At 63.6% G+C, this 114368-nt stretch carries 103 protein-coding genes and 1 tRNA gene (2 of these 104 only partly in view); 32 read left to right on the top strand and 72 right to left on the bottom strand.

Annotation, left to right across the window (positions count from 1 at the left end; translation table 11 throughout):
• Positions 1 to 564 carry the 3' portion of a tRNA dihydrouridine synthase DusB gene (gene dusB / locus BJP06_RS05830; RefSeq protein ID WP_071573155.1) on the top strand. The gene continues 588 nt to the left of window position 1, outside the view, so 564 of the gene's 1152 nt are visible here — the last part of the coding sequence; the start codon falls outside the window, past its left edge; its stop codon occupies positions 562 to 564.
• 43 nt (positions 565 to 607) lie between these two features.
• On the top strand, positions 608 to 1336 hold the full coding sequence (locus tag BJP06_RS05825) for a PhoU domain-containing protein (protein WP_070363440.1): 729 nt from the start codon (positions 608 to 610) through the stop codon (positions 1334 to 1336).
• A gap of 3 nt (positions 1337 to 1339) precedes the next feature.
• Here BJP06_RS05825 and pstB read toward each other — a convergent pair whose 3' ends face one another.
• The 5 genes from pstB to mshD all read right to left on the bottom strand — a co-directional run bounded on the left by pstB (position 1340) and on the right by mshD (position 6140).
• Positions 1340 to 2113, bottom strand: a complete 774-nt coding sequence (gene pstB / locus BJP06_RS05820) for a phosphate ABC transporter ATP-binding protein PstB (protein ID WP_070361951.1) — start codon at positions 2111 to 2113, stop codon at positions 1340 to 1342.
• Positions 2114 to 2127: 14 nt separating this feature from the next.
• Positions 2128 to 3021: a phosphate ABC transporter permease PstA gene (gene pstA, locus BJP06_RS05815; protein WP_071573154.1), complete on the bottom strand. Its 894-nt coding sequence runs from the start codon at positions 3019 to 3021 to the stop codon at positions 2128 to 2130.
• Positions 3018 to 3980 carry a phosphate ABC transporter permease subunit PstC gene (gene pstC, locus BJP06_RS05810; RefSeq protein WP_071573153.1) on the bottom strand — a complete coding sequence of 321 codons (963 nt, stop codon included), beginning with the start codon at positions 3978 to 3980 and terminating at the stop codon, positions 3018 to 3020. Before pstC ends, pstA begins: the two co-directional genes overlap by 4 nt.
• Positions 3981 to 3982: 2 nt before the next feature.
• Positions 3983 to 5104, bottom strand: a complete 1122-nt coding sequence (gene pstS / locus BJP06_RS05805; protein WP_071573152.1) for a phosphate ABC transporter substrate-binding protein PstS — start codon at positions 5102 to 5104, stop codon at positions 3983 to 3985.
• A gap of 121 nt (positions 5105 to 5225) precedes the next feature.
• Entirely contained in the window at positions 5226 to 6140 is a 915-nt protein-coding gene (mshD, locus tag BJP06_RS05800) for a mycothiol synthase (RefSeq protein WP_070478066.1), read from the bottom strand.
• A 34-nt stretch (positions 6141 to 6174) separates the two neighbouring features.
• On the opposite strand from mshD, the gene BJP06_RS05795 reads away from it, so the two are divergent.
• Both BJP06_RS05795 and BJP06_RS05790 read left to right on the top strand, forming a co-directional pair.
• Positions 6175 to 6912: a DUF2993 domain-containing protein gene (locus tag BJP06_RS05795; protein ID WP_070478068.1), complete on the top strand. Its 738-nt coding sequence runs from the start codon at positions 6175 to 6177 to the stop codon at positions 6910 to 6912.
• Between the two features lie 20 nt (positions 6913 to 6932).
• Positions 6933 to 7556 (top strand): FABP family protein, encoded by a 624-nt coding sequence (locus BJP06_RS05790; RefSeq protein WP_070361945.1) that lies wholly within the window; start codon positions 6933 to 6935, stop codon positions 7554 to 7556.
• A 20-nt stretch (positions 7557 to 7576) separates the two neighbouring features.
• Here the strand turns inward: BJP06_RS05790 and BJP06_RS05785 are convergent, their stop codons facing one another.
• Positions 7577 to 8500 (bottom strand): aminodeoxychorismate lyase, encoded by a 924-nt coding sequence (locus BJP06_RS05785; RefSeq protein WP_071573151.1) that lies wholly within the window; start codon positions 8498 to 8500, stop codon positions 7577 to 7579.
• A 31-nt stretch (positions 8501 to 8531) separates the two neighbouring features.
• Here BJP06_RS05785 and BJP06_RS05780 point away from each other — a divergent pair, with 31 nt between their 5' ends.
• Positions 8532 to 9617: a folate-binding protein YgfZ gene (locus BJP06_RS05780; RefSeq protein ID WP_143110557.1), complete on the top strand. Its 1086-nt coding sequence runs from the start codon at positions 8532 to 8534 to the stop codon at positions 9615 to 9617.
• Between the two features lie 188 nt (positions 9618 to 9805).
• On the top strand, positions 9806 to 10012 hold the full coding sequence (locus tag BJP06_RS05775; RefSeq protein WP_070478076.1) for a DUF3073 domain-containing protein: 207 nt from the start codon (positions 9806 to 9808) through the stop codon (positions 10010 to 10012).
• A gap of 263 nt (positions 10013 to 10275) precedes the next feature.
• Here BJP06_RS05775 and purM read toward each other — a convergent pair whose 3' ends face one another.
• Genes purM through BJP06_RS05760 form a run of 3 tightly spaced genes read right to left on the bottom strand, consistent with a single transcriptional unit; the run spans position 10276 to position 13298 of the window.
• On the bottom strand, positions 10276 to 11349 hold the full coding sequence (gene purM, locus BJP06_RS05770) for a phosphoribosylformylglycinamidine cyclo-ligase (RefSeq protein WP_071573149.1): 1074 nt from the start codon (positions 11347 to 11349) through the stop codon (positions 10276 to 10278).
• A complete protein-coding gene (purF, locus tag BJP06_RS05765) occupies positions 11346 to 12839 on the bottom strand; it encodes an amidophosphoribosyltransferase (RefSeq protein WP_252931992.1) in 1494 nt (497 codons plus the stop codon). The genes purM and purF overlap by 4 nt, the downstream gene beginning before the upstream one ends.
• A 21-nt stretch (positions 12840 to 12860) precedes the next feature.
• Positions 12861 to 13298 (bottom strand): sterol carrier family protein, encoded by a 438-nt coding sequence (locus tag BJP06_RS05760; RefSeq protein WP_168156162.1) that lies wholly within the window; start codon positions 13296 to 13298, stop codon positions 12861 to 12863.
• Between BJP06_RS05760 and BJP06_RS05755 the strand changes: the two genes are divergently transcribed.
• Both BJP06_RS05755 and BJP06_RS05750 read left to right on the top strand, forming a co-directional pair.
• Positions 13297 to 14277: a hotdog domain-containing protein gene (locus tag BJP06_RS05755; protein ID WP_350338464.1), complete on the top strand. Its 981-nt coding sequence runs from the start codon at positions 13297 to 13299 to the stop codon at positions 14275 to 14277. The two genes, BJP06_RS05760 and BJP06_RS05755, sit on opposite strands and share 2 nt — an antisense overlap.
• A gap of 8 nt (positions 14278 to 14285) precedes the next feature.
• Positions 14286 to 14879: a hypothetical protein gene (locus BJP06_RS05750; RefSeq protein ID WP_143110556.1), complete on the top strand. Its 594-nt coding sequence runs from the start codon at positions 14286 to 14288 to the stop codon at positions 14877 to 14879.
• Between the two features lie 10 nt (positions 14880 to 14889).
• On the opposite strand, the gene purL is transcribed toward BJP06_RS05750, so the two are convergent.
• The 7 genes from purL to purD all read right to left on the bottom strand — a co-directional run bounded on the left by purL (position 14890) and on the right by purD (position 23938).
• A complete protein-coding gene (purL, locus tag BJP06_RS05745; protein ID WP_177224267.1) occupies positions 14890 to 17166 on the bottom strand; it encodes a phosphoribosylformylglycinamidine synthase subunit PurL in 2277 nt (758 codons plus the stop codon).
• 4 nt (positions 17167 to 17170) lie between these two features.
• The gene (purQ, locus tag BJP06_RS05740) at positions 17171 to 17842 is read right to left on the bottom strand and encodes a phosphoribosylformylglycinamidine synthase subunit PurQ (protein WP_070478088.1); all 672 of its coding nucleotides are present in this window, start codon (positions 17840 to 17842) and stop codon (positions 17171 to 17173) included.
• Positions 17839 to 18069: a phosphoribosylformylglycinamidine synthase subunit PurS gene (gene purS / locus BJP06_RS05735; protein ID WP_070361934.1), complete on the bottom strand. Its 231-nt coding sequence runs from the start codon at positions 18067 to 18069 to the stop codon at positions 17839 to 17841. Before purS ends, purQ begins: the two co-directional genes overlap by 4 nt.
• An 87-nt stretch (positions 18070 to 18156) precedes the next feature.
• Positions 18157 to 20277 (bottom strand): S9 family peptidase, encoded by a 2121-nt coding sequence (locus BJP06_RS05730; RefSeq protein WP_071573146.1) that lies wholly within the window; start codon positions 20275 to 20277, stop codon positions 18157 to 18159.
• A 30-nt stretch (positions 20278 to 20307) separates the two neighbouring features.
• Positions 20308 to 21204: a phosphoribosylaminoimidazolesuccinocarboxamide synthase gene (locus BJP06_RS05725; RefSeq protein WP_070975665.1), complete on the bottom strand. Its 897-nt coding sequence runs from the start codon at positions 21202 to 21204 to the stop codon at positions 20308 to 20310.
• 11 nt (positions 21205 to 21215) lie between these two features.
• Complete coding sequence (purB, locus tag BJP06_RS05720) at positions 21216 to 22664, bottom strand: adenylosuccinate lyase (protein ID WP_071573178.1); 1449 nt, start codon at positions 22662 to 22664, stop codon at positions 21216 to 21218.
• A 26-nt stretch (positions 22665 to 22690) separates the two neighbouring features.
• Entirely contained in the window at positions 22691 to 23938 is a 1248-nt protein-coding gene (gene purD, locus BJP06_RS05715; protein ID WP_071573145.1) for a phosphoribosylamine--glycine ligase, read from the bottom strand.
• Between the two features lie 30 nt (positions 23939 to 23968).
• Between purD and BJP06_RS05710 the strand changes: the two genes are divergently transcribed.
• Positions 23969 to 24373 carry an HIT family protein gene (locus BJP06_RS05710; protein WP_071573144.1) on the top strand — a complete coding sequence of 135 codons (405 nt, stop codon included), beginning with the start codon at positions 23969 to 23971 and terminating at the stop codon, positions 24371 to 24373.
• Here the strand turns inward: BJP06_RS05710 and BJP06_RS05705 are convergent.
• From BJP06_RS05705 to BJP06_RS05690, 4 genes are all read right to left on the bottom strand, one after another.
• Positions 24370 to 25764 carry a cell wall metabolism sensor histidine kinase WalK gene (locus tag BJP06_RS05705; protein WP_071573143.1) on the bottom strand — a complete coding sequence of 465 codons (1395 nt, stop codon included), beginning with the start codon at positions 25762 to 25764 and terminating at the stop codon, positions 24370 to 24372. The genes BJP06_RS05710 and BJP06_RS05705 overlap by 4 nt on opposite strands.
• Before the next feature lie 14 nt (positions 25765 to 25778).
• The gene (locus tag BJP06_RS05700) at positions 25779 to 26486 is read right to left on the bottom strand and encodes a response regulator transcription factor (protein ID WP_070361930.1); all 708 of its coding nucleotides are present in this window, start codon (positions 26484 to 26486) and stop codon (positions 25779 to 25781) included.
• A gap of 456 nt (positions 26487 to 26942) precedes the next feature.
• Positions 26943 to 27015: transfer RNA gene (locus tag BJP06_RS05695), tRNA-Thr, on the bottom strand.
• 70 nt (positions 27016 to 27085) lie between these two features.
• The gene (locus BJP06_RS05690) at positions 27086 to 27742 is read right to left on the bottom strand and encodes a Rossmann-like domain-containing protein (RefSeq protein ID WP_071573142.1); all 657 of its coding nucleotides are present in this window, start codon (positions 27740 to 27742) and stop codon (positions 27086 to 27088) included.
• 183 nt (positions 27743 to 27925) lie between these two features.
• On the opposite strand from BJP06_RS05690, the gene BJP06_RS05685 reads away from it, so the two are divergent.
• Genes BJP06_RS05685 through BJP06_RS05650 form a run of 8 tightly spaced genes read left to right on the top strand, consistent with a single transcriptional unit; the run spans position 27926 to position 34450 of the window.
• Positions 27926 to 29251, top strand: a complete 1326-nt coding sequence (locus BJP06_RS05685) for a threonine/serine exporter family protein (protein ID WP_143110562.1) — start codon at positions 27926 to 27928, stop codon at positions 29249 to 29251.
• Between the two features lie 55 nt (positions 29252 to 29306).
• Complete coding sequence (locus BJP06_RS12085; RefSeq protein ID WP_070361929.1) at positions 29307 to 29669, top strand: hypothetical protein; 363 nt, start codon at positions 29307 to 29309, stop codon at positions 29667 to 29669.
• A 2-nt stretch (positions 29670 to 29671) separates the two neighbouring features.
• Positions 29672 to 30955, top strand: coding sequence for a trehalose-6-phosphate synthase (locus tag BJP06_RS05675; RefSeq protein WP_071573141.1), 1284 nt, complete (start codon positions 29672 to 29674; stop codon positions 30953 to 30955).
• Positions 30952 to 31356, top strand: coding sequence for an META domain-containing protein (locus BJP06_RS05670; RefSeq protein ID WP_071573140.1), 405 nt, complete (start codon positions 30952 to 30954; stop codon positions 31354 to 31356). The genes BJP06_RS05675 and BJP06_RS05670 overlap by 4 nt, the downstream gene beginning before the upstream one ends.
• Positions 31353 to 32036, top strand: coding sequence for a trehalose-phosphatase (locus BJP06_RS05665; RefSeq protein WP_071573139.1), 684 nt, complete (start codon positions 31353 to 31355; stop codon positions 32034 to 32036). The genes BJP06_RS05670 and BJP06_RS05665 overlap by 4 nt, the downstream gene beginning before the upstream one ends.
• Positions 32037 to 32069: 33 nt before the next feature.
• On the top strand, positions 32070 to 32957 hold the full coding sequence (locus tag BJP06_RS05660) for a metal ABC transporter solute-binding protein, Zn/Mn family (RefSeq protein ID WP_255365797.1): 888 nt from the start codon (positions 32070 to 32072) through the stop codon (positions 32955 to 32957).
• On the top strand, positions 32957 to 33637 hold the full coding sequence (locus BJP06_RS05655) for a metal ABC transporter ATP-binding protein (RefSeq protein WP_071573137.1): 681 nt from the start codon (positions 32957 to 32959) through the stop codon (positions 33635 to 33637). Before BJP06_RS05660 ends, BJP06_RS05655 begins: the two co-directional genes overlap by 1 nt.
• On the top strand, positions 33638 to 34450 hold the full coding sequence (locus BJP06_RS05650) for a metal ABC transporter permease (RefSeq protein ID WP_071573136.1): 813 nt from the start codon (positions 33638 to 33640) through the stop codon (positions 34448 to 34450).
• On the opposite strand, the gene rlmB is transcribed toward BJP06_RS05650, so the two are convergent.
• The 5 genes from rlmB to BJP06_RS05625 are packed head-to-tail and all read right to left on the bottom strand — an operon-like array spanning position 34432 to position 38608.
• The gene (rlmB, locus tag BJP06_RS05645; RefSeq protein WP_070361922.1) at positions 34432 to 35370 is read right to left on the bottom strand and encodes a 23S rRNA (guanosine(2251)-2'-O)-methyltransferase RlmB; all 939 of its coding nucleotides are present in this window, start codon (positions 35368 to 35370) and stop codon (positions 34432 to 34434) included. The genes BJP06_RS05650 and rlmB overlap by 19 nt on opposite strands.
• Entirely contained in the window at positions 35370 to 36764 is a 1395-nt protein-coding gene (cysS, locus tag BJP06_RS05640) for a cysteine--tRNA ligase (RefSeq protein WP_071573135.1), read from the bottom strand. The genes rlmB and cysS overlap by 1 nt, the downstream gene beginning before the upstream one ends.
• Before the next feature lie 5 nt (positions 36765 to 36769).
• Positions 36770 to 37261, bottom strand: a complete 492-nt coding sequence (gene ispF, locus BJP06_RS05635; RefSeq protein WP_070361920.1) for a 2-C-methyl-D-erythritol 2,4-cyclodiphosphate synthase — start codon at positions 37259 to 37261, stop codon at positions 36770 to 36772.
• Between the two features lie 10 nt (positions 37262 to 37271).
• On the bottom strand, positions 37272 to 37997 hold the full coding sequence (ispD, locus tag BJP06_RS05630) for a 2-C-methyl-D-erythritol 4-phosphate cytidylyltransferase (protein ID WP_070478112.1): 726 nt from the start codon (positions 37995 to 37997) through the stop codon (positions 37272 to 37274).
• Between the two features lie 14 nt (positions 37998 to 38011).
• Positions 38012 to 38608: a CarD family transcriptional regulator gene (locus BJP06_RS05625; RefSeq protein ID WP_070361918.1), complete on the bottom strand. Its 597-nt coding sequence runs from the start codon at positions 38606 to 38608 to the stop codon at positions 38012 to 38014.
• A gap of 210 nt (positions 38609 to 38818) precedes the next feature.
• On the opposite strand from BJP06_RS05625, the gene BJP06_RS05620 reads away from it, so the two are divergent.
• Genes BJP06_RS05620 through disA form a run of 3 tightly spaced genes read left to right on the top strand, consistent with a single transcriptional unit; the run spans position 38819 to position 41792 of the window.
• Positions 38819 to 39358 carry a hypothetical protein gene (locus tag BJP06_RS05620; protein ID WP_070361917.1) on the top strand — a complete coding sequence of 180 codons (540 nt, stop codon included), beginning with the start codon at positions 38819 to 38821 and terminating at the stop codon, positions 39356 to 39358.
• Between the two features lie 6 nt (positions 39359 to 39364).
• Positions 39365 to 40753: a DNA repair protein RadA gene (radA, locus tag BJP06_RS05615; RefSeq protein WP_071573134.1), complete on the top strand. Its 1389-nt coding sequence runs from the start codon at positions 39365 to 39367 to the stop codon at positions 40751 to 40753.
• The gene (disA, locus tag BJP06_RS05610) at positions 40746 to 41792 is read left to right on the top strand and encodes a DNA integrity scanning diadenylate cyclase DisA (RefSeq protein WP_070361915.1); all 1047 of its coding nucleotides are present in this window, start codon (positions 40746 to 40748) and stop codon (positions 41790 to 41792) included. The genes radA and disA overlap by 8 nt, the downstream gene beginning before the upstream one ends.
• Here disA and BJP06_RS05605 read toward each other — a convergent pair.
• Both BJP06_RS05605 and BJP06_RS05600 read right to left on the bottom strand, forming a co-directional pair.
• Positions 41789 to 42481 carry a hypothetical protein gene (locus BJP06_RS05605; RefSeq protein WP_070361914.1) on the bottom strand — a complete coding sequence of 231 codons (693 nt, stop codon included), beginning with the start codon at positions 42479 to 42481 and terminating at the stop codon, positions 41789 to 41791. The genes disA and BJP06_RS05605 overlap by 4 nt on opposite strands.
• A gap of 5 nt (positions 42482 to 42486) precedes the next feature.
• The gene (locus tag BJP06_RS05600; protein ID WP_071573133.1) at positions 42487 to 43095 is read right to left on the bottom strand and encodes a carbonic anhydrase; all 609 of its coding nucleotides are present in this window, start codon (positions 43093 to 43095) and stop codon (positions 42487 to 42489) included.
• A gap of 19 nt (positions 43096 to 43114) precedes the next feature.
• Between BJP06_RS05600 and BJP06_RS05595 the strand changes: the two genes are divergently transcribed.
• On the top strand, positions 43115 to 44017 hold the full coding sequence (locus BJP06_RS05595; protein WP_252931443.1) for an A/G-specific adenine glycosylase: 903 nt from the start codon (positions 43115 to 43117) through the stop codon (positions 44015 to 44017).
• Here the strand turns inward: BJP06_RS05595 and BJP06_RS05590 are convergent.
• Positions 43996 to 44166 (bottom strand): DUF4236 domain-containing protein, encoded by a 171-nt coding sequence (locus BJP06_RS05590; protein WP_071565885.1) that lies wholly within the window; start codon positions 44164 to 44166, stop codon positions 43996 to 43998. The genes BJP06_RS05595 and BJP06_RS05590 overlap by 22 nt on opposite strands.
• A gap of 28 nt (positions 44167 to 44194) precedes the next feature.
• Here BJP06_RS05590 and zupT point away from each other — a divergent pair, with 28 nt between their 5' ends.
• From zupT to BJP06_RS05575, 3 genes are read left to right on the top strand one after another with little or no spacing between them, the layout of a single operon-like run.
• Entirely contained in the window at positions 44195 to 44962 is a 768-nt protein-coding gene (gene zupT / locus BJP06_RS05585; protein WP_070361911.1) for a zinc transporter ZupT, read from the top strand.
• A 41-nt stretch (positions 44963 to 45003) separates the two neighbouring features.
• Positions 45004 to 46344, top strand: a complete 1341-nt coding sequence (locus tag BJP06_RS05580) for an alpha/beta fold hydrolase (RefSeq protein WP_083433205.1) — start codon at positions 45004 to 45006, stop codon at positions 46342 to 46344.
• Between the two features lie 31 nt (positions 46345 to 46375).
• Positions 46376 to 47767, top strand: coding sequence for an alpha/beta fold hydrolase (locus BJP06_RS05575; RefSeq protein ID WP_071573131.1), 1392 nt, complete (start codon positions 46376 to 46378; stop codon positions 47765 to 47767).
• 231 nt (positions 47768 to 47998) lie between these two features.
• Here BJP06_RS05575 and BJP06_RS05570 read toward each other — a convergent pair whose 3' ends face one another.
• The 5 genes from BJP06_RS05570 to BJP06_RS05550 all read right to left on the bottom strand — a co-directional run bounded on the left by BJP06_RS05570 (position 47999) and on the right by BJP06_RS05550 (position 56859).
• The gene (locus BJP06_RS05570; RefSeq protein ID WP_070361908.1) at positions 47999 to 50758 is read right to left on the bottom strand and encodes an ATP-dependent Clp protease ATP-binding subunit; all 2760 of its coding nucleotides are present in this window, start codon (positions 50756 to 50758) and stop codon (positions 47999 to 48001) included.
• Between the two features lie 187 nt (positions 50759 to 50945).
• Complete coding sequence (gene ptsP / locus BJP06_RS05565; RefSeq protein ID WP_071573130.1) at positions 50946 to 52637, bottom strand: phosphoenolpyruvate--protein phosphotransferase; 1692 nt, start codon at positions 52635 to 52637, stop codon at positions 50946 to 50948.
• A gap of 33 nt (positions 52638 to 52670) precedes the next feature.
• Positions 52671 to 53498: a PRD domain-containing protein gene (locus tag BJP06_RS05560; protein ID WP_071573129.1), complete on the bottom strand. Its 828-nt coding sequence runs from the start codon at positions 53496 to 53498 to the stop codon at positions 52671 to 52673.
• Between the two features lie 10 nt (positions 53499 to 53508).
• Positions 53509 to 55581, bottom strand: a complete 2073-nt coding sequence (locus tag BJP06_RS05555) for a glucose PTS transporter subunit IIA (protein ID WP_071573128.1) — start codon at positions 55579 to 55581, stop codon at positions 53509 to 53511.
• A gap of 135 nt (positions 55582 to 55716) precedes the next feature.
• On the bottom strand, positions 55717 to 56859 hold the full coding sequence (locus BJP06_RS05550) for a glycosyltransferase 87 family protein (RefSeq protein ID WP_071573127.1): 1143 nt from the start codon (positions 56857 to 56859) through the stop codon (positions 55717 to 55719).
• Positions 56860 to 56991: 132 nt separating this feature from the next.
• On the opposite strand from BJP06_RS05550, the gene BJP06_RS05545 reads away from it, so the two are divergent.
• Positions 56992 to 57474 (top strand): NINE protein, encoded by a 483-nt coding sequence (locus BJP06_RS05545; RefSeq protein ID WP_071573126.1) that lies wholly within the window; start codon positions 56992 to 56994, stop codon positions 57472 to 57474.
• A 296-nt stretch (positions 57475 to 57770) separates the two neighbouring features.
• Here BJP06_RS05545 and lysS read toward each other — a convergent pair whose 3' ends face one another.
• The 15 genes from lysS to dacB form a co-directional block, all read right to left on the bottom strand.
• Positions 57771 to 59321 (bottom strand): lysine--tRNA ligase, encoded by a 1551-nt coding sequence (gene lysS, locus BJP06_RS05540; RefSeq protein WP_071573125.1) that lies wholly within the window; start codon positions 59319 to 59321, stop codon positions 57771 to 57773.
• Positions 59322 to 59346: 25 nt separating this feature from the next.
• Complete coding sequence (locus tag BJP06_RS05535) at positions 59347 to 60741, bottom strand: DHA2 family efflux MFS transporter permease subunit (protein WP_071573124.1); 1395 nt, start codon at positions 60739 to 60741, stop codon at positions 59347 to 59349.
• 12 nt (positions 60742 to 60753) lie between these two features.
• Positions 60754 to 62040 (bottom strand): hypothetical protein, encoded by a 1287-nt coding sequence (locus BJP06_RS05530; RefSeq protein ID WP_071573123.1) that lies wholly within the window; start codon positions 62038 to 62040, stop codon positions 60754 to 60756.
• 58 nt (positions 62041 to 62098) lie between these two features.
• Complete coding sequence (locus BJP06_RS05525) at positions 62099 to 62905, bottom strand: pantoate--beta-alanine ligase (protein WP_071573122.1); 807 nt, start codon at positions 62903 to 62905, stop codon at positions 62099 to 62101.
• Positions 62902 to 63537, bottom strand: a complete 636-nt coding sequence (locus tag BJP06_RS05520; protein WP_071573121.1) for a hypothetical protein — start codon at positions 63535 to 63537, stop codon at positions 62902 to 62904. Before BJP06_RS05520 ends, BJP06_RS05525 begins: the two co-directional genes overlap by 4 nt.
• Positions 63534 to 64364, bottom strand: a complete 831-nt coding sequence (locus tag BJP06_RS12080) for a DUF6779 domain-containing protein (protein ID WP_177224265.1) — start codon at positions 64362 to 64364, stop codon at positions 63534 to 63536. Before BJP06_RS12080 ends, BJP06_RS05520 begins: the two co-directional genes overlap by 4 nt.
• 10 nt (positions 64365 to 64374) lie before the next feature.
• Positions 64375 to 64842, bottom strand: coding sequence for a DUF3180 domain-containing protein (locus BJP06_RS05505; protein ID WP_070361896.1), 468 nt, complete (start codon positions 64840 to 64842; stop codon positions 64375 to 64377).
• Positions 64839 to 65300 (bottom strand): 2-amino-4-hydroxy-6-hydroxymethyldihydropteridine diphosphokinase, encoded by a 462-nt coding sequence (gene folK / locus BJP06_RS05500; RefSeq protein ID WP_070361895.1) that lies wholly within the window; start codon positions 65298 to 65300, stop codon positions 64839 to 64841. The genes BJP06_RS05505 and folK overlap by 4 nt, the downstream gene beginning before the upstream one ends.
• Entirely contained in the window at positions 65300 to 65680 is a 381-nt protein-coding gene (gene folB / locus BJP06_RS05495) for a dihydroneopterin aldolase (protein WP_070361894.1), read from the bottom strand. The genes folK and folB overlap by 1 nt, the downstream gene beginning before the upstream one ends.
• Positions 65673 to 66524, bottom strand: a complete 852-nt coding sequence (gene folP / locus BJP06_RS05490) for a dihydropteroate synthase (RefSeq protein WP_071573118.1) — start codon at positions 66522 to 66524, stop codon at positions 65673 to 65675. The genes folB and folP overlap by 8 nt, the downstream gene beginning before the upstream one ends.
• A gap of 2 nt (positions 66525 to 66526) precedes the next feature.
• Positions 66527 to 67099 (bottom strand): GTP cyclohydrolase I FolE, encoded by a 573-nt coding sequence (folE, locus tag BJP06_RS05485; protein ID WP_070361892.1) that lies wholly within the window; start codon positions 67097 to 67099, stop codon positions 66527 to 66529.
• Entirely contained in the window at positions 67089 to 69389 is a 2301-nt protein-coding gene (ftsH, locus tag BJP06_RS05480) for an ATP-dependent zinc metalloprotease FtsH (RefSeq protein WP_071573117.1), read from the bottom strand. Before ftsH ends, folE begins: the two co-directional genes overlap by 11 nt.
• Before the next feature lie 18 nt (positions 69390 to 69407).
• Entirely contained in the window at positions 69408 to 70016 is a 609-nt protein-coding gene (gene hpt, locus BJP06_RS05475) for a hypoxanthine phosphoribosyltransferase (protein ID WP_176754803.1), read from the bottom strand.
• 78 nt (positions 70017 to 70094) lie between these two features.
• Entirely contained in the window at positions 70095 to 71000 is a 906-nt protein-coding gene (gene tilS / locus BJP06_RS05470) for a tRNA lysidine(34) synthetase TilS (protein WP_071573116.1), read from the bottom strand.
• 2 nt (positions 71001 to 71002) lie between these two features.
• A complete protein-coding gene (dacB, locus tag BJP06_RS05465; RefSeq protein ID WP_071573115.1) occupies positions 71003 to 72265 on the bottom strand; it encodes a D-alanyl-D-alanine carboxypeptidase/D-alanyl-D-alanine-endopeptidase in 1263 nt (420 codons plus the stop codon).
• An 89-nt stretch (positions 72266 to 72354) separates the two neighbouring features.
• Between dacB and BJP06_RS05460 the strand changes: the two genes are divergently transcribed.
• On the top strand, positions 72355 to 72831 hold the full coding sequence (locus BJP06_RS05460) for an inorganic diphosphatase (protein ID WP_071573114.1): 477 nt from the start codon (positions 72355 to 72357) through the stop codon (positions 72829 to 72831).
• Positions 72832 to 73059: 228 nt separating this feature from the next.
• Here the strand turns inward: BJP06_RS05460 and BJP06_RS11905 are convergent, their stop codons facing one another.
• The 3 genes from BJP06_RS11905 to BJP06_RS05430 form a co-directional block, all read right to left on the bottom strand.
• Positions 73060 to 75495, bottom strand: a complete 2436-nt coding sequence (locus BJP06_RS11905) for a hypothetical protein (protein ID WP_143110555.1) — start codon at positions 75493 to 75495, stop codon at positions 73060 to 73062.
• A gap of 123 nt (positions 75496 to 75618) precedes the next feature.
• The gene (locus BJP06_RS05435; RefSeq protein WP_071573112.1) at positions 75619 to 76401 is read right to left on the bottom strand and encodes a hypothetical protein; all 783 of its coding nucleotides are present in this window, start codon (positions 76399 to 76401) and stop codon (positions 75619 to 75621) included.
• Positions 76402 to 76507: 106 nt separating this feature from the next.
• Positions 76508 to 77206, bottom strand: coding sequence for a sortase (locus BJP06_RS05430; RefSeq protein WP_252931422.1), 699 nt, complete (start codon positions 77204 to 77206; stop codon positions 76508 to 76510).
• A gap of 49 nt (positions 77207 to 77255) precedes the next feature.
• On the opposite strand from BJP06_RS05430, the gene BJP06_RS05425 reads away from it, so the two are divergent.
• On the top strand, positions 77256 to 77546 hold the full coding sequence (locus BJP06_RS05425; RefSeq protein WP_070478242.1) for a rhodanese-like domain-containing protein: 291 nt from the start codon (positions 77256 to 77258) through the stop codon (positions 77544 to 77546).
• Positions 77547 to 77588: 42 nt separating this feature from the next.
• Positions 77589 to 78014 (top strand): MarR family winged helix-turn-helix transcriptional regulator, encoded by a 426-nt coding sequence (locus BJP06_RS05420; RefSeq protein ID WP_071573111.1) that lies wholly within the window; start codon positions 77589 to 77591, stop codon positions 78012 to 78014.
• A gap of 175 nt (positions 78015 to 78189) precedes the next feature.
• Here BJP06_RS05420 and BJP06_RS05415 read toward each other — a convergent pair whose 3' ends face one another.
• The 18 genes from BJP06_RS05415 to BJP06_RS05340 all read right to left on the bottom strand — a co-directional run bounded on the left by BJP06_RS05415 (position 78190) and on the right by BJP06_RS05340 (position 105988).
• Positions 78190 to 79035, bottom strand: coding sequence for a class C sortase (locus BJP06_RS05415; RefSeq protein ID WP_255365796.1), 846 nt, complete (start codon positions 79033 to 79035; stop codon positions 78190 to 78192).
• Positions 79032 to 80282, bottom strand: coding sequence for an LPXTG cell wall anchor domain-containing protein (locus tag BJP06_RS05410; protein ID WP_143110554.1), 1251 nt, complete (start codon positions 80280 to 80282; stop codon positions 79032 to 79034). The genes BJP06_RS05415 and BJP06_RS05410 overlap by 4 nt, the downstream gene beginning before the upstream one ends.
• Positions 80283 to 80300: 18 nt before the next feature.
• Positions 80301 to 81827 (bottom strand): SpaH/EbpB family LPXTG-anchored major pilin, encoded by a 1527-nt coding sequence (locus BJP06_RS05405; RefSeq protein WP_071573108.1) that lies wholly within the window; start codon positions 81825 to 81827, stop codon positions 80301 to 80303.
• A 5-nt stretch (positions 81828 to 81832) separates the two neighbouring features.
• The gene (locus BJP06_RS12075) at positions 81833 to 87595 is read right to left on the bottom strand and encodes a CshA/CshB family fibrillar adhesin-related protein (protein ID WP_177224264.1); all 5763 of its coding nucleotides are present in this window, start codon (positions 87593 to 87595) and stop codon (positions 81833 to 81835) included.
• Between the two features lie 175 nt (positions 87596 to 87770).
• A complete protein-coding gene (locus BJP06_RS11720; RefSeq protein WP_177224263.1) occupies positions 87771 to 88277 on the bottom strand; it encodes a DUF2335 domain-containing protein in 507 nt (168 codons plus the stop codon).
• Between the two features lie 763 nt (positions 88278 to 89040).
• A complete protein-coding gene (gene ppk2, locus BJP06_RS05390; protein WP_070478171.1) occupies positions 89041 to 89940 on the bottom strand; it encodes a polyphosphate kinase 2 in 900 nt (299 codons plus the stop codon).
• A 137-nt stretch (positions 89941 to 90077) separates the two neighbouring features.
• Complete coding sequence (locus tag BJP06_RS12295) at positions 90078 to 90206, bottom strand: hypothetical protein (protein ID WP_255365795.1); 129 nt, start codon at positions 90204 to 90206, stop codon at positions 90078 to 90080.
• Positions 90207 to 90259: 53 nt separating this feature from the next.
• Positions 90260 to 90400: a hypothetical protein gene (locus BJP06_RS12070; RefSeq protein ID WP_168156160.1), complete on the bottom strand. Its 141-nt coding sequence runs from the start codon at positions 90398 to 90400 to the stop codon at positions 90260 to 90262.
• Positions 90401 to 92021: 1621 nt separating this feature from the next.
• The gene (locus BJP06_RS05385) at positions 92022 to 92216 is read right to left on the bottom strand and encodes a hypothetical protein (protein WP_070361874.1); all 195 of its coding nucleotides are present in this window, start codon (positions 92214 to 92216) and stop codon (positions 92022 to 92024) included.
• Positions 92213 to 92881: a hypothetical protein gene (locus BJP06_RS05380; protein WP_143000799.1), complete on the bottom strand. Its 669-nt coding sequence runs from the start codon at positions 92879 to 92881 to the stop codon at positions 92213 to 92215. The genes BJP06_RS05385 and BJP06_RS05380 overlap by 4 nt, the downstream gene beginning before the upstream one ends.
• Before the next feature lie 309 nt (positions 92882 to 93190).
• The gene (locus BJP06_RS05375; RefSeq protein WP_070361872.1) at positions 93191 to 93700 is read right to left on the bottom strand and encodes a GNAT family N-acetyltransferase; all 510 of its coding nucleotides are present in this window, start codon (positions 93698 to 93700) and stop codon (positions 93191 to 93193) included.
• Positions 93690 to 93974: a DUF1778 domain-containing protein gene (locus tag BJP06_RS05370; RefSeq protein WP_070361871.1), complete on the bottom strand. Its 285-nt coding sequence runs from the start codon at positions 93972 to 93974 to the stop codon at positions 93690 to 93692. The genes BJP06_RS05375 and BJP06_RS05370 overlap by 11 nt, the downstream gene beginning before the upstream one ends.
• Positions 93975 to 94519: 545 nt before the next feature.
• Complete coding sequence (locus BJP06_RS05365; RefSeq protein ID WP_071573104.1) at positions 94520 to 98128, bottom strand: LPXTG cell wall anchor domain-containing protein; 3609 nt, start codon at positions 98126 to 98128, stop codon at positions 94520 to 94522.
• 21 nt (positions 98129 to 98149) lie between these two features.
• Positions 98150 to 99064: a SpaA isopeptide-forming pilin-related protein gene (locus BJP06_RS05360; RefSeq protein WP_071573103.1), complete on the bottom strand. Its 915-nt coding sequence runs from the start codon at positions 99062 to 99064 to the stop codon at positions 98150 to 98152.
• The gene (locus BJP06_RS05355) at positions 99064 to 99972 is read right to left on the bottom strand and encodes a class C sortase (protein ID WP_071573175.1); all 909 of its coding nucleotides are present in this window, start codon (positions 99970 to 99972) and stop codon (positions 99064 to 99066) included. The genes BJP06_RS05360 and BJP06_RS05355 overlap by 1 nt, the downstream gene beginning before the upstream one ends.
• A 114-nt stretch (positions 99973 to 100086) precedes the next feature.
• A complete protein-coding gene (locus BJP06_RS05350) occupies positions 100087 to 101571 on the bottom strand; it encodes a SpaH/EbpB family LPXTG-anchored major pilin (RefSeq protein ID WP_071573102.1) in 1485 nt (494 codons plus the stop codon).
• A 670-nt stretch (positions 101572 to 102241) separates the two neighbouring features.
• A complete protein-coding gene (groL, locus tag BJP06_RS05345; protein WP_071573101.1) occupies positions 102242 to 103885 on the bottom strand; it encodes a chaperonin GroEL in 1644 nt (547 codons plus the stop codon).
• A 102-nt stretch (positions 103886 to 103987) separates the two neighbouring features.
• Positions 103988 to 105988 carry an OPT family oligopeptide transporter gene (locus BJP06_RS05340; RefSeq protein ID WP_071573100.1) on the bottom strand — a complete coding sequence of 667 codons (2001 nt, stop codon included), beginning with the start codon at positions 105986 to 105988 and terminating at the stop codon, positions 103988 to 103990.
• A gap of 78 nt (positions 105989 to 106066) precedes the next feature.
• Here BJP06_RS05340 and BJP06_RS05335 point away from each other — a divergent pair, with 78 nt between their 5' ends.
• Positions 106067 to 107410 (top strand): dipeptidase, encoded by a 1344-nt coding sequence (locus BJP06_RS05335; protein ID WP_071573099.1) that lies wholly within the window; start codon positions 106067 to 106069, stop codon positions 107408 to 107410.
• A gap of 200 nt (positions 107411 to 107610) precedes the next feature.
• On the opposite strand, the gene BJP06_RS05330 is transcribed toward BJP06_RS05335, so the two are convergent.
• Genes BJP06_RS05330 through BJP06_RS05320 form a run of 3 tightly spaced genes read right to left on the bottom strand, consistent with a single transcriptional unit; the run spans position 107611 to position 109251 of the window.
• The gene (locus tag BJP06_RS05330; protein WP_071573098.1) at positions 107611 to 107883 is read right to left on the bottom strand and encodes a type II toxin-antitoxin system Phd/YefM family antitoxin; all 273 of its coding nucleotides are present in this window, start codon (positions 107881 to 107883) and stop codon (positions 107611 to 107613) included.
• A 10-nt stretch (positions 107884 to 107893) separates the two neighbouring features.
• Positions 107894 to 108721, bottom strand: a complete 828-nt coding sequence (locus BJP06_RS05325; RefSeq protein ID WP_071573097.1) for a nucleotidyl transferase AbiEii/AbiGii toxin family protein — start codon at positions 108719 to 108721, stop codon at positions 107894 to 107896.
• Positions 108718 to 109251, bottom strand: coding sequence for a type IV toxin-antitoxin system AbiEi family antitoxin domain-containing protein (locus tag BJP06_RS05320; RefSeq protein WP_143110551.1), 534 nt, complete (start codon positions 109249 to 109251; stop codon positions 108718 to 108720). Before BJP06_RS05320 ends, BJP06_RS05325 begins: the two co-directional genes overlap by 4 nt.
• Before the next feature lie 592 nt (positions 109252 to 109843).
• Here BJP06_RS05320 and BJP06_RS05315 point away from each other — a divergent pair.
• The 3 genes in view from BJP06_RS05315 to BJP06_RS05305 are tightly spaced (each overlapping or abutting the next) and all read left to right on the top strand, a layout consistent with a single transcriptional unit that may run on beyond the window.
• Complete coding sequence (locus BJP06_RS05315; protein WP_071573174.1) at positions 109844 to 112873, top strand: Na+/H+ antiporter subunit A; 3030 nt, start codon at positions 109844 to 109846, stop codon at positions 112871 to 112873.
• Positions 112873 to 113367 (top strand): Na(+)/H(+) antiporter subunit C, encoded by a 495-nt coding sequence (locus BJP06_RS05310; protein WP_070361859.1) that lies wholly within the window; start codon positions 112873 to 112875, stop codon positions 113365 to 113367. Before BJP06_RS05315 ends, BJP06_RS05310 begins: the two co-directional genes overlap by 1 nt.
• A protein-coding gene (locus tag BJP06_RS05305) for a Na+/H+ antiporter subunit D (protein WP_070478199.1) crosses the window boundary here: on the top strand, positions 113357 to 114368 show its 5' portion. The gene runs 773 nt beyond the window's last position; only the first 1012 of its 1785 coding nucleotides appear in the window; the start codon lies at positions 113357 to 113359; its stop codon lies off the right edge, out of view. The genes BJP06_RS05310 and BJP06_RS05305 overlap by 11 nt, the downstream gene beginning before the upstream one ends.

Below are 114368 nucleotides of genomic sequence, written 5' to 3'. Positions count from 1 at the left end.
CACTGGGACGAGATCGCCCGGCTGGTTGAGCACATGCGCGGCACGGGGCTGCCGGTGATCGGCAACGGGGACATCTTCGCGGCGAAAGATGCGACCGACATGATGGAGCAAACCGGCTGCCACGGCGTGGAGGTCGGCCGCGGGTGCTTGGGCAGGCCGTGGCTGTTCGCCCAGATTGGTGCGCAGCTGCGCGGGGAGCCTATCCCGCCGGAGCCGACGCTCGGGCGCGTCAGCGGCATCATCGCCCGCCACGCGGAGCTGCTCGCGGAGCACGTCGGTGAGCAGCAGGCCTGCCGCGACATCCGCAAGCACACCGGCTGGTACCTACGCGGATTCCCGGTTGGCGGCGAATTCCGCAAGGACCTGGCCCGGGTGGAAACGCTCGATGAGCTCGGGGCGTTGTTGGAGACCATCGCGGACTCCGAAGAACTCGCCGAGCACGCCGACGACGCCCGCGGCCGCCAGGGTTCCTCCTCCAAGGTTGCGCTGCCTGAGGGCTGGCTCGACGATCCGGAGGACGCCACCGTGCCGGAGGGCGCGGAGATCGAGAACAACGGCGGCTAAGCCTTGCCTCGTTGATCAGGCCGTACCTATTACTATGGCGGGCATGCGTACCGCCTACCGTGAACACCTCGAAGCCTTCAACCGCGACCTGTTGCAGATGTGCGACACCGTGCGCGAGGTCATGCAGCTGGCGTCCACCGCGCTGCTGGAGCAGTCACTCGAGGACGCCGAGCATGCCCTCAACGCCTCTGACCCGCTCAAGGAGCTGAAGCTGCGCTGCGAGGAGCGCAGCATGAGCCTGCTCGCGCTGGAGAACCCGGTGGCGGGAGACCTGCGCCAGGTGCTGTCCTCTATCTATATCGTGGAGAACTTCTCGCGGATGGGCGCGATGGCGAAGCACATTGCGAAGCTGGCGCGGCTGCGCCACCCCTTCCCCGTGTTGCCGAACACGGAGCACGCCCCGATCGCTGAGATGGCCGCCCGCGTGGACGAAATGGTCAACATCACACACGACCTGCTGCTCGACCCTGACGCGGACGTCGCCGTTGAGCTCAACGCAATCGACGAAGGTGTCGACGACCTCCACGACTACCTCAACGCCATCACAACGTCTGACTCCTGGGAACACTCTGCGCGGGAGGCCGTCGACGTGGCGCTCGTCTCCCGCTACTACGAGCGCTACGCGGACCGCTGCGTGAACGTCGCAGGACGCGTCGTCTTCCTGGTCACGGGCCTAAACCCGAAGGAGTACATGAAGCAGCGCGACGAGGACGCGTTTGACCGCCACTCGAAGCTGGCGGCAATCGAGCGGCGGTTCAGAGCCAAGAAGTAGCGGCTAGCCGAAGCGGCCAGCGATGTAGTCTTCGGTTTCCTGCCGTGACGGGTTCTCGAAGATCGTGGTGGTGTCGTCGAACTCGATGAGCTGGCCAGGCTTACCGGTTGCTTCCAGGGAGAAGAACGCCGTCTTGTCGGACACACGCGCGGCCTGCTGCATGTTGTGTGTCACGATCACGATGGTGTAGTTCTCCTTCAACTCGTGGATGAGTTCCTCCACGGCCAGGGTCGAGATCGGGTCGAGGGCGGAGCAGGGCTCGTCCATAAGCAAGACCTCGGGGCGCACCGCGATGGCTCTCGCGATGCAGAGGCGCTGCTGCTGACCACCTGAAAGGCCACCACCCGGCTTGTCCAGGCGGTCCTTGACCTCGTCCCACAGGTTCGCCGCGCGCAGGGAGCGCTCCGCGACGTCCTTGAGCTCCTTCTTGTTCTTCACCCCTGCCAAGCGCAGGCCCGCCACGACGTTGTCCTCGATGGACATCGTCGGGAACGGGTTGGCCTTCTGGAACACCATGCCGACGGTGCTTCGCACCGACACCGGGTCCACGTCCTTGCCGTAAATATTGTGGCCGTCCAGAATAATCTCGCCCTGCACGGAGGCGCCCGGGATCACCTCGTGCATGCGGTTGAGCGTGCGCAGCACGGTTGACTTGCCACAGCCCGAAGGGCCGATGAACGCAGTGACTGCCTGCGCGGGAATCTCCATGGTGACGTCCTGCACCGCGTGAAAATCACCGTAGTAAATGTTGACGTCACGCATCTGAAGCTTCGACATATTGCACGTAATCCTTATTTCTTCACTGAAAACTTCGCGGCAATCAACCGCGCGAGCGCGTTGAGCACAACAACAATGATGAGCAGTGTGAGCGCCGAGCCCCACAGCCTGTCGGCGGCCGCACCCGTACCGCCTGCCTTCCACATGTCCAGCATGAACAGCGGCAGCGAGGACTGCGGCTGACCAAACATGCCGGCCCAGTTCACGATCGGCGTGGATCCGACGAGGATCAGCACCGGCGCGGACTCGCCCATCACGCGGGCAATCGCCAGCATGATGCCGGTGGTGATGCCGGAGAAGGCCGTCGGCACCACAACGCGCACGATGGTCTTCCACTTCGGCACGCCCAGGGCATAGGACGCCTCACGCAGATCCATCGGTACCACGCGCAGCATCTCCTCCGTATTGCGCACCACCACGGGCAGCATCAGCAGGATCAACGACAGCGCGACCGCGAAACCCGAGCGGGCCTGCCCCAGCACCGTGATCCACAGCGCGTAGATGAACAGCGCGGCAACAATCGACGGCACACCTGACAGGATGTCCACCATGAACGTGGTCAGCCTGCCCAGCTTCCCGCCCTTGTCATACTCCACCAGGTAGATCGCGGTGGCCACGCCAATCGGGATCGCAATTATCGACGCCACCAACGTCTGCGCCAGCGTTCCTACAATCGCGTGCAGCGCACCGCCGCCCTCCTTGGTGGCGCGGATACCGACCATGTCGGTGGTCCACCAGGACACGTCGCTGATGGCGTCCCACCCGCGGCCGACCACCGTGACCAGCAGCCACAGCAGCGGCAGCATCGCCAGCACCATCGTGGCAGCCACGAGCGTGCCCATCACAGCGCTTTTGATCGTGCGCGACTTCGCCACGGGGGTAAATGGCGACATAGGCTTTGTTGTCATTTACTTCTCCTCACAATCGCGCGCGCTGCAGCGTTGACCGCAAACGTAATCACGAACAGGACCAAGCCCGCCGCAATGTAGGCGCCAGCGCTAATCGGGTTGTTGAACTCCGCCGATGCATTCGCAATAGCGGTTGCGAAGGTGGTGCCGCCGTCGAAGAGCGAGCCGCGGAACAGCGGTGCCGGGGAAACCACCATGTACAGCGCCATCGTCTCGCCCAGCGCGCGGCCAAGACCCAGCATAGAACCGGCCACGAAGCCGGATTTACCGAACGGCAACACCGTCATCCGCACCACGTCCCAGCGCGTCGCGCCCAAGGCCATCGCAGACTCGATGAGACCGCGCGGCGTCTGCGTGAAGATCTCGCGGGCGGTGGCTGCGATGATCGGCAAGATCATGATGGCCAGCACGATGCCACCGGTCAGGATGTTGCGGCCGGTCGCGAACGACGGCGAGTTTTGGTAGTGCGCGAAGAGGAAGAAGTCGCCTCCCCAGGAATGCACCCACTCGTAGAACTTGCCGAGCGCGGGTCCCAGCACTTTCGCGCCCCAGATGCCGTAGACAATCGACGGCACCGCGGCCAGCAGGTCCACCAGCACCGCGAGCGGGCGCACCATGCGCTTCGGCGCGAAGCTCGAAAGGAACAGCGCCACGCCCAGCGCGACCGGCATCGCAATCAGCAGCGCGATGAGCGAGATCATCACCGTGGAGAAGAACAAGTTCGGGATACCGAAACGCATTGCGTCCAGGTTCGCCGTCTCCCACGGGCCCGAATACGTCAGGAACCCGAGGAAGCCGCCTTCGTTCCGCAGCAGCGGTGGCAACGCCTCCAGCAGGAGGAATGCGCCAATCGCAGAAATGATGAGCGTGATTAAAACCGAAGAGGACGTCGATACGCCCTCGAAGACGCGGTCCCCGGCTCGGCGCCGGGGGCGCGCCTCAACTTGAGCTGCAGCCATTGTTACTGAATCGCGTTGATGGCCTCACGGAGACGCTCAGCGTGCGCGCCCGACACCGGAATGAAGCCCTCGGACTCCAGCTCGCTGTCCTGCGAGTCCAGCGCCACGTTCAGGAAGTCACGCACCATGCCAGCGGTTGCGGCATCGTAGCCAGCCGAGCACACAATCTCGTATGTGGTCAGGATCAGCGGGTAGGACTCCGCATCCTTCGACGCGAACAGTGCCTCCGAGTCCACCACCATGTTGTGGCCCTCCGTGGAGAACTTCATGTGTGCCAGCGCGTTGCCCACGGTGGTGGAGTTCAGCTCAACCGGGCCGTTGCCGAAGTCAACCTTCGCGATCTTGTCTGCGAAGCCCGCCTCAACGTAGGTGATCGCGCCTGGGGTGTTTGCCACCTGGTCAGCGACACCGGTGGAGCCATTCGCACCGGAGCCAACCTCCGTCGGGAACGCCTTGCCCTTCGACTCCCACTTGCCATCCGACGCCGCAATCAGGAACTTCTGGAAGTTGTCCGAGGTACCCGACTCATCAGCGCGGTAAACGACGTTGATCTTCTGGTCCGGCAGCTCCACGCCCGGGTTGGACTCCGCAATCTTCGGATCATTCCAGTTCTTGATGACGCCCTGGAAGATCTCCACGATGTTGTCAACGCTCAGCGTCAGCTCGTCGACGCCCTCCAGGTTGTATGCAACCGCGACAGGGCCAATCACGAACGGCAGGTGCCACGCCTCGTTGCCACCGCAGCGCTCCGCAGCCTTTGCGACTTCCTCTTCCTTCAGTGGCGAGTCGGAGCCTGCGAAGACCACCTGGTTATCCAGGAACTGCTTCACGCCAGCGCCGGAGCCGGTCGGGTTGTACGCAAGCGTTGCCCCCGGAACGTCTGCCTCGTACACGGTACGGAAGTAGTCCATCGCGTTCTGCTGCGAAGACGCGCCCTCCGCCAGCAGCTGCCCAGTTTCGCCGGAAAGTTCGTACTCCCCTGCGACTGCAGCATCGGAACCGGGGGTATCCGTTGCGGAGGTGTCCGCCGCATTGTCTGCACCGTTGCCACACGCAACCAACGCGGCCGACGCTACCGCCAATGCACCGAATACTGCTGCAGAACGCTGATTTTTGAAATTCACGTGGAATACCTTTCCAAGAAATAGTGACCTTTAATGTTCGAGGAGTAACGCTAAAGCGTGATGGTGAACACTAAAGGCCCCTATTCGTGAACTTCACATGAATGTTGCGTGACGGTTGGGTTTAATCACCCGCCGCTGCCCCCGCCGCTTTATATACGACGTGGCGCTCCGCGACCTGGAATCCAAGCTCCTCGTAGCGCTTCACGGCCGGGGCATTGTCCGCCTCAACGTAGAGGATCACGGCCGGGCTTCCCTGCTCCGCGAGGTGAACCAGCCCCAGTTCCATCAATACGCCGCCAAGGCCGTGGCCGCGGAAGGCGTCCGCCAAGCCGACAACGTAGACCTCTCCGGTGCCGTCCGGGTGGCGCTTCGTCCAGTGGAAGCCCGCAAGCTCCTCGCCGCGGTAGAGCAGCCACACCCCGGCTGGGTCGAACCACTCCGCTTCCATCGCGCGGTGCAGGCGCTCGGTATCCCAGCCGCCTTGCTCCGGGTGCCAGGAAAACGCCTGGTTGTTGGCCTCCAGCCACGCCTTTTCGACGGCCCCACGGCCCCACTTTGCGCTCGCCTCGGTGAGGTTGAACGCCTCGTATCCCTCGGGCAGCTGTACAGGTTCAGCGCGCACCTCGTCCAGACGCATCACGAGCAGCTCGCGCACCGGGCGGAGCCCGAGGAGCAGCGCAACCTCGTGGGCGTCGGGCAGGTTGCCGTGGGCCCATAGGCCGGCGGCGGGGTTGTGGGCGAAGGTGGCGTCGACAAGGCTGCGGCCCATCCCCTGACCACGCGACTGCGGATCCACCGCGAGCTCCGCCGAACCGTCCGGGGCGAACCCCACGACTCCTACAACGTCGTCACCTTGGTTGACTACCAGGTGGTTGTGGCCCAGGCGGGCGTCGTGAAGCCCGTTGAGGAACTGCTCGGAAAAGGCTGCGATGCCGTCGTAGTCCGCGACGCGCTGCAGCATCGCCTCGACCTGTTTGGCCGTCTCCGGATGTTCCGGCAGCGTGAGCGGTTGGGGGTGAAAGCGAGTGTTCGTCATGCCCCAAGGCTAGCGTGTGTGTACAACTAGAGACGTGAAGAAACGGTCGATCGCACTCGGGCTCGTTGCGGTGCTGTGCATCGGTGGCACCGCCGACACCCTGTTTGCCTCCGGCGTGGAGCGCACGCTGTCGAGGCAGGCCGCGCAGCTCAACGGGCTCGAAGTCGCCCCCGAGGCCTACATCTCCGGGTTCCCGGTGGCGCTGGCTGCTGTGACCGGAGCTGTGTCAAGGGTGAGCCTGCACTCCGTAGACGTGCCGGTGGCGGGCGTCGGCGTGGGCAACGCCGGGGTGGAGCTGATCAACCTGGAACTGCCCGCAAACGCCGGACAACGCCTACGCCGCGCGGACCTCACTGGCGCGCAAGCCGACGTCGTGCGCCGCACAGTACGCCTCGACGGCGTCGCGTTCGGCCAGCTCCTCGGCATGACCGACCTCGACATCGCGCACCCCTACGACATCTCGCCCTCCGGCGGCACCGCAAGCGAAGCCCGCATGACCGGCACCGTCCCCGGCACGGACATTCCCACCACAGTCGTGGTCACCCTGCGCCTCGACGGGCCCACGTTCCGCATGCGGCCCAGCCAGCTTATCGACGTCCCCTCCGACCTCACCGACCGCGTCATCGACGCGTACACCCTGGACAGGGACACCCGCGACCTGCCGCTAGGCGGCCAGGCCGACAACGTGCAACTTTCCGGCGGCTCCATCGAATTTTCCCGCGACCGCATCAACACCGTCGTGGAAGCTGCCGACCTCGCACCGCTGGTGTAGGACGTTGTAGCCTGGTACGCATGAGTGAAAAGCTAAACGGAAACGAAGCAGTCAACCTCGCCGCTGAACAGTCGAAGGCGACCGCGCACCGCAACATCCCCGCCCTCGGGTTTGATGAGATGCCCCTGCCAGCGGACACGGCCAACCTTCGCGAGGGCCCGAGCCTCCACGACGGCCTCTTAGCACTTCTGCCGCTGGTCGGCGTGTGGCACGGCGAGGGCCAGGCCAACGATAACGGCGACGAGTACGCGTTTGGCCAGCAGCTGGTCATCTCCCACGACGGCGAGAATTACCTCCGCTTCGAGTCCCGCATCTGGCGCCTGGACGAGGACGGCAAGCCCACCGGCGCTGACCAGCGCGAGGTCGGCTTCTGGCGTATTTCCCTGAAGGACGAAATCGAGGTCACCCTGACCAATTCCCGCGGGCTCACCGAGATCATGTACGGCACGCTGCTCAACGAGCGCGCATGGCAGCTGACCAGCGCGTCGACCATCGTGACGGAAACCGGCCCTGAGAACCACGGCCCGGGCAAGCGCGTCTACGGCCTGATGCCGAACAACAACCTCGGTTGGGTTGACGAGCGCGCCGTCGACGGCGAGATGGTCCCCTACATGTCCGCCGAGCTCAAGCGCGTCGCCGGCTAAGCACTAGGGTTTACAGGCTTTTACAGGCCGATGCTCGCGTCGAGCGCCTGCTGCACTAGCTCCTGGATCTCCCGAGCGTTCTCGGGGGCCGGGAGCTTTTTGTCATTCAGGCGCTTCACCCTCGTTGCCATCCGCGTGGAGCTCACCAACCACACCGACTCAGCCTTGAACAGCTCATTCAGGTAGATGTCTTTCTGCTTGCACTTCCAGCCGCGCGCGGATGCGTACTCGAACAGCGCGGCCTGCGTCGTGCCCGGCAGGATGCCCGGCCCCGGCTTCGGCGTGCGGATCCGCCCGCCCTTCTTCACCACGATCACCGTCGAGTTCGCGCCCTCCAGCACGCGATCGGTGGTGGGGTCGATGTAGATGACGTCGTCGTGCCCGTGGCTCTTCGCCCAGCGCAGCGCAGCCATGTTCGCCGCATAGTTCAAGGTCTTCGCGCCTACCTGCATCCACGGCACTGCGTGCTCACCGGTGTCCAGGGAGTAGCCACGCGAGGTCGTCATCACCGACACCCCGCTCTTGCGCTGCTTCAGGGCAGTCTCGTCGATGGGGCGCACCGTCAGCCACGCCGTGGGCACCCTGGTGGTTTCGCGGCCACGCGTCATCGTCCACACGCAGCGCGCGTCCACTTCCTCCGGCTCGCTGCCGCGCTCGCGCACGTAGTCGGCCACCGCCTCATTCGTCGCCTTCACCCAGTGGTCCACCCCCGGGTCCGGCAGGTCGAGTGTGCGGGCGCTTCGCCGGAAACGCTCAATGTGGGCCTCAAGGTTGGCGGGCACCCCCTTCCGGATCAGGATGGTTTCGAAGATGCCGTCGCCACGCGTGACGGCGGCGTCGTCCCAAAACACGTGCGGCATGCTGGCGTTTTGGCGTCGAATAGAACCGCCGAACGGTTCCACAAGATAGATCACTGGAGCTGGTAACAAGTGCGACGAACCCATGCGTTCATAGTATCCCGCTACGATGGTGGATGTGTTGAACTCTTCTCCACTTTTGCAACGCCCTGGCGCCGCAGAGTTTGCGGGCACGACGCCGCTCGACGCGAAGGGGGTCGCCTGGCACTACGGGGAGCCGCTCGGCGAACAACGCGCCATGGACACCCAGCCCGTCATCATCGACCGCTCGCAGCGCCGCATCATCGCGGTCGCGGGGCCCGACGCACCAGAGTTCTTAAACAACCTCCTCTCACAAAAGCTTGACGACGCCCCCTCCGGCTTCGCAGCCTCCGCCCTCGACCTCGACGCGCAGGGCAGGATCCTCCACCACGCCGACGTCTTCTACGACGGCACCACGTTCTACCTCGACCTGCCAGCCGCGCAATACGAAACCTTCACCGCGTTCCTGCGCAAAATGGTGTTCTGGTCCGACGTCACCATCACCGACACCGACCTGGCGATCCTCACGCTCATCGGCCCAGCCGACGCCACGGAAGCCCTCGCGGCGGTGGACGGCGTGGCGTTTTCCCGGCGGGTGTCCCCGTGGACCGCGCACGCGCGCTTCGACATCGCGGTCGAACGCGATCGGATCGAAGAGGTCGTCGATACGCTGGTGGAACGCGGCGGCGTGCTCGGCGGGCTCATGGCGTTCACCGCCGAGCGTGTGCGGGCCGGCGAGCCCGAACTCGGCGCCGACTGCGACGAAAAAACCATCCCGCACGAAGCCCCGCGCCTGATCAACCGCGGTGACCGCATCGCCGCCGTCCACCTGGAGAAGGGCTGCTACCGCGGGCAAGAAACCGTCGCGCGCGTGGAAAACATTGGCCGCTCCCCCCGCCTGATGGTCATGCTGCAGCTCGACGGCTCCGCACCCACCGAGCCAGAGATCGGTGCAACCATCCGGGCGGGCGGGCGCGCGGTTGGCACGCTGGGCACCGTCGTCCACGACGCCGACTACGGCCCCATCGCACTCGCCCGGCTAAAACGGTCCGCCCTCAACGCCGGCACCGCCGTCGACCTTGACATCGATGGCGTTTCCGCCCGCATCGACCCCGATTCCATCCCCACCGACGAGGGCGAGAAAGCCGGGCGCAAGGCCCAACAACGGTTGCGCGGCAACTAGGTCTCAGACTGGCCCCTGTGTGGGCTCTTGCCGGGGCCCGCTGGGCAAACACACAGGTCACCCCGTGGAGGGGAATTTTTGGAACGTTCGCGCTATTATGTCCTACAGGACAATTAACGAATCGACAAGCATGAGGCCGCTCCCTGCCCGGGAGCCGCCCAGAAGAACCACCTCAAGGGGGTCACGCAATGGGTCGCGGACGCGCCAAAGCAAAGCAGACCAAGGTTGCTCGCCAACTCAAGTACAACTCTCCTGAAATGGACCTCGAGTCGCTCCAACGCGAGCTCGCAGGCAAAGCTCCGAAGAAGAGCTGGGAAGAGGACGACGACTACGAGGTAGATGACCAGTACGCCGATTACGCCGACTGGGATGCATACGGCACCTCTGGCCGCTAAACGTCCAACACTGACAAAGAACACCTGCTGTCCACACGGGCCGCGGGTGTTCTTTTGGTGCCTTTATAGTTTTTAGAGGACGGTCGCACCAAATTCCTTCGCGCTGCGCTGGCAACCAGGGGAAACGCTGAGTGGTGGCGTCGAAATTCGGGAATTTGGTGTCACCGCAACTGGTAGTTACACCAAATTCCTGCACGAACAATCAGCGACCTGGGCTTTTGTGAAGCCCGTCGACTGAAATCGCGGAATTTGGTGTGCGAGTCCTAAGAATGCGCCCCGCGAAGCACCGCGCGGGCATCTTCGCCAGCCTCGGCGGCTCGGACCTCGCCGAGGACCCAGCTGTCGATGTCGCGTCCCTTCAACAACGCCAACGCCTGGTCACGATCCTCCGGCGCCACGACGGCAACCATGCCGATGCCCATGTTGAAGGTCTTCTCCATCTCCTCGACGGGGACGTCGCCGACGGACTGGATGGTCTGGAAGATTGGGCTCGGGGTCCAGGTGGCGCGGTCCATGTCGGCAACGAGGCCTTCAGGGATGATGCGCTCCATGTTGCCGGCCAGGCCACCTCCGGTGACGTGGCAGAACGTACGCACGTCGCACTCCTTGGCAAGCGCCAGGCAGTCAAGGGCGTAGATCTTGGTTGGTTCCAAGAGCTCCTCGCCGAGGGTGCGGCCGAGGGCGTCGACGTGACCGTCGAGAGGCAGCCCGGCGCGCTCGAGCAGCACGTAGCGTGCGAGTGAGTAGCCGTTGGAGTGCAGGCCGGAGGACGCCATCGCGATGATGGTGTCGCCCTCGCGGACCTTGTCCGGGCCGAGGAGCTCGGAAGCTTCGACGACGCCGATGGCGGTGGCGGAAACGTCGTAGTCGTTAACGTCCATGACACCTGGGTGCTCCGCGGTCTCGCCACCGAGCAGGGCGCAGCCTGCCTGGACGCAGCCCTCGGCGATGCCGGAAACAATGTCGGCGACCTTCTCGGGGACGACCTTGCCGATCGCGATGTAATCCTGCAAGAAAAGTGGCTCCGCGCCACAGACGACAAGGTCGTCGACGCACATGGCGACCAGGTCGATGCCGATGGTGTCGTGCTTGTCCATCGCCTGAGCGACGGCCAGCTTGGTACCGACGCCGTCGGATCCGGCCGCGAGCAGCGGCTCCTTGTACTTGCCTAAGGCGAACAGGCCGGCGAAGCCGCCGATGCCGCCCTGGACCTCTGGGCGGGAGGCGCGCTTGGCAAGGGGCGCGAGCAACTCTACGGCCTTGTCGCCGGCTTCGATGGAGACACCTGCGGCCTCGTAGGACACGCCCGATTCAGCTGGGGTGTTGTGGTGGGTCATGATGCGTTTTCACCTTTCTGAAGACGACGAACAAGATCTGCGTTGTGGTTGCCCTCCGGGAGCCCGAGTGGGTACTCGCCGGTGAAGCAGGCCGCGCAGAGGTTGGAGGCTGGCTGGTTGGTGGAGGCGATCATGTCCTCGGTGGTGACGAACGCCAGGGAGTCCGCACCCACCATGGTCCTGATGGACTCGGCGACGACTTCTTCGTTGCCGCCGCGCCCGTGGTTGGCGATGAGTTCGCCGGGGCTGGCGAAGTCGATGCCGTAGAAGCACGGCCACTTCACTGGTGGCGAAGCGATGCGCACGTGCACTTCGGCGGCGCCGGCCTCGCGCAGCATCCGGATCAGTTTGCGCTGGGTGTTGCCGCGCACGATGGAGTCATCCACGACGACGAGCTTCTTACCTTCGATGACTTCGCGCACCGGGTTGAGCTTCAGTCGCAGGCCCAACTGGCGCAGCGTGTCCGAGGGCTGGATGAAGGTGCGGCCCACGTAGGCGTTCTTCATCATGCCCTGCTTGAACGGGATGCCGGATTCCTCGGCGTAGCCGATTGCTGCCGGGGTGCCGGACTCTGGGACCGGCATGACCAGGTCGGCGTCGACGGGTGCGACGCGGGCCAGGCGGCGCCCGATGTCGATGCGGGCGCTGTTGACGGATTGGCCGTCGACAACTGAGTCGGGCCGGGCGACGTAGACGTACTCGAACACGCAGTGCGCGTGTGGTGCGTCGGCGAAGCGCTCGGAGTGGACGCCGGTCTCGTCGATGGCGATGAGCTCGCCTGGTTCGATGTCGCGGACGAAGGAGGCGCCCACGATGTCCAGCGCACACGTTTCGGATGCGACGACCCAGCCGCGTTCCAGGCGGCCGAGGCACAGTGGGCGCACGCCGTGTGGGTCGCGGGCCGCGTAGAGGGTCTTACCGTCGGTCACCATGAAGCAGAACGCACCCTTGACGCGCGGCAGGAGTTGGCGCGCGGATTCCAGGAGGGTGACGTCGTCGCGGATGGCGTCGGCGAGGAGGGCAGAGACGACCGCCGTGTCGGAGGAGGAGCCTTGGCCCTCTACCCCGTCGGCGGGGATAAGCTTGCGCTCCACGGCTTCGCGCTGCAGCTCGACGTAGTTGGTCAGGTTGCCGTTGTGTGCCAGCGCGACGTCGGTGCCGTTGGGGCTGACGCGATACATTGGCTGCACGTTGTCCCACGAGTTGTTGCCCGCCGTGGAGTACCGGGTGTGGCCGATGGCGACGTCGCCTTGCAGCGCGCCGAGCGTCGGCTCGTCAAAGATTTGGCTGACCAGCCCGATGTCCTTGAACACCACCACTTGGTCATGGTCGCCCACAGCGATACCTGCGCCTTCTTGGCCGCGGTGCTGGAGGGCAAATAGTCCGAAATATGTCAGTTTTGATACGTCTTCACCGGGCGCCCAAACGCCGAACACACCGCATTCTTCGCGCGGCGTGTCATCCCCGATGTATTCCTCTTCGGTTCGCACGTGCTCTACTCTAACGAACACCTAGGGGTGAAGGGGTAGAACGGGCAGCCCTTTTTGGACTTCGTGGGCTCGGGAGCCAGAGGCGTCGATACGCCCGGCGCGAACTTCTTCCTCGAAAGTGGCACAACCTGTGGCGATTCGCAGCCAGGTGGTCGGGTCCATTTCCACGACGTTGGGCGGGGTGCCGCGGGTGTGGCGGGGGCCTTCGACGCACTGCACCGCAACAAACGGGGGTACTCGCAGCTCTACTGTGTGTCCGGGCATCTCGTGGGCGAGGGTGCGGGCGGTGCGTCGCACGGCGTCGGCAAGCAAAGCCCTGCCGGGCTTGTCGACGCCCTCTTCGTCCAACAGCCAGTCCTTGATTGCCAGGACGGCCGCTCGTGTCGCTGCCGGGTCCACCTCTGTCTTCTTCGGTGCCTTCCTCTGTGCCATGGATTTCATATTATGCTGTGGTGCCATGAAGTCTCCTTCCATCACGCTGCGTTTCATGGCGGCTCCTACAGATGTTCTCCACGCGGGCGCCCAGGGCGTCTCCGGTGGCCGTGTGTTGCAGTGGATCGACAAGGCGGCATACGCGTGTGCCGCGCAGTGGTCTTCGACCTACTGCGTGACTGCCTACGTCGGCCACATCCACTTCACCCGACCGATTCCGTCGGGCCACATTGTGGAGGTCCGTTCCCGGATCGCGATGACTGGCCGCACTTCCATGCACATCGTCAACGAGGTGCTCTCGGCAGACCCCCGGGAAGGTGTTTTCACCCGCGCGTGCGACTGCCTGGTGATTTTCGTGGCAAAGGATGCAGCTGGGCGCCCAACCCCGGTGCCGACATTTACGCCTGAGACCGATGAGGAACGCCGCGTGGAAGCCGCCGCGATCTCCCGCATCGACCTGCGCAAGGCCATCGAGGCGTCCATGCTGGAGCAGACCTACACGGACGACTCCACCGCACCACGCACCATCCACCGCTTCCTGGCCAAACCGACCGACATCAACTGGGGCGGCGATGTGCACGGCGGCACCGCCATGGAGTGGATCGATGAGGCCGGTATGGCCTGCACGATGGAGTGGTCCGGGGAACGCACCGCAGCGGTGTACGCGGGCGGCATCCGCTTCTATAAGCCGATCCACATCGGCGACCTCATCGAGGTGGAAGCACGCCTGACCAGGACAGACTCCCGCTCGATGCATACCTCCATCTTTGTTCGATCGGGGGACCCGCGCGGCGGACGCGAGTCGCTCCAGAACGCGATTCACGCCACGGTGACCTACATCGGTATCGACATCGACGGCAACCCGCTGGCCGCGCGCAAGTTCACCCCAGTCACGGACGAGGACAAGCGCCTCTGGGAGCACACGCAGACGCTCAAGGACCTGCGGGCGCAGTATGAGCCGGAGCCGCTGGTGCGCCCAGACGATGCGCAGCAGCGCGTCGACTAGTGGCGGCTATGTCAGTGCTGAAGCGAACCGCTGCGCTGCTGGCCGCGAGCGCCTGTGTGGCCGGTTCACTGGTTGGCTGCGCGGCGCCCCAGCCGAAGACGGCGACCGCGCTGCAGTTCCGCCAGTCCGCCGCCGTCACGCTCCTCGGCGATAGCGGCGGGGCGTACCACTTCCGGGCACGCGTAGAGAACCCCCGCGTCATCTCAGGACAGGAGGCACGCAGGCGTGTCGGCAACTACACCAACGCCGACACCGCGCTCGCCGACGTGACCCAGCTGCGCTGCTTCGACATCAGCTACATCTACACCGGCAACACCGCAGGCGACAGCCCCGACGAGGCCGTGCTCAGCCCCGACATCACCATCGTCGGCGAAAGCAACGTGGCGGCGAACCGCGTGCGCAACTTTGCCACCCAGCTCTGCGACACCGTAGACCTCCCGGTCCTGCCACGGGACCCACAAGCGCTCGTTCCCAACCAGACCTACAACCAGACCTTCGTCAGCTTCTCCGTCGACGACGCAGGCCAGCCCGGTGTTGAGGCAACAGGCCTGCGCATGGAAACGCCGCCAGGCACCGTAATGACCTGGCGGCATAACCTCTAAATCGCGCTAACTACAGCGCGGCGTTCGGGGCCGTCGCGTTGCCGAACAGTGCCGGCAACGTATTCGCCCACGCGTCGGCCAGCGCGGCCACGGCGACGGAGTGCTCACCGAAGGTGATCTGGCCGTCGTCGGTGGTGGTGCCCAACACGTGCGCTGGGACGCCGGTGGCGTTTGCGCGCTCGATGGTGGCGTCGACAAGCGACGGATCCACCGCGACGAGCACGCGGGAGGCGGACTCGGAGAACAGCGCGGTGAACGCGTCCTCGTGGACCGCCGAAAGGTCCAGCTTGGCGCCCTTGCCGGAGCCCAGCAGCATCTCGAAGACAGCCTGGGACAGGCCACCTTCTGAGAGGTCGTGCGCGGCAAGGATGTCCTTGTTCGCGTGCAGCAGCTCGCCGAGGCGCTCCTCGTTGGCAAGGTCTACCTGTGGCGGCAGGCCGCTCAGGCCCTGGCCGGAGATGTCCTGCCACACCGAGCCGCCGAACTCCGCCTTCGTGTCACCCAGCACGAGCAAGGCCTGCTCGCCCTCGCCCTTCGGCAGGCGGTGCGGGATGGCGGCGTTGACGTCCTCGATCACGCCGAGCACGCCCACGACTGGGGTCGGCAGGATTGGGGTCTCGCCGGTCTGGTTGTAAAAGGACACGTTGCCGCCGGAGACCGGAATCTCCAGCTCAGCAGCGCCGTCGGCGAGGCCGTGGACGGCTTCGCGGAACTGCCACATCACGTCGGGGTTCTCAGGGGAACCGAAGTTGAGGCAGTTCGTCACCGCGACCGGCTTCGCGCCGGTGACCACAACATTGCGGTAGGCCTCCGCAAGCGCGAGGCGCACACCCATGTTCGGGTCCAGGTAGGAGTAGCGGCCGGACGCGTCAGCGGAAATCGCCACACCGCGCGAGGTCTCCTCGTTGATGCGCAGCACGCCCGCATCCGAGTACTGGGCCTGCACGGTGTTGCCACGCACGTAGCGGTCGTACTGCTGCGTAATGAAGTCGCGGGAGCACAGCGCCGGGGAGGCAACCATCTTGAGCCAGGTAGCCTCCAGGTCCTCCGAAGTATCGACGTCCGCCTTCGCCTGCACGCCATCAAGCCATTCGGGGCGCGCGTACGGGCGGTCGTAGACCGGGCCTTCGTCGATCGATGACGGTGGCGCGTCCAGTACCAGCTCGCCCTTGTGGTAGACGAGGTAGCGGTCCTTCTCATCGGTGACCTCACCAATCACGGCCGCACCGACCTCCCACTTCGCGCAGATCTCCATGAAGCGATCCACGTTCTCAGGGGTGACCACGGCGCACATGCGCTCCTGGGACTCGGACGCCAGGATCTCGGCGGCGCTCATATTCGCCGCGCGCAGTGGCACGTTGTCCAGGTTGACGGTCATGCCGCCGTCGCCCGCCGCAGCCAGCTCGGAGGTAGCACACGCCAAGCCGCCGCCACCGAGGTCCTGAATACCGACGACAACGCCGGCCTTGTACAGCTCCAGGCAGCACTCGATGAGGACCTTTTCCGCGAACGGGTCGCCAACCTGGACGGCTGGGAGCTTGCGCTCCTCGCCTTCCTCGAAGGTCGCAGAGCCCAGCACCGACACGCCGCCGATGCCGTCAAGGCCCGTGCGGGAGCCGAAGAGGACCACCTTGTTGCCAGTGCCGGACGCGAACGCCAGCTTCAGGTCCTCGACCTTGAGCGTGCCCACGCACAGCGCGTTGACCAGCGGGTTACCCGCATATGCTTCGTCGAAGACGGTCTCGCCGCCAATGTTCGGCAAGCCCAGCGAGTTGCCGTAGCCGCCAACGCCGTGCACCACGCCAGGCAGGACTCGCTTGGTGTCCGGCGCGTCAGCAGGGCCGAAGCGCAGCTGGTCCATCACCGCGATTGGGCGCGCGCCCATCGCCATGATGTCGCGCACAATGCCGCCCACACCCGTCGCGGCACCCTGGTAGGGCTCCACGAAGGACGGGTGGTTGTGGCTCTCCACGCGGAAGGTCACCGCGTCGCCGTCACCGATGTCGACGACGCCCGCGTTCTCGCCGATACCGGCCAGAATTTTCGACGCCATCTCCTCCGTCATCGTCTCCCCGAAGTAGCGCAGGTGCACCTTGGAGGACTTGTAGGAGCAGTGCTCGGACCACATGACGGAGTACACTGTCAGCTCCGCATCCGTCGGGCGGCGGCCCAGAATGCGCTTGATCTTTTCGTACTCGTCGGTCTTCAGGCCAAGCTCCGCGTAGGGCTGCTCCAGCTCAGGAGTCTGCGCGGCGTGCTCCACCGTGTCATTATGTACAGTCATTATTTCCCTACGCTCCGATCGAAGAAATAGCGGACAAGAACAACCCGAGCCCGTCCGTCGACGGCCCCGTAAGCGCCTCAATCGCGTGCTCCGGGTGCGGCATCAACCCCACGATGCGGCCGTTTTCGCTCGTCACACCAGCAATCGCGTTGATGGAACCGTTGAAGTTATCCGTGTAGCGGAACACCACGCGGCCTTCCTTCTCCAGCTGCTCAATGGTCTCGGCGGACGCCTGGAAGCGGCCCTCACCGTGCTTCGCCGGCACGAGGATCTTGTCCCCCTCGTTGAAGCGGTTCGTCCACGCGGTCTCCGCGTTGGCCACCTCAAGGTAGGTGTCCACGCAGTGGAAGTTCAGGTGCTGATTGCGGGTCAGCGCGCCCGGCAGCAGGCCAGCCTCGGTGAGGATCTGGAAACCGTTGCAGATGCCCAGCACCGGCATGCCCTTCTTCGCAGCCTCCACCACAGCGCCCATCATCGGGGCTTGCGCGGCGATGGCTCCGGAACGCAAATAGTCCCCGTAGGAAAACCCACCGGGGACCACGACGGCGTCAACACCCGTCAAATCTTCATCAGCGTGCCACAGCGACTTCGGCTGTGCGCCAGCCAGGCGAACTGCACGCAACGCATCGACGTCGTCGAGCGTGCCTGGGAACGTGATTACACCGATGGTTGCCGTCATCGAACAACCTCGAAGTCTTCAATCACCATATTTGCCAGGAGGGTTTCGGCGACGCGCTTGAGCTCATCGTCGGACACGGTGTCGTCGACTTCGATTTCAAAGCGCTTGCCCTGACGCACGTCCTCGACACCGTTCACCCCGATTCTGCCCAGCGCGCGCAGGACAGCTTGGCCCTGCGGATCCAAAATTTCAGCCTTAGGCATGACATTTACCACGACTTTTGCCATGAGAATCCTTCGTGTCTCGGAGGTCATTACGACGAAGACAGTATAACGAACGGATCCCTCCCGCGGGAGTCCTTTATTTTGCGGCTGCTAGACGGTGCACGCCCCCGAGTGCACGAGCGTCCAGGCGTACTCGAACGCGGTCTGCTTCCACTTCTCGTAGCGGCCGGACACACCGCCGTGGCCCGCGGACATCTCCGTCTTAAGCAGAATCTCCCCGCCCGTAGCTATCTCGCGCAGCTTCGCCACCCACTTCGCGGGCTCCACGTACAGCACGCGCGTATCGTTCAGGCTGGTCACCGCAAGGATGTCCGGGTAACGCTGGGCAGTGATGTTCTCATACGGGGCGTAGGAGGCCATGTAGTCGTACACCTCCGGGTCATGGTACGGGTCGCCCCACTCCTCCCACTCCACCACGGTCAGCGGCAGCTCCGGCATGAGGATTGAGGTCAGCGGGTCCACAAACGGCACGATCGCCTGGATGCCCGCGAACTTCTCCGGGGCCATGTTCGCAATCGCGCCCATCAGCATCCCGCCCGCCGATCCGCCCTCAGCAACGAGCGTGTCGTAGGAGCTCACGCCCGCGCGCACCAGCTCGTCGGCGCACGCGATGAAGTCGGTGAACGTGTTCTTCTTCGTGAGCATCTTGCCGTTGTCGTACCAGCCGCGGCCCATCTCGCCGCCGCCGCGCACGTGCGCGCACGCCCAAACCATCCCGCGGTCCAGCAACGACAGCCGCGCCACGGAAAAGCCTGGGTCCACGGAGGACTCGTAGGAGCCGTAGGCGTAGAGCAGCGTCGGGTGCGGATGGGTCATGTCCAGGTCCGCGCGGTGCACCACGGAGATCGGCACCTGGGTTCCGTCGTCGGCCGTAGCCCACATGCGGCTGGCAACGTAGTCGGCGGCGTCGTAGCCCCCGAGCACCTCCTGCTGCTTCAGCAACGTCACGCCGCGGGTGGCCACCTGGTAGTCGAACAGCTGGGCAGGCTGCGTAAACGAGGTGTAGGTCAGCCGCACCACCGGGGCGTCCCACTCGGGGTTACCGCCGAGGCCCACGGTGTAGAGCTCCTCGTCGAACTCGAGCTCGCGCAGCGCGCCGAAGTTGTCCCCCTCCACAGGCGCTACCGCAAGCCTGCTAATGCCGCCCGAGCGGTAGGCACAAAACAGGAAGTCCCGGTACGTATCGACGCCCTCTACGCGCACGTCCGCGCTGTGCTCCACGAACGTCTCCAGCTCAGTCAGCGGCACCCGCGCATCCACCGGGCAGGTCCCCACTGCGAAGTTGGGGCCGGTGGCGTTGTGCGTGACCACCCAGTACCCGCGCCCGGCGAGCTCCGCGTAATCCAGGTCGTACTCCACGCCTTCCTCGCGCGGCCACAGCACCTCGAACTCGGCGGTCGGCGTCTCCAGGGGTACCGCGCGCCACTCGCTGGTCAGCTTCGAGCTGGCCACGATGTACAGGAACTGCTCGGCGCGGTCCCCGCCCACGCCGAGGTTGAAGCGCTCGTCGTCCTCCTGGTAGACCAGCACGTCCTCCGACGCCGCCGTGCCCACCTCGTGGCGCCACACCTGGTGCGGGCGCCACGCGTCATCAACGCGCAGGTAAAACAGGTACTGCTCCCCCGCCCACGTCGCACCGTAAAAGGCGCCCTCGATGGTATCCGTCAGCAGCTCGCCGGTCTCCAAGTCCTTGATGCGCAGGTCGAAGCGTTCGTCGCCGGAGGTGTCCGTCGAAAAGGCCAGCAAGCGCCCCGACGTAGATACCGCTGACGCGCCGAGTGAGAAGAACTCATGGCCCTCGGCCATCTCGTTGAGGTCAAGCAGCACCTGCTCCCCCGGCAGCGGCGAGCCGTCCTCCGGCAGCGTCGGCGGCGTCCACGGGTCGTCGCCGACCCGCACGCGGCAGGACACGCCGTAGCTCTTGCCCTCGATAGTGCGGCCGTAGTACCACCAGTCGCCGTTGCGCTGCGGCACGGACATGTCAGTCTCCTTGATGCGAGACTTCATCTCCTGGTAGACCTGCTCCGCGAGCGGGGCAAACGGGGCGGTCACCTCCGCGGTATACGTGTTCTCCGCCTCCAAATAGGCAATGGTCTCCGGGAACTGCTTGTCCCGGAGCCACTCATAATTATCGACGAACTCGCGTCCATGAAACACGCGAGTCGTAGGGTGTTGTGCTGCCACTGGCGGTTGCGCGCTGAAATTCGTCATAGGCGACGAGTCTACGCGCAACCTCATGCCCTAGGCACGCGCCCCCGGCCAGTCCCCGAACTTCTCGCCACTGAGGCGCTCGTACGCCTCGATGTAGCGGTCGCGGGTCGCCTCCACCACGGAACCAGGCAGCTCCGGAGGCTGCGTGTTCTCCGCAGGGTCCCAGCCGGACTTCGGGCCGGTGAGCCAGTTGCGCACGTACTGCTTATCGAAGCTCGGCTGCACCTTGCCTTCCTCGTACGTATCGGCTGGCCAGTAGCGGGACGAATCAGGCGTGAGTACCTCGTCCGCAAGAACCAGGTTGCCTTCCTCGTCGACGCCGAACTCCAGCTTCGTGTCCGCCAGGATGATGCCCTTGGTTTCCGCGTACTCAGCAGCCTTGGTGTACACCTCCAACGTGAGGTCGCGCAGCTGGGCGGCAAGCTTCGCGCCCACCTTCTCCTCCACGTACTCGAACGTCACGTTCTCGTCGTGGTCGCCCTGCGCAGCCTTCGTCGCCGGGGTGAAAATCGGCTCCGGTAACTTCGAGGCCTCAACCAGGCCCTCGGGCAGCTTCACACCACACACCATGCCGGTGCGGTCGTACTCCTTCTTGCCTGAACCAGTCAGGTAACCGCGAGCGACGCACTCGAACGGAATCATCTTCAGCTTCTTCACCACGTACGAGCGGCCGAGGACCTCCTCCGGAATCCGGGGATCATCAATCGGGCCCGCCAGGTGATTGCGCACACCCGAAAGCAGGTCGAAGAAGAACATGGACGTGGCAGTCAGAATCCGGCCCTTGTCCGGGATCGCCGGCTCCAGCGAGAAGTCGAACGCCGAAATACGGTCGGACGCCACCATCAATAACGTTTCGTCATCCACCTCGTAAATCTCGCGGACTTTGCCGCCAGCCAGGTGGGTATAGTCAGAAAGCTCTGGACGCATGGACATAAAGATTACAGAATCTCCCCTGGTTTGTACGCAGCGGCGTCCGGGTGGGCGTCGATAAGCTGTTGGATACGAGCGCACACGTTGCTGACCTGCGACTCCGCCGAGCCGATGAACGCGTGGCGGTCAGCCAGCGCGTTCTCCAGCTGCTCTTTGTCGAGCGGGAGGCGCTCATCAGCGGCGAGGCGCTCGATGAGGTTTTGTTCAGCGCCATTTTCGCGCATATCAAGCGCCATCGCAACCGCGTGCTCCTTGATAATCTCGTGCGCCGTCTCACGACCCACGCCCGCGCGTACCGACGCCATCAAGATCCTCGTCGTGGCCAAGAACGGCAGGTAACGGTCCAGCTCACGGTTGAGCATCGCCGGGAACGCGCCGAACTCATCCAGCACAGTGAGAAATGTCTCAAACTGGCCGTCGATCGCGAAGAAGGCGTCAGGCAGGGCCACGCGGCGCACCACCGAGCAGAACACGTCGCCCTCGTTCCACTGCTGCCCAGCAAGGTCAGCGACCATGGTGAGGTAGCCGCGCAGGATCACCTGGAAGCCACCGACGCGCTCACAGGAACGCGCGTTCATCTTGTGCGGCATCGCCGAAGAACCAACCTGGCCCTCCTTGAAGCCCTCCGTCACCGTTTCGTTGCCGGCCATCAGGCGGATCGTGGTCGCGAGCGATGACGGACCCGCTCCCAGCTGTACAATCGCCGAGATAGCGTCGAAGTCCAGGGAGCGCGGGTAGACCTGACCCACCGAATCGAAGGTGCGTTCAAATCCCAGGTGGCGCGCCACCGACTGCTCCAGCTTGCACAGCTTCGCCTCGTCACCACCCATCAGGTCGAGCATGTCCTGCGCGGTGCCCATCGGGCCCTTGATGCCGCGCAGCGGGTAGGCCGCCAGCAGCGTCTCGATGCGCTCAACCGCCACCAGCATCTCATCCGCCGCAGACGCGAAGCGCTTGCCCAGCGTAGTGGCCTGCGCCGCAACGTTGTGCGAACGCCCCGCCATCACCAGCGTGGAGTACTGATCCGCCCGATTCCCGATCGCCTTGAGCACCGCGACCGACTTGTCACGAATCAGCTCCAGCGAGCGGTAAATCTGCAACTGCTCGACGTTCTCCGTCAGGTCACGGCTGGTCATCCCCTTATGGATGTGCTCGTACCCGGCCAGCGCGTTGAACTCCTCAATGCGCGCCTTCACGTCATGTCGCGTGACCTTCTCACGCTCAGCAATCGAAGCCAGGTCCACCTTGTCGACGACCGCCTCGTACGCAGCGATCGCCTCCTCGGGAATCTCGACTCCCAGCTCACGCTGCGCCTTCATCACGGCGATCCAGAGCTGACGCTCCAGAATGATCTTGTGTTCTGCGCTCCACAGCGTCGCCATTTCCGGCGACGCGTAGCGGTTCGACAGGACGTTGCTATTGTTCGGTTTCAACAGTTTCTCAGCCACGACGCTGATTATCGCACAACGTCCCGACACGCGCGCTAGATACGGATTTCTCCCTCAATCGCGCGCCGCCCAATGTCCTTGCGGCAGAAGGAACCCTCGAGCGAAATCTGCTCAATCGCCTGGTAGGCAGCGTCCACCGCGTCCTGCAGCGTTACGCCCTTACCCAGCACGTTGAGCACGCGCCCACCGGCCGAGACGTACTCCCCATCCTTGGTCGCGGTACCTGCGTGCAACACCACGTCGGGGTTGTCCAGGTCGGCGCCTGCAATGACGTCCCCGGTCTTGGGGTGCTCCGGGTAATCCTTCGCCGCCAGCACCACCGTCGCAGCGTAGCCGTCCTCCCACTCCAACGGCGGGAGCGTATCGAGGCTGCCCGTGGCCACAGCATAGAGGACGTCGACAAGCGGGGTACGCAGCAGGCTAAGCACCGGCTGAGTCTCCGGGTCGCCGAAGCGCGCGTTGAACTCCACCACCGACGGGCCCTCCGGACCCCACGCGGCGCCAACGTACAGCAGGCCCTGGTACGGGATGCCGCGGGCGACCATCTCGCGCGCCACCGGCCGCGCAATCTCGTCCACGATGCGGTCCACGCCACCCTCCGGCAGCCAAGGAAGCGGCGTGTACGCGCCCATCCCACCAGTGTTCGGGCCCTCATCGTTGTCGTAGGCGCGCTTGTGGTCCTGCGCCGGCAGCAGCGGCACGACGGTCTCGCCGTCCACCAGGCAGAACAGCGACACCTCCGGGCCCTCGAGGAAGGACTCGAACAGCACCGGGTTGCCGGCCTCAATCACCGCGCGAGCGTGCGCGCGGGCCTCGGCAGCATCAAGCGTGACGACGACCCCCTTGCCGCCAGCCAGCCCATCATCCTTGACCACGTAGTGCGGGCCGAACGCCTCAAGAGCATCGTCGATCTCCTCGATGCGCTCCACGCGCTGCGCGCGGGCCGTCGCCACACCAGCAGCGGCCATGACGTCCTTCGCGAATGCCTTCGACCCCTCCAGCTGCGCCGCGGCCTTCGTCGGACCAAACGCTGGAATGCCCGCGGCCTGCAGCGCGTCCACCGCACCCGCCACCAACGGCACCTCAGGGCCAATCACGACAAGCTCAGCGTCAACGTCTTTCGCCAGCTCGACGACCGACTCAGGCGAAGCGACGTCGACACTCCTGACCTCAGCAAGTGATGCCATGCCGGCGTTTCCCGGCGCGACAGTGAGCTCGTGTCCTGCAAGACCTTTCAACAGGGCGTGTTCACGGCCGCCCGAACCGATAACAAGGATGCGCATGCCCACTAACTTACCGGTAACCTAGGCGCTATGAGCACTGTGTTTACAAAGATTATTCAAGGTGAAATTCCAGGCCGCTTCGTGTACAAGGACGAGGACGTCGCCGCGTTCCTCACCATCGAGCCGATCGCGTACGGCCACACGCTGGTCGTTCCCGTCAAAGAGATCGATAAGTGGACCGACATCGAGCCAGCGCTGTGGGCAAAAATGAATGACGTTGCCCAGCGAGTAGGCAACGCCATCATCGAAGTATTCGGCAGCGAGCGCGCCGGCTACCTCATCGCCGGCTTCGAAGTGCCGCACGCACACATCCACGTCTTCCCCGCCAACGACATGTCCGGCTACGACCTGTCCACCGTGATGAAGATGGACGAAACCGACCCGGCCAAGATGGACGAAGCCGCGGAGAAGCTGCGCGCAGCACTCGAGGCCTAAACCTTCGGGCTCTTCTCCATCGGGAGGGAAATGGTGAACGTGGAGCCCTCACCCGGCGCGCTTTTTACGGTGATGGTGCCGTCGTGCTGCTCGATGAGGGACTTCGCGATCGCCAACCCCAACCCCGAACCGCCACCAGAAGCGCGGTTCCTGGAGTTGTCCGCGCGGTAGAACCGCTCGAAGATGTGCTCCGCGTCCTTCTCCTCCATACCGCAGCCGTCATCAATCACTTCAATGATGATGCGGTCCAGGTTCTCCCGCAACGCCACCGTGACCGACGCGTCCTTGCCCGCGTGCTTGAACGCGTTGACAATCAGGTTCAGCAACACCTGATGCAGCCGCGACGGGTCACCGTTGACCGTCGGCACCGAGGTGGCGTTGTTCTCAATCGTGAGCGAACGCTCCGGGAACGCCGCCTGCGCAGAGCTCACCGCCGAAGTCACCATCTCCAACACATCCACCTGGCGCTTATCCAGGCGAGTGCCCTCCGCACGAGTCAACGCGAGGAGATCCTCCACCAGCAACTGCATCCTGGCGGACTCCTCCTCAATCTTGCCAATGACCATGTCCGCATCCGGCGCCATACCCTTCCGGTAGAGCTCCGCATACCCGCGCACACTCGTCAGCGGAGTACGCAGCTCATGAGACGCGTCACCCACAAAGCGACGCATCTGCTCCTCCTTCAGCTGCGCATCCTCCACGGACTCCTGCAGCTGCTGCACCATCGTGTTCATCGCATATGACAACTTGCCGACCTCAGTCTCCCTCGACCACACCGGCACCCGGCGCTTCGTGTCGCCGTCGGCAATTGCAAGCGCAGTGTTCTCTACCTCACGCAACGGGGCCAACGCCTTACGAATATAGGTGCGCCCCGCGCACGCAATCCCCACCACGGCAAGGAGCCCAAATGTCGTTTCCACAATCGCAAGCCAACGCAACACACGGTGCTCTGCGTCGAGCTCTTTCGCGACATACTTCACAGTGCCGTCCGGCATCTCACGTGACATCGCGCGCCACTTCACGCCCGGCGCCACGCCTGTCGACGGCACCGTCACCGCCTTATCTTGCTGCTTGACCCTCGAAAGGTCCGGCGGTGTATCCACATACACCGGGCTCCACGAGGTCCCGAACTGCGGATACCACGTCTCCTGATAAAAATCGCTCGGCGCACCCGACGACGGCACCCACGTCACCTGACCAACCCACGTGTCCAACCCCTCGCTGAGCTGGTCGTCGACACGCTGATACAAAATGCTGCGCATGAAGATGTACACCGCCGAGAAACTCACCAACAGCGCCAGCGTGGCAATCGCCAACACCAACGCCACCAGCTGCTTCTGCAGCGGCTTCGTCCTCGAGTACGCAAGCGCATGAAGCCGACGCCTACTCATCGGTCACCTACGCCTTACTTACGAGGTGTACGCAGCACATAGCCGACGCCACGCACCGTATGAATCAACGGCACATCCCCATTGTCTACCTTGCGACGCAAGTACGAAATATACGACTCAACCACGTTGCCGTCGCCACCAAAGTCGTAGTGCCACACGTTATCCAGAATCTTCGCCTTCGACAGCACCACCTCAGCATTCAGCATCAAGTAGCGCAGCAGGTTGAACTCCGTCGGTGACAACTCAATGATCTCGCCAGCCTTCGTCACCTCGTGCGTCTCATCATTCAACGTCAGATCGGCGTACCGCAGCGTCGTATCCTCATCCGCATCCTCCGTCACCTTGCCGCGACGCAGAATCACACGCAGACGAGTAATGACTTCCTCCAAGGAGAACGGCTTCGTCACATAATCATCAGCGCCAATAGTCAGGCCGTGGATCCGGTCCTCCACCGCGTCCTTCGCCGTCAGGAACAACACCGGGCCGTCAATGCCCTCGCTGCGCAGCTTGCCCAACAGCTCAAAGCCGTCCATCCCCGGCATCATCACGTCAAGGATGAACGCGTCCGGACGGAAGTCCTTCACCTTCTCCAGCGCCTCCTGGCCAGACCCCGCACTCTCAACCTCAAAGCCCTGGAACTTCAAAGAAACCGTCAACAACTCAACGATATTCGGCTCATCGTCAACAACGAGCACCTTTACAGGCTTCGTAGCCTCAGACATGTACAGTTCACTCCTTCATACACCAGGGCATTTCGCGTTTCCCTTAGATTTCTCTCGGGAACTGCGTCGGCCGCCATGAATGGCTTCCACGCCCATGAACATAACTGCCTCTATCTAACGCCGTTTCTCTGAACGTTTCCTGTACGCCCCCTGCATGTGGGTGAGTAAAACAGGGATAGTCCGCCGGGAGAGGCGGGGTTGGGGCCGGTTGGATTTCGTTCCAGTCGACCTCTTAGCGTCGACCAATGCAGGTCGTCGGGAATGACTGTGCATTGCCTGGGCACCAGATCTCACCGCCATCAAACGCTGAACTGGGGAAACGTCGCTTGGCCTTGGCGAAAATGGGGAAATTGGTGCACCGGGGCGATTGCGGGGCGTCGGGCATCAAAATAGTCAGGCACCCCAACGCAAACACCCCCTCCCCGGCGTTAGGTACGTCCCGGGAGGGGGTTTCAGAGCTAGAGACGAGACTTGAACTCGCAACCTACGCATTACAAGTGCGTTGCGCTACCGATTGCGCCACTCTAGCAGCGCTGAAGAGTCTACACTAACGTTCACTCGTTTACCGAAATCCCACTTCCTACCTCCACCGATACCCTTCAGCGTCCCGACGAGCCCGGCAGGCTCGGTGGGGATGAACCCGGAACGGTTCTGGCGCCGGCGTCGAAGAGGATGGAGCTCATCGGGGTCGATGGGCCGACGATGATGGTGTCCAGCCCGGCGGAGAGCTCCAAGAGGCGGGGCATCGTTTTGTTCACGAGGGCGGATGCGGTGATGAAGACAGCGTCCAGGTCTGGGGCGAGGTATTCGAAGGCGGAGTCGGGGTAGTCGCCGGGGCGTTGGACTCGCTCGAAGACATAGAGGTCGGCGACGTCGCGGAGGGTGCGCTCCAGGCCCGGGAAGTGCCCGACGACGCCAACGCGCTTGCTGGCATAGCGGGAGGCGTAGGCGACGAATGCGTCCGGGGCGTCGTCGAAGTGGGGCGTGTCGCGGTTCATCCAGGCGTTGATCGCGGCGAGGCCGACGCCGGCTTCGGCAAAGTTCCACGATGTGACCATGGAGGCGGCGTCGATAAGGGGGCGTCCGATTGGGGACTCGGAGAGGATGGGACGGCCGTCGCCGGGGTAGACGGCGGCGATGCCGACGTGGCCGTCGGAGGTGCGGAGCCAGGCCCAGTGGGGTGCGATGCCGAAGTCGGTGACGGTGATGGTGGTCGGGGTGGCGTCGATAAGTTGCTCGTAGAGTTGCCAGGTCATGTGGCCATTCTAGGCGTGTCGGGGTGGCTTGCTAGGGTCGAATACGTGAACTTGAATTCGCTGTGGGAGTTTGTCCGCGGGTCACGCCAGCACGTGGCGACGATTGACGCGGCGCGAACGTCGCCGCCGCCGTCCGTGCTTGCCCCGATTGATCTGACGGATACCGCGCAGGTAGCCGGGGTTATGAATATTGCTGCGCGCATTGGGGAGATCCTGATCGCGAATGGCACGACGTCTTCGGATGCGATTGCGCAGATTCACACGGTGACCTCGTCGTATGGTCTGCACTACTGCCATGTGGACATCACGGTGAACACGATCATGATTAACACGATTATTGGGGTGCATAAGCGTACCCCGGTCAACGTGTTCCGCGTGGTCACGATGATGAGCGAGAACTACCACAAGCTGCAGGAGGCGGACCGGCTGATTCGCTCGATTCGTTCGGGCGCCACGCCACCGGAGCTTGCGGAGAAGATCCTCGACGATATTGATAACTCCCCCATCCCGTGGCGCAATACGCGCTACCTGGCGGGCTGGCTGGTGATGGGTGCGGCGGTCGCGATTTTGCTGGGCGGGGACCTGTTCATGTCCGCGATTGGCGGGCTCACGGCGTTTCTCATCATGGGATTTAACAAGATTTTGTCCCGCAACTCCCTGCCTTACTTCTTCCACTGCGCCATCGGAGGTTTCTTGACGACGATCCCGGCGGCGCTGTTCTACGAGTTCGCGCCGTTGATCGGCAGGACGATTGTGCCCAGCCAGGTGATCGCGGTGGGCATTGTGGTCCTGTTGGCGGGTCTGACCTTGGTGCAGTCGCTGCTTGACGGGGTGACGGGCTCGCCGGTGACGGCCTCGGCGCGTTTCTTCCAGACACTGCTCTTTACCGGCGGCATCGTGGCTGGTGTCGCGATTGGGTTGAACACGTGGGAGCTCATGGGCCTGGGCTTGCCTCCGCTGGAGACAATGCTGGGGACCCCAACGTTTAGTGGTGCGGCGGCGCGTATTGCGGGGAGTACGTTGGCGTCGGCGTCATTCGCGGTGACGTGCTTCGCGGAGCGCCCCGCGGTGGTGGTGGCGGCGTTTACGGCCGCCGCCGGTTCGAGTATGTATTACCTGTTTTTGATCCCAATCGGCTCCGGCGCCCTGATGGCGACGGCGGCGTTGGCGTTCGTCGTCGGCCTTGCGGGTGGTTTGATTGCCCGCCGTTTCCTGATCAACCCGGTGATCACCGCGGTGGCTGGTGTGACCCCGTTCCTGCCTGGCTCTGGTGTGTATCGCGGGATGTACGCCATGATGAACGAGCAGATCGTGGTGGGCCTGACCAACCTGTTCATGGCGGTCGGCACCTGTATGGCGCTGGCTGGCGGTGTGGTGTTTGGCGAGTGGGTGGCGCGCCGTCTGCGTGCCCCGCAGCACTACATTCCGTACGAGGCTTTCAAGCGGGCCGGGCGCTTCACGTTCCAGCAGATCCGCCGACGGAGGCCCCCAGGCGGGCTTCGTCACTAATATTGGCGTAGAATCGTTGTGCTAGTAATGCGCGTCATACAAGGAGGAACCCGTAGTGCCACCCAAGATCACCGACTCTCGCCCCTCGCCTGAGGCGCTCCACGCCGTTGAGGAGCAGACAGCATCTGGTGCTCGCAGGATTGTTGCTACCTACGCCGAGGACTTTTTTGATGGCGTGACCTTGATGTCCATGCTCGGTGTCGAGCCACAGGGCTTCGTGTACAAGAAGTACGCGGAGGAAGTCCTGGGCGCTGAGGAAGAGGAAGAGCCGAAGAAGGCGACCAAGAAGAAGGCTACGAAGAAGAAAGCCACCAAGAAGAAGGCTTCTAAGAAGAAGGCCACGAAGAAAAAGGCCACCAAGAAGAAAGCAACAAAGAAAAAGGCCACCAAAAAGAAGACTGTAAAGAAGAAGTCGTAGTTGTGAATGAGTTCGTAGTGGTGGCTAACCGCCTGCCCGTCGACCGTGTCGAGGGCGGGTGGAAGGCGTCACCCGGCGGGCTCGTGGCGGCCCTCGCCCCGGTGTTGCGGGCACGCGCCGGTTGCTGGGTGGGGTGGTCCGGCGCGGTGGATGAACCGGTCGCGCCGTTTCGCTTTGATGGCATTGACCTGCACCCGGTGACGTTGGACGCCCAGGACTACGAGGAGTTCTACGAGGGGTTCTCCAACTCGACGTTGTGGCCGCTCTACCACGACTTGATCGTGGCCCCGCAGTACAACGAACAGTGGTGGCAGCGCTACCGTGACGTTAACGTCCGCTTCGCGCGCGCGACCGCCGAGGTGGCAGCGCAGGGAGCGACGGTGTGGGTGCAGGACTACCAGCTGCAGCTGGTGCCGGGCCTGCTGCGCGAGATGCGCCCCGACCTGACCATCGGGTTCTTCCTGCATATTCCATTCCCCTCCCCCGACCTGTTCCGTCAGCTCCCGTGGCGCGAGGAACTCATCGGCGGACTCAACGGCTGCGACCTGGTGGGGTTTCAGCGCGAGGCGGATGAGCGCAACTTCCGCGCACTCGTCGGCGACGATAACAACAGCCCGCGCAGTGGAACGTTCCCGATCTCGATTGACCCGGCGGCGGTGCAGGTTGGCTCGCCGGAGGCGGTGGCGAAGCTGCGGGCGTCGGTAGGGAATCCTGCGGCCCTGATGCTGGGGGTGGACCGCATGGATTACACGAAGGGCATCCTGCAGCGTTTGCTCGCGTTTGAGCAGCTGCTCGAAGAAGGTGTCGACGCCACCCTGATCCAGCTGGCCACTCCATCGCGGGAGCGCATCGAGCACTACCGCAAGACCCGCCGCCAGGTCGAAGAGGCAGTGGGCAGGATTAACGGCCGCTTCGGCTCGGTGGGTCGCCCGGTGATCCACTACATGCATCGCGGTGTGTCCAAGCAGGAGCTGGGCACGTTCTATGCGGCTGCGGACGTGATGTTGGTGACACCGTTTAAGGACGGCATGAACCTGGTGGCAAAGGAGTACGTGGCCTGCCACCCGGACGGGGACGGCGCGTTGGTGCTGTCCGAGTTCGCCGGCGCGGCCGTAGAGCTGCACGACGCGTATTTGTGTAATCCGTTCGAGGGGGCGTCGATACTTCGGGCGATGCGGGAGGCACTTGACCCGGATCCGGAACGGATGCGGCGGATGTACGCGCGGGTGCTGGGGCACGATGTGCACCGGTGGGCGGCGGAGTTTTTGCAGGAGGTTGCGCGATGAAACGGCTGGTTGTTGCAGGTGCAGCACTGGGGCTGGCGGCGTGTTCGCCGGCGCCGCCGGTGTGGCAGGTCGTTGCGGTGTACACGGCTCCGGACACGCCGGGGGATGTGCCGGATCGGGCGAATGTGAGCATCGACGGTTCGAAGCTGACGGGCTCGACGGGATGCGGCAAGGTTGAAGGCGACGTCACGGTCACTGAAGGCACGCTGACGGTCAACGAGATTTCTTTCGCCGACACGGCGGGCTGCGAGGGGGCGGCGCGCTACACGCACGATCAGCTGGCGTCGCTGGTGGTGCCGGAGGCCACGTTCCGCATCAACAATGTCAGTGACACCGAGAAGGTGCTCACGCTCGACGGCGACGACGTGAACGAACCGAGCATGCGGGTGATGATGCTGTGAGTTCCATCGCCTACTTATCGACGGCCCCTTCGCTCCTTGTCTGCCTCGACTTCGATGGCACCATCAGCGAGCTGAACCCTGACCCTTATGCGGTGAAACCGCACCCGGTGGCGCTGGAGGCGATTGAGCGCCTGGCACACGCCCCGAATACGGAGGTGGCGATGCTGTCCGGCCGTCACCTGGAGGGTCTGCGCAGGGTGTTCCCGCTGCGGAACCCGGTGGTGTTGGTGGGTTCGCACGGTGCGGAGCCCGGCCCGGAGCTCACGCCGGAGGATGTCGCGTACCTGGACGCGATTGAGCAGCAGCTGGAGGCGATCGCGGTTCCGCCTGCGTACGTGGAGGTCAAGCCGTACCAGCGGGTGCTGCACGTCGCGCCCGTGGGGGACGCGGCGGAGCGCGAGCGCATGCTGGCGGAGGCGCTGCGAATTCAAACGCCTCGCCCTGTCACGCCGGGCAACAACGTGGTTGAGTTTTCCGCGGTGGACGTGTCGAAGGGCTCGTGGCTGCGGACCCACAAGCAACGCTTTGCTGCGACGCTTTTCGCGGGCGATGACGTCACGGACGACACAGCGCTTGCGGTGCTGGGGCCTGCGGATGTGGGGATCAAGGTAGGGGTCGACGTCGCAGGCGTGGACGAGATGGCGGCCTTCCTGAAGGCGCTCGCCGACGCTCGTTGTTGATATTCATTTTCAATACCGCATACAATGGCGGCCATGTTTTCACGACGCTTCATTGGCATCCTTGCTGCATCGACGCTCGCGCTGAGCGCCTGCAGCAGCACTGACAGCACCGGCGACACCGCAGCTGAGGCCGCCGACGGCCAGATCGTGGCCACGACGCAGGTGTGGGCGGACGTCGCGAGTCTGGTGACGGGCCAGGACGTCCCCGCGATCATCTCGAATACCGCGGTGGACCCGCACGACTACGAGCCGACGGCCGCCGACCTGGCGCAGGTGGCGAAGGCGGTGCTCGTGGTGGCTAACGGCGGCGCGTACGACGCCCGCATCTACGGCGCGGCGGAAGACGCGAACGTGGTCTCCGCACTGCCGCTGACGGAGGCGCACGAGCACGAGCACGAGCACGGTGAGCATGGCCATGACGACCACGACCATGAGGGCCACGACCATGACCACGCCCACGAGGAGAACGAGCACATCTGGTACTCCACCGCGGCGATTGCGAAGGTGGGCGCGGACCTCGCGCAGCGCACTGATGGCAACACGGACGCGCTCGATGAGAAGCTTGAGCAGCTGCAGGCGAAGCTGGACAGCCTCAAGGCGGCGCGCGTGGCGCAGACGCACCCAATCGCGGACGCGATCATCGAGGAGTCCGCGCTCGAGGACGTCACTCCGGAGTCCTTCCGCCACGCAACGCTGAACCACTCGGAGCCGTCCTCGGCGGCGCTCGCGGAGTTCATCGCTGCACTCGAGTCCGGAGAAATCGACATCCTGATTAACAACCCGCAGAGCCCGAACGGTGTCTCCGACAAGCTGGTTGAGGTGGCGAAGGCCAACAACGTGAAGGTCGTCGACATTTACGAGACCCCGCCGAACGGCGAGAACTTCTTCGACTACTTTGCCGAGGCGCTTGACGAGCTCTAATGCTGCACCTGACCAACGCCTCTTGTGATCCCCTGTGGCACGACATCAACCTTGATGTCGCCGCGGGGGAATTTGTCGCTGTGCTGGGCCCGAACGGCAGCGGCAAGTCCACGCTGCTCGGCACGATCCTGGGTACGCGCAAGCTCAGCTCAGGCACGATTTCGGCGCCGAAAAACATCGGGTTTATCCCGCAGCAGCGCATGTTCCCACCGGAACTGCCGGTGCGGGTTCGAGACCTGGTGTCGCTCTCGCTTGAGCACCGTCCGCTGCGTCGGCCGAGGAAGGGGGACGTCGATACGCTGCTGGACAGCGTGGGTGCGCTGCACCTTGCCGACGCCCGCGTGGGCATCCTGTCGGGCGGCCAGCAGCAGCTGGTGCGACAGGCGCAGGCCTTTGCGAAGCAGCCCGACCTCATCCTTGCCGACGAGCCCCTGCTCTCCCTGGACGTGGCGCGCCAGCGCGACTTCGTGTCCCGGCTGCACGCCGCGAAGGTCGCGGTGGTGATGGTGACGCACTCCATCGATCCGGTGATCGACATCGTGGACACGGTGCTCTACCTGGGCCCGCACGGGCACGTGGTCGGCAGTGCCGACGAGGTGCTGCGCTCCGAGGTGCTCAGCGAGCTGTACGGCGCTCCGGTGGAGGTCGTGCGTGTGGGTGGGAAGACGGTGATCCTGTAAATGCTGGAGCAAACGCAGTACCTGCTCGGGTTCGATTTCGTGATCGTTGCGCTGATTGCCTGCGCGATGCTGGGCGTGCTCTCGGGTGTGATCGCGCCGCTGATCGTGATGCGGAAAATGTCATTCGCGGTGCACGCTACTTCTGAGTTGGCGTTGATGGGTGCCGCGGTTGCGCTCGTGACGGGCCTGAACCTCAGCTTGGGGGCCGTCGTCGGCTCGATTGTGGCGGCGATCGTGCTCGTGCTTTTGGGGCTTCGCAGCGATACGGATTCGTCTGTGGGCGTGGTGATGAGCTTCGGCATGGGTATCTCCGTGCTGTGCATCCACCTCTACCCCGGCAACTCCACCACGGCGATGGCGCTGCTCACCGGCCAGATCGTCGGGGTGAGCAGGGAGAACCTCGGGGTGCTGACTGCCACCACGCTGCTAGTCGTGGTGGCCGTGATGGTGCTGTGGCGCCCGCTGCTGTTCGCCTCTGTAGACCCGGAGATGGCGGCCGCGAGCGGGGTGCGCGTGAAGGTGTTGGCCACGCTGTTCGCCATCCTGCTCGGCATGGCGGCCGCCCAGACCGTGCAGATCGTGGGCGTGCTGCTTGTGATGGCGCTGCTGATCACGCCCGGCGCGTCCGCGGTGGCCATTACGGCGCGTCCCGCGGCGGCGGTGGCGTGGTCGGTGCTCTTCGCGGAGCTCGCCGCCGTGGGCGGCATGCTGCTCTCGCTGGCGCCCGGCCTGCCGGTGAGTGTGATGGTGGCGTTTGTGTCCTTCGCCATCTACCTCGTGTGCCGGGCGGTGGGCTACTTCACGCGGCGCTGACGTGCGAACTCGCTGAGCACCACGCCGGCCGCGACGGAGGCGTTCAGGGACTCTACCCACTCGGTGGTAGGGATGGACATGATCACGTCGCAGTTTTCCCGCACGAGCCTGGAGATACCCTTGCCCTCCGAGCCGACGACGATGACTACCGGGTCGGTGGCGCCCTCGAAAGTGTCCAGTGTGTGCTCGCCGCCCGCGTCGAGGCCCACGACCATGTAGCCGTTGTCCTTGAACTGCTTGACAGTACGGGTCACGTTGGTCACACGCGCGACAGGCAGGCGAGCCGCCGTGCCCGCCGAGGTGCGCCACGCCACGCCCGTCACCTGCGCGGAGCGTCTCTCCGGGATGATCACGCCGTGGCCGCCGAACGCGGCCGTCGAGCGGATCACCGCGCCGAGATTACGCGGGTCGGTGATGTTGTCCAGGATGACAAACATGCCGGTCTCCCCGCGGTCCGCCACACCAGCGACCAGGTCGAAGACGTCCGCATACTTGTACGGCTGGATCTTCAGGCCGATGCCCTGGTGCATGCCGTTTCCGGTCATCATGTCCAAGTCGTGGCGGTCCACCTCCTGCACCGGGATGTTGCGGGAGTTCGCCAGGGTGACGGCCTCGCTGAGGCGGTCGTCGTGCCCGGTGCCGCGCGCCACGAACAGCGCCTCGGCTGGCACCTTGGCGTGCAGGCACTCCACGACGGGGTTGCGGCCAACAACCATGTCCGGCAGCTCGCGCTCGTGGCGGCCTTGGTCGCGGCGCTTGCGCTCCAGCTTGCGCTTGTGCGCCGCGTGGTAGACGCGGTCCTCGGCCTTCGGGGTCGCACCCTTGCCGCGCAGCCCGCGGCGACGCTGCCCGCCAGACCCCTTCGTGGCGGTCTTCTTGTTCTTCTTCTGCTTATCGGGGCGGTGGTATGGCTTGGCCATTAGTTCTCCTTCAGTTGCCACTGCGCGCCGTCGGCGGTGTCGGTGACCTCGATGCCTGCGGCGGCAAGGCGGTCACGCACGGCATCGGCCGCGGCCCAGTCCTTCTCGGCACGCGCGGCGGCCCGGCGCTCAAGCTCGGCACCAACCAACACATCAAGTGCCTCGGTTACTCCATTATTTTTCGACGCCCCATCGTCCCACACACCGGGGTCCACCCCCAACACCGCGGCCATCGCACGCACCTGAGCAGCCAACTCGGCTGCCTTGGCGGTATCGTGCGCGGCGAGCGCCTTGTTGCCTTCACGGACCACGTTGTGGATTTCGGCGAGCGCGCGGGGCACGGAGAAGTCGTCGTCTAGCGCCTGGGCGAAGCCTTCGGTCCAGGTGGTCGACTCGGGCGTGCCGGCGCGATGCACGAAGTCCTCGATGCGGCGGTAGCCCGCCGCGGCCTCCTGCAGCGCCTCCGGCGAATACTCCAGCACGCTGCGGTAGTGCGCGGATCCCAGGTAGTAGCGCAGCTCCACCGGGCGCACGGCGTCCAGCATGTTGTCGATGCTCAGCACGTTACCCAGCGACTTCGACATCTTCTCGCCCGCCATGGTCACCCAGTGGTTGTGCATCCAGTACTGGGCGAAGCCATCACCCGCGGCGTGGGACTGCGCCTGCTCGTTTTCGTGATGCGGGAACTGCAGGTCCAGACCGCCGCCGTGAATGTCGAACTCGGCGCCCAGGTACCAAGTGGACATGGCGGAGCACTCCAGGTGCCAGCCGGGGCGGCCGTCGCCCCACGGGGTCGGCCAGCTCGGCTCGCCCCGCTTGGCGGCCTTCCACAGTGCAAAGTCGTGGCTGCCACGCTTGCCGTGCACGTCGCTCTCGCCCTGGTTCATCTCCTCGACACGGTTGCCGGACAGGGAACCGTAGTCGTCGCTCGCCTTCGTCCAGGCGGCCACGTCGAAGTAGACGGAGCCCTCGGAGGCGTAGGCGAAGCCGGCGTCGATAAGCCGCTGCATGTAGTCGACCATCTGGGTGACGTGGCCCGTGGCGCGCGGCTCGACAGACGGCGGCAACACGCCGAGGGTGTTGTAGGCGCGCGTGAACTCGCGCTCGTACGTACTGACCCACTCCCACCACGGCCGATCGTGCTCGGCGGCCTTGTTTAAGATCTTGTCATCGATGTCGGTGACGTTGCGCACGAACGCGACGTCGTAGCCCTTGGCCGCGAACCAGCGGCGCACGATGTCGAACGCCACCCCCGAGCGCAAGTGCCCGATATGCGGGGCGGACTGTGGCGTGGCCCCGCACAAGTAGATGGAAACGTGGCCCTCACGCAGCGGGCGGAATGGACGCAGCGTGCGCGTCGCGGTGTCAAAAATCTGTTGGGTCTCGGCAGTCACGGCCCTTAGCTTAGTGCAACCAGCGCAGTAGCGACGGCAGCGCGCCCCTCACCCGAACCGGTGAAACCCATGTGGTCCGTCGTAGTCGCCGTCACCGACACAGGGGCGCCGAGCGCCTCCGAGAGCACGCGCTGCGCTTCCTCGCGCACCGGGCCCATCTTCGGGGTCTGGCCAATCATCTGCACCGACACGTTGATCACCTGGTGCCCATGCTGCTCGAGCAACTCCCGCAGCTCCTTGAGCAGCTGCGTGCCCCGCACCCCGTCATACTCCGGCCTACCCACCCCGACGAAGGACCCCAGGTCCCCCAGGCCCGTCGCCGAAAGCACCGCATCCACCACGGCGTGGCTGACAACATCGCCGTCCGAGTGCCCCTCGCAGCCGTCTTGGCCCTCGTGGAGGATGCCCGCGATCCAGCACGGCTTCCCGGCCTCGATCTGGTGCGCGTCAAACGCGGTACCGACTCTGAACTGTGGAAAATCTGTGTGCGACGTCATGCGCGCAAGCCTACCGCGTGCTCCCCGACGGCACCTCGAAGATTGTCGGCTCCGCCTCGTCCGTAATGCTCTGCGCCAGGCGCATGTCAATCGGCGTGGTGATCTTAAACGCCATCGGGTCCCCCTGCACCGTGTGCACGTCCACGCCGAACCACTCCATCAGGCTCGCGTCATCCGTGGCGACGAAGTCTGGCGTCCCTTCGTAGTACGCGCGGTTCGCGGCGAGCAGAGAACGCAGGTCAAAGCCCTGCGGCGTCTGCACCGCCCGCAGCGTCGAGCGATCCGGGGTGCCGACGACGCGCCCAGCTGCGTCGATCTCCTTAATGGTGTCGACGACCGGCAGCACCGGCACCACCGCGTCCGCGCCCTCGAGCACGGCGCGGGCGACGCGCGCGATCATACCGGGCGGGGTCAGGGCCCGGGCGGCGTCGTGAATGAGCACGCAGGCGTCCTCGTGCTCGATCGCCTTGAGGCCCTCGTAGATAGAATCGGCGCGCTCCGCGCCCCCGTGCACGAAGCGGACGTCGTGGCCTCGCAGCGTGGTGCGCGCGATCTCCTCCATCTCGGGGCTGACCACCACGATGATCGAGTCCACCACCTCGGCGGTCTCCATCGCGGTCACCGAGCGCTCCAGCAGGCTGCGACCGCGCAGCGGCACGAACGCCTTCGGCACGCTCGCGCCGAGCCGCGTGCCCTGGCCTGCCGCAGCGACGACGGCCACTACCCTGCGAGACATTTGGCTACGTCCCGCTACTTCTCGTCGTCCTCATCGTCGTCGAAGCTGAGGTCATCCAGGTCGATGTCATCCTCGTCCTCAACCACCACGTCAGGCGCGAAGGAAATACCGGCCTTGACCTGCTCCTCAATAATCTTGCGGACGCCCTCTTCCAGCTCCTCGACCTTCTTCTCGTCGACTGGCTCCGCCAGCGCGAGTTCGCCGACGAGGATCTGGCGCGCCTTGCCCAGCATGCGCTTCTCGCCCGCAGACAGGCCCTTGCCCTGGTCACGGCGCCACAGGTCGCGGACAACCTCCGCCACCTTATTAATGTCACCGGACGCGAGGCGCTCCTGGTTCGCCTTGTAGCGGCGGGACCAGTTGCCGGCCTCCTCGACGTCGGTCTCGCGCAGCACCGAGAAGACCTTCTCCAGGCCCTCCTTGCCGACGACGTCGCGCACACCGACAAGCTCGGTGTTCTTTACAGGAACGCGGACCTCAAGGTCCGACTGGAGGATTTGCAGTACGAGAAAGTCGAGCGTTTCTCCGCCAATTTCGCGCTGCTCGATGTCGGCGATGCGTGCCGCACCATGATGCGGATAGACAACCACTTCTCCGACTTTGAATTCCATGAACACTCCTTGAGGATGACAACCGGCTCAGTAACCTCACCACCCTACCATTACGGGCCGTAATGGGGACGCGCACCCGCGATGCGCCGAACTCAACTAAAGTTTAACCCCACCCGCGCCGCCTGGGCCTGGTACGCGTGAGGAAACTGTGAAAAGTCTAGGTCCAGGCGCTAGGGTTGTGCGGAGAAACATATATGTGAAACAAGAACGATGGAGGACACCCACGTGAAGTCCCTGAAGCCGGTTTTCGCACTCGCAACCGCACTGCTCATGGCCGGATGCTCCGCAGGCCAAATCACTCAGACCTCTGACCAGGTGGCTGCAGTTGACGGCGCCAACGTCGAAACCGAGAACGGCGAGCTGGCCGTACAGGACGTCACCGTCGTCCTCGACGAGACCGGCTCCGCAGCACTGAAGTTCAGCGCGCTGAACCAGGACACGTCGATGACGTCGCACTCGCTGCGTTCCGTTTCCGTTGACGGCACCCCGGTCAGCATCGAATCCTCGAAGGAAATCGGCTACAACTGCGTGCTTGTTGGTGACTCCGCTGCAGGCTTGGACCGCATGCCGCAGGATGACGGCAAGAACTGCATCGAGTACATCCGCACCGCCCTGCCGAACGACAGCTTCGCGTACGGCGGCACCGTGCCTGTGACCTTCACGTTCGACACCGGCACCCTCGAGGTCAACGCCCCGGTTTCCGCTCCGCTGCTGCCTTCCGGCCAGGTCCACCGCGACCTGAACAAGTAAGGCTCTATGGCGAAGAAGCCTCGGGTGATCCACACCTGTTCCGAGTGTGGATACTCCTCTCCTAAGTGGCTTGGCCGCTGCCCTGAATGCGGCTCTTGGGGGACATTGCAAGAATCAGCGCCGGTGGTTACCGCCACCCGCGCGACGGGGGTCTCCAGTGCGCCGCGTGCCGCTGCACTCACGCCGCAAACGCCTGCGCGCCCAATCACAACTATCGACGCCGCCGCGACCAAGACGGTGCGCTCCGGCATCGGCGAGCTTGACCGGGTGTTGGGCAACGGCGTCGTGCCTGGGTCGGTGGTGCTCATGGCGGGCGAGCCGGGCGTCGGCAAGTCGACGCTGCTGCTTGAGGTGGCCTCGCGCTGGGCGGCGATCGATGGGCGCAAGGCGCTCTACGTCACCGCCGAAGAGTCGGCGGGGCAGGTCCGCGGGCGCGCCGAACGCACCGGCGCACTGCGGGAGCGCCTCTACCTGGCGGCCGAGTCCAACCTGGACATCGTGTTTGGTCACGTGGAGCAGATCAAGCCCTCGCTGCTCATCGTGGACTCGGTACAGACGATGCACGCTCCCGGTGTGGAGGGCGTGCCGGGCGGCGTGGCGCAGTCCCGCGCGGTCACGGCCGCGCTGACCACGCTGGCGAAGACCACTCACCTGCCGATTCTGCTGGTAGGGCACGTGACCAAGGACGGCAACGTCGCGGGCCCGCGAGTGCTCGAGCACCTGGTGGACGTGGTGCTGAACTTCGAGGGCGACCGGCAATCAAGCCTGCGTATGCTGCGCGGCATCAAGAACCGATTTGGCGCGACCGATGAGGTGGGCTGCTTCGAGCAGACCGCCGAGGGGATCCGCGAAGTACCGGACCCGTCCGGGCTGTTCCTCTCCCACCGCGGCCGCACCCCGGATGGTTCCGCGGTGACCGTGGCGATGGACGGGGTGCGCCCAATGCTCGCGGAGGTGCAGGCGCTCACCGTGGACCCGGTGAACAAGTCGCCCCGGCGCGTGGTCACGGGCCTGGACGGCAACCGCGTGCCGATGGTGCTGGCGGTCCTGCAGGCGCGCTGCGGGCAGCGCACGAACGACAAGGACGCCTACGTGGCAACCGTGGGTGGGGTGCGCATCACGGAGACCGCGACCGACCTAGCGGTGGCGCTGGCGACCTGGTCGAGCCTGCACGAGACACCGCTGCCACCAAAGACGGTGGTGATCGGGGAGGTCGGCTTGGCCGGCGAGATCCGGCGGGTGCCAAACCTGGGCCGTCGCCTGCAAGAGGCAGCACGCCTGGGATACGAGCACGCAATCGTGCCCGCGGGCGAGTCACTGCAGGTCCCGGGCCTGCGAATTGAGCAGGTGGCCACGGTTGGCCAGGCTATCGCTACACTTGCACAGCATGAGTGATGACACGATGCGCGCCGCCCTCGAGCGCCTCGCCCCCGGCACCGCACTTCGCGACGGCCTCGAGCGAATCCAACGTGGCCACACCGGTGGCCTCATCGTCCTCGGCGACGGGCCGGAGGTCGTCGAGATTTGCGACGGCGGCATCGCCTTCGACGTCGCCTTCCAGCCACCGCTGCTGCGCGAGCTGTGCAAGATGGACGGCGCCGTCGTTTTATCCGCCGACGGCTCCCGCATCACCCACGCCAACGTGCAGCTCGTGCCCAGCCCGCACTTCCCCACCAGTGAGTCCGGCACCCGCCACCGCTCCGCGGAACGCACCGCGCTGCAGACCGGCAGGCCGGTCATCTCGGTGTCGGCGTCGATGAATACGGTGACGGTGTACGCGGGTGGGCGTCGCCACCGCTTGGAGGAGCCGGCGGTCCTGATGGGCCGGGCGAACCAGGCACTGTCCACGGTGGAGCGCTATCGCCAGCGCCTCGACATGTCGAACCACCGCCTGTTCGTGGCAGAGATGAACAACTATGCCACCGTCGCCGACGTGCTCAACGTGCTGCAGCGCCAGCTGATGCTCGAGCGCGCCGTCACCGATCTGGAGCTGAGCATTGTGGAGTTGGGTGTCGACGCCCGCCAGCTCAGCCTGCAGCTTTCCGAGCTGGAGGGCAACAACGCCCACGACGTTGAGATGCTGGTGCGCGACTACATCGCGACGACCACCGTGCCCACGGACGAGCAGGTCCACCAGGCCCTCGATGCCTTGGACACCCTGCCGGATTCGGAGCTGCTGAACACGACCACGTTGGCGCGCCAGCTGGGGCTGCCCGCGAACGAGGAGAACCTCGTGCAAGCGCTGATCCCACGTGGCTACCGGGCGCTTGCGCGCGTGCCTCGCGTGCAGAAGTTCTTGATGGATCAGATCGTGGCCGTCTTCGGCACGCTGCCCGCCATTTTGGAGGCGCAGCCGGAAGACTTGAGCTCCGCAGACCACGTGACCAGCCTGTGGGCGCGCCACATCTACGAGGGGTTGCGCCGCCTCAGCTAAGTCAGGTTGAACGGGACTGCGTCGGAGGCGTTGTCGCCGATCACGGTGTGCAGGTAGTACGACCCAGCTGGTACTGGCTGGCGGTCAGTGCACACGTTCGGCTGCGAGCTGGTACCCGACCAGCGGGCTTCAAAGCCACGCTTCGAGTCACGCGGGAACGTCTCCTGACCAGCAAAGACAGGGTCAAAGCAGTCGACGTCGGACCACACGCGGTTGTTGGTAGCCATGTCGTAGACCTCAAAACGCATGATGTTGGTGTCCAGGTCGATGACGCAGTCCGCGTCCGTCGGGTTCTGCACTTCCATGTAGAACACCGGCTGCTCCCCCACCGCGTACGACGGCTGGTTTGTCGACGCCACCACACGCAAATCCTTCAGCTCACAGGTGCCCGAAGGCGCAGCCTGCGTGTGCTCTGCTGACGAGGTCGGCTCGGTCGGCTCACCGGATACGCTTTCCTTTGCAGTTTCGGACTCACTCGGCGTCGCGGCACCCGGTTCCGGCACCGTCGGCTCCGTGACAGGCGTGGTGGTGGGCGAAGTGGACGTCGATACGTCGGCGTCGCCGCCGCCTGAGCGCGCCATAGCGCTCAACCCCCACACCAGGAACACCACGAGCACCAACAACGCAACGAGCGCCGCAACGCGGCGGCGCCGGTAGATCTCGGGTGGAAGCGGATGCTGGTTAGTCATGCCCCTTACTCTATACCGAAGGTTTCCATGGTCGGGTGAACCTCGCCATCGGCAAGTTGGTAGCGTGCCGCCACCACGCCGAGGGTGCCGTTGGCAAGGCGCTCGGCGAGCACAGGCACACGCTCGATGAGGTGCTGGGCGCTCAGGTTCGCGTGCGTGACCTCCACATCCTTCGGGTCGCGCGACGGCGCCTCGAGCACCGACGGCACGATCTTCTCAACGAACACGCGGACCAGCCCGTCAGGGATCTCGGCGGTCTCCACCGCGTTGAGCGCCGTACCGACCGCGCCGCAGGACTCGTGCGACAGGAACATCACCAGCGGCACGTTCAGCCCTTCCACCGCGTACTCGACGGAGGCGGACACCGCGGCGTCGACGCAACCGCCCGCTGTGCGGATGACGAAAATGTCGCCGAAGCCGACGTCGAAAAGCAGCTCAACTGGGACACGCGAATCCGAGCAAGCGACGACGGCGGCGATCGGGTTCTGGCCGTCTCGGAGCTGTTCGCGCCACGTGGGGTCGCGGTGCGGGTGCGTCTCCTGGCTTGCAACGAATCGTTCATTTCCTGCCCTGAGGAGTTCCCACACCTCACGAGGCGTCTTTTCTGTACTCATAGGCTATATTTTGGCAGAGATGACTGAGGATATGGCCAAAATTCGAACAAACCTCCAACCCGCCGAGATTAACCCGTGGTACCGCGCCAACGCGCGTGAGCTTCCGTGGCGCGCACCAGGCACAAGCGCGTGGGGCGTGCTACTCAGCGAGGTGATGAGCCACCAGACACAGGTGGCGCGCGTCGCCCCCATCTGGGAGGAGTGGATGCGGCGCTGGCCCACCCCGGAAGCCTTCGCAGCCGCCGGCGCCGACGAGGTGTTGCGCGCCTGGGGCAGCCTCGGCTACCCGCGCCGCGCGCTGCGTCTGCTGGAGTGCGCGCGAGTGATCACTGAGCTTCATGACGGCCACGTCCCCCGCAGCGTGGAGGAGCTGCTGGCACTGCCCGGCATCGGCGATTACACGGCCCGCGCAGTGGCCTGCTTTGCCTACGGGGAAAACGTGCCGGTGGTGGACACGAACGTGCGCCGGGTGGTCGCGCGCGCCGAGCGTGGTAGGCCCGTCGCGCACCCGCGCAAGGCGGAGCTCCAGGAGGTGGCGGCGCTGCTGCCCGACGACGGTTCGGAGTGGGACGGCCCAACCTTTTCGGTCGGCTTGATGGAGCTCGGTGCCCTCGTGTGCACCGCCACAAACCCGGACTGCGGGGCGTGCCCGGTCAGCCGCTGCGCGTGGGTGGCAGCGGGCAAGCCGGAGCCGAACCCGGAGGAGCAGCGCAAGAAGAAGACGCAGCGCTTCGCCGGCACCGACCGGCAGGTGCGCGGCAAGATCATGCAGGTGTTGCGAGGGGCGTCGGCACCCGTGCCGCAACGCGACATCGACGTGGTGTGGCCCGATGCAGCGCAACGCTCCCGCGCGCTATTTTCACTGCTTGAGGACGGCCTCGCCGTCCAAGACGACGCCGGCTACTTCCACCTACCGCGGTAATTGAACCCACCGGGCAGCTTCACCCACACGCCACCGCGCGAGTTGAACGTGACAGGGCCGACCTTCGTGGAAGCCGAAGCACCAGACTTGGAGAAGTTCAGCCACGAGTTCTTACTCACCTTGTGCTTCTTGCGATAATAAATTCCCATGCGCTCAGACTACACATAGACTGTCCGCATGACTTCGAGCGTTTTGATCGCATTCGCGATGACCCTGTTGGCCGGCATCTCCACCGGCATCGGCGGGGTGGTCGTGGCGCTCAAGTCCACCATTGGCGACAGGTTCCTCGCCGGCAGCCTCGGGTTCTCCGCTGGAGTGATGGTCTACATCTCACTCGCGGAGCTGCTCCCCGCGGGCATTGACGCCCTCGACCAGGGCCGCGCGATCCTCGGGTTCTTCGGCGGGGTGGCGCTGATCGCGGTGATCGACAAGCTGGTGCCGCACGACATCAACCCGCACGAAAGCATCCAGGGCGACGAGGACAAACGCGCCCAAGCGATGCGGCGCGCCGGCGTGATCACCGGCGTGGCAATCGCCCTGCACAACTTCCCCGAGGGCTTCGCCACCTTCATGTCCGCGCTCGCCGACCCGTACCTGGCCATCCCGATCGCCGTCGCGATCGCGCTGCACAACATCCCAGAAGGCGTCGCCGTGGCAGTCCCGCTACGCGAAGCCACCGGCCGACGTTGGTGGGCCGCCGGGTGGGCCACCCTCTCAGGGCTTGCTGAACCGCTCGGAGCGCTCGTCGGGTACCTCATCCTCGCGCCCTTTATGGGGCCGACCACGATGGGCTACTCCTTCGCGGTGATCGCCGGAATCATGGTGTTCATCAGCTTCGACAAGCTGCTGCCGAACGCGATCGCCACCGGACACCACCACTACAGCGTCTACGGCGTCATGGGCGGCATGGCGATCATGGCCGTGAGCCTCATGCTGCTGCCCTGACAATTGTACGTCACAGACATTTGTACATTAAACTCCCGACCATGAAACATCATTGGTCAAAAATTTCCCTGACCATAGCCTGCGCTATGGCCCTCGGCGCCTCGACAGCGCCCATCGTTGACGCCACCCCACTCTCCTCCGAGAGCGCCACCTCCCAGCGCTTCACGCAACGTGTGAAGCCACAGCTCGTCCGCTACGAAACCACCACCGAGGACGGCTCCCGTGCCCCAGTCACCGCCACCCTCTACGACACCCCCGACGCCAAAGGGCTCGTCGCATTCGCCCCCGGCACCCGCGGCCTCGGCGACCACTGCGCCCCCAGCAACAGCCCCGCTATTCTGCGCACGGCCCACCAAAAATCAGTCAATATTGACTACGAACGCGGCATCGTGCGCAAGCTTGTCGACGCCGGCTACCGCGTCATCGTCACCGACTACGTCGGGCTTGGCACTCCCGGCACCCACACCTACCTCAACCGTGTTGACCAAGGCCACGCCGTCATCGACGCCGCCCGCTACGCCGCACACGACGGCGAAAAAATCGCCTTCTGGGGCTACTCCCAAGGCGGTGGCGCCTCCGCAGCAGCAGCGGAATTGGTAGCCGACTACGCACCCGAACTCAACGTCGTCGCCGCCTTCGTCGGCGCCCCACCCGCCGACCCACTGGCCGTGCTCGAGCAAGCAACCAGCAAACAAATCAGTGCCGTCGCCGGCTTCGCCGCTGTCAGCTTCGCGTCCACCTACCCTGACTTCCGCGAAGCCCTCTACGCCGAACTCAACGAAGAAGGCGTCGATACGCTCGAGGCGCTCTCCAATGCCTGCATGGCGGAGGCACCCCGCGTCGCGCCGAAACCCTTCACCGAGTACACCAAGAGCGGCGAAAGCCTCGCCGAACTCGCCCAGGCCAACGCGACCCTGCGGGCGCGCCTCGACCAGAACAAACTCGGCCGCGTGCCCACGAGCATGCCGACCCTCGTGCTCACCAACCCCGCCGACGACCTCGTCCCATCCCAACAAGTGACCCAGCTCGCCCGCGACTACTGCAGCGTGGGCGCACCGGTGGAGTACCGAGCAGTTGCCATGCAAGGCGTGCGCCCCGAAGCCCCCTTCGCCAACGTCGACGGCTCCGCCCACACCCTGCCCCTCTACCTCGAATCCTCTAACGCCATCACCTGGCTCGACGAGCGCTTCGACCCCAACTCCGCCCCCTTCACAGCCACCTGCCCCATCCCCAACACCCCACCAACCCAGTCTGACCACCTCATCCTGCAGTACACCAACGAAACCATCGCCGCGATCTTCCTCGGCATCCTCGGCGTGCTCAGCGCCGTTGGGATGGGCGCCTGGCTCACCAGCACAGGACTGACGCATCTTTTCACCTAAACCAAAGCATTGTCGATTAGTATTTTTCATCGTGCTGCATCGTCCTGTGATCTCCGCTGTGTGCGTCCTCGCGCTCGCCGCTTCCCTCGCCCCCTCCGCCGCCGCTAGCTCGCTCGACCCGTTGAGCTCCGTGGCGGAGGTGGGCTCCTCCGCCATCAAATCCGCCTTCCGCCCCGCGCCGAAAGTCGTGCGCTACGAAACCACCACCGAGTCCGGCACGCGCGCGCCAGTCACCGCCACCCTCTACGACAGGGACAACGCGAAGGGGCTCGTCGTGATCGCGCCCGGCACCCGCGGTATGGCCGACCACTGCGCACCCAGCAAGAACACCTCGCTGATCTCCTCCGACTCAGGGACCTCCTTCAGCGTCGACTACGAGCGCCCCATGGCCCACATGCTTCTCGACGCCGGCTACCGCGTCATCGTCACCGACTACGTCGGCCTCGGCACCCCAGGTACGCACACGTATCTCAACCGCGTCGACCAGGGACACGCCGTCATCGACGCCGCCCGCTACGCCGCCCACAACGACGAAAAGGTCGCGTTCTGGGGCTACTCCCAAGGCGGCGGCGCCTCCGCCGCAGCAGCCGAACTCGTCGCCGACTACGCCCCCGAACTCAACGTGGTCGCCGCATTCGTCGGCGCCCCACCCGCCGACCCACTGGCCGTACTCGAACAGTCCCGCGGGACCCTGATCACCCCAGTCGCCGGTTTCGCCGCCGTCTCCTACTCCTCCACCTACCCCGACTTCCGCGAAGCCCTCTACGCCGAACTCAACGAGGAAGGCGTTCGCACCCTCGACGCCCTGTCCAAGGCGTGCATCCTCGACGCCGTCCGAATCGCGCCCAAGAAATTCAAGGCCTACACGAAACGTGGCGTCAACCTGGCCGAACTCGCCCACGACAACCCCGTGCTGCGAACCCGCCTCGACCAGAACAAGCTCGGCCGCGTCCCCACCAAAGTCCCAACGCTGGTGCTCACCAACCCCGACGACGACATGGTCCCCGCCCCACAAGCCGTCCAACTCGCCCGCGACTACTGCGCGCTCGGCTCACCCGTGGAGTACCGCAGCGTCTCTATCCCCGGCACCCGATCCACGCCACTCGACTCCGGGTCCTCCACCACCCCATTCGCAAACCTCGCCGGTGCTGGCCACGCCCTGCCAATCGTCCTCGAGACCGCCCACGTGATCACCTGGCTCGACGAGCGCTTCGACCCACACGCGCCAGCCTTCACCCCGAACTGCAACATCCCCGACAACACCTCCATCAACACCGCCTCGAACTACCAGTACACCGGACCAGTCGCCGACGCCATCCTCTTCGGCATCTTCGCTGTACTCAGCGCTGTAGGTTTAGGCACCTGGCTCGTTAGCTCCGGCCTGCCGAACCCGGCTTTGGTGTGGGCGCACCAAATTCGCTGATTTGGGAGCGCGTTTTTGCGTTTCCCCAGGTCGCTGCCGCCGCGCGAGGGAATTTGGTGCATCTTTGGATGCGCTGAGTGCCAAAGGACGCAATTCTAAAATCCACGGCCTCCATTCTTGCAGGTCAGAAAAGCGCTAGACGTATAAGGTTGCGTCTATTGGCACCAATACCCGCCCCACCAAGACAAAAAGAAAGCCGCACCACCAGGGTGCGGCTTTCCAACCTATTGATTAGACCGGTTCAGGTCCCCGACCGTCGGAATCGGAGTCGGAGTCAGGCTCAGGACCAGACTCTGCGCGCTCGTCCGGGAACTGGGAGGCCTCGGTCTCCGGGGTGCCCTCGGAAGGGGCGATGTCACGCACGGCTTTCTCCTCAGGCTCGTCGGACGCGGCGTCCTCACCGAACGTCTCCGCTGGCAGCGGGCGTGGGCGCGGGGTGAATGTGAAGGTCGCGTCCGGCGCTGCCTTGCCGCGGGTGTTGCGGGCGGCTTCGACGTCGCCGTCCCAGCCTTCGACGTCGACGGTAATGATCTCGCCGGCGCCGATCTCGCCGAACAGGATCTTCTCCGAAAGCAGGTCCTCGATCTCGCGCTGGATGGTGCGACGCAGCGGGCGCGCACCGAGCACTGGGTCGAAGCCGCGGATGGCCAGGAGGTTCTTGGCCTTCTCGGTAAGCTCGATGCCCATGTCCTGCGCGGCCAGGTTGGTGTCCACGCGGCTGATGAGCAGGTCCACCATCTGCACGATTTCTTCCTGGGTCAGCTGGCGGAAGACCACAATCTCGTCGATGCGGTTGAGGAACTCTGGACGGAAGTGCTTCTTCAGCTCGTCGTGGACCTTGTTCTTCATGCGCTCGTACTGGGCGTCAGCGTCGGTGGCGGTGTTGCCGGTGAAGCCGAGGCCGACTGGCTTGGAGATGTCGCCGGTACCCAGGTTGGAGGTGAAGATGAGCACGGTGTTCTTGAAGTCCACCATGCGGCCCTGGCCGTCAGTGACGTGGCCTTCCTCGAGCACCTGGAGCAGCGTGTTGTAGATCTCCTTGTGCGCCTTCTCGATCTCGTCGAAGAGGACCACGGAGAACGGCTTGCGGCGGACCTTCTCGGTGAGCTGGCCGCCCTCCTCGTAGCCGACGTATCCCGGAGGGGCACCGAAGAGGCGGGAAGCGGTGAAGCGGTCGTGGAACTCGCCCATGTCGACCTGAATGAGGGAGTCCTCGTCGCCGAAGAGGAACTCGGCAAGTGCCTTGGACAGCTCCGTCTTACCAACGCCGGACGGGCCGGCGAAGATGAAGGAGCCGGATGGGCGCTTCGGGTCCTTGAGCCCGGCGCGGGTGCGTCGGATGGAGCGCGACAGGGCGCGGACGGCTTCGTCCTGGCCGATGATGCGCTTGTGCAGCTCGGACTCCATGTTGAGCAGGCGCGAGGACTCGGACTCGGTGAGTTTGAAGACTGGGATGCCGGTCCAGTGCGCGAGCACATCGGCGATCTGGTCTTCACCGACCTCGGCGATTTCCTCGAGGTCGTCAGAGCGCCACTTCTTTTCCTTTTCCTTGCGCTCCTCGCCGAGCTTGCGTTCGGTATCGCGCAGGCCAGCCGCCTTCTCGAAGTCCTGGGCGTCGATGGCGGCTTCCTTCTCACGGCGGACGTCGGCGATGCGCTCGTCGACTTCGCGCAGCTCGGAAGGGGCGGTCATGCGCTTGATGCGCATGCGGGCGCCGGCCTCGTCGAGGAGGTCGACGGCCTTGTCCGGCAGGAAGCGGTCGTTGATGTAGCGGTCCGCGAGGGTGGCGGCGGCCTTGAGGGCGTCGTCGGTGTAGGAGACGCGGTGGTGCGCCTCGTAGCGGTCGCGCAGGCCACGCAGGATGGTGACGGTGTCCTCGACGGAGGGCTCGTCGACCTGGACGGGCTGGAAGCGGCGCTCGAGGGCGGCGTCCTTCTCAATGTGCTTGCGGTACTCGTCGAGCGTGGTTGCGCCGATGGTCTGGAGTTCGCCGCGTGCCAGCTTCGGCTTGAGCAGCGAAGCAGCGTCGATGGCGCCTTCGGCAGCGCCGGCGCCGACGAGGGTGTGGATCTCGTCGATAAACAGGATGATGTCGCCGCGCTGGTTGATCTCCTTGAGCACCTTCTTCAGGCGCTCCTCGAAGTCACCGCGGTAGCGCGAGCCTGCAACCAGGGAGCCAAGGTCGAGGGAGTAGACCTGCTTGTCCTTGAGCGTTTCGGGGACGTTGCCGTTCGCGATGTCGAGCGCGAGGCCCTCCACGACGGCAGTCTTGCCGACGCCCGGCTCACCAATCAGCACCGGGTTGTTCTTGGTGCGGCGCGAGAGCACCTGCATGATGCGCTCGATTTCCTTGTCGCGTCCGACCACCGGGTCCAGCTTGCCCTCGCGGGCTGCTGCGGTGAGGTTGCGGCCGAACTGGTCGAGCACGAGCGAGTTGGAACGCTCGCCCTGCTGGCCCGGGCGCGGCCCGCCCATGATGCCTGGGCCCTGGCCGGCGCCCGCGAAGCCGGGGCCGCCGCCCTGCGGGGTCTCCGGGTTCTGTGCTTCGCCGCCCTCGTAGCCGGAGAGCAGCTGGATGACCTGCTGGCGTACGCGCGGCAGGTCGGCGCCGAGCTTAATCAGCACCTGGGCTGCGACGCCATCACCCTCGCGGATGAGGCCGAGCAGCAGGAACTCGGTGCCGATGTACTTGTGCCCCATCTGCAGGCCTTCGCGCAGGGAGAGCTCCAGTACCTTCTTGGCGCGTGGGGTAAATGGGATCTGGTCAGTGACCGGCTGCGTGCCGTGTCCGATGATCTCGATGACTTCGGAGCGGACGTCGTCAAGATTGATACCCATGGACTCGAGCGCCTTTGCTGCGACGCCTTCGCCTTCTTTAATAAGCCCGAGCAGGATGTGCTCGGTACCCATGAAGTTATGGTTCAGCTCGCGCGCCTCCTCCTGGGCTAAGACGATGACGCGGCGGGCCCTATCGGTAAACCTCTCAAACAACTGGCTGACCCCTTACTAATAACGGTTTTTAAAGAGTTGTCACCAACCATAACGCCCCCGGCGGACACATCGTCCCGCCGAGGGCGTCACTTCATGGATTCAGGGGCCATCGCACCAGCTCAGGTCGGGTGTTCGCTCGTAGCGAACAGAGGCTTTTCGACGCCTCCTCCGGCCCCAACCGGCCAGTTTAGAGCAGGTCGCGCAGCACCGGATCCGCGATCTTGAGCACGTTCTCGCGTGCTTCCTTCGCGGTCGGGGCGTCGACGGCAAAGTTTGCCATCTGGCGGCAGGTGTCGCGGTCGTGCAGGCGTAGCGCGGCGCGCACCGCGTTGACCTTGCCCGGCGCCATGGACAGGGAGCTCACGCCCAGGCCGACGAGGACGAGCGCCATGAGCGGGTCGCCGCCTGCCTCGCCGCACACGCCGATGGACTTGCCGGTGGCTTCGCCGCCGCGGCAGGTCTCGCGGATCATGGCCAGCGTTGCCGGCTGCCACGGGGTGAGCAGCTCTGCGAGCTCGCCCTGCATGCGGTCGGCGGCCATGGTGTACTGCGACAGGTCATTGGTGCCGATGGACGCGAAGTCCGCGATGTCCAGGATGTGGGAGGAGCGGATCGCGGCCGCGGGGGTCTCCACCATCACGCCGACCTTCGGCAGGCCGTGGGCGCGTGCGCGCTCGGTGAACCAGCGGGTCTCCTCCACCGTGGCCACCATTGGGGCCATGACCCACAGTTCAGCCTCCGGGACAGCCTTGCGTGCTGCGGCCAGCGCCTTGAGCTGGTCGTCGAGGAGGTCTTCGCGGGCCATGGACAGGCGCAGGCCGCGACGGCCCAGTGCCGGGTTCTCTTCCTCGCCGAGGTCGGCGAAGGACAGCGGCTTGTCGGCGCCTGCGTCCAGGGTGCGCACGACGACGCGGCGGTCACCGAATGCGCGCAGCACCTTGGTGTACGTCTCGGTCTGCTCCTCGACGCTCGGGGCGGAGTCGCGGTCCAGGAAGAGGAACTCGGTGCGGAACAGGCCGGAACCTTCCAGGTCGTAGCCGGAGGCCTTCGCGGCGTCGTCCGCGGTGCCGATGTTGGCCAGCAGCTTCACGCGGTAGCCGTCGCGGGTGGCACCTTCGCCGGAGGAACCAGCCAGGGCTGCGGCGCGGCGGCGGGAGCGCTCCTCGAGCTCGGCGACGTCCGACTCGTTCGGGGCGACGATCACCTCGCCGACGCCGCCGTCGAGGGCGATCGCTGGGGCGTCGACAAGCGCTTCGCTAATGCCCTTGACCTGCACCGCTGCGGGGATGCCGAGCTGTGCCGCGAGGATCGCCGTATGCGATGTCGCGCCGCCGGCCTCCGTCACGATGCCGACGACCAACTCCGGATCCAGCGTGGCCGTCTCAGCAGGTGCAAGGTCGTTCGCGACGAGCACGGACGGCTCGGTCAGCGCTGGAACGCCCGGCTCCGGCAGCCCGCGCAGGCGCGCGGTGGCGCGGTCGCGGATGTCGTAGAGGTCGGTGACGCGCTCAGCCATGTAGCCGCCGAGCTTGCGGAACTTCGCCGCGTACGCCTCCACCGCGTCGTGGACCGCCTTGGTCACGCCGGTCCCCTTCTTCAGTTCCTTCTTAATGCCGCGCACCAGGCCGCGGTCCTTCGCCAAGGCGGCGGTGGCCTCGAGGACAGCCTTGGATGTTTCGGAGTTTGCGTGCTCTGCGCGCGCCGTCAAGGACGCGGAGACTTCTTCCAGGACCGCGACGACGCGCTCGCCGTCAGCGTCTGGGTCGGTGCATGGTTGTTCGTGCTCGTCGATACCAACGGCGGGTGTAACAACTGCGACCGGGCCAGAGGCAGTACCTGAGGAAACCCCGATCCCATACAAGACGGTGCGGTCAGTCATGAGTGTGTCCTTTCAGCAATCAAGCTAATGGTATTACATTTGATGGTACGCGCTGAGGCGCGCAACGTGCAGAGCAAGGTACGCAATTTCATCTTCTGTCAACTCCGTATCGAAGCGAAGCTCCACTACAGCAGCCACTTTTCGGGCGCACTCAACTTCCCGCGGGTAACTGCGCGTCAACTCACGCGCCAACGGAGAATTTCCGCGCTCGAGTTGTTTCCCCTGCTCAAGGCGAACAAACAGATAACGAATGTGAGTAATAAACCGGGCCACATTTATCGACGACGCTTCGAACTCCACCCCAAACTCAGCCTCAATGATCTGCATCATCTGCTGAATCAACCCCGTCATCCGGTACGTATGCGCCAGGTCACCTGTGTTGAAACCGGCGTTGACCAGGTGCATCGCAAGTGCGGTGGCTTCGGTGGCGGGCAGGGCGGCGTCGAAAAGTTCGTTGATGCGCTCCAGCAGCCGCTCGCCCTGTGCATACTCTGCCGGGTACAGGTGCTGAACCTCGGCGCGCAACGGGTAGGCGATCTCCTCGCCACGAGATGCGCGCTCAAACGCGTTGATGATGTGGTCCGTCACCGCGGTGACCAGCGTGATGCTGGGCTTTGCGCCCACGGCCTCCAACGCTGCGGTCACACGGTGTATATCTTCGGCGGGAAGCCCGGCAATCATTTGGCCGGAGTGGTCCGGGTCCCGACCATCCGCCGGAACAAATACTCGCTGCACCTTCGACTCGTCGAGGACGTCGCCCTTCTTTGCCCCAAAGGCGATGCCTCGACCGGTCACCACAACATCCTCCGACCCGCGGCGGGCCAGGACGACGTTGTTGTTAAAGATGCGCAGTATTTGCATGTGTTCGACCCTACTTGGTTACCCCCAACAGTGGCTGGCCGACCTCGGCCTCACCAGTGGCGATATCTTCCACAGCGGCCAGCGACTTGGAGTTGACCACGGTCACGATCACCGTGGTGTCCACGCCGTGACCTGCGATTGCGCCGAAGTCGACGTCCGCGAGGGCGTCGCCAATCTCGACGCGCTGCTTCTTCTCTACGAGCGGAGTGAAGCCTTCGCCCTTCAGCTTGACAGTGTCGATGCCAATGTGGACGAGGACCTCGACGCCGTCGTCAGTCTTAATGCCGTAGGCGTGCCCCGTCTTCGCAACAGAGATCACCTTGCCAGCAACCGGCGCCACAACCTTCTCGACGCCACCTTCCGGCAGCACACCAATCGCCTGGCCGAGCGCACCCGATGCGAACGCGGCGTCCTGGATCTGGTCCATCGGGACAACCTTGCCTGCGATCGGCGCGGTGACCTCGCGTGTGTCCGCTGCAGGGGCCGCAGCTGCAGGCGCGTCGGCATCTGCTGCTGCAGCGGCTGGAGCGGCCGCCGCCGGAGCTGCTGCAACTGCCGGAGCTTCCTCCTGCTCTTTTTCCTCCTGCGCTGCACGTGCGCGAGCCAGGGCCTCTTCACGCTCTTCCGGCGTGCGGTAGTCGGTGAAGTAGATGACGAAGAACGCGGTGAAGAACGCGACCGCAATAGCGATGATGTAGACCCACATCGGGCTGAAGACCACGGTGGTCAAAAGCGAGGTGAACACGAACGCGTTGGTCTGCACGCCGCCGAACGGGGTGCCCAGAATCGCGATGGTCAGACCACCGGTGAAGCAGCCCACCAGCATCCGCGGGTAGATCCTCTTGTAGCGCAGGTGGATGCCGTAGAGGGACGGCTCCGAAATACCACCGAACAGACCAGCTGCCAGCGCTGAACCGGAGGTCTGGCGCATGACTGGATCCTTATCGCGCAGCGAGAGCGCGAACACAGCAGCGGTTGCACCGAAGCAGGCGAAGTTCCAAGCACCCATTGGGCCCTGGATGAAGTCGTAGCCCAGCGTCTGAATGTTGACCAGCATGAGGGCGTTGAGTGGCCAGTGCAGGCCGAGCGGCACCAGGAACGGGTACAGCATCGGGATCAGGATGGCGAACACGAACGGCGCGTTGCCGTTCAGCCACGCCAGGCCAACACCAATCCACGCGCCCAGCGCGTAGCCGAGCGGGCCAATCACGATCGCGGTGACCGGGATCATCACCAAGAGGGTGAGGAACGGCACGAACACCATGTGGACCGCGGACGGAATGATCTTCTGGAAGCCCTTGTACACCAGAGCCGCCACGACCGCCATGATCAGCGGCACGAACACGTTTCCGCCGTAGTCAGGCAGCAGCATCGGCAAGCCCATCACCGTCACGCGGCTGACCTCGGTGCCGAGCAGGTTGTTGACCTCAGTCACGGCATCCGGGTGGTCCGCCAGCCCCATGAACTCGGGGGTAAACAGCGCCAGGATGACTGCGGCAGGCACCCACGGCTCAATGTTGAGCTTCTTGCCCGCGTTGTACGCCACCATCACCGGCAGGAAGTAGAACACCGAGCGCCACATCGCGTCGACGAACTGCCAACCCGGAGTCTTGACCTCCGCACGGAAGTCGACAAAGCCCAGCGCGTCCATCACCGCAGCAAACGCAATAATTAACGACGCCCCAAGCAGCACACCCAGAATCGGCCTAAAGGAATCCGAGAGGTACTCGAAGAACGCATCCATCCAAGGCACCTTGCCCTGCGCTTTCGCGCGCTGGGCCGCCTTCACGTCGTCGTTGCTCTGGCTGCCACGTGACTGCATCTCAGGCAGGTTGTTCATCGCGTTGTACACCGTCGCGACGTCTCCGCCAACAATCACCTGGTAGTGCGACCCGCCCTGCGGCACCGCGCCCATCACCTTCGGGTTGGCCTCGAGACGCTCCTTGTCAGCCAGGGAGGCGTCGTTCAGCTCGAAGCGCAAACGGGTCGCACAGTGCGTAAATGACGCAATGTTGTCCGCACCGCCGATCCCCGCAAGGATATCCGCCGCCTGCTCCTGCAAGCCGGCTTGCTTGGTTGCCATGTTCACTCCTTTTCTACATAGATCCAGGGATGAAAAAAGACCCGGGACGCAAAAACGTCCCAGGTCTTGCCCCGCCGGAACCGGCAGGTAACAACCCTGTGGTTGGTATTACGTTCCACTATATGACGGAACGTTTTAGTGCGCAATAAGTTTGCTCTCAGCTGGGAACCAGCGCTCCAGAAGCAGTGCCACCCACATCGCCAACGAGGCCAACCCGATCAGGTTGCCCATGTACCAAAGGGGCGTCGAGAAGCTGTAGGCATCAACCTCCGGGTACAGCTGATACGACGGCACAAACAGCACCGCAACGTAAAGCACGTACGCGAGCTTCCACACCGACGGCACCGCCGCGAAAATGAGCGGGACCGCCAACATCACGCAGGAGAAGTGGTGCGACACCGCGTACGGCCCACCCACGCTAATGCCGAGCGCGACGAAGAACAGCGCGTGCACGTCCAGCCCTCGGCGCTGCAGGTACCACGCCCCCAGTCCTGTGAGCAGCGCGAACACCAGGAAGATGACGCCAGTCGGGGCCTCCAGCCCCGCGCGGGCAAACAGACCGGAAAGCGCCTGGTTCGGCGGGTACATCGCGTTGCCGCCACGGTCGGTATTGAAGAACTCGTCGGTGAAGTAGTACCAGGTCTCCGCCGGGCGCATCAGCACACCAATCAGAATCGTGCCGACGAACGTCCCCGCCGCACGCGCCACCGACGCCCAATCCTTCTTCACCAAAAACAGAATCGCGAACGCCGCCGGCGTGATCTTAATCCCAGCCGCGATGCCCACGCCGACACCGCGCAACTGCCGCGGCAACAAGCCGAGCACATCCACCACGACCAGCGCAAACAGGAACACGTTAATCTGGCCGAAGAAGAAATTCGCCTGCAACGGATCAATCGCCAGCGACCACGCAATCACCCCCACCAACACCAGCGGCGTGACCTTCACGTCCAGCCTGCGCAACGCCAACCACGAAATGAGCGCCACGCACGCCATCGTCGCCAACGTCCACACCACGTCCATCACCGGCTCAGGCATCCACGTCAGCGGCACAAACAGCAACGCCGCGAATGGCGGGTAGATGAAGCGGAAGCCGCTGCGCGTCGGGAAGTCGTCGTACAGGTCTGCGCCGCTGGTCAGGGCGTTGCCGGCGTCGCGAAACACGCCGACGTCCAGCAGCTCGCCGCGCGCCGCACTGCCAAAGACCTCACTGAGCCCACTCGCAGCCGCGAGCACACCAACAAGCACCCACACCCACAACGAAACCTGCTTCACCATCGCATCGCCTTACGCCCATCACTGTTGACTAACTCTGCTGCCTAACTCTGCGCATCATACCGATGACAACCGACATAAATGAACTACACTACGGAATAATCCTTTCCCGACTGCTTTGAATAGAGGAAGCACATGAACGAACAGCAGCCCATGTACGACAAAGACGGGCTCCCAATCTCGCAACCAACCAGCCGATTCCAGGGATTCGGGCAATACGGGCAGGCTGGGCAGTTCGGGCAGTTCGGGCAGGGTTCACCGTACGGACAGCCGCAGATGCAACAGTTTGCACCTGCACAAATGCCCCAAATGCAGCAGATGCAGATGGCCTACGGACATGCCGTGCCCCAGAAGAACAAGTTCCTCGCGGCGGCGCTGTTCTTCTTCCTGGGCTCGTTTGGTATCGGCAACTTCTACCTTGGGCAGAACTTCCGTGGCGTCACCAAAGTGGGACTCTTCCTTACCGGCAGCCTCTTCAGCCTGATCCCGTTCGTCGGCTGGATCGTTTCCACCCCGATCTTCCTGGCACTATGGGTGTGGTGCATCATCGAGATGATTATGGTCCTCGTCGGCGGCGGAGGCTACGACACCGACGCTAATGGGATTCCGCTGAAGTAAACCTTCAGGCGGTTGCCCTCAGCTCCGTGACTGAGGACCTGTGTTTGGGTCAACCCGCATCAACACGGGTCGCACATTCTTATGGTCCTCTGTATTCAAGGCACGAGAAGAAGTTCCCACGCTCGGGAACCATTTTGCGGTTGAGGCCGGTTCTGGTCGACCGGCACTCGTGTTTCTCCAGGTCGCGATGCCTGTCAACGAAGAAAGTTCCCACCATTCCTGAAATCGCGGGAACTTTTCTGAAAGTGCGAGGGGAAGCCGAGGGCCCGGCAGGGCTCAACGACAAGAAGCCAGCCCTACGCCTCCGGCTTCACCAGTGGGAACAGGACGGTTTCGCGGATGCCGAGGCCGGTCAGGGCCATCAGCAGGCGGTCGATGCCCATGCCGCAACCGGCGGTTGGCGGCATGCCCTGTTCCATGGCGGCGAGGAAGTCCTCGTCGAGGACCATGGCTTCGTCGTCGCCGTGGGCGGCGAGGCGGGCTTGGTCTTCGAAGCGTTCGCGCTGGATGACGGGGTCGACAAGTTCGGAGTAGCCGGTGGCCAGCTCGAAGCCGCGGACGTAGAGGTCGAACTTCTCGGTGACGCCGGGCAGCTCGCGGTGGTCGCGGGTCAGCGGGGACGTCTCGACTGGGAAGTTGATCACGAAGGTCGGCTCGTAGAGCTGGTCGGAGCAGAGGTGCTCCCAGATCTCCTCGACGAGCTTGCCGTGCAGCCAGCCCTCATCCTTCGGCACCTTCAGGCCGATGACGTCGGCGATGCCCTTGAGCTCCTCCACGGAGGACTCGATGGTGACCTCCGGCTGGCCTGGGAACTTGCGCTGGAGCGCCTCGTTGAGGGAGGGGTACATCTCCATGACTTTCCACTCGCCGCCGAGGTCGTACTCGGTGCCGTCGGGGAGGGTGACGGTGGTGGAACCGAAGACTTCCTTGGCGCTGAACTGCACGAGGTCCTTCATGGTCTTCGCGCCATCCTTGTAGGTGCCCCATGCTTGGTAGGTCTCGAGCATGGTGAACTCGGGCGAGTGGGAGGAGTCGACGCCCTCGTTGCGGAAGTTGCGGTTGAGCTCGAAGACGCGCTCGATGCCGCCGACGACGCAACGCTTGAGGTAGAGCTCGGGCGCGATGCGCAGGTAGAGGTCCATGTCGAGCGCGTTGGAGCGGGTAATGAACGGGCGGGCTGCGGCGCCGCCGTGCAGGGTCTGCAGCATCGGCGTCTCGACCTCGACGAAGTCGTGGCCGGTGAGGAACTTACGCACGGCAGCGATGACCTTGATGCGGGTCATGGCGTTCTTGCGGGCGTCCTCGCGCATGATGAGGTCGGTGTAGCGGTGGCGGACGCGCTGCTCCTCGTTCATGTCAGCGAACGCGACAGGGAGTGGGCGCAGTGCCTTGGAGGCCATGTGCCAGGACTGGGCCTGGACCGAGAGCTCACCGCGGCGGGAAGCGATGACGCGGCCGCGGACGGAGACGATGTCGCCGAGGTCAGTGTCGGCCTTCCAGGATGCAAGTGCCTCCTCTCCTACCTCTGCGAGGGAAAGCATGACCTGCAGCTGGGTGCCGTCGCCCTCTTGGAGGGTGGCGAAGCACAGCTTGCCGGTGTTGCGCTGGAACATAATGCGGCCCGCGACGGCGACGACGTCCTGGGTTTCTTCGCCCGGCGCGAGGTTGAACTGGCCGTCGCCCTCGCCTTCGGGCACGGCGCGGTACTTCTGGCGCAGCTCGCGCAAGGAGGTCGTGCGGTCGACGACGACTGGGTAGGCGTCGCGGCCTTCGCTCAGAAGCTTTTCGCGCTTCGCACGACGGAACTGTTGCTGTTCGGAGAGGTCCTGCGTTGTTTGATTCTTCACGCTGACTTAGCCTAGTCGGTTGGGGTTAGCCTCGGTCAATTAGTCGTGTATTCGGCTTGCCGCCCACGAAGCACACCGCCACAACGACGAGTAGCATGCCGACGCCACCAACGATGAAGGCGCGCGCCGTCCCCTCGGACGCGCTACCGGTGGCCTGGGTACCCATCGTCATCGTGGCGATAAACACTGCGGTGCCGGCCGCCCCGCCGAGCTGCTGCAGCGTGTTGAGCGCCGCGGAGCCGTGGGCGTAGAGCTGCGACGGCAGCGAGGACAGCGACACAGTCATCAGTGGGGTCATGATCATGGACATCGCCACGTTGACCAGGATCAGCACGGCGACGAGCTGCCACTGCGGGGTGTCATCGGCGAGGATCACGACCAGGATCCACTGGGAAGCCAGCATCAACACCGCACCCGGGATGGCCAACGGCCGGGGCCCGTACGCGTCGTAGCAGCGCCCCGTGATTGGAGACGCGATGCCCTGCGCGATGCCGCCGGGCAGCAGGATCAGGCCGGTGGCCACCGTGGAAATCCCCAGGCCGACCTGCATGTAGACGGGCAGGATGTTCACGGTGCCCAGCAGGATGCCGAAGGCGATGAACACGCCCACCACCGAGAACGCGAAGTTGCGGTGGGTAAAGACGCTGAGGTCAAGCAGCGCGCGCCCAGTTGGTGCCAGGCGCAGCTGCCTGCGCACGAACAGCACCAGGAACACCGCGCCGATGACCAGGGCCGCGGCAGGGTTCCAGGAATCGCCGGTGAGCAGGGAGGTGATCGTCGATAAGCCGTAGACAAGGCCGCCGAACGCGAGTGCTGAAAGGAGCACCGACAGGATGTCGAGTGGAGCGTCGTGGCGCTCGCCGACGTTCGGGAGGGCGAACACCGCGAGCAGCACCGCCACGGCTGGGATGGGCACCATCACCCAGAAGATGTGGTGCCAGGTAAACGCGCCGAGCACGAAGCCGGCGAGCGTGGGGCCAAGGGCGGGCGCCACCGACATCACCACCGCGTTGAGTCCCATCACCGTGCCGCGGCGCTGCGGGGCGACCACCGTCACGGTAACCGTCATGAGCAGCGGCAACATCGCCGCCGTGCCAAGTGCCTGCACCACGCGCGCGGCGAGCAACACCCCGAACGAGGGCGCGGTGGCCGCCATGACGCAGCCGACGATGAACAGCGCCATCGAGGCGAAGTAGACGGCGCGGGTGCTGAGGCGCTGGATGACGAAGCCGGAGGCCGGGATCGCCACGGACATGGTGAGCAGGAAGCCGGTCATCAGCCACTGGGCCGTATCGGCGGGTACGCCGAAGTCCGCCATGATTGCGGGCAGGGCAACAGCGACGGTGGTCTCGTTGAAGATCATCATCATCGCGGAGACCACCAGCACTCCAATAAGCAGTACCGGGTTCGTTGATTTCATAGCCCGCTAAGGCTACTCCTCGTCGGCCGCTGGGGCACAGAGAGGCAGGTCGAGGCGCTGTGCCTCGGCATCATCGCCGTTGATGACCACCATGTACTCGCGCTCAGTGCGCGGGGTCAGCACGAAGGCTGGCGGGGTGGCGTCGGGAAGCTGGTAGTCGTAGATGAGGCACTCACCGGAGCCCAGCACGACGGCTTCCTTCGGGTCCGGCAGGACACGATCGAGCGCATCAGAGGAAACATACTTTGCGACGGAGACCCCCAACGTCTCGTTCGCGCAGCGGATCTTGCCCTCCTGGCCCTCGTCCGGCGTGGCGGAGTCACAGATCAGGCCGTGCCAACCCTTCTGCCCGGCCTTGTCAGACACGATGCCGGGGTAGGTCTCGGCGATCTCGGCTTCGACGCCGACCCACTCCTCACCACGGTGTTGCATCCAGTACCAGATGCCGCCTGCGGCGATGAGCAGCAGCGCCACGATGGCCGCGATCCACGGCCAGAGCTTGAACTTCTTCTCGTCTTCTGGGCGCACGTACTCGCCGGTCGGCCCATACGGGTAGGGCTGCGGTGGCTGGCGGTAGCCGTCGGTGGCGCCCGGCGCGACCGGGGAGACCTCCGGCTCATCGAGAGGTTCACCGGCGACGGCGTTGAGGTAACCGACGCAGCCGGTGGCGGCGTTGGCGGCGTCCTCGTCGACGTCAAGGCCGGTCATAGAGTTAAAAAGGTCGATAAAGCTTGCGACGTTCGCCGCGTGTTGCTCCTCGGCGTGCTCGGGCGCGGTGGCCGTCGGGCCGATCAGGGTGAGCTTGACCGGGACGCTCGACCAGGCTGGCTGCACCAGCATCCGGGAAGCATCCACGGAGCGGGCCACGAACGCGCCGAGGCCCTGGGCGTCGTAGTCGTCGATGGCTTCAGCCACGCCGATGAGCAGCTCGCGGGCCTCGGCGGGGGTGAATACGCCACCGTCAGCACGCTTGTCGCTGATCAGGCGAGCGAGCGAAGCGCCGGTCGGGGCTTCGCGCAGTACGTAGAGGTGGCCGTCGTCGGTGTAGCCGGCGCTGCGCGGCTGGAACGCGCCGGGGTGGTTCGAGGCGGCAAGCGCCCGGTTCAGGCCTGCGATGTCGCGGCGTTGGTTCTCGGGCTGGGTGGCGTCGAAAAGCTCGACTTCGACGGCCTGGCCTGCATCATTGCTGGCGACGAAGAGCTGTGAGTCTTCGGTGCGCCCTGTGGCTTGGACTTGCTCGGGGGTGAAGTCCATGCCGAAGCGCTTGTTCAGGATTCCAGCAATCAGGTCTATAGGCATGCCAAAGAGTGTAGCGAATAACTCGCCGTTGCTTGCTATCCGCCCTCGTCTTCCCGTCCTAGTCCTCGATGTGTTTGAACCCGATGCCAAGCGGCAGACCCACGTTGTCGTGGAGGCGCACCGTGCCACCGTCGGTGGCGGGCAGGTCGATCGCGGCGAGCAGTCGGGCGTCGCCCTGGGCAGGGGCCTCGCGCATAGCCAGGTCGCGCACGGCGAGGTAGGCAGGCGTGACCCCTGCGGCTTCGAGCACGCCGCGCACGGTGTCCAGGACGGTCTCGGCGCCGTGTTCGGCGGCGTGGGCCCCGGCGGTCAGCGCCGCGGACAGCGCAAGCGCCTGGTCGTGGGCGTCTTCAGCGACGCGCTCGTTGCGCAGTGAAAGCGCCAGCCCGTTCGGCATGCGCACGGTAGGCGCGCTGTGCAGCTTGACCTCCATGCGCAGGCCCGCCACGGCCAGCTGTGTGGCCACGAGCAGCTCGAAGTCCTTCTCCCCCATCACCAGGTCGGTGGCGTGCGTGGCGTTGAGCACCGCCAGGATGCGGGCGACGTCGCAGGCCACGGCGTCGGCGTCGTCGAGGTGCTCCATGCCGGTGCGCACGCTCACGGCGGTGCGCAGCTCGCCGTGGAAGACCACGTCCACGCCCTCGTTGCGGAAGGTCTCGGGCACCTCCTCGCCGGAGTAGGTGACAAACACATACGCGCCGAGCAGCGACTTCGCCGCCCGGATCAGCTCGATGTGCCCGGCGTGCACGTCGGCGCCCAGCGGCACAACCGCAATCGTCTTGCCAATCTTGCGGAATGCGCGCCCGTAGGTGGCCAGCAGCTGCTCATCACGCACGACAACCGCGTTGCCCGGTTCAAAAGTCACAGGTCTTCCTCTCGTTGCTGCGCCGCGCGGCGCTCCAATACTTCTACTAATCGACGCACCCCTTCTCCCCCGACCGGCTCTCGGTCGAGCGGGCGCAGCGGCGGCAGCTCGGCGCTGTCGAAGGCGTCCGCGACCGCCTCGAAGTTGGGGTTGGCCTGCCGCAACAGCGCGAGTGCGTCCTCCCGGACGACGCGCTGCAGGGCGCGAAGGTGCTGGGCGGTGGCCACCAGTGGGCGATCCGCATCCGTGATCGGCATCGTGACCTGCCCGAGCTCCCCGAGCAGCAGCGCGATCACGGTCTCCCCCAGCTCGTCGGCTGCGGAGGTGACCCACACGTTGTCCACGATGTTGTGCGCGCACATGACGACGGCCCCTGCGACCTCCACCTCGTCGAGTAGCTGGGCGCCGTGGTCCAAGTTGGTGTGCCAGAACATCTGCTTCGGTCGCACGCACGGCGCGCACTCGGCGGCGGCGCGCTCAATAACGTCAGCGGAGCCCTCGAGGAGCACCAGGTCGGCGGCGGCGATGTCCGCGGCCACGCACGGGTACGTCACGCGGTGCCCGGCGCGCGCAAGCTGATCACTCAGCGCGCTGGGGCCGCGCCAGGCGGCGATGGTCAGCGTTGGGCTCATTTGTTGCGGCGCGCTAGCAGCTCGGCGACGGAAACAGCGTTCTCGCCAGCCGCGTCACGGCGGCGGCGTCCCCCAACACGCGGGGCTGGTTCCGGCACGGCCTCGATGACTTCAGTGGCCCCAGCGGCGGGCTGCTCGTGGCGGCCGTGCTCAGGCTCAGGCTCAGGTTCCGGTTCGGGCTCCGGCTCAGGCACTGGCTCGGGTACGGGCTCAGGCTCCGGGATTGGTGCCGGTTCAGGCGCCGACTTCTGCGCTTCTTGTGCTTCTTGCGCTTCCTGCGCTTCCTGCTTCGCCTGGTGCTCGCTAATCAGCGCCGTGAGCGGGTTCTGCGTCTCCCGGCTCGGCTGACTTCCAATGCGCCCGGCGATCGCGTCGGAGGACGGCGCCCCGGCCGGGCGGTCTTCGGACGGTTCGTAGGTGGGCTGTGTGAAGGACTCAATCTCCTGGATGCGGCGCGCCGCGGCGTGCACGGCGGCGGGCTCGTACTCGAAGACGTGCCCGCTCATCTCCTCGATCGTGGAGCGCAGGGAGCGCAGCTCCTCCTGGATGTCGCGCAAGAGTTCGTCGGAGGGGGCGTCGACACCCGAGGGTGCGCCAGCGCGCGCGGCCTCCAGCTCTGCGGCGAACGTCTTCTCCCGCTCCTCCTGCAGGCGCACGGCCTCCTCGTTGTCGCGGCGCAGGCGGTAGATCACAATGAGGCCCGCGACGGCGGCCCACAGCGCCAGGATCAGCGAAAGCTTGAGTATGTTCGCGGAGTTGGTAAACAACATCACCACTGTGCCTGCAAGCGCAGCCACAAATGGAACAATCACCCAAGTATTTTTCATGCCCACTACCTTAGCTAACCTGTTCTCCACTTGAGGGCGGCGACACCTCACACACCCGTTCCAGCACTACACCAGCTACCGCCAGCGTGACGCCGCCCAACGCCCCGGAGACCAAGGGCGGCACGTCCTGCGCCGCGGCCATCAGCACGTGCATCCGGGGCAGCACGAAGAGCAGGCAGCCCGCATACAGCCCGCCGCTGACCGCTCCTGCCCAGGTGCAGGCCTTGCCAAACAGCATGAAGTTCGCCGCCATCATCGGGTTGAGCTGGCTGCGATCCAGACCAACCTTGCCCTCATCGCGGCGCTTGTGCACCATGAACGCAACGTAGAAACACACCGCTGCCACGATCCAGAGGCTCAGCGGCACCACCATGTTCAGCGACTCAAGCAGGCCGAACAGGCGGCGCACCACAATGAACGCCGCGGCGGTACAAAACCCGAACACGGCGATCACTCCGGACAGCGGCGTGCGTTTCACAGCTTGCGAACCCCCTGAGGCTCCAGCTCCGCGAGAATCTCGCTGACCGGGCGATCGAGCAGCTTGGCGTGCGGGTCAATCTCCAGCCAGGGAACCAGCACGAACTCGCGCAGGTGCGCGCGTGGGTGCGGCAGCGTCAGCTCAGGGTCGTCGCTACGGTAGCCCTCGAAGTCGATGATGTCCACGTCCAGTGTGCGCGGGCCCCAGCGCACGTCGCGTACCCGGTTCGCCTGCTGCTCTAGGCGCTGGCAGCGGGCGAGGAGGCTGTACGGGTCGTCGCTGTCGGTTTCGATAAGAAAGCTCTGGTTGAGAAAGTCTGGCTGCTCCACCCCGCCCCAGGGCGCGGTGGCGTAAATCGAGCTTGCGTCGAGGAGCTCGGCGGCGAACTCGTCGGCGACCGACTGCAGGTGGGCACGCGAGTCCTCCATGTTGGAGCCTGCCGAAATCACCGCGCGCATCAGCGGGCCCCCATCCGTTTACGGGAGCGGCGTGCCACCACGGCGACGTCCTCGAAGGGAAGCGGGATCGGCGCGTGCGGCTTGTGCAGCGTGACCTCCACCGCGTGCAGGATGTCGAAGCGCTCCATGGCGGCCTCGGCGATCTCGGTGGCCACCGTCTCGATGAGCTGGCGCGGCGTGCCCGAGGCGATGTCGCTGGCCAACTGGGCTAGCTCCGCGTAGTTCATCGTCTGGGTCAGGTCGTCGGTGGCTGCGGCGCCTGCGAAGTCGAGCCAGCAGGTGATGTCCAGCAGGAAGCGCTGCCCGTGCTCGCGCTCGTGCGGCAGCACGCCGTGGTGCGCGTAGACGGACAGGCCCTTGAGTTCAATGCGGTCAGCCAAGGTTGCCCGCCTTCCACGCGGCGGCCACGTCCACGGCGTCGCGGGAGACGGCCACCTCGTGCACGCGCACGCACCAGGCGCCAGCCTGCGCGCACAGGGCGGTGACGGCGGCGGTGGCTGGGTCGGCGTCGATAGGCCCGTGCTCGAGCCCGCGGGCGGCGCGCACCCCGCGGAGAAAGCGCTTGCGGCTGGCCCCCACCAGCAGCGGGTAGCCGCAGTCCATGAGTGCGGGCAGGGCCTGCAGCAGCTGCCAGTTCTCTTGCGGGGTCTTGGCAAAGCCGAGGCCCGGGTCCAGCGTGATCTGCTCGGGGCGCACCCCAGCGGCCGTGGCGTTGGCAACCAGCTCGTCGAAGAGGCCGAGCACATCGGCCACCACGTCCCCGCCGTGGTCGGCGGCACCGGAGGCGTTCACGAACTGCTGGGCACGCCAGTGCATCAGGCACACCGGCAGATCCGTGCGCGCCATCGTGGCATACATGTCCGGGTCCGCGAGCCCGCCGGAAACGTCATTGATGAGGTCCACGCCGACCTCGGCGGCGGCCTCCGCGATGGCGGCGCGCATCGTGTCCACGGAGGTGCGGATGCCGTCCTCGTGAAGGGCCCGGATCACCGGGGCCACGCGCGCCACCTCGACCTCGGCGGGCACACGCGTCGCGCCCGGCCTGGTCGACTCCGCACCCACGTCGATGATGTCCGCGCCCAGGCGGACCAGCTCGTGGGCGTGCGAGAGGGCGTCGTCAACTGCGAGCCACTTCCCGCCGTCCGAAAACGAATCTTCCGTGACGTTGACGATGCCCATCACCGTCGTGCGCCCCGGCGCGGTGAGATCCTGCACACTGACCATTGTTAGCTCCTTATCAGGCTCAAGACCTCGGCCCGGGAGGCGGCGTTCTTCTGGAAGCCGCCGCGCACCGCGGAGGTCGTCGTCACGGCACCAGGCTTGCGGATGCCCCGCATCGCCATGCACAGGTGCTCACACTCCAGCACCACAATCACGGCGGAAGCCCCCAACTTATCGACGATCGCGTCCGCAATCTGCGCCGTCAACCGCTCCTGCACCTGTGGCCGCTTCGCGTACATATCGGCCAGGCGGGCGAGCTTCGACAGGCCCGTGACCTTGCCTTCCTTGCCCGGGATGTAGCCGACGTGCGCCTTGCCAAAGAATGGCACCAGGTGGTGCTCACACGTGGAGTACACCGGGATGTCGCGCACCAGAACGAGCTCCCGGTAGTCCTCCGCGAACGTCTTCTCCAGCACCGCGGTCGGGTCCTGGTGCAGCCCCGCGAACACTTCCTCGTACGCCTTCGCCACTCGCGCCGGGGTTTCCTTCAGCCCCTCACGGTCCGGGTCCTCGCCGACTGCGATGAGGAGTTCGCGCACCGCGGCTTCGGCGCGGGCGCGGTCGAACTTACTGGTCATCCTCGTTGCTCCTGTGTCGTGGCAGCTGTTTGGTTTCTTCCTCTGACGGTCGGTCGGGCCGGTCGGGCCGCTCGTGCTCCGGCAGGCGGAACCCGATTTCCTCGTCCGGGCGGTAGTTGTCCATGCCCGGGTGCGTATCCGGCTCAGGCTTCGGCTCAGGCTTCGGCTCTGGCGCGGGCTCACGCTTCGGCGCGCCCGGGTACGTCCAGTCGCTCGGCGGCTTCGGCCCGCCGTAGGTCGGGGTACCTCCCGCAGGCGGCGGTGGCAGCAGAGCGCCGTGCTCCTTCTCCCGTTCTTTTCGACGCCGCTCCCGCGTCTCACGCGACGCCTCAAGGATGGAGAAGCGCTTTGGTGGCTCCTCGCCACGCTCTTCGGCAAGCTCGACCGGGGTCTTGACGGGCTCGCGGCCGATCTGGCGGCCGAAGCGGATGTCGTAGGCGGGCAGCTCCGGCCGGTGCGGCTCTACGCCCTCGAGGAGCGCTTCGAGGTCTTGGCGGCGCAGCGTTTCCTTCTCCAGCAGCTTGGACACCATGGTGTCGAGCTGGTCGCGGTACTGCTCCAGGATGCCGTAGGCGGTGGCGTGGGCGGCGTCGATAAGCGTGTGTACCTCCTTATCGATCGTGGCCGCAACCTCCGGCGAGGACTCCATCTTGGCGCCGGCCCCCATGCCGGAGAAGGCGTCGCCCTGCGCCTGGCCGTACTTCACGGTGCCGAGCGCCGAGGTCATGCCGTACTCGGTGACCATCGCGCGCGCGATCTTGGTGGCCTGCTCGATGTCGTTGGAGGCACCCGTGGTCGGCTCGCCGAAGACGAGCTCCTCCGCGGAGCGCCCGCCCATGGCGAAGACGAGCTGGGCGAAGAGCTCGTCGCGGTTGTACATGCCCTTGTCGTCCTCGTCGGCCGTCATGGCGAACCCGCCGGTGCGGCCGCGGGCGAGGATGGTGACCTTGTAGACGCGCTCGATGTCTTTCAGCGCCCACGCCGCGAGCGTGTGCCCACCCTCGTGGTAGGCGGTGACCTTCTTCTCCTTCTCCGAGATCACCTTGGAGGAGCGGCGCGGCCCGCCGATCACGCGGTCCGTGGCCTCCTCCAGCGCGTCCGGGGTGATCACGTTGCCGCCGATGCGGGCGGTGAGCAGCGCGGCCTCATTGAGCACGTTGGCCAGGTCCGCACCACTCATGCCGGCGGTACGCTTCGCCAGCGCATCCAGGTCGACATCCTTGGACAACGGTTTGCCCTTCGCGTGCACCTTCAGAATCTGGGCGCGCCCCGCGATGTCCGGGTTCGTCACCGGGATCTGGCGGTCGAAGCGGCCCGGGCGCAGCAGCGCCGGGTCCAGGATGTCCGGGCGGTTCGTCGCCGCGATCAGGATCACGCCCTCGCGGTCGCCGAAGCCGTCCATCTCCACGAGCAGCTGGTTGAGGGTTTGCTCGCGTTCGTCGTGGCCGCCGCCCATGCCGGAGCCGCGCTGGCGGCCGACGGCGTCGATCTCGTCGATAAAGATGATGCAGGGCGAGTTCTCGCGTGCCTGCTTGAACAGGTCGCGCACGCGGGAGGCGCCCACGCCGACGAACATCTCCACGAAGTCGGAGCCGGAGATGGTGTAGAACGGCACCCCGGCCTCACCCGCAACTGCGCGGGCGAGCAGCGTCTTACCCGTGCCGGGCGGGCCGTACAGCAGCACGCCGCGCGGGATCTTCGCGCCGAGCGACTCGTAAATCTTCGGGTCAATCAGGAAGTCCACAACCTCCTGCAGCTCATCGACGGCCTCGTCCGCACCCGCGACGTCCGCGAACGTGTTCGTCGGATTGTCCTTCGACAGCTGCTTCGCCTTCGACGACCCAATCCCGAACATGCCGCCACCGGCCTGCATGCGGTACATGAAGAAGAACAGCAGGCCGAAGATCAGCACCATCGGCAGCATGAAGCCGAGCATCGACATCAGGAAGGACTCCTGCGTCACGTTCGTCTTGTACTTGTCCGGGGCGGCTTCCTTCACCGCGCCGAAGATCTCCGGCGTGGTGCGGGCCGGGTACTGGGCGCTGATCTGCTCGACGCCCTCGCGTTCTTCGACCTTGATCGGCTCCCGCAGGTCAATGCGGACACGCTGCTCGCGGTCGTCGATCTGGACTTCCTTGGCGTTCTTGTTCTGCAGCTGCTCCATCGCGATCGACGTGTCCACGCGCTGGTAACCGCGGGTGTCATCCCCGATGAGGGTGAGCAGGTACAAAACAATAAGCACGGTGGCGCCGATCAGGCCCCACCGCAACACGTTTTTATTCTTGGTCATACAGCTCTTCTGTGTGTATTAGATGTCCTCAGGCGCGTCGGAATAGACGCGAGGGTGCAACGTGCCCACGTACGGCAGGTCGCGGTAGCGCTCGGCGTAGTCCAGGCCATAGCCGATGACGAACTCGTTGGGAATGTCGAAGCCGACGTCGAGAAGATCAATCTTGGCCTTCTGCACCTCAGGCTTACGCAGCAGCGTAATCACCTCGAGGCTCTTCGGGTTACGCCCCGACAGGTTCTTCAGCAGCCACGACAGCGTCAGGCCGGAATCAATGATGTCCTCGACCACGAGCACGTCGCGGCCTTCGATCTCCTTGTCCAGGTCCTTCAGAATGCGCACCACACCCGAAGACGTGGTGGAGCTGCCGTAGGAGGACACCGCCATGAACTCCATCTCGCACGGGATGGAAAGCTTGCGGGCGAAGTCCGTCAAGAAGAACACCGCGCCCTTGAGCACGCACACGAGCACCAGGTCCTGCTCGGAGTCACGGTACTTCTCGGAGACCATGTCAGCCAGCTCTTGGATGCGCCGCTGCAGGTCTTCCTCGGGGATCAACACCGCCTCCACGTCGTCTCCGTAGCGGTGTGGCGCAACGTTGAAATCCTTCTTGTCATACAGCTCGGTCATCGGGTGCCCTTTCTCAAGCCCTTCTCGGTTGGCATCAGTTCATCATCTTGCCACTTTCACGTCACCTTGGACAACCATTTACGCGAACAGAAGCGTTGTGCCGCGCCGCTCCACCCGCACTCCCCCGCCGAGCTGCACCGCGCCCTGCCCCCGCCAGTTCGTCACCAAGGCTTCAATCGCCGCAAGGTGGGCACCTTTGACCTCCCCCCGCTTCTCGACGACCCACTCCGCCAACACCGCCCTCCTCACCACCGGCGGCAGCGTTGCGAGCTCCGTGCAGTCCAGCGTCTCTTCGTTCACGGCCGGGGTGATGCGTTGCAGCTGCGCCGCGGCTTGCGCGATCCGGTCCGCCGTGCCCGCCAACGCCGGGACCACCTCCCCACCGACGATCTCCTCCAGCAGCGGAATCACCCGGGTGCGCAGCGCCACACGCCGGTACCGCTCGTCCTTGTTCATCGGGTCCTGCCAGGGTGCGACGCCCAGTTCGGCGCAGGCGCCCGCGGTGTCCGCGCGGCGGACACCCAGCAACGGGCGCACCAGCCGACCCGCGCGCGACGCCATCCCTGCCGGGTTGCCGCGCAGCGCCCCGAGCAGCAGCGTTTCGGCCTGGTCGTCCGCGGTGTGGGCCGTCCACACATCCCGGTCGGGGCCGGCGTGCTCGAACAAGGCCGCGTAGCGGGCCTGGCGGGCGTCGGCCTCCGTGCCCTTACCCGTTGGTGCGATGCTGACTTTGGTGACCTCCGCGGGCACCCCGAACGCGCGCGCCTGCTCCGCGGCGCGCCAGGCCACCTCCGCCGAGCCTTCCTGCAGCCCGTGGTCCACCACCAGCGCCGTGACATCCAAACGCTCCGCCGCGGCCGCCGCCACCAGCGCCAACGAGTCCGCACCACCCGACAGTCCAATCACCGCAGGCCCCGTCCATCCACGCACGGCACGGCGGCACGCCAAAAAGTGGGGACTGCGCCGGGGCCAGAACGGCTCCATCGCTAGAACTCCCGCAGCGCCGAGGCAAACATGTCCATCGCCCGGCGCGCCTCCAGAATGTCCGAGTCATTCGAGAGCAGCGCAAACGTGTACACGTTGCCGCTTTCCGCAGTCACCGTGCCCGCCAGCCCGGACGTCTCGTCCAAGGTGCCCGTCTTCGCGCGCACCCAGCCACGCCCGGCCAGGTCCTCATAGCGGGTGGCCAAGGTGCCGTCGCCGGCCGCGACCGGCAGCGCGTCCAGCATCGGGCGCAGCTGCTCGTGCTGAGTAGCGTCACTCAGGATGCTGTCCAACATGCGCGGGGTGATCCGGTTGTCCACCGACAGGCCAGAGCTGTCCACCAGCGTGATGCCGCCCGAGTCAAAGCCGTGCTCAGCCAGGACGTGCAGGGTGGCGGAGGGGGCGTCGATACCTACGTGGTCCGCCACCTCCCTGCCGATGGCCTCCGCGTAGACGTTGTCGGACTCCTTCATCATCATGTGCAGGCGCTGCACCAAGTCCGGCGACTCCACGCTTGCCAGCGTATCTGTCTCCGCGGGCGCCGGGCCGAGACCGACCGTCTGCGCACCCACGCGATCCGCCAACGCCTGCGCCACATCCAACGCCGGAGTATGCGAGCGCGGCACGTCCCCCTCCGTCTCCCCGTTGAGGCGACCGCCCGAGAGCATCGCCGGTTCCAGCGGCGCGACGAAGCCGCCATCGATGTCCACGGGGTCCCAGCCCGGCATCATGGTCGGCTGGCCCTCCCACGCCTTCGTGTCGATGAAGACGGCGGTAACCTGCTGGTTTTTGAGCTGCTCGGCGAGCTGGTCGATGGCCTCCGCGTCCAACCACACGTCACCATTCGCCTTGATCACGACCGAGCCCGGCTGCTCCCCACTCACCACCTGCGTCTCGATCCTGTCATCCGCCCCCAACTCCAACACCGCCGCCGCAGCCGTCAGAATCTTCGTCGTCGACGCCGGGCGCAACGCCTCCCCCGCCAACCGATCAAACAACACCTCACCCGTCGAACCGTCCGACACACGCGCGTGGAACGTGCCCAACGCGGGGTCCTCCGCAAGCTCCGCCAGGCGCGCCTGCAGTGCCTCAACATCCACCGGGCGTGGTACCGCCGGCACCAATACCGGCTCCGCCTGCGGCAACTGATACGCCGGGGCGTGCTCAATACGGCTGAGCTCCTGCTGCGCCGCCACACCGAAGCCAGCCGCGCCACCCACCGCGACCAACGCAACCCCGCCAACAATCCAAGTCCAAAGCTTCACGGCGCATAAGCGTAGCCCAAACCCACACGCCGACGCAGCCCCGTATGATAAGTACCGGTATTATCAACGCGACTACAAAAGGAGCGCACATGGCTGTCGAAGTCACCATCGAAATCCCCAAGGGTTCCCGCAACAAGTACGAACTCGACCACGAAACAGGCAAGGTCTACCTCGACCGCCACCTGTTCACCCCGATGGCCTACCCACTCGACTACGGCTTCATCGACGAAACCCTCGCCGACGACGGCGACCCAATGGACGCCCTCGTCCTCCTCCCTGAGTCCGTCTTCCCAGGCGTCATCGTCAAGGCACGCCCAATCGGCGTCTTCAAGATGACCGACGAAGCCGGCGGCGACGACAAACTCCTCTGCGTCATCGACGACGTCCGCTACGACCACTACCAGGACATCGACGACGTCTCCCAGTTCCTCAAGGACGAAATCGAGCACTTCTTCGTCCACTACAAGGATCTCGAGCCGAACAAGGAAGTTTCCGGCTCCGGCTGGGGCAACAAGGCAGAGGCAGAAAAGATCCTGCAGGCCTCCATCGACAACTACAAGAAGTAGGTCGCTGCTTCTAAGTGTTTGCCGCCTGGGTTGTACCTGGGCGGCTTTTTGCTTGGGCCTCTACCAAATTCCTGGTTTTGGCGTCGGCTCAGCAGGCCCGAGTCGGCCTGAGTGACAAAACACGCAACCCAATACATCCAGCCCTTTTCCTACCAGCGGAAATAAGGATGCGCTTTTGCAGGGTTGCGTCCTTTGTCACTGGCTGCCCAATCTGCACACCACGAGCGTCTAGAACTTGAGGTGATCTTTCGCCCAGAACGCCGCCGCGCCCAGCAGCGCAAGCAGCGGCACCAGGATCGCCGCGATGATGCCGCCCTTCGAGCTGCCTTCGCAATTCTCGGAGGATCCACTTGAAGAACCATCCTTCGCGCAGGTCGCAGGCGCCGGAACGCTCGGCTCGGGTGCCGGCTCACTTGTCGACGTCCCCACCTCCGGCTCTGGGACTTCCTCAGTTGTCCGCGCGGCGGACTCGGACGTGGTAGTCGACTCGGACGTGGTAGTCGACTCGGTCGTCGAAGAGGATGCCGTCGTAGTCAGCGTTGTTGAAGACTCTGGTGCGGGCTCAACCAGCGTAGTCGTTGGCGTAGTTGTCCGCGGAGCGGACGCTTTCGACGTCTCCGAGGTCGAAGGTTCGATGGTTTGGGTTGTCCGCGGGGCGGACACTTTCGGCGCCTCCGAGGTCGAAGGCTCCGTGGAAGGCTCCGCCGTAGTCGTTTCGGTTGTCCGCGGCGCGGACACCTTCGGCGCCTCGGAAGTCGAAGGCTCCGTGGAAGGCTCCGCCGTAGTCGTTTCGGTTGTCCGCGGCGCGGACGCTTTCGGTGCTTCCGAGGACGCGGACGAAGACGTGGACGAGGTCGCGGACGAGGATGTGGTCGTCGAAACCTCTGACGTGGTCGGAGACGGTGTGACCGAAGTAGTCACCGACGATGGCGCAGCAGAAGAAGTGACGTCCGTGGTTGTTGGCGTCGGCTCCTTTGCCAGCAGCTCGTCCAGGTTTTCCTGCGCCTCGACGACGCGGAAGAACGTGCGGTCAAGCTCGGCTTGCGCCTTGTTGATTTCTGGTGCGTAACCGGTGCGGCGCACAACCTTCATGAGCGCTTCGGCGATTTTGTGTTCTTGCTTGGCGGTCGCCAGCGCCGCGCGGGCTTCCTCAACGCTCTTTGGTTTCACTGCGGGCGCGTAGCTCGGGGCTTCGTACTGCGGTGTTGTGGCTCCACAGTTCGGGCAGCAACGAGGCGATGACGTGGAGGTCTCCCCGCTTGTCGACGGCCCCACCGTCGGCGTTGTCCGCGTAGCGGAAGTCGTAGACGTAGTTGGCGTTGCCGACACGCTCGGGGCCGCCGAAGTGGTTGTCCGCGGCGCGGACGTGGTCGACGTGGTCGGAGTTGGCGTAACCGACGTAGTCGACGTGGTCGGAGTTGGCGTAACGGACGTAATCGACGTGGTCGGAGTTGGCGTAACGGACGTAATCGACGTGGTCGGAGTTGGCGTAACGGACGTAATCGACGTGGTCGGAGTTGGCGCAACCGACGTAGTCGCGGTTGTCCGCGGCGCGGACGTGGTCGACGTGGTAGGCGTTGTGGACGTGGTCGTTGAGGTCTCGCTGGCGAGCTGCTCGCGCAGCTTCCCGAGGTTTGCCTTGGCTTCCGCGAGGGCACGCTCCGCATTCTCCACGTGCAGGCGCGCCAAGATGCGGTCCTTCGTACTCCGAGCGTTCTTCTCAGCCTGCTCGGCCTTCTTCAACGTGGCTTCTGCGTCGGCGACGATGCGTTCGCCCTCTTCGACCGTGGAAGGCTTTGGCGGGGCGACGTATTCCGGCGCAACGATGTAGTCGGTGCTCGGTACCTGCGAAGACGTCGAGGACGGCTTAGAGGTAGAAGGCTTAGAGGTAGCAGTCGTCGAGGTAGACGGCGTGGTCTCCGGAGCGATCGTCACAGTGACGGAGGGCGCTTCAGAAGTCGTCGAGCTCGTCGAGGTCGTTGGCAGCGGTAGGGCGCTCGGGATCGTCGGCATCGGCAACGGTGGCAGGTCCGGGAGGGACGGCTGGCTCGACGACGAAGACGAAGAAGACGATGTCGTCGGCTTTGGCTTCGGACGCTCGGAAGTCGTCGGCGTCACCACCGGTGGCAAAGGCGAAGGCTCAGGCGAAGGCTCCGGTGTAGGAGTCGGCTTCTGGCGCAGGTTGTTGCGCTGGATGAGGATTTCGGCGTCGAGAGGCTGGGGTACCAGGCCGGGTTTACGGGAGCCTCCGACGACCATAAGGAGGTCGTCGCAGCTGTGCGCGAGTGCCATCGCGTGGCCCATTTCGTGCGCGATGGTCATAATGCGGCTTTTCGCCTCAACATAGCGCCCAAACATCCTGGGACTAATCCGCACGGTCAGTGTCGGCCCGCCGCCGGTCACGCGCCCCAGCGGCCGCAGGCTTGGGTCCACGATCACGCTGACGGCCTCGGGCGTCTTGTGGTCGATGAACTTGATATCCAGGTATCCACCTCGGTCGCGCACGGCCTTGACCCACAGGTCGGCGGCGCGCTGGATGTCGGCGCGGTGGCCGGTGGTGTCGTAAAGGTAGAGGGTGTTGTTGCGGATGCCCGTATTGCGGTCACCCGCGAACGTAAACCGCGAAATGTCCAGTTGCTGCCCCCGCTTGAACTGCGACTTCAACGCTTTGCATTCGGACCCGTTGGGCCTCACGTCGACGTGCGCGGAAGCGGGCGTCGTACCCCCTAGTACCAGGGAGAAAGCACAAACAGCAGCAAGAACATTTCGAGTTTTCACAAAGGTTTACTATATGAGGAACCGGCGCCCGTATGCAAAGACGGCTGCACCAATTATCGACGCCACCACCAACGCAAACAGCGCCCGCACCAGGGTGTTCGACCCGGTCTCAGCCGCGATACCACGCTGCTCTGCAACCGGAGCCTGCGCTGGGGCGGCCTGCTGCTGCACCTCAACCGGCACCTGACCTGCAGCCTTGGAGGTTGCCAGGCCCTGACGCGCGACCTCAGCGGCGTTCTCCGCGAGCAGCGCGTTGGAGTCCTTCACCTCGGCGTCGGTTGGAGGCTCGTTGATGCGGGCCAGGTCGGTGACGTAGGTCTTGCCGTCAGCGTTGAGGTAGTACGTCAGACCACCGATAGCGAGCACTGCTGGCAGGGCGATCAGGCCGGCTGCCGCTGGTGCCGGGTTGTTCGGGTCAACGTCTTCGGCGGTGAATGGGACGTCCTGGTGGTCGCCGGTCGGGTCTGGCTGCTCGACAGGGGTCGTTGCCTCGGCTGCGGGAGCTTGGGGCGCTGCGGTTTCGGCGGCGGGGGCGTCGATAAGCCCGGCGACAGCCGCCTTCGCCACGTCCACTGCGCGCTCGCGGTCAGCCGCCGAGAGCTGGTCAAAGGCGATGTTGACCAGGTTGCGGTCCGGCACGTAGTGGGTGCCGTCCTGGGTGAGGAAGTACTCGGCACCGTTGATGTCGTGGGTCACGGCCGGCAGCGGGATGTCCTGTGCCTGGGCCATGGGGACGATGGCGGTTGCGAGCGCGCCGGTCATGACGGCGGCCAAAACGGTGTTGCGCTTCATTAGGGGCTCCTTTGCTCAACATGAAGTCTCAAGTCTTACTTCATGGTTTAGCCCCACTGTAGACGCACTTCACCCCAGTCACAAGTGTTTACACAAAAAACTTCAGTTACTTTGCGCCGGTATCGGTCGGTGGCGCATCCAGCACGGACGAAAATTGCCACCCAATGACCGCGTTGCGAACCGAGTCCGCCAAAATATTGCGCGGCTGAATACAGGAGATCGTCAGCAGCCGGCCCGGGCGTGGCCCATCACCCCAAATATCAACATCGCTGGCCATGACCTCTTTCACCGGATCGTGCAGGTCAGTCGCGCGGTACGACAACCACTTCCCACCAGCTGCCTCGGAGTCGGCGGTGCGCAGGTACAGCATGTCCCCCACCCGGATGGTGTGCTGGTCGGAGGAGCCGTCGAAAAGCTGGTCAAAGACCCCGTGCACCCCTGCACCCGTGTGACCAGCGACGACCACCAGATCCTCAGCACCCGGCCCCGGCAGCGAATACGGCTTCTCCGGCGCCGTATACACACATGCCTTATCTAATGTGGCCGGATCCAAGGCGTCCGCGCGCACGCGGCACGGGCCCTCCTCGAAGTGCGCGCGAAGCCCGACCGAGGGAATAAACATCTCGAGCGGCTGCGACTGACCAAGTGCTGCAGGAACCTCTGCTGGAGGCTCGGGCGCAGGCGCAGGCTCCTCTTTGCCGCACCTTGCTGACAGCGAGATGAGTGCCACGAGCAGCACCAACGCCACAACCCGGCGCACCCAAAACACCCACTGAGGCGGTCGAGTTCGAGGAGGCGTACGCATAGTGGAAATCGTAGCCGACGCACCCGGCACTTCCGCTACAATCGCGCACATGCAATCCATCAACGTTAAAGAAGTACCCGAAAACGCCCAGCTCATCGACGTCCGCGAACCCGAAGAATACGCAGAAGTCCACGCCGTAGGCGCCACCAACCTGCCCCTGAGCGAACTGACCACCCTCACCGACAAAATCGACCCCGACCAGGACATCTACGTCATCTGCCGCTCCGGCGGGCGCTCCTCCCGCGCATGCGAATACCTCGAGCAGGTACACGGCTGGGAACCCATCAACGTGGAGGGCGGCACCATGGAGTGGATCGCCAACGGGCTACCCACCGAGTAACACGGTTTCATTCCTGGCCAGCAGCCCGATACTCTGGGACTTATGGCCACGATTGAACTCCCAGAGGCGCTGACTACTTCGCCATCGTTCCAGATCGAGCGCGTGCGCAGGCACACCAAAGATGAGGTGGAGCGCACCCTGGCGAAGCACGACTCCTCCATGCGCGAGTTCTGGATACTCAGCTGCGTCTCCGAGCAAGCACGCTCCCAGTCGCAGCTCTCTGAGCTCCTCGCCATCGACGCCTCCGACATGGTCCGCCTCATCGACTGCCTGGAGAAGCACGCGTGGGTCAAACGCGAACGCGACCCGAAGGACCGCCGCCGCCAAATCGTGACCGCCACCAAGAAGGGCGGCAAGGCCCTGACCAAACTCGCCGAAGAAGTGGCCGCCGCAGAGGAACGCGCCCTCGACGCCGCCAACCACAAGCAGCTCAAGAACCTCCGGAAGCTGTCGCAGGCGATTTTGTAGTTTTTGCCTGGCCTGCTCGGGGTCACCTTCGGACCGCAGTGCCAAAAGACGCACCCCCCTAGGTGGCAGGCTCGAATGCTACTGCACCAAATTCCCGACTCCCAACGCACACCCGGGGCGTTTCCCCAGGTCACCAGCCCGTCGCCGCGGATCGTGGTGCCCAGCTAACTCCCAGCTACTCCTCGGCAGCGTCCCGCCGACGCCTCCACCGCCGGTACAGAATCAATAGCAACACCACCAGCACGATCAGGGCCACGAGGATCATCCACCAACTAATCCCCAGGCCGGTGACGCGCGGTTCGGGGGCGTCAGGGTCAAGAGGTACGCGAATAGCGTGGACGAGCAGCCTGTCGGTGTTGAGTCCGTAGGGGGTGCAGGTGATGAGCGTGAGGCGGTCTTCGCCTGGTTGGTAGCGTACGGCCTGGTACTGGTCCGGTTTCACGACTTCGCGGTCGACCATTTGGTAGCGCAGTCGCTGCCCCATCACGTCTATATAGATGTCTTGGCCTGCTTTGAGGGTGGGGAGGGCGTCGAACATGGCGGCGTTGACCATGCCGGTGTGGGCGGTGATGACGGCGTTGGTGCCGTCGCCGCCGACGGGGAGGGTGGAGCCAAACATGTGTCCTGCGCCGTCGTAGAGGACGTGGGGTGCGGTGGTGTGGTAGACGGGCAGGTCGACGCCGATGTCGGGGATGCGGATGCGCGCCATGATGCCCCCGGAGCCTGGCAGGTTGAGTTGTGCCATGTAGTCGGGCATGTCGGGGTCGTTTGGGTCGGGTGGGCGTGCGTGCGTGCCGGTGGCGAGGAGACGTTGGTTGTAGTCGCGGGCGCGGGCGAGTTGGGCGTCGCGTTCTTCGGCGCTGAGGTTGGTGGTGTGTTCGCTGTAGGCGTCGGCTTGGCGGCGGAGTTGTTCGTTGGTGGCGAGTGTGGCCACGATTGGGTAGAGCAACAGGAGCGCGCCGAGGATCAGCCCGATGAGCGAGATGAGGTTCCCGGCGCGTTTGCGGTTGGGTTGGCTCACTGGTCGTTCTCGTCTTCTTTTCGACGCGCCAGCAACCATCCCGCAACGATCAAGGCGAGGGCGAGCAGTGCGAGCCAGATGACGTTGGCGCCTGTGTAGGCGAGTACTTGGTCGACGCGCCCGCGCGGTCCGTCTTGCCGCTCGTGCTGGGCCTGGTCGCGCCCTGGTTCCTTATCACCCGGTCGGGGTGTCTCCGGCGCAGGCCCTGCAGGCCCCGCTGGACCAGTCGGCGCCGTACCCGACGGCCCTGCCAGCCCCGGCAGCAGCGGCACGAGTGGCAGCAACCCGAGGAGCCCCCACAGCCAGCGGCGATCCCCCTTGGAGGAGCCTTGCTGCGCGGGTGCCTCGATGAGCACGTCGGCGTGGGTGGCCTCCACGGTGACGAGGTTGCGTTCGGGGTCCATGCCGTTGGTGGTCAGGGTGGCGTCGGCACCTGCGGTGCCTGCCGCGGTGGCGCGTGCGCGTTGCTCCAGCGTGACGGTGGTGCTGGCGTCAGTGGCGCGGGCGCGCGCGAGTTTGGCCAGGCCAGACTTGGTCAAGACTGCGCGCAGGCGGTTGCCCTCGCGGTGGAAGGTGACATCGCCCGGGCCGAGCGCCACCCCGTTGATGCGCACCGCGGGCTCCGCAGAGAACTCCAGGTTTCCGGCGAGCGTGAGGATGAGCTCGTAGTGGCTGATGGTGCCGTCGTCAGACGGGTTGGGCGCCACCCCGCGCACGGTAAAGGTGACGTCCTCATCGGGGTGGACGCGCTGGCGGCTGGCCTCAAGCACCACGCTCAAATGCTGGGCTTTCGGCTCCACGGTGCGTGCGGACCCCTCCGTCACGGGTACCACGAAGGGCGCGAAGAAGACGTGCGACGCCGCCTTCGCCTCACTGTCGCCCAGCGTGAACAGGTACGCGCCGGGTTGCAGGCCGTCGAGGGTGACGCGGCCGCCGCTGGTGCGCGCGGTGGCCACTTCGACGAACGCGTCGGGCTGCGTGCGCAGCAGCCGGGACACGTCGAGGGAGGTCAGCGCCTCGCGCCCCGCCTGGGTGCTCATGTCCACGGTGGTGATGCGGGAGGCGGTGACGGTGCGCTCCCCGATGGTGTCCAGGCCGTCGACACCTGCAGCGGCGCGCAGGTCCACCGTGACGCTCCCCGGTGCCGCGGCCACCGCAGCGGGTGGGCCGGAAACGGGCATGCCGACGCCGGCAACGCCGACCGTTACGGCCAACGCCACCGCCATCGCAGTCCCCGGGTTTCTCACCGCTGTGTGCTCCCCTACCTATGCCTTGCGGGAGCGCAGCTGGTAGACAGCGCCGCCGCCGAAGAGGACCACGCCGAGCGCCAGGATGATGAGCATGGTGCGCTCACCGGTTGCTGGCAGGCGGCCGAACAGGTTGTCCTTGACGTTGTTCACGCTGCCGCTGAGCGTCTTGGTTTTTGCGTCGTAGTTCAACGGCTGTGGCTCCGGGTTGTTCAGGTAGCCGGACACGCCCTTGGTTTCTACGGCGCAGTAGTCGGCAAACTTGCTGTCCTTCTTGGTCAGGTTGAGACCTTCGGCCTTCGCCAGGGCTGCCCCGGCGTGGTCGCCTTTGGCGACGGTCTTGTCGGCGGTCAGGGTCGTTTTCACCTCGTCTCCGATGACCACGCGCTGGGCAGCGGTGCCTTTGTCGACCTTCCAGGAGCCGTCGCCCTGCTTGGTGCAGGTGAAGATCTGGAACTCGGCGCCGGCGCCGTTCTTTTCGCCGTCCTTGGCCTGCTTGTTCAGCAGCTTGGTCACCTCAACCTTGGCGAAGTTCAGCGTCGTGGCGCCGTCGTTCGGGTCGTCGGTTGGGGTGGTGTTGTGCGGCTTCTCGTCGTTGGAATAGTACACCTGCGCTGTGTTGTCGATCGTGCCGTTCTCGGGCAGGTCGACCAGCGTCGCGTCGAACTCGGTGCGCACGGTCAGGCCGGGGTTCGCGGCGCGCAGGTCGCGCAGCTTCTGCAGGCCTTCCTTGGTGAACGTCACGTTGATGGTGTTGCCGCCCGCGTCGGACACGGTGTAGTGCTTGTCCACAGCCAGCGTCTCCGGCTCCTTATCGTCGGCGGATTTCAGCACCTGCACCAGCACGGGGTGCTCGGTCTGGCTCCACTTGAGGTTCGCCGCCAGCGTATCGACGACCCTCAGCTGATCGCCTTCCGGGTTCGGGCCGAATGCTGGGATGGGGGCGTCGATACGGTAGCGCGCATTATCCCCCAAGGTGGTGTTTTCGCTGATGAGCGACTTCTTCGGCTCGAGGATCTGGTTCTTCGGGCTGATGGTGCGCTCGTACTTCGCCTCGCCGTTCTCGAATGCTGGGAGGGTGAGCAGGAACGGGGTTGCCACGGAGTGCTTCGCGCCTTCGGCGCGCAGCTCGGTGACGCGGAAGAGGCCCACGCCGAGGTCCGTGAACACAGCCTCGCCGTCAGCGTTCGTGGCGACTTCCTTCGCCGTGAAGTTCGGGTCTACCTGCAGATCGGCAACCTTCTTCTCGCCGGCAGTGGCGACGTCTTCCCAGCCCTTCGCGGTGTTCAGCGGCGCGGTCTCGATGCGCTCCACCTTGAAGGTGACGTCCTTGATCGTCTTCAGGTCGTTAAGTTTGCCACCCTCACCGATCGGCTCACCCTCATACTTCTTGATGGTCAGCTTGGTGGCGTGGTTGACGTCGACCTGCGCCTGGGCGACGGCAGCTGGCAGCGTCGCAACGATGGAAGCGCCCACCGGGCCGACAAACGCGACGGCCGCCGCGGTGGAAATTGCGAGTGCGGAACGGGAAATGATGTGTTTCATGGTGTCTAACTTTCTGTTGTTGGAGTTGTTGAGGTTGAAGTCTGTGTGAGCAGGCGTCGGGCGCTGAAGCCGAAGATCAGCAGGCCGAGGAGCAGAATCCACACGAGTGTAGTGCTGCCGGTATCGGGCAACAACCAGCCAATGGTCGACGGCACCCGCAGCGCCCCGTACGTGGATTCGGCGCTGACCGCCCCGAGGGTGCCCGTGGCTGCCTGCAGCGTCGCGGTGCCGCGGTGGCGGAACGTTCCCTCCGCGGGGATGTCCACCGTGACGGTGCAGGTTGCGGACTGGCCCGGCGCCAGCGCCGCCCGCACCGCAGAACATGCGGCGGCGGGGATGGTGCCCTGCTCGCCGATGGTGTGCGGGCCGTCGGGCGTGCGCACGGTCATGCCTGCCAAGGCTGGGTCGCGCAGCACCATGTTGCTCAGGTCGAACTGGCCGGTGTTGGTCAGCTCGTAGGTGACGTCCATGGTGGTGGCGTGATCCGGCAACAGGGCGGTATCCACCACGTTGGTGACGCCAGACAGCGGGGTGCCTGCAATGCGCTTGTTCAGCGCCACGCTGGCGTACTTGTTCAGTGCGGTCGCCGTCCAGGCCTCGCCCGCGCGGGCGGTGTCGGTGGCCTCGGGGGCGAGCACCTTAAACGCCACGGTCGGTGTGCCGGTTTCAGGCTGGTAGCCCTCCCCCAGCTTGGCGCCCTGGGAGGTCAGCGCGAACGTGTACGTACCAGCCGTCTGCTCTTCCTCCACGGTGCAGTCGCTGCCCACGGGCACGTTCCGCAGCACGTGGGTCTGCCCGGCGCGCAGGGTAAACGGATCGCGGGTGCCGTCGCCGCAATTGGCACGGAAGGTGTAGGTGCCTTCTGCGTCGGGGGCGCCGGCAGCCTGCTTGGTGAATGCCACGTCCACGGTTGCCCGCGGGTGGTGCGCCTGCACACCGACGACCACCGCCGGGTCAGCCGCGGTGGTATCCGGAGCGTCGACGGGGACGTCCACTGCGTATTCGTACTGCTTGGCCCCCACGTCCTGCGGGGCGACGCCGTCCACGGTGGTATCCGGGCCGTCGTAGGTGCCGTTGTGCCAGGCGGCGAAGCCGAGGTACGGGCGGCGATCACCCGCGGACACTTCGAGCTCGCCACGCGCGCTGAGTGCCGCCGCGGCATCCATGGTCAGCGTGCACGAGGTCCCCGCCGGCACCTCCACGGTGCGCAGGCCGGTCACCGGCACGGCGTCCGCGCCGGGCAGCGGGCGCTCGGGAACTTCGGCCACGCTGAACTGGACTGGACGGATGGCCAGGGTGGCGTCGCCGTCTTTGCACACGAGCGTGCCCGTGTAGCCTGCGGGGTCCGCGCCGTGGAGGTACCCGGTTTGGCGCATCGCTACCTGCAGGTTGGTGGTGCGTCGGCTGATCTTGTTCACCAGGTGCAGCTCTGCGCCCTGGGTGGTGACGTCGGCCTCCACGCTGGGTTGGGCCGCGACCACGGTGAGCTGGGCGGGCACGTTGTCTACCGCAATTTCGCGCAGGCGACAGTGCGCACCGACCGGCACCGCGGACTCCGCGCCGCCTGTGGAGATGTAGCGCAGCCCGCCGTCGACCGCCGTGAAGTCACCGGGCTGCAGCTGGAGCGGCAGTCCTTCCACACTGGTCAACTCGGTGCCGAGCGCCCGGCACTGCAGCGCGAATCGCATCGTGTTCGCCTCGCCGAGCAGTCGCATGTCCGCGGAATTGCCTTCGATGTCTTTGCGCAGCTTCAGCGGCGCGGTCTGGTACACGTAGCGGCTCGTAGCACGCACCACGTTGGCCGCAGCGTCTTCTTCGACCACGAACGCAGGAGCAACCGCCGCCTCATTCCCCTGCTCGAGTGGCTTGCCCGTCGCCAGTGTCGAGTCCGGGCGGCTCACCGTCCAGTCCACCGCGTCCGGCAGCATTGTTGCCCGCAGCGAATCCTCCGGGGTGTCCGCCTGGAGGTCCAGCGGCGCATACCCGCCGAGCTCGACCGTGCAGGCCGCGCCAACCGGCACGCCTGCCACGCTGACGGCGCCTTCGCCGTCGACGATGGCGCTGCGGCGGAGCAATTCGGCGTCCCCGTCGCGGCACACCATCGTCACCGGGTGGGCGGGCAGCACCGCGCCGAGCGTCTTCCCCGTGGCCTCATAGTCCTGGCGCGCCGTCCCCGGCAGCACCACGCCGGTGCGCACGGTTGCGTCGGTGACCCGGCGGGAGAACGTGTTGATGAACTCCACCGAGTTACCAGCCCGCAAGACTGTAAACGTGTTGCCCGGTGTGCCGTCCACGGCGGTCGTGGCCGCCATGTGGATGCCCGGCTCCGGGGTCAGCGGGTTCTCCGCGACGGTGCAGCTACTGCCCACCACCAGGTCGCCCTGGGTTACGGCCACGCCATTGCGCACTGACGCCTGCAGCGACGCCCCCGGCGTCCCATCCGGCAGCACACAGCGCAGCGACGCCGGATACTCCCGACCAAGCCACGCCTCCTGCTTCGCAGGCGCGATCAGGCCCTTGGTCGCCGGGTCGAACCGCACGCGCTTGACCCCGGTGAGGGTGGCGCGCTGGTAGGCGAACTCGTCCTCCATGGCCAGCGTCGCGCGCTCCCCGACCGTAAAGGCAACTCCCGGCGCCAGCTCCGTGGACTGCTCGCCACCCGGCGCGTAATGGCCCACCGTAGTGTGAGTGATTGGGTAGTCCGCGCCCTTGCTGTTGGTACGCTGCGTGTCCACCGGGCTGCGCCGCGCAAGGGTGCACTGGGTACCTGCGGGGATTTCGGCGGCACTGAAGGTGCGCTGGGCGCCGTCGGCAAGCTGGAAGGTCTCTTGAAATGCACCGCAGCTCAACTGATAATCGACGCCCACCTTCGGGTACAGTGCCTGCTCCCCGGTGTAGCGCTGCGTGATGGTCAGCCCGTTGCCGGCAGGGGTAAACGTGTTGTTCACGGTGGCCGTATTGGTCTGGCCGGTGATGGTCAGCGCCACGTTATCCACGTCAGTGTCCCAGTTCACACCACCGGGCAGCTGAGGGCGATCCTCGGTGAAGGTACAGGTGTTGCCGTAGGGCACGCGCATGGTGGCGCCGGGGCCGTCGTCGACACGCGGATCCCCCACTTTCAGCGTGACGGGCGCACCCGGAGCGACCGTCGCGGTGCCCTCCAGCTTGATTGCCTCGACCGTGCCATTGCTCACGACGTTGCGGGAACCACACGCGAAGTTGAACGTGTAATTCGCGGGCAAGCTGCGCACCCCGTTGGCAGTCACGACCTTGGAAAGCTGTGCAGTGCCGTACTTGTAGTCGTAAGTACGGGTGATGGTGAATGCGTCCGCCTGCCCATCGCCGACCGTCAACGTCTGCGGTGCGACGGTCGTGCTCTGCAGCTCGAACGTGCGCACCGGGCCCTCGCCGGGAGCCGCGGTGGGCTCCTGCGAGCTCAACGTACACGTAGATCCGACCGGCATCTTCGGGATGACGGCGTGGCCATCAGTCAGCGTCACAGTGCCGGTGCGCTTCGTCGCGTCCGGGGCCGTGCACGCATAGTTCGCGCTGAAGCCCTGGCCCGTCACGGACGGCAACGCACCCGCCGGGCCCGCAAGCACCTGGTGCACCTGCACATCGGCGGTGCGGTAGTCGTAGGTGCTGCGGATTTCCACCGGCTCGGCGGCCGCAGGCCCGGTCGCAGGCAGGCGGAGCGCCAGCCCGTCCTGCTGCTGGGCGGCACCGGTGGCGTCCCTGCTGGTCAGGCTGATGTACTTCTGCTGCTCCGCTGTCAGCCCTTCGACGGGGCGCAACACGCAATCCTGCCCGCGTGGCACACCATCCACGGTCACCGGGGCGCCCCCGCGGACCGTGATCTGCCGCGCAGGCGCATTGGTGGCCGGGCAGCTGAGCTCAAACGTGAATTCCTGATTCTGCAGCACGGGCGTCGCCGCCGGGCCCTGCACCACATGACGCAACTGCAGCGTCGCAGTCCGCGCCGAGTACTGGTTCTCCGCCTCAACAGCCGCAGGTGCGGTATTCGGCTGCAGCGTCAACGTATGCTGCGCGCTGCCCTGGTTCGGGGTGCCGTGGGTGGCGCCATTCCACCGCAGATCCAGGTCCGCGCCCGACACCGCCGCAGGCGCGGTTTCCTTGAGGGTGCACGTCGCGCCGGCTGGCAGGCCGTCGACAAGCTGGCGAGAACCCGGCTGCACCTCGCGGGACCCGCTGAGCTTCACATCCGGGTACGCGGCCTGGAACCCCTCCGGGGCCGTGCACGCGTAGTCGATGGTGAACTTCTTGCCGGCAAGCTCCGCGTAATTGCTCGCCGTGCCGGTGACCCGCTTGTTCAGCTCCAACGATGCCGGGGCGAAGCGAGACTTCCAGTGCACGTTACAGTTGATTTCCCGGTTTTCCTTGTTCGCGAATTGCACCTCGGAGACGCCCTCCGCGCGGTTTTCCCGGAACCAAATGCCACTGCGCTCCGCATCCGCGCGGCTCAGCGGCGCACCGTTGTGCGTCAAACGCACCGGGGCCTGGTCAGTGTTGGCTCCTGGCTCGTACACGAAGGTGTCCGTGGCGCCGTCAGCGGAAATCGCGCTACACGTCCACTCCGGGGAGTAACGACGAAAGGCCAGATCCTTCCCAGCCATCGTCGACTGCAGCCCGACAGTATCCTCCGGCACACCGTCCGCGTTCAGACGACGCAGCACCGGAGTAGTGCTCGACCCACCGACTGGCTCAATCCAGTTACGCTGTTGCCCATCCTGGGTGAAAATCCTCGTCACCGGCTGCTCCGCCTGGCCGGTGAACGCCTGCTGCGCCGCCGTGTCCGCCGTGCCCAGCTCCTTGCCTTCCTGAGTGGAGATGCGGTTAAGCGCGATCGCCATCGCGAACGCCTGGTTGCCGCGCGGGTCCGGGAAGCGTGCCGTACCGCCCGAGTTCGACGCGATGCCAATCTCAAACGCCGTCGGCGAATCCAACCCAACAAGGAACGTGCCGTAGGTACCGCCGGAGTCATTATCACAGATGAAGTCACGTTTCTTGCCGCCCATGTCGGCCCACTGCCACTGATTCCTCTCGACGCCCGCCCCGAACGTCTTCCGGCACGCCTCACGACTGCCGTTCGGCGTCAGCCTAATCGGCGGATTGACCGTGCCCGTGCCGCCCGAGTTGGAGACATCCACGCTGATCATTTCGCCGCCGAGCACACTGCCCGTCGACTCGGCATCCGCAACCATCATCCGAAACGACGGCAGCGGCTGCCCGCGGTACGTGAACTTCACGTTGCGGAACGAAAGGCGCACGAAGCGGTTCTTCTCCGTCTGGAAAATGTCATTCGCGGTAGCCCCCGTCTCCGCAACGAAGAACGATTGCCCCGCAATCTGGTTCCCGAACGCAGCCCGGCTCCACGGCGGCTGCTGCCCCGCCGACAAGCTGCCCTTATTCGACCCCGTCCCCGTATCCGAGGCCTCCACCGTCACCGTGTACGTCAGCGTGTAATCCCCGAAACGCTTCGTCACATTGTGCGTCCCCGGCTTCGCAATATCCGACGCATCAATCCAACATATCTGGTTCGCCCACTTCTTGGCGTCCCCGTCCGCCTTACGAAACGAGCAGTCCCCAATATTGACGCGGCCGTTAGCGTCGGCGGCGCTCGCTGAGCTTTGACCGCCGAGGCCTCCGAGCACGGCAACCAGCGCGAGCAGCATGGACACAACTACTGCCGCTGCGGCTCGTCGCAGCCGAGGCGGTTCGCCAAATGCTGGCCAACCCGCTGTTGTCATGAAACCGCCCTTTTTGCTGTGCTCCAGCTTCTATGGATGCTTCTATTGGTGTAAAACACCGCAATCGTACCGTGCTCGAGGAGAGAACAGCAATACTTACAGAGCCTTAAGAATCCCCAGGTAAATGGGGGTGGGGGTTTGCTTTTTGGGTGGGCGCACTGTGGGGCCCTCCGCATTACCTTGCTGAGCTTTCTTCCCCTTTTCCTGAAGGACCCCATTGGGGCTTCTTCTTGGGAATAAACATACTGCCCAACAGGCTTAAGAAACCGAGAATCCCCATACCCGTTGCAAATGGAGTTCGGTCAAGCAGCTCAAGAATTACCGCCACAGCCAAAAACAAAACCGCTAGGCAGACAAACATCCACTGTCCTCTTCTCACCGCTCTCCCCTCTTCACGGATTGATTCGGCTAGAGCGTAGTTGACTGCGGCGTTGGACCTTGTCGCTTCATTCGCCGCAATGGCAGAGTCCTCTGCCATTGCGACAATTCTGTTTGCTAAACCAGCTTCGACCTCTTCGTAAGCTTGAAGTTCACTAGGATGAGGCAAAGGAGCAACTCGCATCACGCTCATGAGATCGTGCGTGACCCTGTTACTAACCTGATCTAGCACCTCGGCTTCTAAAACATCATCTTGTTCTGAGAGTCGATCGCCTGCCGCAGTGCCTGCCCCGTTTGCTTCCACGCTTTCTCCAGGTTTTCCGCTGGATCGTGGATACGTGCTTCCCGAATTATCCGACCGTCGCTGGAGCGAGCTATCACCCTGCCACGGGTCATGTTGCGCATCGTTCGAGTGCTCATTCGCCATCCCACCTCCATCTCCTGGTAAAGAACGTTTATTGTCCCATAGCCATTACACTATGACAATTATGCCATCGACATCCCTTTCTGGCAGGTAAGTACAGGCGACATCAGACTCCAACGTCCACGCACCAAATTCCTCGATTTATCCCCATCAAACCCGACGTTTCACCAGCTCACAACACTCGAGGTCCATATGGAATGTGGTCTTAGACCGGCATCCTCCCGCAGGTTTGAGGCGCCTCAACGATTAACTCTCTAACCGCCTGTCCGTCCGTTTCAGCCATTAATCCCACAGTTTCTCCGCGTAGAAGCCGCCGTCTGCAGCACTTTGCTAGCAGCGTGGCTTTGCACGACAGACGGGCTACCCATGCTAGAGTGTCCGACTAGCGTTGCACCTTCATCGAAAGCCGAGTCTCAGGCTTAAGGGTCTAAAGGGGCATTACTCCCATCTGCAATTCTGTTCACAAAATCCCGACTCCGCTCGTGATGACTATCCCACCCCAAATACCTATCCCCAAGAAGTCGGCTCCGAGGACCTATCAGGGGCTGAAGAGACATCATGCGTGTAGCCCCCAGCAAAAGCAGCAACGGAAAAGCGGGAAAGTCCCACCCTTCCGTTGCTGCCTCCCAGATAGGCCTACTCCCTAGTCCCCGATCTGATCACGACCACGCTTCACGATCAGCGGATCCGGCGTCCCCACCACATCATGATCCTTGTTGGTGTATTCGAACTTGCTCAGGATGTAGCGCATCGCATTGAGGCGGGCACGCTTCTTGTCGTTCGACTTGATGGTGATCCACGGCGACTCGTCGGTGTCCGTGTAGCGGAACTGCTCTTCCTTCGCGTTGGTGTAGTCGTCCCACTTGTCCAGGGACGCGAGGTCCATCGGCGAGAGCTTCCACTGGCGAACCGGGTCCACCTGGCGGATGGCGAAGCGGGTGCGCTGCTCCTTCTGTGTCACGGAGAACCAGAACTTGGTCAGCGAGATGCCGGAGCCCAGGATCATGTTCTCGAGCATCGGCACTTCGCGGAGGAACTCGGCGTGCTGGGATTCGGTGCAGAAGCCCATGACGCGCTCGACGCCGGAGCGGTTGTACCAGGAGCGGTCGAAGAACACGATTTCGCCGGCTGCCGGGAAGTGTTGGATGTAGCGCTGGAAGTACCAGGAGGTGGATTCGCGTGGGCTGGGCTTTTCCAGGGCGACGGTGCGCGCACCACGCGGGTTGAGGTGCTCGTTGAAGCGCTTGATGGTGCCGCCCTTACCTGCTGCGTCGCGGCCTTCGAAGATGATAATGTGGCGCTGACCTGTGTCTTTGGTCCAGTTCTGCCACTTCAGCAGCTCGATTTGGAGGGCACGCTTTTGCTCTTCGTATTCGTGCCTGCTGAGGCGTTCTTCGTAGGGGTAGTTTTCCCGCCAGGTTTCGATTGGCGTCCCGTCCGGCATGAGCAGCGCCGGGTCATCTTCATCGGTGTCGTCGACGATCCAGCCTTCTACGGCGGCGAGGTCGATCATTGGGAGTTCGTCATCCTTGTGGTCAGCCATGTATTTAGCTTAACCCCATTGCCCCCGGATCGGCGCTGTTTGTTGGTTTTTATTTATCGACGCCACCCCCGTTTTCCCACGCTTTCCCCAACGAGAAAACCCCGCCACGCTTGTGGCGGGGTTTGTATCAGGGGGTCTTAGGAAATCAGACCGATCAGCTTCGCGATAGCGTCTGCACCTTCACCGAGCTGCTTCAGGATGGTGAGCAGCGCGCCAGCTACGTGTGCGTCAGACGAGAGGAACGCCCAGTTCTCGAGTGCCTGCATGAGTTTACTCCTTTGAGTTTAAAATCAGTGGGATGTTGAGAGTTAAGCCGTGATTATTTCGGCAGGGCAGTTGCTTTGTCGCCCAGCTTGCCGAAGTTGATAAACAGGTCCGGAATGAGGCGGAACAACTTGACGATATTGCTGGAGAAGGTGCTGAAGTCCTTCAACGCGTCGGTGATGACTGCGAGATCCATACTTACCCCTTACAGGTCTTGACATTGTGGGCGGGTGCCCGTGTGTCTACATTTCTTAAGGTTGCACACCGTGATGGTGTGTCTTAGCCGTTAATTTTGCACGTATTTTTAACTCATGTCAAGGCTTCGTGAATGATTCACCTCACATTAGGGGCACCCGGCGCGTGTACCTTACATACATGACGTGACAGCAAACGTTCAGGCGAGTTTCCCCAGCGCATCACCACAAAATATAAAATACTACTTAAGCTGCTGAAATGCGTTCATACAGGTGACCGCAAACTATTCTTCCACCGTTTCTTTGAACTTCCTGTGTAAAAGCGACATTCGAACCATTGTTGCACGGCCCCCTATTTCTGATAGTTCGCTGAGCACGGATCGTTACGGCTTTCGCTTCCACCCCACCGCCACGACGATCTCTCACCCCAGCTAAAAAGCGTTCGGCATTAGCGAACGTTCGGCAATACCGAACACCCCAAGCCATGTTGACTGGCATGCACGCTTTAGCCCAGATTTTTCGCCCGGCCGCAGATGTTAATCACTGTCGTCGATACAACCGTTCCTCGTGTTGGTTCGGTCTCGACAAACCTTTTCAATCGTGTAAAATCCGATACATAGTTTCCCCGTTCTCCTCGGAGGCGGGTTTTCTTTTTGCCTAGTTTCGCATGTGGAACTCTATCACGCTGTTATTAGTGGGTCACGTCTATGGCTCATGGCGGCAAAAGAGGATATGTTGGAGTGACGACGGGCCGGTTACCGGAGCGTTGTCGCCTGGAGGCGCCTAGGCTCCAGAGCTTTTTAAGACCTCAGAGAATCCGTTTTTAGAGCTAATGCCTAAGGATGACGTCTTTTCGTGAGATTGATGTCTCCTCACGCCTCAGTCCGAAGGCCAGCCAAAGCCCTGTCACGCAAACGTACCCCCGTTGCAACTACATAGATTTCTAAATAGTTTTTTGGGCACGGTTACTGAAGCGTCGCAGCACGGCAACACTGGAACCGTTTCGCCTGCCGAGGAACACACGCAGGTTGCCTGGTCGTATCACGGAAAACTCGTCTCCGAAGTCGTTGACGCTTGCGAGGTAGAACGATTTTCCGCGACCGAGAAACGCTTCAGGACGCAACGCTGGCGCTGGTTCGCGTCGCCAGAGACAAGGCAACCGCACGGGCCTCGACGAAGTCATCGAGCATTTAGGGTTTTCCCGGTCCGAGCTAGAGGCCGAACTTCACAGCAACAAAGCATAGCTATACAGCGCAAGTCACCCCGCGCATAAGCCCGCCTCATTGACGACGCCATCTACGACCTAGAAACCTCCAGCGCGGAGATACACAAATTGGGGTCACCTGTTAAACAAAGTGGTTGAGATCCTAAGGCCTTCATCCGCGAGTCCGCGATCGACAAACACCGCGAAGAAATGACCACACCCGAAGTCTGCGACTGGGTAGCACACTTTACCGGCCGGCACCCAGCAGCAACATCGTTAAGGAACTGGATTACTGACAGACGCAACGGCTACATCCGAGCTGCCCGGAGGGTGTTATCGGCAAAAACAGCGCGACGTTTCGTGGGGTACCCGCCATCCCCGCGGTGGCTACTTCCTCACTACGTTGTTGTTCGAAAATGCTACGCGCGCTTCTTCAGAAAATACGATTTCCAAAACCTATTTTTCGAACGATCCTCAGGGTAGCGACGTGCCATGAATTCATCTGTGCGGTGACGTGAAGTTTCGGCAGCTTCCAAAAGGGCAGCAACAATTTCAGGGTCGACTGACGAAATGTGCGCTTTGTCTTTACGTCGCTGCGGATAGCGTGTCGTCATTTGAGTTTCTCCTTCCCCTCATCTTCGTCATCGTAGTGCAAAATGAGCACCGGCAGGAGCATCGCAAAAATACAAATGAATCCAACGGAATATGGGATTATCCCAAGTGAACGAAGAGTTGTGTTTGTTCCACTCCTATTTCGTTCCGGTTCGGCAAAAGCGAGACCCCCACCTGGCGTAAGGTTTCCTGGACTACTCGACTCCTTGCGCAGTTGAGCCTCAAGAGCATTGGCGTAATCTTCAGCTGCCTGTGCGATTTCCTTTTCTTCTTCGGCGATTTTGCGCGAAGTCAAAACGCTCCTAATGAGACTCGGTGACTGCAATCGCATGAGGGCGTTGTTGGTAAGAGAGTTGTCAATTGCCCATTGCAGCTGTTTGTAGTACTCGGTGCGATCATCTGACTCTTTTTTCTGCTCAATAGTCTTGAACCCAGATATCAACGCTATAGCTGCAACTATTGGGGTCAAGCTAGGAAAAACATATTTGCATACCCTTGACAAATAAAACGGCCATGATAGGTCTGAACACCAAATATAGTATCCAGCAATTACACCGATTAATAGGAGAAATCCACAAACTAGGAGCTTGACCTTAAGCCGCTGAGAAGGCAACCGCTCTTCAGTACTTTTGGACAAAAATTTCCTATGTTGATTGAGATCGCCCATGTGCCACCCCCAGTATTAGCACTAGCACTATTACTTATTACTCCAAATAAGCAACACGTCAGGCGTAGTCGACGTGTGTTCCCCTTTGTACATTTTCCGTTTTGCGAGCACCCAGACACCACTACTTGCAGCTGGCCGAGGCAAAGCATTCGGTTCGTCCAAGACGTGGGAGTCGGCTCCCAAAACAGCGTAGTTGGTATCTGCAGTTTTTGGCTCTAGTTGTGCACAACCCGCCCGAGTGAGGGGAACACCACGTTACTAAATGCGTAGTCCTAACAGCTGGTCGGCGAAAACCTGCCTCAGCCCCCATCACGCCATGTACCGCTCAATCCCCTTCACCGACAGCAGAAGATGCAGCGGCTGCCCCGGCATCTCCTGAAAACCAGCGTGCTGCATGTAGAACTGCTTCGCCCGCTCGTCCAGCGCGTGCACAACTACCGCCGCGGCACCGACTTCAACGGCAACGGTAAAACAGCGCTCCAGCGCATCGCGCAGCAGCGCCTTGCCAACGCCTTTCCCCTGAGCATTCTGGTCAACCGCAAGCCGTGCAAGGATGATCACCGGAATAGGATCCGGCCGCCCCTTCGCAAAACGCTCCGGCGCCACCTTAGCGACGATACCCCCGGTACACACCGCATAGTAGCCAACGACCCGCTCATTCCACGTTGATACATACACCGCACAGTTGTTGGCACGCTGGTTTTGCATCGCGTAGCGGTGAAACCACGTATCAAGCGACGCCTCCCCGCACCGAAACTCAGCCCGATTATCCGACTTCTCCAACCGACGTGGCGGGTGAAGAATCCCATCAGCTTCCAAAGCTGAACTCCTTGCCAAAAGGAGTTTCCTCCGCAAAAAGCGTACCTAGCCGTGAAAAGTCGGCAGGCTGAGCAAGCAACTCCTCCACACGAGAAAAATCGTCCATCCCCAACACGAAGAGCCGCTGATCAGCAAGCACTCTGGCAGCGCGCTCAACAGCGCTCTCCAGTACAAACTGCGACACCGAGGAATTCGTCACCTCAGCCGCACGCCGCAGACACTCCTCCTGTACTGACGATGTACGCAGATTCAGCCGTCTATCTTTCACAGCCATTTCAACCTCCCAAAATATTTGTACTCACAATGTACACACCTCAGAGATCGTGGGCAAGGATTCAGAACTTGGGAGTACCCATCGCCGCGGGTGCAGGTCCGGCTAATTGACGACGCCACCAACGCTCCTGCGCTGTGAAACTAGTGGAAGCCTGTTCAGACTCCCCCGATGTCCCCCTTAAAAACAAGCACCCCCGAGGGACCTAGACGCAACTAAAAGCAATCCTTTTTAGAGCCGGTAGCCTCGAGACTAACGCTTTTCTACGAGACTAGATAGAAAGGCTCCACCCGTCGTTTTGCCCTTGTCCGCTCAACGAGCTGCCACAAGCCCAAAGTCAAATCCGATTCACGCGTGACCAAATCTGCTTTCTAGTCAGACGGTTCACTTTCAAACCTGGAGCGAAGACATCACGCTGCAGCGTCACTTGTCGGCAATTGGTCGATTGCGCTCCAAAGGCCCGAAGGGGCTTGGCCCCGATCACTGTTGATCAGCACCAAGCCCCTCCAGCTTGTCCGTAAAGACACGTCGTCAGATCGCGCCCTCGGCTAAGCTGCGACCCGTCGTCGTCCTACCAACGCACCAGCGGCGATGAGCACCCCGCCGAGCAGAATTGGTAGCTGAACACCCATGCCACCAGTCTTTGGCAGGTTGCCCTGTCGGACATTGGCGAGCGTCAAAACCATGTTAGTTTTGTTCTTGTCAACCGAGGCGCTGACGATAGGTAGTGTGGGTTGCCCACGAAGCCAGGCACCGTCGGATCCTTGGAACTCAGGAACAAGCCCTTGCTGTGTTGATACGAAACGCAGCGTCACCGGTTGGGTAAGGAGCGAATACTGCGCACCATTGGCTGCCTTGGGTGCCTTGGTTTCTGTCAGCACATAGGTGCGCCCTGGCTCCAGCACCTTTTCGGTTACGTACGTACCAGCGGATTCCTTCTTTTCTGTCAACGGAACCGACTGAGGTATCCCGTCCTGCTCTACCCAGGAGAGTGTGAAGCCAGCGCCTGTCAGGCTCACGGCGTTGTCTGAGGCATCGACCTTGGTCAGCGTGAGGCCGTACTTATTCGATTGCGTATTGTCCACGGTGCAGTGAACCTTCGCGTAAGGCGCTGCCACAATGTCGAACCCAGTCTCGCCATTATTGACAACCTCGGCGCCGTATTTCTTGCCATCAACCTCCTGGGTACAAACAGCGTTTTTCATATCGCGTTGGTAGATCCGGTATCCGCTTTTCTGGTCGAGGGACTCAGTAACCGTTAGGCCCGTCTGCCCCATGGCACCCGTCTCAGCGTTGGTCGGCGCGAGACGCCACTTCACAGTGCCCTTCTTTACGGACAGTTCAAGGTCGGCATTGTTAAACTTCGTGCCTTCTTTAACGGTGACCTTGGTATCCGTTTTCTTCAATGCGCCGTCACCGGCGTCGAGCACTGGCTGGTCCGAATTGGCTACAAATGTCCACCCGGGGGCACCATCGCCACCTTCCACGACCTTGCCCGCCGAATCAACGAGGCGCTTCTTCACAATCAATTCACCCTCGCACAGTTCCTTAATCTTCTTAGCGCGGTCCCCAAGTTGCTGGCTCAGAGCGTAATAGTTCTCGATCCTTGCCGGAGCATCGTCACTGGATATATCCTTAGCCAACTGATCAACTGTGCGAATGCCATAGGTCCACTTTTCCTGGTCCTTTGTAATTTCTGACGTGCCACCTCGGGCATTCACCGAGTGCACTTCGATGAGCTCAATGTTTTTATAAATCGCTCGCTCAAAGTTGACCATGATGTTTTCGCGCTTCGTGTTGTAGAGAGGTGTTCGATTATTGGCCGCAGATCGCGAGGTACGCTTCCAAACAATCTTGTTCTCAAGCCCCTGGGTCGTCTCTCCAACGTTCCACGGCAAAACATCCTTGAGCACATAGTCTTGGTTGAAGACGTAGTTCGGCCCCTCGATTCCATTCGGCTTCCTGTCTGCACCGAGGGTCAATGTCACCATGATCGGCACGATGCGAGTTCCCTCAAGTTTCAACTGGTTGGCAGATTCAACGGCGCGTTTCACAGACGTTGCCTGCAGGAATGCACCGGTGTTTTCCATATTTGGGTTTTGCCAACCACTGTTATCCCAGGTAGGGACACCATCGGTGATGAAGTACACCAGGTCGTAGTGTTTGCCGTGCAGCTGAGCCAAACCATCTTCCCAGTTGGTTGCGTCACCGGGCGTGTTGTTGATGGTCCACTCGTTGATGGCTGCTTTCGCAGATTCCACTCCGCGGTCTGTCATCATCGAAACCGCATCACCTGTCGTTCCGGCACGTGTTCCGCGAGTACGTGCGAAGTTGTAGATTCCTACACGCGTAGACGTTCCTGCCAGCGCATCAACCATAGCGGTCGCTGCCTTGCGACTTTGTGCAAAGCCGATCTCGCCATTGTTCTTGTTGGGGTCCAAATCTGCGTATTTCAGCGATCGAGAAAGGTCCGCGACGATAGCGATTTTAAGGCCACATTTCTTCGGTACCTCCGGGTTCGGCACCCGCTGGGGCAACCAGTCACCAGAGTCTGGCAGCGTCTCGCGCTCCGGGTTGTTCTCTTTCGGCTTTACCGTGCCCTCAATGGTCGTGACCGCGTTGATTTCGGAGGGTTGGTCGCTGAAGGAAGCGGTGCTCGTAATTTGAGCGCCTTTTGGGATGAACACTCCCTCTTCGACTCGTTTACCGTCCTTGACGGGGTAAATCTCCATCTTTACAAAGCCAGAGTTGCTCTCAATTACTTTCCGCTCGAAGGTAACGCCTTCCTCCAGCAAGTCGATGTGAAAGCTGTAGTACTCCTTCGCGAGGAAACTGTTTGGTGCTTTCACCTCAATGACGGCACGCTTGAACGTTGAATCGGCCTCAACAATAGAGGTTGTTCGGTACGGGCTGTTGCCGGTAGTTTCCGACTTACTCAGGGGAATGGCGTTCTCTTTATCCTCAGGCTTCATCACGAAGGAAACCTTTTCAGGAGCATCGATCGGTTGTCCCCACGCTTGCACTGCGTATTCTCCATTCGGCGGCCCAACCAGGGACATGGTAATGACATCTCCGGGTTTGACCTCCAGATCTTTCACCTCTGGAACAAGTCGGAACTCCGTGTCGTAAGACTTCCCGAGAGCATTTTTATTCCAAAACCGCTGATTGAGCTTGTCGGGATTATCGCCAACTCCAACTGTGGTGAATCCATACTGCAACTGTGCAATACTTACCCCATCGCGCTGGATACGGATTGACACAGGGCCTTCGATGTTTTTAGTGTTCGAGTCGTTGCGCGTTTTCTTCACTGCAAAACGGGTCATACGGTAGATCTTTTCCGTGCCCCCGATCTTGAACGTCAGCTGCGGATTGTTGTTGACCCACTCCGTATTCAGGCCACTCACGTTTAGCTCTGCGTCTGGATAGCCGGGGATTGTCGCCGCACGGTTCTGCCCCACCGACGCATCCGCAACGCCCGCCGCCGGACGCCCCTTCCCATAACCAGAATTGGCGAGCTGCGCCTCGGACGGCACCGCGTCACTCTCGGCGATCGCGTACTCACCGGCATCGGTAGCGCGGACCTCGATCTCGACGACCTGTGGCGGGATGGTGTGCAGGGCGTTCAGGTTGAACGCCACGAACGAGCCGTCCTTAGCGTTGACGAAGCCGTAGTCGTAAGGCTCGAGTTTGCGGCCGTCAGCGGTCACGGACAGGACTGCCTTGATCTCACCCTTGCCCTCACGCTTGAGTGCGAAGATGTTTTCCTTCGACGCCTTGCCGCCGAACTCCCATGCCTCGCCTGCGGGGTCGTTGATCGTGATGCGATCGACGTCGCCCTTGCGCTCGACGGTCACGGGGTTCGCGGTAGCCGGGGCCTCTGCTGGTTTCGAAGCAGATGCAGAGGCCGAATTAGAGGCCGACGCTGCGGCAGGCGCCGAAGGCGTGGCGGATGAAGACGGTGTGCCGTCGTCCATCCACGAGTAGGTGGGCAGGCCGGCGTCGTCGGTGGTGATGTCGGAGACCGCCGTGGTCTCCTCCGCCTGCACAGACGGGTACGCGCCCAGGCCGGCGGCCAACGCTACCGAGGCTACTACGGCCGCAAGTCCACGGGCACGGTGCCGAGCAGGAGATCCTGCAGGTTTGATAAAGTTTCGCATCTTTCTTTCCCTACTTCCGCTTTACCGTGTCTCGTTCTTGCTTCGCCGCGCCAGGAACAACCCCAGCACAATTAACAGTCCGCCAAGTCCTGCGGCCCACAGCACGTTCGCACCTGTGGACGCCAGCGACCCGCGCTCTTTCTCGGGGACGGCGCGGGGGTGGGTCACCGTCGTGACCACTCCGTTCGGCTTCGTTGTGACGATTGTCGACGGCACCGTGGTCGTCACCGTAGTGGGGGTACCACCAGGTGGGGTCGTGGTGTACGTGGTCGAGATGGTGGTGCTCACTCGAGGAGGCGTCGACGTCGTCGTCTTCGTCGTGGTCACCGTGGTGCCGGGTTTTGTTGGCGTGGTTGATGGTGGCTCCGAGGGCTCCCACGGTGGTGGGGTGCCGTAGCTCTTGTCCCACTTCATCACGAGGACGTTCTCGTACTCGTAGCGGATGCCGCGCTCGTCAGGAAGTGGGAGGATGAGCAGTTTCGGGCTGCTCAGGTGGTACTCGTACTTCGTGTCCGGGGCGGACTCCTCCACCAGGTACAGGCCCGGAGTGAGGTTGTCGAAGAGAACTTCGCCGCGCTGGTTCGTCGCCTTCGTTTCGATGACGTCGAGGCCGCGCGTGCGGGCGTCGTCAAGCGTGGTTTTCTTTGCCACATTGCTGCCCTGCTGCGTCGTGATGTCGATGCCCCGCACCTTCGACAGGGTGAACTTCGCCCCGGCGATGGCTGGAGGCTTCTGGCCGGCCGGGACCTGGTCGTACGGGTTGGTGCCCTGCTTCTTCAGCAGCAACTGGATCGGCTTACTCTTGTCGATGCTCGCCGGGTTCAGGTTGGCGTCATTACCGCTGATTGGGCGCACGTCGGCCACCGCAGGCGTCAACGCACCCGCGACGAGCATCGTGGCTGCACCACACGCTGCCAATAGTTGGGACAAGCGCATTAGGACAGAACCTCCTCGTTCACAGCGCCGGAACGGTCGCTCTTCTTCTTTTCGCGGTACACCCACCAGATCAGCGCCAGCAGGATCAGCAGGGACACCCCGCCGAGTGCCCACATCCACCACTGCAGGGTGGAGGTGGAGTCGTCGAGGATGCTGGCCTCGTCGGGGTCCATGGGTACTCGCTCCGCGTGGACGAGCAACCGGTGCGTATTGATGCCGTACGGCGTACAGGTGATCAGCGTCAGCAGGTCGCGCTCCGGGTCGGCGCGCAGACTGTCGGTCTCATCCGGCAGCACAACCTCGATGTCGTACACCTTGTACTTCATGCGCTCGCCAAACGTGGATACATAGATGGCGTCGCCGACTTTGATGTCGGAAAGGTTGTCGAACAGGGTGGCAGTAGGAATCCCAGTGTGTCCCGTAATCACGGAGTGCGTGCCCACACCACCGACCGGAAGTGCCGTGCCAAACATGTGGCCAAGACCCTTTTGCAGCGTATCCTCCGCAGTACCGTGGTAGACCGGCAAGCGGGTATTCGTACTTGGGATCACAATCTGGGACATCGCAGGAAACCCTGCGAGTTGCCGCAAGTACTCCTGATACGACGCATTATCTTTTGAAACTCGAGCCAACCATGGATCAAGGATTGGACCGTCTTTGTGGTCCTGGTTGTACGCTCTGGCGGCTTCAATCTCAGTATTCAATTGCGGCTCTGGCTGGTCATGCAGCAGAGCTTCGTAATCCTTTGCCACCTGTTCCTGCATTCGGTTGTTCCACTGCGTAGCAACTACCGGATACATCAAAACAGCCAGCCCAAGAAGGATGATGATAGCTGGAACACCGACGCGCTGAAACAGCGATTTCGCTCCAGGCTGCCGCCTGTGCTTCGCCTTCGTTGGTGCAGTCACAGAAATCAACGTCTTTCTTGTTGGGAAATATTTTGGCAAACTGGGCGGAGTTTTACGCCCTCCGCCGACGGCGTGATGTGGCGCTAAGAAAGCGCGACATCAGGGCCATGGAACCTAGGCGGCCTGGGAGTTACGGCGAGCGACGTATGCGCCGCCACCGATGATTCCAAGACCAGCCAGGATCAGGATGGCAATACCCATACCACCGGTGTTTGGCAGGAACGGCGTAGTGTCCTCCAAGTTGACGACCTCACCATCGTTGTCGCCCACCTTGATGTTCTGGAGGGTGCCAGCGTTCTTCCAAAGCAGGGTGAACTCGATTGGCTGGGACAAAAGCTCGAAGCCCTTCGGGGACTTCGTCTCAACGAGGCAGTACTTGGTCCACTGGTTCTTGGTGTTCGGATCGTTGTTTGCACCGTCGTTGACGTGCAGACCATCAATCTTCACCATGCCGTCCTGGCCAGAAACGAACGTGCTCTTACCTTCAGTGGTCTGAAGCGCCTTATCGTTAGTGACCGCTGCCTTGCAGTCCTGGCCATCCGTGGCACCGTAGACCTGGAACTCAGCACCCTCCAGCGGCTTACGCTCCTTGCTCACCTTCTTAAATTGGATGCCAGCGTAACGAGTCTCGACATCGTTCGTCGGCTTTTTCTTTTCCTCTTGAACATTGTTCGGGTTGTTCTCGATCTGCACAGCGGTGTTCTTCAGGATGCCATTAGCAGGCATCTCGTTGACCTTCGCAGTGATCTTGACGGAGATCTGCTGGCCGTTCTTAATCTTTGCTACGCCAGCTTCAGTGAAGGTAACAACAACTTTCTGACCTTCAACCTTGATCTTGTAGTCGGATGGCTCGAAGTCGTTGCCGAGAACTTGGACGTCCTTCTCCGTGGTTGAAGCCTTCGGATCGAGAGTATCTTCAATCCGGTAGATGGTGCGCTTTTGACGATCAGTATCGATCGTCTGCGCCCAGGTATCGATCGTGTACTCAACCTGCTGGCTTACATTCTTGCCAGAGTCAACGACAGACTTTTTCGGTTCCTTCTGCTTGTAGTTCTTCGGGTAAGCAACGACGTCGTACATCCACTCCGTGCCACCAGCCTGAGCGTTGGCCTTCGTCATCGGCACGAACACGAGGAAGTCAGCTGCCGGGGAGTAACCCGCTACAGGAGAAGTTTCCTTAACGAGATAGACGCCAACCTTGAGGTCTGACCAGACAATCTTGCCGTCTTTATCTGTCTTCACCTCTGCGAACGGGGTTCCAAGCTTCGCGCTACCCGCGGTCAGCTTTGATGCGGCCACCAAACCTGCATTTGTCGTCAGGTCAGCATTAGTGACAGGGTACAGGGTGAACCCAGCATCCTTAAGGTTTTCTCCCTTGACCGTGGTGTCTTCCTCGCCCGTAGGTGTACCAAGGCTTTCTGGGTCAGCCTTCTTGTAGAGGGTGATGGAACCCTTCTTGGCGACATCGATCGTCGACTTCGCGACAGCTGGGCCGTTCTCCTGCGCCATCGCGTCCTGCGCAGCGATGCCAGCAGAGCCGGCGAAGGTCAGGCCTGCTGCGATTGCGATCGCGGCGGTTTTCTTGAGGGCAATTATCATTTGGTTTCCTTCCAAAAGAGGTCTCTTGGGGCCCTCAGCGCACTTCAAGAAGTTAGGTTTCTTGCGCACGCGCCAGTGGCCCAACTTTGGGAACGCATTGAATTTAAGCACCCCCCCCCCCGCTTTGTCCAAGTCATTTAGTACGAAATCTCAAGGTTTCTCAGCCGACATATTGACCCATTTATGCAGCGCAAACCGGTTTTATTCGTTGACCATTACATATGTAGCCGGCTGTCAGTTAACGCTAGACATTCTGACCGTCAGGATTCTCCAAAACTCTTAGAGATTCCTCATACTTTCTGACCACTTATGGGGGAGTTTTCAGCGCTGCCGACGCAAGGCCCTTTGCCGCCACAATCATTCCGGTCGACCTCCTCCGGTCGACCAACGCTGATCAGCGCGAAATCAGCAAAATCGCGTGAAACAGCCCAAATTGCCGTGACCTGGGTTGGTCGACGGGAAGAGGTCGACGGGAACGAAATCGAGGTGGAAACAGCGCGAAACCTATGCCGAGCCACACGCAATTCTGTTCACAAAATCTCGAACAAACCGAAGAGCCATACCCCAACCCGAAGCCCGACCAACCACAACGCCACAACACGCAAAAATCCCGGGCCACCCCACCGCGAAAGCGGGGCGCCCGGGAGAAAGCCAGTCAGAAACTAGCGGTTTACATCATGCCTGCCATGGCGTCTGGGTCCATGCCTGCACCGGCGGCGCCGGCTGGCTCAGGCTTGTCGGCAACGACGGCCTCGGTGGTCAGGAACAGGGCCGCGATGGAGGCTGCGTTCTGCAGTGCGGAGCGCGTCACCTTTGCCGGGTCGTTGATGCCGGCTTCCATCATGTCCACGTACTCGCCGTTGGAGGCGTTCAGGCCCTGGCCGTCAGGCAGGTTGGCCACCTTGTCGGCAACCACGCCTGGCTCCAGGCCCGCGTTGAGGGCGATCTGCTTCAGCGGTGCGGAGAGCGCCTCGCGGACGATCTTCACACCGGTTGCTTCGTCGCCTTCGAACCCGAGGTCGTCGACAAGCTCGCGGGCGGCCTGCAGGAGTGCGACGCCACCGCCGGCGACGATGCCTTCCTCAACTGCTGCCTTCGCGTTGCGGACGGCGTCCTCGATGCGCAGCTTCTGCTCCTTGAGCTCAACCTCGGTGGCTGCGCCAACCTTGATCACTGCGACGCCGCCGGCCAGCTTGGCCAGGCGCTCCTGCAGCTTCTCGCGGTCGTAGTCGGAGTCGGAGTGCTCGATTTCGGCGCGGATCTGCTTGACACGGCCGTCGATCTGGGCCTGGTCGCCGGCGCCCTGGACGATGGTGGTCTCGTCCTTGGTGACGACGACCTTGCGTGCCTGGCCGAGCAGCTCAGGGGTGGCGGTCTCCAGGGAGAGGCCGACCTCCTCGGAGATGACCTGGCCTCCGGTGAGGATGGCGAGGTCCTGCAGCATTGCCTTGCGGCGGTCGCCGAAGCCCGGGGCCTTGACGGCGACGGACTTGAAGGTGCCGCGGATCTTGTTCACAACGAGGGTGGAGAGGGCCTCGCCCTCGACGTCCTCGGCGATGATCAGCAGTGGCTTGCCGGACTGCATGACCTGCTCCAGCAGCGGAACGAGGTCCTTCACGTTGGAGATCTTGGAGGAGACCAGCAGGATGTATGGGTCTTCCAGGACGGCTTCGCCGCGCTCCATGTCGGTGGCGAAGTATGCGGAGATGAAGCCCTTGTCGAAGCGCATGCCCTCGGTGACTTCGAGGTCAACGCCGAAGGTGTTGGACTCCTCGACCGTGATCACGGACTCCTTGTTCACAGCACCGTTGCCGACGGCGTACATCGCCTCAGCGATCTTCTTGCCGATCTCCGGGTCGGAGGCCGAAATGCCAGCGGTGGAAGCGATCTCCTCTTGGGTCTCTACTTCCTTCGCGTTATCCAGCAGGTACTTGGAGACCTTCTCGGTGGCTGCCTGGATGCCGCGCTTAATGCCCATCGGGTTGGAGCCAGCTGCCACGTTGCGCAGGCCCTCGCGGACAAGCGCCTGTGCCAGGACGGTTGCGGTGGTGGTGCCGTCGCCGGCGACGTCGTCAGTCTTCTTGGCTACTTCCTTGACCAGCTCGGCGCCGATCTTCTCGTATGGGTCCTCGAGGTCAATCTCGCGGGCGATGGTGACGCCGTCGTTGGTAATGGTTGGTGCGCCCCAGGACTTCTCCAGGACGACGTTGCGTCCCTTTGGCCCAAGGGTGACCTTGACGGCGTCGGCTAGTGTGTTCAGGCCGTTTTCTAGGCTGCGGCGTGCTTCCTCGTCGAATGCGATCATCTTAGCCATGTAAGTTTTCTCCTTGTATTCGTCGTAAAGTGCAGGCGCCCGCGACGGCACGGTTAGCGCGCGGCCAACCTCACCCGCGTTAGCACTCAATTGCCCCGAGTGCTAAGACACAGTTTTAGCACTCTCGCCCGCCGAGTGCAAGGAACCATCTTCGGCAACCGAGGTGACCTTGGAGCGCGTCTTCGAGTACACGAACCACACCAGCACAACGAACAGGGCCGTACTGAACCACGGCGTCCAGGACTGCTCCGTGAACACCTCCAGCGGGCTCTCCCCCGCCGCGCCAGCGATGAGCGCCGCGTTGAGCACGCCGAACAGGGACTCGCCCACGATCATGCCCGTGGCCACCAGGGTGCCCATCCGGCGCGCGAAGTCCGGGTGGCGCTGCACCTGCGCCCAACGGTTATAGATGTATCCGATCAGCCCGCCGATCGGCACGATGACCGTCACCGCCACCGGCAGGTACATGCCCATGCCCACAGCCAGCGGCGGCAAGCTGTACTTGCCCGTGGTGCGGGTGAGGGTCTCGTCGATAATGATGAGCGCAACGCCGATGCCCGCGCCCAGCAGGATCAAGCCCCAGTCCAGCGAGCTGTTGAAAATGCCGTTCGCCACCGAGGACATCAGCGCCGCCTGCGGTGCCGCGAGCGCGTCCGGGCCTGCGCCCTCCATGCCCTGGAAGCCGAAACCGGTGAGCATCACCTGCAAGATCGGCGGGATGACCACCGAGCCGAACAGCACACCAATAATCAGCGCCACCTGCTGCTTCCACGGCGTCGCCCCCACCAGCTGGCCCGTCTTGAGGTCCTGCAGGTTATCGTTCGAAATCGTGGCGATGCCAAACACGATCGCCGCCGTAAACAGCGTGTACGCCACCAGCGAGCTCGCATTCGCGTCCGTGCCCGCCATAAACGCACCGATCAGCAGCGCGCACGAGAGCACCGCAATAATGCCAATCGAGGAAATCGGGGAGTTCGACGCCCCAATCAACCCCGCCATATATCCACACACCGACGCCACAATCAGGCCAATAACCAGGATGAACAGTACCGAAATCATGGTGAGCGACAGCGCGTGCTCATGAATGTCGGTGCCGCGCACGAAGTTCCACAGCAGCAGGCCAATCGGCAACATCGACGCCACAATCACACCCGCCACGATCGGGAACGGGATGTCACGCTCCGTCACGTCGACGGCCACGCCCTCGTGCCTCTTTTTCGACGCCGCCAACGACGAAGCAATACCCGTCGCAATCGGCTTCGCGATCTTGATCAGCGTCCACAGCGCCGCCACCGCCATCGTGCCCACGCCGATAAAGCGGATCTCGTCCGCGAACGTCGTGGAGACAACCTCGGCAAGCTCCAGGCCGTCGCCCATATGGGCCGCCGACTTCATCGGCAGCAGGACTGCAAAGGAAATCACGACGCCGACCAGCATCGCAATACCCACCGGCAAGCCCACCAAGTGGCCCACGCCCAGCAGCGCCAAGGACAAGGAGCCACCCATCATCGTGCCGCCCCCACCAACACGGAAGAACCCGGCAACCTCGCTGGCCGCCGCCTTCATGGCCGTCAATAAGGAATAGAACGCCGACGCAACCGCACCAAGAATAATGACGCGCAGGCCCTCAGAGTTCTCCGCGTGGTCGCGTTCCGAACCGCCATTGTCACCGTCGCCAACGCGCAGCACCTCCGCCGCCGCGACACCCTCCGGGTACGGCAAATCAGAACCAGTCACCAGCGCGCGACGCAACGGAATCGAATACATCACGCCCAACGTGCCACCCAGGGCACAGACCAGGGCGGTCGTCCAGAAGGGGAAACCCTGCCAGTAGCCGACCATCACCAAGCCCGGAAGGACGAAAATAATCGCCGAAAGCGTACCCGCCGCCGACGCAATCGTCTGCACAATGTTGTTCTCACGCACATTGTGCCCAGCAAACTTCCGCAGCACCGCCATAGAAATCACCGCCGCCGGAATGGACGTGGCAAAAGTCAACCCGACTTTCAACCCCAAATACACATTCGCAGCAGTAAACACCAAGGTGATCAAGCCACCAATGATGATCCCGCGCAGCGTCAACTCACGCATCGTCGAGGCCATTGCAAGACCTTTCAATATATAGGCATAAAAACGAACGGAAAGGATTGTACTCCTCCGGTTGGTGGTACTTTCGACCACATGACACAAACAGCTTTTACCCCAAACCGCGACCGAATTTTCGACGACCTCTCCGCCCTCGTAGGCTTCAACTCCCCACACTCCACGCCTGAGCTCGCCGACCAACACGAAGCCGCCTGCGCCTGGACAGTTTCCGCGCTCGAGGCCCTCGGACTGGACGTGACCCGCCACGCGACCGTCGATAATGCCGACACCATCATCGCCACCAAAGCCCCAGTCGGCGACGCCCCCACCGTCCTCCTCTACTCCCACTACGACGTCGTGCCTGCCAACAACCCCGACGCCTGGATCAGCGACCCCTTCACCCTTACCGAGCGCGACGGCCGCTGGTACGGGCGCGGCGCCGCCGACTGCAAAGGCAACCTCGCCATGCACCTCGAAGCACTGCGCCTCATCCAGGCCAACGGCGGCACCGACCTCGGCATCAAAGTCGTCGTCGAAGGCTCCGAGGAGCTCGGCGGCGACGACGGCCTCGGCAAACTTATCGACGCCCACCCCGACCTCTTCCGCGCCGACGCCATCATGATCGCCGACTCGGGCAACGCCGCCGTCGGCGTCCCAACGCTCACCACTTCCCTGCGCGGCGGCGCCCAGATCAACGTGACCGTCGAGACGCTGCAGGGCGCCATCCACTCCGGCTCCTTCGGCGGCGCAGCCCCCGACGCCGCCCACGCCCTGGTCCGCATCACCGACTCCCTCTTCGACGAAACCGGCCGCACCAGCATCGACGGCGTCGACTGCACCGCCACCTGGAACGGCCAGCCCTACCCCGCCGACACCTTCCGCACCGACGCCGGCGTCCTCGACGGCGTCGCCCTCAACGGCACCCCCGACGACAACCCCGCCGACATGGTCTGGGCCCGCCCCGCCCTCACCATGATCGGGTTCACCTCCACCCCCGTCGCCGACGCCGTCAACGCTGTCAACCACCACGCCGAAGCCCAGTACAACCTGCGCGTCCCCGCCGGTACCGACGCGGCCGCCATCGCCAACGCGGTCAAGGAGCACATCCACGCCCACACCCCCAACGGCGCCCACGTCACCGTGGACATCTCCGGTGTCAATGAACCATTCGCCACCGACCCCAACCACCCAGCCATCGCCCTGTTCGGCGACTGCCTCCAAACCGCCTACGACGGCGCCGACCTCGCCCTCATCGGCTCCGGCGGCTCTATCCCGCTGACCATCACGCTGCAGAACCACTTCCCCGACGCCGCCATCGCCCTCTACGGCGTCGAGGAACCGCAGTGTGGCATCCACGGCGTCGACGAATCCGTCGACCCCACCGAAATCGAACGCATCGCCGTCGCCGAAGCGCTCTTCCTGCAGCAGTACGGGAAGTAGCCAGTTTCGGCCAGGTTTCGGCTGCGTTTCGGCTTGTTTTTGCTGGCTGTGGCGCTGCCGAAACCCAAACTGTAGTAACAGGATGGTAGTAATCCCCATTTCGCACAACTTTTTTCGAGGATTACTACAATCCACCTACTACACTTTGCAGATTTGGCTGGTTCAAATGGGGCGGAGAGCGCGTCGAAAAGCTGGTGAATCTAAAGCTCCGACGGGTCGATGCCAAACTCAGCCAGGACATCCTGGAGGCTGATGCGCTTGCCACTGTCGGTCAGCATTCGCGTGAGCGCGAGTGCCAGGTCCAGGACGTCCTGCCGCTCAGCCTCAAGCCGCTCAAACTCACCCGCCGACATGATGACGGCCACCGGCCCGCCACCGTCAATGATCACCTTGCGCTCATACAGGCCCAAACCAAACACATGGTGTGAGGCGTTTGCCGCAAGATCCGCGAGATCCACGTTGGAAGCAATCAATTCGGTACCCCTAACTGAAATCTATCCTTTTGACCAGGTCATTACTCCAGCGGATGGCGTCCTCTAGACCTAATATTTCGACTCCAGGAAGCGTCATATTCTCCACCGCGGCCCTATAAACATCGTCCCAGCCCTCGCCCCTAACAAATTCAGGCGGCCATGAGTGATCGCCTCTGTACTTGAACGTTTGCTCGCACAGCTCTTTCGCCTTGCTATAGTCAATATCTTCATTAGCCACGAGTATCTGCAAATCTACGAGATCATGCGCTCGCTGACTATCAGGAAATGTAGCCGCATGTATTTTCTGTGCAATTTGGTGTTCAGGCTTCATAACCGGTACAGGGTCCGGTGCATCAAACCCCAGGTCCATGAACAACGATGAGAGTTCATCCGAAATCTGCCTGTCCACAGAGTCCGCAACATGTAGCTCGTTATGCGCCACCTCAAACCTCACGGTCTTCCAGTCCTTCCCTTCGTACTGGAGCTTGATATCAAAAGGAGTCATTACATACTGCGGCGGAACCCCTGCAGGGCTGGGCTTCTTCACCTGCTTCACTCTTCCAGTAAAGCCTTGCCATCCCGCTTCAAGTTTGTCCTCCAGTTCATCCAAGAAGTGGTCTTCGTCCTGCTGTCGCGCGGCATCGAGATCCTTTGTGGCACGAGCTCCACTGCCGTAGCGAACAGCCATCGCACTTCCGCCTTTGACCACTCCCTGTGTAAGCATCTGCGCAACTACAACAAGCGCCATTACGTTCTCTCGCTGTGCCTCACGCGCCTGATCGTTTTCTATGTTTCTGATCTTCTGTCGTAAGGACACAATGTTTACCGGCCGACTCATCCCACCAGCCCCTTCAGCTCCCGATACTGCTTGCCTCGAATAAACCCTTCCTGGTAGGCGTCTTCCACCATCGCCTCCCAACGGTCGGCCATAACTGCTGGGCGAACCTCCACGAGCGCCTCCGCGACGGGCTGCGACGGAATACCGTGATATTTCTTCACTTGAGCGTCTGGTGGAGCGGACCTAATCCGCCATGTTCCAGGCATCTTCCGGCGGTGTCGACGCGGCGAAGCTAGATAGACATTCTTGGGATTGAGCTCACCGATCCCGGTAACCTGCAATGTGGTTTCCCCACATGCATGCACGCCAGCACCTAGCGTGAGAATAATTTCGCGGAGAAAATCAAAATCGTCGGCGGCAGGATAGTACGGATCCCGATACACGCCACGCTCCCGCTTCTCGACGGCCCCTCGCGCCGCAAGCTTCCGCAACTCAACATCAGGCACGCCCCGCACACGGGCGAGGGCCGGAGTGACATACCCGTCGTTTTCCAAAGCGATTTGTCGCAGCATTTCCCTATACGTAACCATGGACAAACCGTACCGTTTTTGGTGCGGTTTGTCCATAGTCTTGCTCGCCTGGATCTTCGCCGCCCCAGCTCCGAGAGTTCATAGCGTGCGCTTAGAAGCGTGCGATGCAGGTCCGCATTCTCGCTGGCCTGGCGTGATTTTTGGCGACCAGCGTCGCACTCCTTTAACGCCTCGACACGAACAGGAATCACGTGAAAGCCACGGCGCGCGAACCCGCCACCCCGGAAAAGTTCCCCGGCCCAGCGTGAACCCGGGACCTTTCTTTGTGGACAGCCGTCGCGACCTGCAGAAACGCAACCGTTGGTCGACCGGAACCAGTCCGAAACGCAAAATGGTTCCCGGACGCGGGAACTTTTTCAAAGAGGGCACAGGCGCGGGGCGCGGGCACAGGAGGGGCCAGCCAGCGGCGGGGCGGCCAGGGCGAAAGCCGTTCGCAAAATGTCGGAGCTGTGAGTACAGTGAGATTTTGTTGGTCGCGCCACTGATCATGACGCGCCTTGTTTCTAGTTTCGACGGTGCATGGTGGGCAGCTGCGTTGCTGTGGCGCGCCGAAGCTGAAGAACTGAAGAAGCTGAACAAGGAGGCCCGGGTTGTGTTGACGCTACTTGTCGCGCTGTTCGTCGCGACGTCGGCGGCGCCGTTGTTGATCCGTACGATCGGTAGATCGGCGTTTGCGCTGGTGGCGTTGGTGCCGCTGGGCGGGTTCGCGTGGATGGTGTACCTGTTCGCAAAGGGTGTCTTTGTGGATGGCGGGGAGATCGTTTCGCGGATTCCGTGGATGCCGTCGGCGGAGTTGAACCTGGATTTCAGGTTGGACGCCCTGGCGGGCTTGTTCAGTTTGATTATTTTGGGCGTCGGCTCCTTGGTGTTGCTGTACTGCTGGGGGTATTTCGATTCGAATCCGCGCAGGTTGGCCAAGTTTGGCGGGGAGCTGACCATGTTCGCCTCCGTGATGTACGGGTTGGTGATTTCGGACAGTTTCTTGCTGATGTACGTGTTTTGGGAGTTGACGTCGATACTCTCGTACATGCTGGTCAGCTACTACGGTGAACGGGCGTCGTCGCGCAGGGCGGCGATTCAGGCGCTGATGATTACGACGTTCGGCGGGCTGGCGATGCTCGTCGGTATTAATTTGCTGGGCTACAAGACGGGGATTTGGCGCCTCAGCGAGGTGTCGCAGTTTGCGAATATTGAGAATACGCCTGCGATTTCGACGGCGATTGTGCTGATTATGTTGGGGGCGATGACGAAGTCGGCGCAGGCCCCGTGGCATATTTGGTTGCCGGGGGCGATGGCGGCGCCGACGCCGGTGTCGGCGTATTTGCACTCGGCAGCGATGGTGAAGGCCGGCATTTACCTGGTGGCGCGCCTGGCGCCGGATATGGCGGTGGTAAGCACGTGGCACCTGGTGGTGCTGTCGACGGGCGTGTTCACCATGATTCTGGGTGGTTGGTTGGCGCTGAAGCAGCGTGACCTGAAGCTGATCCTGGCGTACGGCACGGTGTCTCAGCTGGGCTTTATCACGACGGTGATCGGCATTGGGTCGCGTGAGGCGACGATGGCTGGCCTGGCAATTACGTTCGGGCACTCGATGTTCAAGGCGACGCTGTTCATGATCGTGGGCGCGATTGACCACTCGACGGGCACCCGCGACATCCACGAGCTGTCGGGGTTGGCGAAGCGGGAGCCGTTTGTGGCGTTTTTGGCGGCGGTGTCGGCGGCGTCGATGGCGGGCATTCCGCCGTTCTTCGGCTTTGTGGCGAAGGAGTCCGCGCTGGAGGCGATCCTGCACGAGGAGATGCTGCACGGCATGCCGGGATACATGACGCTGGTGGCGATCGTCGCGGGGTCCATCCTGACGATGGCCTACTCGCTGTACTTCTGGTGGTCCGCCTTTGCGACGAAGCCAGCACACAACAACGGCGAGTCGAAGGCGGTGCGCGAGATGCACCCGATCGGCCCGACCTTGTGGATTTCGCCGGCGGTGCTGACCACGTTGACGGTGGTGTGCGGAATCTTCCCGGTGCTGCTGTCGACGGCGTTCAACGAGTACCTGGATGTGCGCTTCCCCGGCGGCGAGCAGGAGGAGTTGGCGCTGTGGCACGGGATTACGATCCCGCTGGTGCTGACGGCCGTGATTGTGCTGGGTGGCGTCGTCATGTTCTGGCAGCGTGCGTTGCTGAAACCGCTGCAGACGGGCAAGCCTGCGCTCGGCAATGGTGACGCGTTGTGGGACGCGCTGCTCGCGCAGCTGCGGACTGCGTCGCTGCGGTTGACGGCGTCGACGCAGCGCGGTTCCCTGGTGATCAACCTGGGCGTGATTTTCGCGGTGTTGGCCGTGGTGCCGCTGGCGGCGCTGGTGCTGGGCCGCTCGAACGATATTCGGATGATGTTGTGGGATTCGCCGTGGCAGGGCCTGGTGGTGTTCATCATGGTCTGCATGGCTGTCTTTGCGACGGTCCAACGCAACCGCCTATCCGCCGTGGTGATGGTGGGGCTGACCGGCTACGGCATGGCGACGATCTTCGCCCTGCACGGCGCGCCGGATCTGGCGCTGACGCAGGCGCTCGTGGAGACCATCGTGATGGTGGTGTTCATGCTGATCCTTCGCAAGATGCCGACGGAGGTCGAGCCCCGCAGCGACGACAACCGGGCCCGTGCCTGGCTGTCGATCCTGACTGGCGTGTCGGTTGTGGTGATCGCCATGTTTGCGATGAGCGCGCGCACCGCCGACCCGATCTCGGTGTTCATGCCGGAGCTGGCGCACGACATCGGCCACGGCCGCAACACGGTGAACGTGCTGCTCGTGGACCTGCGCGCCGCCGATACATTCGGCGAGATCACTGTGCTGGTGATCGTGGCGACGGGCGTGGCCAGCCTGATCTTCGGCACTGGCAAGTTTGGGCGCTCCTCGAGGCGCCCGACGCTGTCCACCACCAAGCCGCGCTGGTTGGCCAGCGGCGTGGATTCGGAGACGGCGCAGAACCGTTCGCTGATGGTGGACGTCGCTACAAGGATCTTGTTCCCGTCGATGATTCTGCTGTCCCTGTACTTCTTCTTCGGCGGCCACAATGCGCCCGGCGGCGGCTTCGCCGGCGGCCTGGTGGCGGCGCTGGCGTTCACGCTGCGCTACCTCGCGGGCGGGCGCCAGGAAATCGAGGAGGCCCTGCCTGTGGACCCGGCGAAGCTGCTGGGCACCGGCATGCTGTTCTCCTTCGCCGCGGCGGTGACCCCGATGTTCTTCGGCAACCCGCCGCTCACGTCCGGCTACACCACGGTCACGCTGCCGCTTATCGGCTCGTTTGACGTCACCTCGGCGCTCGTGTTCGACGCCGGTGTGTACCTCATCGTGGTCGGACTGACCCTGCACATCCTGACCTCCATGGGCGGCTACCTCGACCAAGAGGAAGACAACCGCAAGCAGTACGCTCGCCAGCGCGCTCGTGAGCTGCAGGAGAAGAATAAACGACGCCGCGAAGCCCAGGCGGCGAAACGGTTGGCGCGAAAGAGGCGTCGAGAAGCGGTCACTGGTGACGGTGACGCGACGGCAGGGCGGGGCCGGGCGTCGACAATTGGGGCGCCGGTGCACACCACCGCGCGTGGCCGCGAAAGGAGCGAGTAATGGAAGCGAACCTGTTCCTGCTCATCGGGTCGGGTGTGCTCGTGGCCACCGGCGTGTACCTGATGCTCGATAGGGCACTGACCCGCATGATCATGGGCGTGCTGCTGCTCGGCAACGGCGCGAACCTGCTGCTGCTGCAATCCGGCGGGCAGGCCGGCTCCCCGCCGATCATTGGGCGCATGTCCACCCTGTTCGGCGAGCGCACCGCCGACCCGCTCGCGCAGGCGATGATCCTCACCGCGATTGTCATTTCGATGGCGATGGTCGCGTTCATGCTGGCCCTGGCCTACCGCCAGTACCGCTACCGCACCGACGACATCATCGAGCGCGACGAGGAAGACCGCGCGATCGCCGCCCGTCCGAAGACCCCGGCGGCGGCCCCCGACCACGACGCCTCCGACGACCCAGAGACCGGACGCATGAGCTCCGAGGGCGACGCCTTCGGCCCACGCTCCTTTGAAGACCCCGTCAAGGAGGCCGACGATGACGAATAACCTGTTCGAGTTCGCCCACTGGGCGCTGCCCGCCATGCCGATCCTCACTGTCATGCCGCTGCTGTTGCCAGCGCTGGCAGCGGCGCTGATCCTGGTCACCGGGCGCGCCGTCACCCTGCAGCGCACCATCGCGCTGACGACTCTGTTCGCGCTGGCCGTCATCTCGGGTGCGATGATCATCATCGCAGACGTCCACGGCATCCAGACTGTCCAGATGGGCGGCTGGGAAGCACCCATCGGCATCACGTTGGTGGCGGACCGGCTGTCCACCATCATGGTGTTCGTCTCCTCCATCGTGTTGTTCGCCGTCATGTGGTACGGCATCTCCCAAGGGCTTCGCGACGGCGACGAGGACGACCCAGTCGCCGTCTTCCTCCCCGTCTACATGCTGCTGTGCATGGGCGTGAACCTGTCCTTCCTCGCCGGCGACCTGTTCAACCTGTACGTCGGCTTCGAGGTCTTCCTCGTGGCCTCGTACGTGCTGCTCACTCTCGGCGCCTCGCCGGGGCGCGTGCGCGCCGGCATCGGCTACGTGATGGTCTCCATGGCGTCCTCGATGGTGTTCCTGTTCGCGCTCGCGCTGATCTACTCCTCCACCGGCACGGTGAGCATGGCGCAGGTCGGCCAGCGCATGGCCGAGGTCCCGGACGGCACGCGCGCCGCGATCTTCGCCACGCTGCTCGTCGCATTCGGCATCAAAGCGGCCGTCTTCCCGCTCGACGCCTGGCTCCCCGACTCCTACCCCACCGCCGCCTCCCTGGTCACCGCGGTGTTCGCCGGGTTGCTCACCAAGGTGGGCGTCTACGCCATCATTCGCGTCCGCACCACCATATTTATCGACGGCTCCCTCGACACCCTCCTGATGTGGGTCGCACTCCTGACCATGGTCATCGGCGTGATGGGAGCGCTCGCGCAGAACGACATCAAGCGTCTCCTCTCCTTCACTCTGGTCAGCCACATCGGCTACATGATCTTCGGCATCGCACTCGGCACCGTCGCCG

Source organism: Corynebacterium sp. NML120713, from assembly GCF_001875735.1.
Taxonomy (GTDB): domain Bacteria; phylum Actinomycetota; class Actinomycetes; order Mycobacteriales; family Mycobacteriaceae; genus Corynebacterium; species Corynebacterium pseudogenitalium.
This window is presented reverse-complemented; position numbering and strand designations above follow the sequence as displayed.

What these genes read in the sequence shown, in the direction of transcription:
- ftsH (WP_071573117.1), bottom strand. Translation starts at nt 69,389, where the DNA reads ATGACCAAGAATAAAAACGTGTTGCGGTGGGGCCTGATCGGCGCCACC.
- BJP06_RS05350 (WP_071573102.1), bottom strand. Translation starts at nt 101,571, where the DNA reads ATGATAATTGCCCTCAAGAAAACCGCCGCGATCGCAATCGCAGCAGGC.
- groL (WP_071573101.1), bottom strand. Translation starts at nt 103,885, where the DNA reads ATGGCTAAGATGATCGCATTCGACGAGGAAGCACGCCGCAGCCTAGAA.
- BJP06_RS05530 (WP_071573123.1), bottom strand. Translation starts at nt 62,040, where the DNA reads ATGCCTATAGACCTGATTGCTGGAATCCTGAACAAGCGCTTCGGCATG.
- BJP06_RS12080 (WP_177224265.1), bottom strand. Translation starts at nt 64,364, where the DNA reads ATGAAAAATACTTGGGTGATTGTTCCATTTGTGGCTGCGCTTGCAGGC.
- purM (WP_071573149.1), bottom strand. Translation starts at nt 11,349, where the DNA reads ATGACCCACCACAACACCCCAGCTGAATCGGGCGTGTCCTACGAGGCC.
- BJP06_RS12070 (WP_168156160.1), bottom strand. Translation starts at nt 90,400, where the DNA reads ATGGATCTCGCAGTCATCACCGACGCGTTGAAGGACTTCAGCACCTTC.
- BJP06_RS05690 (WP_071573142.1), bottom strand. Translation starts at nt 27,742, where the DNA reads ATGACCTGGCAACTCTACGAGCAACTTATCGACGCCACCCCGACCACC.
- folP (WP_071573118.1), bottom strand. Translation starts at nt 66,524, where the DNA reads ATGGTCAGTGTGCAGGATCTCACCGCGCCGGGGCGCACGACGGTGATG.
- BJP06_RS05310 (WP_070361859.1), top strand. Translation starts at nt 112,873, where the DNA reads ATGGAAGCGAACCTGTTCCTGCTCATCGGGTCGGGTGTGCTCGTGGCC.
- BJP06_RS05755 (WP_350338464.1), top strand. Translation starts at nt 13,297, where the DNA reads ATGAAGTCTCCTTCCATCACGCTGCGTTTCATGGCGGCTCCTACAGAT.
- pstB (WP_070361951.1), bottom strand. Translation starts at nt 2,113, where the DNA reads ATGTCGAAGCTTCAGATGCGTGACGTCAACATTTACTACGGTGATTTT.
- BJP06_RS05555 (WP_071573128.1), bottom strand. Translation starts at nt 55,581, where the DNA reads ATGGCAACCAAGCAAGCCGGCTTGCAGGAGCAGGCGGCGGATATCCTT.
- BJP06_RS05545 (WP_071573126.1), top strand. Translation starts at nt 56,992, where the DNA reads ATGAACGAACAGCAGCCCATGTACGACAAAGACGGGCTCCCAATCTCG.
- BJP06_RS05725 (WP_070975665.1), bottom strand. Translation starts at nt 21,204, where the DNA reads ATGCGTCCAGAGCTTTCTGACTATACCCACCTGGCTGGCGGCAAAGTC.
- BJP06_RS05625 (WP_070361918.1), bottom strand. Translation starts at nt 38,608, where the DNA reads ATGGAATTCAAAGTCGGAGAAGTGGTTGTCTATCCGCATCATGGTGCG.
- ispD (WP_070478112.1), bottom strand. Translation starts at nt 37,997, where the DNA reads ATGTCTCGCAGGGTAGTGGCCGTCGTCGCTGCGGCAGGCCAGGGCACG.
- BJP06_RS05335 (WP_071573099.1), top strand. Translation starts at nt 106,067, where the DNA reads ATGACACAAACAGCTTTTACCCCAAACCGCGACCGAATTTTCGACGAC.
- BJP06_RS05775 (WP_070478076.1), top strand. Translation starts at nt 9,806, where the DNA reads ATGGGTCGCGGACGCGCCAAAGCAAAGCAGACCAAGGTTGCTCGCCAA.
- BJP06_RS05325 (WP_071573097.1), bottom strand. Translation starts at nt 108,721, where the DNA reads ATGAGTCGGCCGGTAAACATTGTGTCCTTACGACAGAAGATCAGAAAC.
- purS (WP_070361934.1), bottom strand. Translation starts at nt 18,069, where the DNA reads ATGGCAAAAGTCGTGGTAAATGTCATGCCTAAGGCTGAAATTTTGGAT.
- purD (WP_071573145.1), bottom strand. Translation starts at nt 23,938, where the DNA reads ATGCGCATCCTTGTTATCGGTTCGGGCGGCCGTGAACACGCCCTGTTG.
- hpt (WP_176754803.1), bottom strand. Translation starts at nt 70,016, where the DNA reads ATGACCGAGCTGTATGACAAGAAGGATTTCAACGTTGCGCCACACCGC.
- tilS (WP_071573116.1), bottom strand. Translation starts at nt 71,000, where the DNA reads ATGGAGCCGTTCTGGCCCCGGCGCAGTCCCCACTTTTTGGCGTGCCGC.
- BJP06_RS05460 (WP_071573114.1), top strand. Translation starts at nt 72,355, where the DNA reads ATGGCTGTCGAAGTCACCATCGAAATCCCCAAGGGTTCCCGCAACAAG.
- BJP06_RS05825 (WP_070363440.1), top strand. Translation starts at nt 608, where the DNA reads ATGCGTACCGCCTACCGTGAACACCTCGAAGCCTTCAACCGCGACCTG.
- BJP06_RS05700 (WP_070361930.1), bottom strand. Translation starts at nt 26,486, where the DNA reads ATGTCTGAGGCTACGAAGCCTGTAAAGGTGCTCGTTGTTGACGATGAG.
- BJP06_RS05340 (WP_071573100.1), bottom strand. Translation starts at nt 105,988, where the DNA reads ATGGCCTCGACGATGCGTGAGTTGACGCTGCGCGGGATCATCATTGGT.
- BJP06_RS05550 (WP_071573127.1), bottom strand. Translation starts at nt 56,859, where the DNA reads ATGGTGAAGCAGGTTTCGTTGTGGGTGTGGGTGCTTGTTGGTGTGCTC.
- rlmB (WP_070361922.1), bottom strand. Translation starts at nt 35,370, where the DNA reads ATGGCCAAGCCATACCACCGCCCCGATAAGCAGAAGAAGAACAAGAAG.
- BJP06_RS05360 (WP_071573103.1), bottom strand. Translation starts at nt 99,064, where the DNA reads ATGCGCTTGTCCCAACTATTGGCAGCGTGTGGTGCAGCCACGATGCTC.
- BJP06_RS05535 (WP_071573124.1), bottom strand. Translation starts at nt 60,741, where the DNA reads ATGAAATCAACGAACCCGGTACTGCTTATTGGAGTGCTGGTGGTCTCC.
- mshD (WP_070478066.1), bottom strand. Translation starts at nt 6,140, where the DNA reads ATGACGAACACTCGCTTTCACCCCCAACCGCTCACGCTGCCGGAACAT.
- BJP06_RS05710 (WP_071573144.1), top strand. Translation starts at nt 23,969, where the DNA reads ATGAGCACTGTGTTTACAAAGATTATTCAAGGTGAAATTCCAGGCCGC.
- pstA (WP_071573154.1), bottom strand. Translation starts at nt 3,021, where the DNA reads ATGACAACAAAGCCTATGTCGCCATTTACCCCCGTGGCGAAGTCGCGC.
- BJP06_RS05385 (WP_070361874.1), bottom strand. Translation starts at nt 92,216, where the DNA reads ATGACGACACGCTATCCGCAGCGACGTAAAGACAAAGCGCACATTTCG.
- ppk2 (WP_070478171.1), bottom strand. Translation starts at nt 89,940, where the DNA reads ATGGCTGACCACAAGGATGACGAACTCCCAATGATCGACCTCGCCGCC.
- BJP06_RS05650 (WP_071573136.1), top strand. Translation starts at nt 33,638, where the DNA reads ATGCTGGAGCAAACGCAGTACCTGCTCGGGTTCGATTTCGTGATCGTT.
- BJP06_RS05670 (WP_071573140.1), top strand. Translation starts at nt 30,952, where the DNA reads ATGAAACGGCTGGTTGTTGCAGGTGCAGCACTGGGGCTGGCGGCGTGT.
- BJP06_RS05595 (WP_252931443.1), top strand. Translation starts at nt 43,115, where the DNA reads ATGACTGAGGATATGGCCAAAATTCGAACAAACCTCCAACCCGCCGAG.
- BJP06_RS05605 (WP_070361914.1), bottom strand. Translation starts at nt 42,481, where the DNA reads ATGACTAACCAGCATCCGCTTCCACCCGAGATCTACCGGCGCCGCCGC.
- BJP06_RS05365 (WP_071573104.1), bottom strand. Translation starts at nt 98,128, where the DNA reads ATGCGAAACTTTATCAAACCTGCAGGATCTCCTGCTCGGCACCGTGCC.
- BJP06_RS05425 (WP_070478242.1), top strand. Translation starts at nt 77,256, where the DNA reads ATGCAATCCATCAACGTTAAAGAAGTACCCGAAAACGCCCAGCTCATC.
- BJP06_RS05380 (WP_143000799.1), bottom strand. Translation starts at nt 92,881, where the DNA reads ATGGGCGATCTCAATCAACATAGGAAATTTTTGTCCAAAAGTACTGAA.
- BJP06_RS05435 (WP_071573112.1), bottom strand. Translation starts at nt 76,401, where the DNA reads ATGAAGCGCAACACCGTTTTGGCCGCCGTCATGACCGGCGCGCTCGCA.
- BJP06_RS05590 (WP_071565885.1), bottom strand. Translation starts at nt 44,166, where the DNA reads ATGGGAATTTATTATCGCAAGAAGCACAAGGTGAGTAAGAACTCGTGG.
- radA (WP_071573134.1), top strand. Translation starts at nt 39,365, where the DNA reads ATGGCGAAGAAGCCTCGGGTGATCCACACCTGTTCCGAGTGTGGATAC.
- BJP06_RS05420 (WP_071573111.1), top strand. Translation starts at nt 77,589, where the DNA reads ATGGCCACGATTGAACTCCCAGAGGCGCTGACTACTTCGCCATCGTTC.
- BJP06_RS05750 (WP_143110556.1), top strand. Translation starts at nt 14,286, where the DNA reads ATGTCAGTGCTGAAGCGAACCGCTGCGCTGCTGGCCGCGAGCGCCTGT.
- BJP06_RS05655 (WP_071573137.1), top strand. Translation starts at nt 32,957, where the DNA reads ATGCTGCACCTGACCAACGCCTCTTGTGATCCCCTGTGGCACGACATC.
- BJP06_RS05520 (WP_071573121.1), bottom strand. Translation starts at nt 63,537, where the DNA reads ATGAGCCCAACGCTGACCATCGCCGCCTGGCGCGGCCCCAGCGCGCTG.
- BJP06_RS05430 (WP_252931422.1), bottom strand. Translation starts at nt 77,206, where the DNA reads ATGCGTACGCCTCCTCGAACTCGACCGCCTCAGTGGGTGTTTTGGGTG.
- BJP06_RS05320 (WP_143110551.1), bottom strand. Translation starts at nt 109,251, where the DNA reads ATGGTTACGTATAGGGAAATGCTGCGACAAATCGCTTTGGAAAACGAC.
- BJP06_RS12075 (WP_177224264.1), bottom strand. Translation starts at nt 87,595, where the DNA reads ATGACAACAGCGGGTTGGCCAGCATTTGGCGAACCGCCTCGGCTGCGA.
- BJP06_RS05405 (WP_071573108.1), bottom strand. Translation starts at nt 81,827, where the DNA reads ATGAAACACATCATTTCCCGTTCCGCACTCGCAATTTCCACCGCGGCG.
- ispF (WP_070361920.1), bottom strand. Translation starts at nt 37,261, where the DNA reads ATGACGTCGCACACAGATTTTCCACAGTTCAGAGTCGGTACCGCGTTT.
- BJP06_RS05660 (WP_255365797.1), top strand. Translation starts at nt 32,070, where the DNA reads ATGTTTTCACGACGCTTCATTGGCATCCTTGCTGCATCGACGCTCGCG.
- BJP06_RS05685 (WP_143110562.1), top strand. Translation starts at nt 27,926, where the DNA reads ATGAATATTGCTGCGCGCATTGGGGAGATCCTGATCGCGAATGGCACG.
- BJP06_RS05370 (WP_070361871.1), bottom strand. Translation starts at nt 93,974, where the DNA reads ATGGCTGTGAAAGATAGACGGCTGAATCTGCGTACATCGTCAGTACAG.
- BJP06_RS05620 (WP_070361917.1), top strand. Translation starts at nt 38,819, where the DNA reads ATGGAGGACACCCACGTGAAGTCCCTGAAGCCGGTTTTCGCACTCGCA.
- ptsP (WP_071573130.1), bottom strand. Translation starts at nt 52,637, where the DNA reads ATGACTGACCGCACCGTCTTGTATGGGATCGGGGTTTCCTCAGGTACT.
- BJP06_RS05600 (WP_071573133.1), bottom strand. Translation starts at nt 43,095, where the DNA reads ATGAGTACAGAAAAGACGCCTCGTGAGGTGTGGGAACTCCTCAGGGCA.
- pstC (WP_071573153.1), bottom strand. Translation starts at nt 3,980, where the DNA reads ATGGCTGCAGCTCAAGTTGAGGCGCGCCCCCGGCGCCGAGCCGGGGAC.
- BJP06_RS05785 (WP_071573151.1), bottom strand. Translation starts at nt 8,500, where the DNA reads ATGGGTTCGTCGCACTTGTTACCAGCTCCAGTGATCTATCTTGTGGAA.
- zupT (WP_070361911.1), top strand. Translation starts at nt 44,195, where the DNA reads ATGACTTCGAGCGTTTTGATCGCATTCGCGATGACCCTGTTGGCCGGC.
- BJP06_RS05580 (WP_083433205.1), top strand. Translation starts at nt 45,004, where the DNA reads ATGAAACATCATTGGTCAAAAATTTCCCTGACCATAGCCTGCGCTATG.
- folE (WP_070361892.1), bottom strand. Translation starts at nt 67,099, where the DNA reads ATGACCAGTAAGTTCGACCGCGCCCGCGCCGAAGCCGCGGTGCGCGAA.
- BJP06_RS05560 (WP_071573129.1), bottom strand. Translation starts at nt 53,498, where the DNA reads ATGCAAATACTGCGCATCTTTAACAACAACGTCGTCCTGGCCCGCCGC.
- BJP06_RS05705 (WP_071573143.1), bottom strand. Translation starts at nt 25,764, where the DNA reads ATGAGTAGGCGTCGGCTTCATGCGCTTGCGTACTCGAGGACGAAGCCG.
- folK (WP_070361895.1), bottom strand. Translation starts at nt 65,300, where the DNA reads ATGCGCGCGGTGATTTCGGCAGGCTCCAACATGGAGGACTCGCGTGCC.
- disA (WP_070361915.1), top strand. Translation starts at nt 40,746, where the DNA reads ATGAGTGATGACACGATGCGCGCCGCCCTCGAGCGCCTCGCCCCCGGC.
- BJP06_RS05730 (WP_071573146.1), bottom strand. Translation starts at nt 20,277, where the DNA reads ATGACGAATTTCAGCGCGCAACCGCCAGTGGCAGCACAACACCCTACG.
- BJP06_RS12295 (WP_255365795.1), bottom strand. Translation starts at nt 90,206, where the DNA reads ATGCAGGCACTCGAGAACTGGGCGTTCCTCTCGTCTGACGCACACGTA.
- BJP06_RS05760 (WP_168156162.1), bottom strand. Translation starts at nt 13,298, where the DNA reads ATGGCACCACAGCATAATATGAAATCCATGGCACAGAGGAAGGCACCG.
- BJP06_RS05790 (WP_070361945.1), top strand. Translation starts at nt 6,933, where the DNA reads ATGAGTGAAAAGCTAAACGGAAACGAAGCAGTCAACCTCGCCGCTGAA.
- purQ (WP_070478088.1), bottom strand. Translation starts at nt 17,842, where the DNA reads ATGACGGCAACCATCGGTGTAATCACGTTCCCAGGCACGCTCGACGAC.